The organism is Mesorhizobium qingshengii (assembly GCF_027563465.1).
Classification (GTDB): Bacteria; Pseudomonadota; Alphaproteobacteria; order Rhizobiales; family Rhizobiaceae; genus Mesorhizobium; species Mesorhizobium qingshengii_A.
The window spans coordinates 1-113,265 of record NZ_JAPFQA010000006.1; the positions used below are offsets into that span (position 1 = coordinate 1).

Genomic DNA, 113,265 nt, shown 5'->3' on the forward strand with positions numbered 1-113,265 from the left:
GACGCCTTAGCAAAGGCATAGGATCAGCCTTTGGAAAGGCTTCACTATTGGTAAGAATCTCGGCAAGTTCCGAATGCTTTGCAGGGATGATGCTAAGCTCACTCACTTCTGCAAACTGGGTAAGCGCAAATTGCAAATCGATAAACGCTTCGGCGGGAACCCCGTACTCCGCTTCGATCGCAGACCTAAGGGCAGCGTTCCATCCCGCTCGCTCATTAATCGGTCTCCAATTGTCCTGCTCCTTTTTCTTGAGATATTCATCAGAAGCAAAGTTCAGGTTTTTGTTGGTTGCCCAAACAGCCCCTGGTTCCAGTAGCTTACTGAAAATAGCTCTCTCGGTCAGGATATCACCGGCTGGACTCAGCGTGATTTTTGGAGGGATCAGTCCAGCACGTATGGCTGAAAAGAGCTGACTGTTACCTATAAGCAGAAGGACTTTTGCGTATAGCTCTTCCATGTCAGCTCGACTAGGTTCGACGCCGCCATCCTCGGGTGCTTCGCAAGCGCCAATTTCGAGTATGGCTTTCGCCGCGCGCAGAACGGCATTTATCTCGTTCTGGCGCTTAAAGGCCGTTTGATTGGCCCGATCCCCCCGAATGGCTCTCAGCGCTCGTATGGTTCCACGCCATCTTGCCTGCTCTCGTCTGGCGGCCTGGTAGTCGTGCGCTGCCTTGGTGACCAAGCCTAGTCGATTGAAGCTGCGAATATCTTGGATAACCGAACTCAGAATTTCTTGCTTGTAATCGGCGAGAAATTCCCTGCACTGATCTTCGCCGTCGATCTGCGATCCCTCTGCTCGGTCTCGAAATTCCCAGACCGACTGACATTTTACGAGCGAAGACGCAGAGAACGGAATTCGTTTGAATGGCCGGATAAGCTGACGCCCCGCAAGCCGGTCGAGAGGAGTCTTTGCCTCGAAAGCATGGAGCCATCGCCAGTCCTTGGTGCCGACGATTTCCGTTACAATCCGAGCAAAATCGGCTTTAGTTATGGGCTCTTCGGTTGTTTCGCTCAGCAATTCGACAACCGAAGCTGTCAGCGCAACTTCTGCAACATTCTCAGGGAACTGTAAGAAGGGTAGCCAGTTGTCCAGGATTTCGACTGCGCCGCCGCTACCGTCAGCAGCTCGGCGAATTGCAATGGTATTCTCGGGTCTGCCATTAGGTAGCCCTGCTGGTATCTGCTCGAACGCATCGGATTTCGGTATCTCCAAGACCACGCGCATTGGTCGTTTTGGAAAGCTGTTGGGGAATCGCTCAATTAGGAGCGCTCCGATTGTACCTACCCATTGCAGAACGGCGTTCCAGATTTGATAGCGCCATTCTCGGCTTTCGCCATCGTCAGTATTAGACTCGATCCACCAAGTGCGCCCAGCGATAGCCACGGCACCCGACAAGCGGCCTTCATTCACATCGTCAACACTCGCATAGATAGGAGGCGTTCCGTCTTTCCCCCAGTCCGTTCTCTGAACCACTCGGTATTCGTTGTTGGGAGCTTCAAGGGCTCGATAGTCACGGCGGGTAATTCCCTCTATCCGTGGCTTAAGAAGCTCATCCGTGCCCATACCGATCATTGTCGGGGGTGTAATGTCTGTGAAGTGCTCGGGAATCAAATTGCCATCTGTCGTCCGGAAGAAGCCGAACAGATTGAGAAGACCGTTTGGATTCATGAATGAGAATCCGTCGGCCGTTAGGCGATCATGCTGTTCGAGCAACCTGAGAATGTCGGTAAAGTTGCCACCGTCACACGCCCCGAGCACCGCTGCATCGGCGAAGCTGAGCGGTATGAGTTGCCATTTTTTCGGAGCCTCATCATGCTTGATCGGCGACGCAAAGCTGTGAGGTGCGCCCCATCCTGTCAACAGCAACACCGTTGCGCTTCTTCGGCAATCTCCTTGCTTCTCGAGAAAGCGCCAGAAGCGGGAAATATCATCCGCGATGAATTGGTTCGTTTCCTCAGGAAGCGCTCGGACTGTCGCAAATCCGGCCCTCGGGAATCCTTCGAACGTGGTCGGTATCTGCAAGACATGCAAATAGCGGCCTTCATCATACTGAGTGACCATACCACGCAGGGAATGCTTAATCGGCGCGGACAAATTTAGCCGCGTTGTAGGCCAGAATGCCGTCGCTTCCGCATGAATCTCCTGCCGACGCATCAGTGCAAACTGTAATCGTGGCGCCATTCCACCATTGAGCGCGGTGTTGACGAGGACGCTTCTTACGGCGATCGAGATATTGTTCGGGCTGACAACCAACACTTCGCCGCGAAGCGATAGGATCGGATGAAACTCCAAAGGCGTGTTCCCAACCTCGCCATCGCTGACAAAGCGAAATAGGTCCGCATCCAATACAAAGGGTAAGAGGGAATCGGGTTCAATTCCCAGGTGCTTGAGGTCTTCATGTGTAAATCGCACACGCTGGGCGAGTTCAGCTATGACAGCATCGTCTGGCAGCGTAATATTTCCAAAGGTGCTACCCCCCGAAATGGTGCCCCGATTGACCTGAGCCTTCTCGGCCATGGCATCGCTTAGGGTCAAAAGCGCATGCACGGCCTGTAATCCATCGCGTTTCAGCGGCGCGTCGGGGAGTGTTTCAAATGCTTCAATCAGCGTTTGGGTGTATGCTGCCGCCTGTTCCCATTGCCCAGGAAAAATTCGAAAATTGCCGCGCTTAGTAGCAATCAGATCGCAAAGAAAATCCTCGTTTGGATCCTCCAATCGATTTACGCCCGCTTGCGACAAACCTTCATTTAGAGCCAGTTCGAAATCGCCCGAAGTTGGCTTGTGATCGCCATTTGACTTGCTCAGAACAAGTCTTTGAAGCCAGTCGAGCCTTATCCCGTTCGCGTGAAACTCTGGAACAGTGCATAGGCCAGACAGAACGGCGGTTGCATGCTGTTTATCCCATTTCGCGATTTTCCACAGCTCAACATTCTCCGCGACGAACACACTATCGGGTATGTCGGGCGGCATCATTCTCGCAAATATTTCTTCTAAATCCAGCTCCGGAATTTGTGCTTCCATCGTTGTCTCTATTGGGGACGAGAGGCCTGAAATGAAGCTAAGGCTTCCCCGCAAGCCCCTTCAGCCGGTACAGCGCTTCCAGCGCTTCCCTTGGCGTCATCTCATCGGGATTGATGTCGCCAAGCGCCTCGCCCAGCGCGTCGCTCTTCACCGGCTTCGGCGCTTCCCGCTTCACCGCCACCGAAAACAGCGGCAGGTCGTCGACCAGCCGGTTGGTCTTGCCGGAAACCTCGCCTTCTTCCAGCTGGTGCAGGACTTCCTTGGCCCGGTCGACCACCGCTTCCGGCAGGCCGGCCAGCCGCGCCACCTGCACGCCGTAGGAGCGGTCGGCCGCCCCTTTGCCGACCTCGTGCAGGAAGACGACGTCGTTTTCCCATTCCTTGACCCGCATGGTGACGTTGTGCAGCCGCGCCAGCTTTCCGGCCAGCGAGGTCATTTCGTGGAAATGGGTGGCAAAGATCGCCCGGCAGCGGTTCTTCTCGTGCAGGTATTCGACCGCCGCCCAGGCGATCGACAGGCCGTCGAAGGTGGCGGTGCCGCGGCCGATCTCGTCGAGGATGACCAGCGCCCGTTCGCCGGCCTGGTTGAGGATTGCCGCCGTCTCGACCATCTCGACCATGAAGGTGGAGCGGCCGCGCGCCAGATCGTCCGAGGCCCCGACGCGCGAGAACAGCCGGTCGACGACGCCGATATGGGCTGATGTCGCCGGCACGAAGGAACCGGTCTGGGCCAGGATGGCGATCAGCGCATTCTGCCGCAGGAAGGTCGACTTGCCGCCCATGTTGGGGCCGGTCAAAAGCCAGATCGCGCCGTTTTTCGCGCTCCCTTCCGGCGACAGGTCGCAATCATTGGCCACGAACGGGCCTTCGCCGGAGCGGCGCAGTGCCTGCTCGACGACCGGATGCCGCCCGCCGGCAATCTCGAAGGCGAGGCTGGAATCCACCACCGGCCGGCACCAGGCCTCGCTCTCCGACAAAAGCGCGAGCGCCGCCGACACGTCGAGCATGGCGAGCGCATCGGCGCCGGCGCGGATCTTCTCCGCTTCGCCGACCGCTTCCGCCGTCAGCGCATCGAAGGCGGCCAGCTCGATGCTGAGCGCCCGGTCGGCTGCATTGGCGATCTTGGTCTCGAGTTCGGCGAGTTCGGTCGTGGTGAAGCGCATGGCGTTGGCCATGGTCTGGCGGTGGATGAAGCGCGCCTTGGCGCCATCGCTGCCGGTCATCACCGCATGATGGTTGGCGGTCACCTCGATATAGTAGCCAAGCACATTGTTGTGCCGGATCTTCAACGAGCGGATGCCGGTCTCGTCGATCAGCGAGCGCTCCAGCCCGGCGATCACCTTTCGCGATTCGTCGCGCAGCGCCCGCATCTCGTCGAGATCGGCATGGTAGCCGCCGCGCACGAAACCGCCGTCGCGCCTGAGCAGCGGCAGTTCCTCGCCAAGCGCCTGTGTCAGATGCTGGGCAAGCGCCCGGGGCAGCGCATGAATAGCGGCCAGCGCCGCCGTGAGTTCCTGGGGCAGGGTGGTCGCGGCAAAGATCTCAGCGATGGCGCCCGCCGCCTCGAAGCCGGCGCGCAGTGCGCCGAGGTCGCGCGGGCCGCCACGGTTCAATGCCAGCCTGGACAAAGCGCGCGGCATGTCGGCGACGCTCTTCAGGTTTGACCGCACCGCCTGGCACAGCCGCGTCTCGGAGCGGAAGAACGACACCGAGTCGAGGCGCGCGCCGATCGCCGCCGGGTCGGTCAGCGGCGCCATCAGCCGGTCGGCGAGCAGCCTGGCGCCGCCGCCGGTCACCGTGCGGTCGATCGCCTTGAACAGCGAACCCTCGCGGCTGCCCGACAGCGTGCGCAGCAGCTCCAGATTGCCGCGTGTCGCCGGATCGATGAACAGGGTCGATCCCTGTTCCTCGCGCTCCGGCCGCGACAGTGGCGGGCGCTCGGCCTTCTGCGTCTTCTCGACATAGGCAATGGCGCCCGAGATCGCCGACAGTTCGGCGCGCGAAAAGGCGCCAAAACTGTCCGGCGTCGCCACATCGAAGAAGCGCGCGATGCGCGCGGTGGCGGAGGCCGAATCGAACAGCGAGGGCGGCTGCGGGTTGGCGACGCGGCCGAGCACGTCGAACACCGGCTTCAGCTCCGCATCGTAAAACACCGGCTCGGCGACGATCAGTTCGCGCGGGTCGACACGGAAGATGTCGGCGAGCAGCCGGTCGGCGGTGGTGTCGGTGACGCGGAAGGCCCCGGTCGAAATGTCGATCCAGGCCAGGGCGAAGCTTCCCTGGTTCCCTGTCGCGCTGCCGCGCTCCCCGCCTCTTGGGTCGGCTCCGCCCTTCACCCGCCCCAGCGCCATCAGGAAGCTCGATTCCGACGGCGCCAGCAACTTGTCCTCGGTGATGGTGCCTGGCGTCACCAGCCGCACCACGTCGCGGCGCACCACCGATTTGCCGCCGCGTTTCTTGGCCTCGGCCGGATCCTCGATCTGCTCGCAGACGGCAACGCGGAATCCCTGGCCGATCAGCTTCTGCAGATAGTCGTCGGCCGCGTGCACCGGCACGCCGCACATCGGAATGTCGTGGCCCTGGTGCTTGCCGCGCTTGGTCAAGACGATGCCCAGCGCCCGGCTCGCCTTCTCGGCGTCGTCGAAGAACAGCTCGTAGAAATCGCCCATGCGGTAGAACAGCAGCGAATCCGGGTTCGCCGCCTTGATCTCGATGAACTGCTCCATCATCGGCGTGACGGCGGCAGTGGCCGTTGGCAATGATGTCATCGCCTCGGGAGCGTCGGGCTCGTTCGGGGTGTGCATGTTCATGCGCGGCACGCTAGCAGATGTGATGGCGCGGTTTAATGCCGGAGCGTCGAAAAACAGGGGACGACCGAGGCTGTCGGTTGCTTCCATTTGCCCTTCGGTCTGCGATTCCCGAGCGCTGGCGGTTTACACGCGGCGGCGCGTGGTCTTAATTCGGAACGACACAAGGCACCCGCTTCAAGGAGGTGCTGCATAAGGTGAGGAAATCAAGAACATCATGGCCAGGAAAACCGAGAACAACGGTCCGTCCGTCAGCGCGCAGGAAGCGCTCGAATTCCATGCCATGGGTCGCCCCGGCAAGCTGGAGATCGTCGCCACCAAGCCGATGGCCACGCAGCGCGACCTGAGCCTTGCCTATTCGCCGGGCGTCGCCGTGCCGGTGCGCGCCATCGCCGAGGACCCCAGCCGCGCCTTCGACTACACGACGCGCGGCAACATGGTCGCCGTCATTTCCAACGGCACCGCCATCCTTGGCCTCGGCAATCTCGGCGCGCTGGCCTCCAAGCCGGTGATGGAAGGCAAGGCGGTGCTGTTCAAGCGCTTCGCCGATGTCGATTCCATCGACCTCGAGGTCGACACCGAGGATGCCGACGAGTTCATCAACTGCGTGCGCTACCTCGGCCCCTCCTTCGGCGGCATCAACCTGGAAGACATCAAGGCGCCGGAGTGCTTCATCATCGAGCAGCGCCTGCGCGAACTGATGGACATTCCGGTCTTCCACGACGACCAGCACGGCACCGCCATCATCTCGGCCGCCGGCCTGATCAATGCGCTGGAGATCACCGGCCGCGACATGAAGACCACCAGGATGGTCTGCAACGGCGCCGGCGCCGCCGGCATCGCCTGCATCGAGCTGCTGAAGGCGATGGGCTTCGCGCCCGAGAACATCACCTTGTGCGACACCAAGGGCGTCGTCTTCCAGGGCCGCACCGAAGGCATGAACCAGTGGAAGTCGGCCCATGCGATCAAGACCGAGGCGCGCAGCCTCGCCGAGGCGCTCGACGGCGCCGACGTCTTCCTCGGCCTTTCCGCCAAGGGCGCGCTGACCCCGGCCATGGTGCAGTCGATGGCCAAGAACCCGATCATCTTCGCCATGGCCAATCCCGATCCGGAGATCACGCCCGAGGAAGTGGCCGAGATCCGCACCGACGCCATCATGGCCACCGGCCGGTCGGACTATCCGAACCAGGTCAACAACGTGCTCGGCTTCCCCTACATCTTCCGTGGCGCGCTGGACGTGCGGGCCACCACCATCAATGACGACATGAAGATCGCCGCCGCCCGCGCACTGGCAGCGCTTGCGCGCCAGGACGTGCCCGATGACGTCGCCGCCGCCTATCAGGGCAACCGGCCGAAATTCGGTCCCAACTACATCATCCCGGTGCCGTTCGACCCGCGCCTGATCTCGGCCATCCCGATCGCGGTTGCCAAGGCGGCCATGGATTCGGGCGTCGCTCGCAAGCCGATCCTCGACCTCGACCGCTATGCGCAGGAGCTGTCCGCCCGCCGCGATCCGATCGCCTCGACCCTGCAGCGCATCTACGACCGTGTGCGCCGCCAGCCCAAGCGCATCGTCTTCGCCGAGGGCGAGGAGGAGCAGGTGATGCGCGCCGCCGTCTCCTACGTGAACCAGCGGCTCGGCACCGCCATCCTGCTCGGCCGCGACGACGTCATCAAGGAGAACGCCAAGAACGCCGGCATCGACCTCAACAAGCAAGGCATCGAGATCATCAATGCCCGGCTGTCGCGCCGCAACGCGATCTACACCGACTACCTCTACGAGCGCATGCAGCGGAGGGGCTTCCTGTTCCGCGATTGCCAGCGCCTGATCAACAACGATCGCAATCACTTTGCCGCCTGCATGGTGGCGCTGGGCGACGCCGACGGCATCGTCACCGGCGTCACCCGCAACTATTCCACCGCGCTCGACGACATCCGCCGCGTTATCGACGCCAAGCCCGGCCATCGCGTCATCGGTGTCTCGATCGTGCTGGCGCGAGGCAGGACCGTGCTGGTCGCCGACACCGCCGTGCACGACATGCCCAACGCCGAGCAGATCGCCGACATCGCCGAGGAGGCGGCCGGCTTTGCCCGCCGCATGGGCTACGAGCCGAGGCTCGCCATGCTCGCCTATTCCACCTTCGGCCATCCGCAGGGCGAACGCTCCGAGCGCGTCCAGGAAGCCGTGCGCATCCTCGACAAGCGCCGCGTCGATTTCGAATATGACGGCGAAATGGCCGCCGACGTCGCGCTCAACGCCCGCGCCATGGCGCAATATCCGTTCATCCGCCTGACCGGCCCGGCCAATGTGCTGATCATGCCGGCGTTCCACTCGGCCTCGATCTCGACCAAGATGCTGCAGGAACTCGGCGGCTCCACCGTCATCGGCCCGCTGCTGGTCGGCCTCAACAAGCCGGTGCAGATCGTTTCGCTGAATGCCAAGGACAGCGATATCGTCAACATGGCTGCGATCGCGGCGTATTCGGCGGGGACTTGACGAACGATCCGTGCTGCGGACGAACGGCCGGCCAAAGCCAACGATCTGGCTTTCGAACCAGGCGGCGCCCAGATCGCCGTCGGACCTCAGTCCATAAGAAATTGATAATATTCAGCTGGTATAGGGGACTTCTTGCCGACTTGCCGTGGCGGCATCTACGGCGCGCTCAGACCGCCAAACGGGGGTGCGGCCATGAAGCATGACGGAATTCCTGTATCCGCGGTCGGCCTGTGTGCCTACCACGACGAGCGGCTGGACGCCCTGCTCAGCATCACCGGCCGCATGGACGGTTATCTCTACCGCTGCCGCAACGATGCCTCCTACACCATGCTCTATATCAGCGATGGCGTTCTCACGGTCAGCGGCTTTCCGCCCACGGATTTCGTGCACAACGCCGTGCGCGACTATGTCTCGGCCATCCACCCGGACGACCTCGCCGCGGTCTATGCCGCCGTCGACGCCGCGCTCGAGGCGCGTTGCAACTGGAACGTCGACTACCGCATCGTGCCGAGGGTCGGCGAACCGCTCTGGGTTCGCGAGATCGGCGGCGGTGTCTGGGACGATGCCGGCGAACTCGAATTCCTGGAAGGCTTCGTCGTCGACATCAGCGACCGCAAGGTTGTCGAGGACCTCAATGCCCAGCTGCTGCTGGACCTGAAGGCAGCCAACGAGGAACTCTCGGCGCAAAAGCGCGAGATCGAGGTGGCGAAGCAGCAGAGCGACCATTCGGCCAACCACGATGCCTTGACCGACCCTGCCCAACCGGCGCGCCTTCCACGACGAACTCAAATCGGTGGTCGCCCGCTGTGGCGCCACCGGCGAGGCGGCCGGCCTCCTGTTCATCGACCTCGACCGATTCAAGGAAGTCAATGACACGCTCGGCCACGAGGCCGGCGATGCACTGCTGCAGCGCGTGGCGAGCCAGCTTCGCTCGATCCTGCGCAGCGCCGATTTCGTGGCCCGCCTTGGCGGTGACGAGTTCGCCTTCCTGTTCTCGGCCGACACCGAACTGGCGCAGCAGAAGGCCGTGCGCGTCGCCGAACGTATCCTGGAAAGGTTGCGGATCAAGGTCCCGACGCCGAATGGCGCCATCCAGGTCGGCTGCACCGTTGGCGTGGCCATGTATCCGGCGGAAGCCGCCGATTCCGAAGCGCTGATCGCGCTCGCCGACCGGCTGATGTACATCGGAAAAAAGAGTGGCCGCAACCGCCTGGTCACCGCCAGGGAAATGGCGCCGCGACAGCCATCGTCCCGGCCTCGCCACCCGATTCGCAAGACGGCCTAGCCCTATCAAGGGCATGCACAAGAGCCCTTGAACCAGCCCCATCGCGATTTCGCGTCTGCTCAGGCCTCAAGGCACTCAATCCGGCGCGAACGCACGCGCGGCCAGCACCACATCGTCAACCTGGTCCTGACGCAGCAGGTCGATCGGGATGCGGCCGTCGAGCTGCGCCGAGGGGCGGGTCAGCCACAACCACGCGAGCCTCGGATTGCTGATCAGGGAAAGCACCTCGCGGAGACCCGCCACCGGCCTGCCGTCGACGAACTGCGCCAGCGGGAAGACGTGCTTGCGGCCACCCTTGCGCAAGGCGACGACTTCGCCCCGCCGCTGCCAGCGATGCAGGGTCGATCGCGCGATGCGCAGGTTCTCTTCCAGATAGGTCGAGCCGGCGACCCGCCCGGCCCAGTCCTCGATCAGCATCGATTCGAGGTCGTCGGACTGGCTGCGCGGGGATGAGGAAACAGGTCCATCGATATCCACCAGCGATGCCGCCGGAAGGCTTGTCGCGGTGCCGGCTTCGCTGCGGCGCGCGGCTTCCGCCGCCAGCGCGCGCACGAACTTCGATGCCAGGCCGGGAAGGTCGGCATGGATGGCGTCGATGGCGCGCTGGTGCTTTGGCGACAGCAGGGTGACGGCGGAAGCAATGCTGCCGGCGATCTTGGCGACCGAGACCATGGTGGGCTTGTTGATAGCCTCGTCATAGTGGGCAAGCGCGCGTTCGACTCTCTCCGCGACCATATCCGCGAATTCGTCCTGCCTGATGCCGGTCGACTGGGTCTGAAATCTGTTCATGCATCTGTCTTTTTGGGCCGCGCGCGCTCCTCCCCCAGCCGCGGCCGAATGTTGAACTGCTAGTGCGGAAAGCGGAAATCGCGGCGGCAACGGATGCAGCGGCCCGACAGCTTGCTGTCTTGCATTTTTTGACACCCCAACTGGCTATGGGCGCGTCCCGAATGTCAGTCGCGGGGGCGCCTCGATTGCGTGTAGGTGCGATGTGTGACAGCTGCGCGACGGTGAGCAGCCGGTTCGCGAAGCGAATTCATCGTGCCAGTGGCACGATGAAAGGCCGGCGAACGCCGGGACGCTGCGAAGCAGCGGGGACCCGGCAACCACCGGTTCTCGCTAGATGACACTAAACTAAAGCAACCGCAACCCCGCCTGTTCCGCCTCGCGGCGCAAGTTCTGCCGTGGCCTGGGGCCGATCTGCTGGATCACCAATCCGGCCGCCAGTGAGCCAAGGTCACCGCAGGTCTTGAGGTCGCGGCCTTGCGTGTAGCCGTGCAGGAAACCGGCGGCGTAGAGGTCGCCGGCGCCTGTCGTGTCGACCAGCTCCCTGATGGCGGTCGCCTTGATGACGACGGTCTCGTCGCCGCGCACGATCACCGAGCCCTTTTCGGAGCGCGTCACGGCGGCGATCCTGCAATCCTTGCGGATCTGCGCCAGCGCCTCGTCGAACGACGATGTCTGGTAGAGCGACTTGATCTCGTGGCTGTTGGCGAAAACGATGTCGACGGTGCCGGAGCGCATCAGGTCGAGGAACTCGTCGCGGTAGCGGTCGACGCAGAACGAATCCGACAGCGTCATCGACACTTCGCGGCCGGCCGCGTGCGCCAGTTTCGCCGTCTGACGGATCGCTTCCTTGGCGCGCGGCGGGTCCCACAGATAACCCTCGAAATAGGTGACCTTGGCGCCAGAAGCCTTGTCGGCCTCGACATCTTCCGGCCCGAGCTCGACGCAGGCGCCGAGATAGGTGTTCATCGAGCGCTCGCCGTCTGGGGTGACGAAGATCATCGAGCGCGCCGTCGGCGGCTCGCCCTTGAGCGGCCTGGTGTCGAAGGCGACGCCCTGTGCATGGATGTCATGGGCATAGATTTCGCCGAGCGCGTCGCTGGAGACCTTGCCGAAGAAGGCGGCGCGTCCGCCGAAGCTGGCGACGCCGGCCGCCGTGTTGCCGGCGCTTCCGCCGGACGCTTCGATCGCCGGGCCCATGCGGCTGTAGAGCAGTTCGGCGCGCTCGGTGTCGATGAGGTTCATCGCGCCCTTGATGATGCCGTTGGTCTCGAGGAATTCCTCGTCGCACTGGGCGATGATGTCGACAATGGCATTGCCGATGCAAAGCACGTCATATTCCGGCATCAATGTCTCCGCCAAAACCCGAGCCGGCTTCTTGCCATGCCGGCCGGGCGCGGGTGTAGCGATTCGCAGCGGGTTTGCCTAGGGTGCGCTGATATTCAGGCGATGCCGGTCCGCGAATGGCGGCGCCCTGCCCGGAGCGCGCGACAGGCGCTACGACAATTCGACCGTGGCCGAAACATTTCGTCGCCGCGTCGCTTACAAGCCTGGTTCAGCCGATCACGTCTGCAAGGCGAACCAGCCCATGTCTACAAAGAACGGGCCGACAAGGAATGATATGGCGACCGAGCTGGCACTGCTTGCCGTGCTGGCGGTGCTCTGGGGCGCCTCGTATACCTTCATCAAGATCGGGGTCGAGACGATCCCGCCGGTCACGTTCATTGCCGCCCGCACCTTGATCGCGGGTGGTATCCTGTTCGCCGTCATCCGCTGGCGTGGGCTCGCCATGCCGCGCGATGCCGCAAGTTGGCGCCGTTTCGCCTTCCAGGCATGCCTCAACAGCGTCGTGCCGTTCACGTTGATCGCCGCGGCCGAGCGCTCCGTCGATGCCGGCCTTGCCACCATACTCAATGCGACCTCGCCGATCTTCACCTTCCTGTTGACCGCGCTCATCACCCGCCATGAGCCGGTGACGTTGCGCAAGCTGCTTGGCGTCGGCGCCGGCATAGCCGGCATCTGCCTCATCATCGGCACCGAGGCGCTGGGTGGTCTCGGTCACCAGCTCTGGGCGCAGCTTGCCATCGTCGCGGCAACGATCTGCTATGCCGGCGCGGCGATCTTCGGCCGCGGCTTCAAGGGTCTCGATCCGATGCTTCCGGCCGCGGGCTCGATGCTCTGCGGCGCCGTCATGCTCGTGCCGCTCAGTCTCGTGGTTGACCAGCCATGGACGCTGGCACCGTCGACGGCGTCGATCCTGGCCTTGCTCGGCCTGTCCATCTTCTCGACCGCATTGGCCTTCGTCATCTATTTCCGCCTGATCCACACGCTGGGCTCGGTCGGCACGACGTCGCAAGCCTATCTGCGCGTGCCGATCGGCGTCGGCATCGGCGCCCTCTTCCTCGGCGAAAGCCTCGGTTCGACGGCGTGGCTGGGCATGGCCTTTGTCGTGGCCGGCGTCGCGGCGATGACCATCCCCGTTCGCAAGCCGGTACTCGCTCGATAGCTATTGGCTTGTGCTCGCGGCTTGCGCTGCCTATCTCGGGAGCGGCCGCCCGCTCGGCGGCGTCCGTTGACCTGGGGTTCAAGCACGGTGATTTTCGACGCTGCTCGCACTGCGGCCCTTGAGCTGCTCTCGCCTCCGTTTCGTGCCGTGTTCCTCAAGACGTTGGGTTTGACCCTGCTGGCGCTGGTCGCCCTGTGGTTCAGTTTGACCAGTCTTGTCGAGTGGCTGGCCCTGCCATGGCTCCACACCTTGTTGCCCGGCATGCCCTCCTGGGCCGGCTGGCTGGGTGGCATCATCGCCGCCATCGCCCTTGCCTTCGGCATGGCGTTGCTCATCGCGCCGGTGACGGCGATTGTCGCCGGCCTGTTTCTCGACGATGTCGCCGAAGTGGTCGAGCGCACCGACTATCCCGCCGATCGGCCGGGACGCGCCATGCCGGCGCTGCGGTCGCTGGTGCTATCGATGCGATTCCTCGGCGTCGTCATCCTCGGCAACATCGTCGCCTTGCTGCTTCTGCTGGTGCCCGGCGTCAACATCGCCGCCTTCTTCATCGTCAACGGCTATCTGCTCGGGCGTGAGTTCTTCGAATTCGCCGCCATGCGCTTTCGCCCGGAGGCAGAGGCCAGGGCCTTGCGCAGGCACTATGCCGGCACGGTGTTTCTCGCCGGGCTGGTCATATCAGCCTTCCTTGCCGTGCCGCTGCTCAACCTGGTGACGCCACTGTTCGCCGCCGCCATGATGGTGCATCTGCACAAGGCGATATCCGCGCGGGACGCGGCCCGACCCGGATATCGGCCCACCTAACGCAAGAGAAATCCGCGTCCGAGTTCGTCGTCGGGCTCGACGATGAATTCGGATCGGCCGGAATAATAGGCGCGGCCGCCGACGCGGGCGATGATCGCCTCGTGCGGGCCGGCCTGCGACGTCCGCACCACGGCTCCGGAGAAACGCGAGCCGGCGATGCTTTCGAAGGTGCGCGTCTGCCCGATGGCGATCCCGCCCTTGGCATGCATTGCCGCCAACCGGGCGGTGACGCCGGAGCCGGTCGGCGAGCGGTCGACCTCGGCCTCGGCGAAGACGCAGATGTTCTTGGTCACCTCGCCAGAAAACACATCGCGGCCATCGGTCAGGATGGTGCCGTAGAGAAAGGCGAGGTCGGCATGATCCGGGTGCGACAGCGGAAATTCTGCCTTGAGCCTGTTCGTCAGCGCGGTTGCCGCATCGACGAAATCGCGCACCCGGTCGCGGCCGAATTCGAGCCCGAATTGGTGGCAGTCGGCCAGCGCGTAGAAGGCGCCGCCATAGGCGATGTCGAACCTGATCGTGCCATGGCCAGGCAGCTCGATCGTCTGGCCGCCGGCGAACAGGAACGCCGGCACGCTTTCGAACGATACCGCGCCAGCCTTGCCGTCCCGCACCTCCACCGAGGCGACGACCAGTCCGCACGGCGCCTCGATGTTGACCGTCGTCACCGGTTCACGTTTCGCCACCAATCCTTCATCGACGGCGTAGCGGCCGAGCGCGACGATGGCGTGGCCGCACATCGTCGAATAGCCCTCATTGTGCATGAACAGCACGGCGAGGTCGGCGCCCGGCAGGTCAGGCTCGACCAGCAAGGCGCCGTACATGTCGTAATGGCCGCGCGGCTCGAACATCAGGATCTTGCGCAGATGGTCGAGATGGTCGCGCACATAGGCGCGCTTTTCCAGGATGGTGCCCCTGGGGATGTCCGGGTAGCCACGGGTGACGATCCGGAGCGGCTCGCCGCCCGTATGCATGTCGACGACGGTAAGCGTCATGCGACGGGCCCCATTCAAGCTGAAGATTTGGCGAACAGCGCCTGCAATTTGCCGAACGGCATGGCTGCGCGGGTGAAGCCGAACGTGCCGTCCTGCTGGATCTCGCGCGCCGCCGTCTCCAGCATGCCATAGGCGAAATTGGTCAGCCATGGCCCGAGCGAAATGCGCTTGACCCCGGCCATGGCGAGATCGGCGATGGTGAAGCCCGGTCTCGCCATGACGTTGACCGGCTTGCTGACCGCCGAGCAGACCGTGCGGACCATCTCGATGTCGCCGATGCCTGGCGCATAGAGCACGTCGGCGCCGGCTTTCTCGAAGGCTTGCAGCCGCTTGATGGTGTCGTCGAGGTCGGACTTGCCCCACAGGAAATTCTCGGCGCGCGCCGTGAAGACGAAATCGTGCTTCAGCGCCCGTGCCGCCTCCACCGCCGCCGCGACGCGCTCGACCGCGTGCGAGAAATCATAGATCGGCTTGTCCGGGTCACCGGTGTGGTCCTCGATCGAACAGCCGGCAAGGCCGGCGGCCTCCGCCGCGAAGATGGTTTCGGCGGCCTGCTCGGCGCTGTCGCCCTTGCCGCGTTCGAGGTCGGCGGAAACCGGCAGGCTGGTTGCTGCCGTCACCTCGCGGCAATGGTGGATCATCGCCTCGAAGGTCACGGCGCCATCCGGCAGGCCGCGCGAAAAGGCAAAGCCGGCGCTGGTTGTCGCCAGTGCCTTGAAGCCGAACGAGCCCAGCAGCTTCGTCGTGCCGATGTCCCAGGGGTTGGGCATGACGAAGGTCGAGGCATGCAGGTCGCGAAAGATCTTGCCCTTGTCCATGGTAGTTCCCCATCATGTGCGGTGTGGTGGAGCGGAATTTATCCTGCCGTCCTCGGCCGGGCAAACGAATGCGATTGGTTCAGAAGCGTTTGGCGTTCTCTGCTGACAAACGTTCGAATGCGTCGGAATCCTTGACGTAACGCGATGTCTTCTTGTTCCAGCGATAGGTGACGGAAATCTCGTGCGATGAAGCCCCCGGCGGTGCCTCGTCGCAGTCTTCACCGCTCGGCATGGTGGCGTCGGTCACCGTCGCCTTGATCGCGGCATAAGGTTTGTCGGTGATCGGCTGGAAGGCGATATCCTGCGTGCGCTTGTAGGCGCACAGGTTCTCGTCGAACGTATGGATCATGTCGATCAGTTCGAACCGGTCGTTGCGAACCATGATCAGCGGCGTGCTCACATAGCCCTGATTCGAATTGAAATGCGTGCTCATGGTGATGAGCACGTCGTCGTTGGGGCTGACGGAAAGCTTGCCCGGATCACGGAAATAGGTGCTGCGGTCGACGGCGACATTGACGGCGTCGAGCAGTCTCGGCTTGGCGGTGCTGTCGTAGAGCGCCAGCACCGCATAGCCCTCGGCGCTGTCGGGAGAATCGCCGAGGTCGAACAGCATCGCCAGCCGATCCTTGCCGCCGGCCCTTATGTCGAGCACCGCTGCATTAGGGAGGCTCGACGCGTCGGGCGGCGAACCGCCGCTATCGGGTCCCTCGATGTGGCGCATGTCGATCGGCGACCCACCCTTGTAGAAGCCGTCACCGTCCGCGCTCAGGTCAGGGATGACCATCCTGGCCAGGTCGAGATAGGTGACGTCCTTGTGGCCGGGCAGCGCGCTGCCGAGTTCCGGGAAGCTGACGGCCTGCGCGCTGGCTGCCGTCCAGAGAAACGGCGGCAGCAAAAGAGCGAGAACGAAGCGAAGCAGGGTGGGTTTCATGCGTGGCCTCGAGTTGGCGGCGCCAAGCTAGCACGGACAATCGAGGCGTACAGCCGCGCGCTGACGATCAGATCAGTGGATCGGCACCAGTCCGGCGAGTTCGCGCATGTCGTCGAACAGGATGCCGCCGGCCTGGACCAGCCCGTCGCGGTCGGAACAGGGATCGCCATGATAGGAAAATACCCGCATGCCGGCGGCGATGCCGGCCTGCGTTCCGGCGACGCTGTCCTCGATGACGATGCAGTCGGCGGGCGGAAAGCCCATCGTCTTCGCCGCATGCAGGAACAGGTCGGGAAACGGCTTGCCGCGCCCAACCATGGTCGAACTGAACAGCGCGTGTTCGAACAGCGGCAACAGCCCGGTCTGACCAAGCGTTATGTGCATCTTCGACACCCTGGCCGAGGTGGCGACGCAATAGGCGATGCCGGCCGCGCGCACCACTTCGATGAAGTCATGGACGTAAGGGACGGCCTCGACCCCGTGGGCGAACAGGTCGGGTAGGCCGGCATTCCAGCGATCGACGAAATCGGCGCCGAGCCTGACGCTGGTCTCTTCCTCGATCTCCTTCTGCACCGATGCCATGCTGCGGCCGGAGAAGTTCTTGCGGCAATATTCGAAGCTTGTCGGATAGCCGGCAGCGGTCAGCCATTCGGCGAGGCGCCGATTGGCGAGGTTCTCCGTATCGACCAGAATCCCGTCGCAGTCGAAGATAACGAGTTTTGGCAGCGCCCCATGCATCAGGCGGTGCCGGTCGATCCGAACCCGCCCGAGCCGCGTGCCGTTCCGCCGGCCAGGGTGCGCTCTTCCACCGCTGCCTGCGTCACCGCCGCGAAGACGATCTGGGCAATGCGCATGCCGCGCGTCACGGCAAAGTCCTCGTCGCCGAGATTGATCAGCAGCACCTTCACCTCGCCGCGATAGTCGCTGTCGATGGTGCCGGGCGTGTTGAGAACGGTAAGGCCATGCTTGAAGGCAAGGCCCGAACGTGGCCGCACCTGGCCTTCCATGCCTTCCGGTATTTCAAGGATCAACCCGGTCGGCACCAAAGCGCGTTTTCCCGGCAGGATCAGCAGCGGCCGGTCGTCGGGCACCGCGGCCCGCAAATCCATGCCGGCGGCGCCGGTGCTTTCATAGGCGGGGAGGGGAAGTCCTTCACCGTGCGGCAACCTGACGAAGCCGACGGTCGGACCGATGACGGAGGGAGTGTGGAGGGCTGCGCGCATAAAACCGATCCTATCGGCGCGAATGCCGATTCGGTCAATTCGCCCGCAAGGCTATCAACGGCTTTCTTTGTGGCATCACCGTGATCTAGCGCAGTTCCATCGGAACGACGGTCGTCTCCTTGATCTCCTCCATCACGAAGGAGGCGGAAACGTCCGACAGTGCCACCTTGGCGATCAGCCGCTGGTAGAGCCGGTCGTAGGCTTTCACGTCGGCGACGCGGGCGCGCAGCACATAGTCGAGATCGCCGGACATGCGATAGACGCCGATGATCTCGGGAAGGCCGGTTACCGCCGCCCGGAACTTCTGCAACCAGTCCGGATCGTGGTTGGACGTGCGGATCAGGATGAACACCGAAAGGCCAAGCCCGAGCTTGTCGGCATCAACCAGCGCCACCCGCCCGGTGATGACGCCATCCTCCTCCAGCCGCTTGACCCGGCGCCAGCAGGCATTGCGCGACAGGGCCACCCGTTCCGACAGCTGGTCGACCGACAGCGTGCCGTCGCGTTGCAATTCAGCCAGCAATTTTCGGTCGATTTCGTCGATTTCCAACGTCATGTGGGATTTTTGTCCCATGAAATGGCTAAATACAAGGACATTTTGAGACCAATGAACCTGCGAAGCGTGTCAGGATACTCATCATCAGAAACTCAAGCGCTGAAGGGGACCGGCATGTCGGCAAGGCTCGCAAGGATTTTCACCTCTCATCCGGCCAAGGTCGGCGAAACCTATTTCGGCCATATGGCCTTTGCCGCCTGGGTCTCGTCGCGGTTGCTGATGGCGGCGGGGGCCGCGCTCGTTCACGCTTTCTTGCCATTTCTGTTTGAGACTACCGCCAGCCGAATCGTTCGCGAGCTTTACGAGCGGACGCACAACAGAGGCAAACACGCGATCAAGGAGCCCGCGGCTCTCATGGATCGCGCCTAGAGAACGGTTGATGCGATGTGCCGGTGGGCGGCCTATCTTGGTGAAGCGGTCTTTCTCGAAGACATCCTCACGGCGCCCTGTCACTCGCTGATCGCCCAGAGCCATTGCGCCCAGGAAGCGAAATCGCCGACCAATGGCGATGGTTTTGGCCTCGCCTGGTATGGCGACCGGCCCGAACCGGGGCACTACCGCGATATCCTGCCGGCCTGGTCGGACTCCAATCTGAAAAGCCTGTGCCGGCAGATCAAGTCCGGCCTGTTCCTTGCCCATGTGCGGGCGTCGACCGGCGGCGCCACCAGCCGCATGAACTGCCATCCCTTCATCTCAGGTCCCTGGTCGTTCATGCACAATGGTCAGATTGGCGGCTTTGAAAAGATCCGACGCGCGCTGGAGAACTCGCTCTGCGACGCGGTCTTCGACCAGCGCGAAGGCACCACGGATTCCGAATTGTTCTTCCTGCTGCTGATCGACGAAGGATTAGCCACCGATCCGCAAGGCGCCGTGTCCCGTGCCACCAGCCGTGTGCTCGAAGCTTCGCGCCGCGCCGGTCTCGAGCCGGCGCTGAAACTCACAGCCGCCTTCTCGGACGGGCAGGCGCTGCATGCGGTGCGTTATGCGACCGACGATCACGCGCCGACGCTCTACACCTCCGTCTTGCGCAGGGGCGGCCGCTGCATCGTTTCCGAACCCTTCGATCGCGAGGGTGGCGACTGGCAGGCGATCCCGCCGTCGAGCTTCGTCACCATGACCAGGGACGGCATCACCATTGGCCCCTTTGCCCCGGCCGCGGCGAAGCTGGCGCTGGTGGGATAGGCCTTCAGCTTTCTGATTTTGCGGCAAGCGCAGACTTCAACAGTTCCAGCTGCGCAATTCCGGTCAAGCGCAGCCGATGCTCGAATGCTCGACTTGGCTTGAAGTCGCGCCGCTGTCCGCCATCTTGACCTGGGCGAGTGCGCCAAGCCGGAGCCTTGATCATGGACATCGTCTTTTGCTCAACCGTCGATCTCGCCGCCGCGATCGCCGCGCGGAAAATCTCCGCCGTGGAAGTGCTCGACGCGCATCTGGAGCAGATCGACAGCCACAATGGAGCGGTCAACGCCGTCATTTCGCTCGACAGGGACGGGGCCCGCGAGCGCGCCAGGAAGGCGGACACTGCGCTGGCGCGCGGCGAGGCGCCCGGGCCGCTGCACGGCGTGCCGTTCACGCTGAAGGACATGCACGAGACATCAGGCATGAAAACCACGGTCGGCTTCCCGCCCTTCGCCGATTATGTCGCCGGGCATGACAGTCCGGTCGTCGCCCGGCTGAAGGCGGCCGGCGGCGTGCTGATGGCCAAGACCAATGTCGCGACCATGCTGTCGGACTGGCAGTCGAACAACCCGCTGTTCGGCCGCACCGGCAACCCTTGGAATATCCACCGCACCGCGGGAGGCTCCAGCGGCGGTGCCGCGGCGGCGCTTTGCGCCGGGATGACGCCCTTCGATGTCGGCACCGACATGCAGGATTCGATCCGGCTGCCGGCCGCCTTCTGCGGCGTCTATGGCCTTAAGCCGACGGAACACCGCATCTCGCTGGCCGGCGCCTTTCCCGATCCGGGAGGCGCCGCGCGCAGCGTGCGGCTGATGTCCTGCCTCGGGCCGCTGGCGCGCAGCGTGGAAGATTTGTCGTTGATCTATCAAATCATCGCCGGGCCGGACGGGAGCGATACCGACCTTGCGCCGGTGCCGGTCGAGGCCATGCGAAAGCTCGACCTCAAGGCATTGCGCATCGCCGTCGCGCCGTCCTTTCCAGGCTTCCCGGTGGCCGGCGAGATCAGCGCCGCGGTCGAAAACCTCGCAACACAGTTGCGATCGGCAGGGGCGACCGTCGAGGAAGCGAAACTGCCCAGGCCCGATCTGCACGACGATCTGGAGCAGGGCGGCGCGTTGATCGGCATGATGATGGAGGCCGCGCAGCCGCCGGAGCAACCGACACCCATCTCGCGCTGGTTCGAGGCGCTCGCCCGTCGCGACCAATCCATTCTCGCCTGGGACCGGTTTTTCGAAAGCTGGGACGCCTTGCTCTGCCCGGTCTCCATGACCACGGCCTTCCCGCATTGCGAGCCTGGCACGCCGATCAAGGTCGACGGCAAGGAGCAGAGCTACTGGATGCTGCCGGCCTATGGCGCGGTCTTCAACTACAGCGGCCATCCAGCGCTTTCCATGCCGTGCGGGCAGGACAGCGACGGCCTGCCGATCGGACTGCAACTGGTCGGCAAACGCTGGTCGGAGTCGCGGCTGCTCGGCATTGCAGCGGCGATCGAGCCGCTCACCGGCGGTTTTCGCCGTCCGCCAGCCTATTGAGCGAAGCGCGACAAACCGTATGGGGCAAGCAGCGGGTCGCGCTCGCCGTCGAGGATTTCCCTGGCGGCGAACAGGCCGACCGCCGGCGCCAGCGTGATGCCCGAATGCATGACCGCGACATAAAGACCGTCCATGCCCTCGGCTCGGCCGATGATCGGAAAGCCGTCGATCGGCGTCGGCCGGTAACCGACCGTGTGGAAATCCAGCTCCAGTCCGTCGCCGCCGCGCAGCATGGCTTTCATGGCCGCGAACAGCTCGCGAGCGGTGGCTTGCGGATCGATGCCTGGGTCGGCGCCGCCGAAATCCGAGCCGGCGATGATGCGGCCCTCCGCCGTCTGGCGCATGTGCAGCCGTTCGGCCAGCACCAGCCCGTTGAGCAGTTTTTCGTTGGGCCGCGAATGGACGATCAGCCCGGGCGGTGTCTCGATCGGCAGGTTGATGCCGGCAGTCGCGGCAATATCCGGCGAGCCGACGCCGGCCGCGATCACCACCTCGTCGGCGGCAATCACGCCGTGCGATGTGTCGACGCCGGTAATCTTGCCGTCCGACTGGACCAGCGCCGTGACCGTGCTGGTGATGATCCGCGTCCCGCGCCGTTCGGCGTCAGCCAGCAACGCTTGCGTGGCTGCGACCGGCTCCGCGACACCCTCCTCGGCGACATGCAAGGCGAAATCCGGAAGCTCCGTGAGATTGGGCTCAATGCGCGCCGCGCTGGCGCGGTCGACACGCTCTATGCCATAACCCCAGGAAGAATGTTCTGCGGCATAGGTTTCCATCTCGGCCGTCGGCAGATCCCAGCACAGCCCGCCGCACCAACTGAGCGGCAGGCCGGGGAGGTCTTTCGCCAGTCGCGTCCATTCGGCCATCGCGCGGGTGCGCAGCCGGAAATACGGCTCCGGATTGCCCCAGCTGGCATTGATCCAGGCAAACGAGTTCGGCGTCGCGACCCCGCCGGCAGCACTGTCGGCGATGACCGTCACCAGCGCGCCCGCCTTGGTCAGATGCCAGGCGATGGACGCGCCGATGATGCCGGCGCCGATGACGATCACTTGTTTCGCGGTGCTCATGCTGGACCTTCGCCGGATTTTGGGTGCTATTTCTGTGAGCCGTTACCATATTGGGCAAGGCCTATCTGCCCAAAACTGTTCGACAGGCCCAAGAAGCGCTGCTAGAAGCCCGCGCCACAGACAGGATTCCAGACATTGGCTGAAGACATCGAACAAGCGGTATCCCGCCGCCGCACCTTCGCGATCATTGCGCACCCGGACGCCGGGAAGACGACGCTCACCGAGAAGCTGCTGCTGTTCGGCGGCGCCATCCAGCTTGCCGGCGAGGTCAAGGCCAAGAAGGACAAGATCCAGACCCGGTCCGACTGGATGAAGATCGAGCGCGAGCGCGGCATTTCAGTCGTCACCTCGGTGATGACCTTCGAGTACGAGGACAATGTCTTCAACCTCTTGGACACGCCCGGCCACGAGGATTTCGCCGACGACACCTATCGCACGCTGTCGGCGGTCGACTCGGCCGTCATGGTCATCGACGCCGCCAAGGGCATCGAGCCACGCACGCTGAAACTGTTCGAGGTCTGCCGGCTGCGCGACATCCCGATCATCACCTTCGTCAACAAGATGGACCGCGAAAGCCGCGATCCGTTCGAGATCCTCGACGAAATCGAGCAGAAGCTGGCGCTCGATACCGCACCCATCACCTGGCCGATCGGCCGCGGCAAGACGTTCTCCGGCACCTACCACCTGGCGCTGAACGCGGTGCGCAAGGGCGACGACGAGAAGGAGCGCACGCCGGTCAACGGTCCCGATTCCAACCGCGTCGCCGGCCTTTTGCCGGAGAACGAGCGCGAGGCCTTCATCGAGGAACTGGAACTGGCGCGCGAAGCCTGCCGTCCGCTCGACATCGACGCCTTCCGCGAAGGCCACCTGACGCCGGTCTATTTCGGCTCGGCGCTGCGCAACTATGGCGTGCGCGACCTGATCGAGGCGCTCGGCGCCTATGGGCCGCCGCCGCGCGCGCAGGAGGCCGACACCCGCAAGGTCGAGGCGACCGAGGACAAGATGACCTCCTTCGTCTTCAAGATCCAGGCCAACATGGATCCCAACCATCGCGACCGCATCGCTTTCGTACGCGTCTGCTCGGGCAAGCTCGAGCGCGGCATGAAGGCCAAGCTGGTGCGCACCGGCAAGCCGATGTCCTTGTCGGCGCCGCAGTTCTTCTTTGCCCGCACCCGCGTCACCGCTGACGAGGCGTTTGCGGGCGATGTTGTCGGCATTCCCAACCACGGCACGTTGCGCATCGGCGACACGCTGACCGAGGGCGAGGAAATCCTGTTCCGCGGCGTGCCGAATTTCGCCCCGGAAATCCTGCGCCGTGTCCGTTTGGGCGATGCGATGAAGGCCAAGAAACTCAAGGAAGCGCTGCACCAGATGGCCGAGGAGGGCGTCGTGCAGCTGTTCTCGCCCGAGGACGGCTCGCCGGCCATTGTCGGCGTCGTCGGCGCGCTGCAGCTCGACGTCTTGAAGGAGCGGCTGAACTTCGAATACACGCTGCCCGTCGAATTCGAGATGTCGCGCTTTTCGGTCTGCCGCTGGATCTCGGCCGACGACAAGGCCGAGGTGCTTCGCTTCATCGAGGCGCATCGCGGCGACATCGCCCGCGACCTCGACAACGACCCGGTGTTCCTTGCCCAGCATGCCTTCTCGCTGAACTATGAAGCGGAACGCTGGAAGGCGATCCGCTTCGCCACGATCAAGGACTATCAGGTCCGCGAGAAGGCGGCTTGAGCGCGGACGGCGTATGGTTGAATTTCACCTATCCGGGCGCGTTAGCGCCGCCCCTCACCAGCCTGCCGGCATCCTCTCCCCGTATAGGGACGGGGAGAGGGACGCTCTCATCACCGGTTTCGCCAACTACCAGAGTCGCAAGAAAGGCACCGAGGTTGCGGCCAGCCCCTTCTCCCCGTCCCATACGGGGAGAAGTGCCCGGCAGGGCGATGAGGGGCGGCGCCGACTTCAACGATTAGTCGTTCGAACAAAGACCTTGGCTGCAGCGATGCCCTTCACTCACCCTCTGGCCGCCTCTTCGATCTTGGCGATGTCGATCTTGCCCATCTGCATCATCGCATTCATCACTCGGCTGGCCTTGGCCCGGTCGGGATCCTGAAGCAACCTGGGCAGTTGCTCCGGCACCACCTGCCAGGAGACGCCGAACCTGTCCTTCAGCCAGCCGCAGGGGCCGGGTTCGCCGCCGCCCTCGGTGAGCCTCTCCCAGAAATGGTCCACCTCTTCCTGGGTCTTGCAGTCGATCGACTGCGACATCGCCTCGGTGAATTTGTATTGCGGTCCACCATTGAGCGCCTGGAACGGCACGCCGTCGAGTTCGAACGAGGTCACCAGCACCTTGCCTTCGTCAGCGTGGCCCTTTGGCCATCGCATCACGCTCCGCACCTTGGAATTCTTGAACACGGATACATAATGGTTCATCGCCTCTTCGGCCTGGCCGTCGAACCACAGGCAGGTGGTGATCTTTTGCATGCGTCTCTCCTTGGTGCGGATTTCCGGTTGGTGTCGATCTGGTTACGGCCAAAGGACGTTGGGACGGAGCGGGATCCGACAGCGGCCGCGATTTTTTGTGACAAATCTGGCGCATTGCAAAATTGTGGCCAGACCAGGCTTCGGCGTCTATAACGCCTGCGGTCCGAATTCAGCGCCGTCACGCTCCCATCGAGCGCGGCCAGCTACCTAAGGAAAAATCATGCCTGCCTATCGCTCCCGCACCACCACCCATGGCCGCAACATGGCCGGCGCCCGTGGCCTCTGGCGCGCCACCGGCATGAAGGACTCGGATTTCGGCAAGCCGATCATCGCTGTGGTCAACTCCTTCACCCAGTTCGTGCCGGGCCATGTCCATCTCAAGGACCTCGGCCAGCTGGTCGCGCGCGAGATCGAAAAGGCCGGCGGCGTCGCCAAGGAATTCAACACCATCGCCGTCGATGACGGCATCGCCATGGGCCATGACGGCATGCTCTATTCGCTTCCGTCGCGCGAGCTGATCGCCGATTCCGTCGAATACATGGTCAACGCCCACTGCGCCGACGCCATGGTCTGCATCTCCAATTGCGACAAGATCACCCCCGGCATGCTGATGGCGTCGCTGCGCCTCAACATCCCGACCGTCTTCGTTTCCGGCGGCCCGATGGAAGCCGGCAAGGTGGTGCTGGCCGGCAAGACGCAGGCGCTCGACCTGGTCGATGCCATGGTCGCGGCCGCCGATGACAAGATCTCCGATGAGGACGTCAAAGTCATCGAGCGCTCGGCCTGCCCGACCTGTGGTTCCTGCTCGGGCATGTTCACCGCCAATTCCATGAACTGCCTGACCGAGGCGCTCGGGCTGTCGCTGCCCGGCAATGGCTCGACGCTGGCCACGCATGCCGACCGCAAGCGGCTGTTCGTCGAGGCCGGCCACCTGATCGTCGATCTGGCCCAGCGCTATTACGAGCAGGACGACGAGACGGCGCTGCCGCGCAACATCGCCTCGAAGGGCGCCTTCGAGAACGCCATGACGCTCGACATCGCCATGGGCGGCTCGACCAACACCGTGCTGCACATCCTGGCCGCCGCGCATGAGGGCGAAGTCGACTTCGATCAGGACGATATCGACGCGCTGTCCCGCAAGGTGCCGGTGCTGTGCAAGGTCGCTCCCGCCAAGGCGGATGTGCACATGGAGGACGTCCACCGCGCCGGCGGCATCATGGCGATCCTCGGCCAGCTCGACAATGCTGGCTTGATCAACCGCGATTTGCCGACCGTGCATACGCGAACGCTGGGTGAGGCGCTCGACCATTGGGACATTTCCCGCACGACCAGCCAGAATGTCCGCGACTTCTTCCTCGCCGCTCCCGGCGGCGTGCCGACGCAGGTCGCCTTCAGCCAGGATCGCCGCTGGGACGAGCTCGACCTCGATCGGGAAAAAGGTGTCATCCGCTCGGCGAAAACACCTTTCTCGAAAGACGGTGGCCTCGCCGTCTTGAAAGGCAATCTGGCGCTCGACGGCTGCATCGTGAAGACCGCCGGCGTCGATGAATCGATCCTGAAGTTCACCGGCCCGGCCCGCGTGTTCGAAAGCCAGGACGCCAGCGTCAAGGCGATCCTGTCCAACGAGATCAAGGCCGGCGATGTCGTCGTCATCCGCTACGAGGGGCCGCGCGGCGGGCCCGGCATGCAGGAAATGCTCTATCCGACCAGCTATCTGAAGTCGAAGGGCCTCGGCAAGGCCTGCGCTCTGGTCACCGATGGCCGTTTCTCCGGCGGCACGTCGGGACTGTCGATCGGCCATGCGTCGCCGGAAGCCGCCGAGGGCGGCACGATCGGGCTGGTGCAGGAAGGCGACACGATCGAGATCGACATTCCCAACCGCACCATCCGCCTCGCCGTCAGCGACGCCGAACTCGCCGCCCGCCGTACGGCGATGGAAGCAAAAGGCGCCGCGGCCTGGAAACCCGAGGAAAAGCGCAAGCGCAAGGTGACGACGGCGCTGCGCGCCTATGCTTCGATGGCGACCAGCGCGGCCAAGGGCGCGGTCAGGTTCGTGCCGGAGTAGCGTTTTTTCCTTCTCCCACGGGAGGAAGGAAGAAGCTCTGCCTCTACGGCATCAGCTGGTACTCATAAAGCTTCTGGTAGAGCCCGCCCTGCTTGAGCAAGGTCCGGTGCGGGCCGCTCTCCACCACCTTGCCGGCTTCGAGCACCACGATCGTGTCGGCCTGATGCACGGTCGACAGGCGATGCGCGATGACGATCGTCGTACGCCCCTCCGTCAGTTGCTGCAGCGCGTCGCGAAACAGCGCTTCCGATTCGGCGTCGAGCGCGCTGGTCGCTTCGTCCAGAAGCAGGATCTCGGCATTGCGCAGCATGGCGCGCGCGATTGAAATGCGCTGGCGCTGGCCGCCGGACAGCAGGCCGCCATTCTCGCCGACATCCGTCTCGTAGCCCTTTGCCTGCGCCATGATGAAGTCATGCGCGTTGGCGGCCCTGGCGGCGGCGATCACTTCGGCGTCGGTCGCGTCCTGGCGACCAAGCCGGATGTTGTGCATGATCGTGCCGGCGAACAGGAACGTGTCCTGGCTGACATAGGCGATCTTTTCCCGCAGCGAGGCGAGCGTCGCGTGAGAGATGTCCTGGCCGTCGAACATCACCTTGCCGCTCTGCGGGTCGTACATGCGCATGATCAGGTTCAAAATCGTCGACTTGCCGCTGCCGGAAGGTCCGACCAGCGCCGTCATCTTGCCGGGCGCGAGGGTCAGGTCGAACCGGTCCAGCACCGGCGGGCCTTTCTGGTAGGCAAAGCTGACAGTGTCGAACCGGATCTCGCCCGGTCCGGCCAGAAGCGGCCTTGCATCTGGCGTCTCGGCCAGCGTCAGCGGCTCGTCGGCGAGCTGGAACATCATGCGCACGCCGACAATGCCGGTTTCCAGTGAGATGCGCACGCGGGCCAGCCGCTTTGCGGGCTCATAGGCGAGCAACAGGGCTCCGATGAAGGTCATGATGTTGCCTGGCATCTGCCCACCCTGCAGGACCAGGAATCCACTGACAAAGACGGCGCCCGAGATCGCCAGCCCGGCCAGCGTCTCCATCACCGGGCTGGTCACCGCTTCCAGCGCGGCAATGTTGTTGGCCCGGTCCTCGACGTCCGCCACCGCCTTGTACATGCGCTTGCGCATCAGACCTTCGAGGTTGAAGGATTTGACCACGCGCACGCCGATCGCGGTTTCCTGCATCACCTGCACGATCTGGCCGACCGAGCGGAATTCCATCGCGGCGAACTTACGGACACGCTTCAGGATGCGGTTGACACCGTAGATGGCTATTGGCCCAATCACGAAGCAGATCAGAGAGAGTACCGGTTGTTTCCAGACCATCACCAGAACCAGCACGACCAGCGTTACCAGATCCCGAACGTAGGACGTGACAACGAGGTCAAGGACGCTGCGTGCCGCCTGCGCATTGTTGGTCATGCGAGTAATCAGGTCGGACGATGAGGTCGAATGGTAGAATTCGATGCCTTGCGCCAGGACCCGGTCGTAGATCTTGCGCTGTCGATCGGCGATGATGGCGTTGCCGACGCGGCTCATGAAATAGGCCTGGACGAAGTTGGCGACGCCCTTGAAGATGAAGATTACAGCGACCGCGACGGCTATTGAGTTGACGCGATCAAGTCTCTTGTAGATGACGAATTCGTTCGTAATCTCACTCAAGATCCACGCGCTGGCACCTGTCGCGCCCGCCACCACCAGCATCGACACTATGGCGGCGCCATATCCGAACATATGCTGTCGGAAGGATTCCCTGACCAACCTCGCAACGAGGCGCTGGTTCTCCGTCGAGCGGAAGAAACGAAACAAACGGCTGATCCTTGAAACGGGACGATGAAGGCGGCTTATAGAGGGAGTTGCGGCGAGATGGAACCGTCGGCAGCGGCGGCAAAGAAACCGCTGCGGCAAGCTGTCTTTTGCGACACGATGGAACGGGTGATTCTTCAAGCGGGATGATGACAGATGGATTTCGACCTTATCGTTCGCGGCGGCACGTTGCCAGATGGCGCCGTTGCCGACATCGGCATCAGCGGCGAGACGATCGCGGCGATAGAGCCGAGGTTGCAGGCTTCGGCGCGGACCGAAATCGACGCCAGCGGCAACCTGGTTTCGCCGCCCTTCGTCGATCCGCATTTCCACATGGACGCGACGCTGTCCTACGGCATCCCGCGCATCAATGCGTCGGGCACGCTGCTCGAAGGCATTTCCCTGTGGGGCGAGTTGAAGCCGCTCTTGACGCATGAAGCGGTGCGCGACCGCGCGCTTGCCTATTGCGACTGGGCGGTGTCGATGGGCCTTCTCGCCATCCGTACCCATGTCGATGTCTGCGACGACAGGCTGCTGGCGGTCGAGGCGCTGCTCGACGTCAAGAAGACGATCGCGCCTTACATCGATCTCCAACTGGTGGCCTTTCCACAGGACGGATTCTATCGCTCGCCGACGGCACGCGAAAACACCATCCGCGCGCTAGACCTGGGCGTCGATATCGTCGGCGGCATTCCGCATTTCGAGCGCACCATGGCCGACGGCACGCGCTCGGTGACAGAACTCTGCGAGATCGCGGCCAGGCGCGGCCTGATGGTCGACCTGCATTGCGACGAGACCGACGATCCGCTGTCGCGTCACATCGAGCAGTTGGCCTATGAGACGCAGCGCCTTGGCCTGCAGGGCAGGGTGGCCGGCTCGCACCTCACCTCGATGCATTCGATGGACAATTACTATGTCTCGAAGCTGCTGCCGCTGATCGCCGAAGCTGGCGTGTCGGCGATCCCCAACCCGCTGATCAACATCATGCTGCAGGGCCGCCACGACACCTTCCCGAAGCGCCGCGGCCTGACCCGGGTCAAGGAGATGCTGGCGCTCGGCATCCGCGTCGGCTGGGGCCAGGATTGCGTGCTCGACCCCTGGTATTCGCTGGGTACCGCCGACATGCTCGACGTCGCCTTCATGGGCCTGCACGTCGCCCAGATGTCGAGCCCGGCCGACATGGCGCGCTGCTTCGACATGGTCACCAATGTCAACGCATCGATCATGGGCCTCGATCATCTCGGCCTCGCGGTCGGCAAGCGCGCCAGCCTGGTCGTTCTCGATGCCGGCAATCCGGTCGAGGCCTTGCGCCTGCGCGCCGAGCGCATTTGCGTCATCGCCAGGGGCAAGGTGGTGGCGGAGCGGACGAGGCAGGATACGCGGCTTTCGATCGATGGAAGGCCGGCTGCGGTAAACCGCAGGCACAAAGCCACGTAGGCCCAGCCGATTTCCGGTTCTGGTCTCGCCGGTTTCCCGAATTATCCTCGTCAAAGCGGCTGCTTCCGTCTACGACGCGGCTTACGCAAGGGAGGAATCGGGATTGGCATGACGCAGCCCGTGGCGCAGAATTCCACAATCAGGAACGTTCTTCTGGCCGGTGTTCTGCTGATGCTGGCCGGCGATTTCATGTTTGCGCTGAACGATGCGATGGGAAAATGGCTGGTCGCAAGCTTCTCCGTCGGCCAGGTGGTGCTGATCCGCTCTGTCGGCGCCTTCATCGTGCTGGGCCCGATGATCGCCAACCAGGGCGCAGCAAAGCTTTTCCACTTGGAGCGGCCTATCCTCCAACTCCTGCGCGTGGTGGCGACCACGGCCGATACCGGGCTGTTCTATGCCGCGGTCGTCTATCTGCCGCTCGCCGACGTGATGAGCTTCTACATGGCCGGACCGATCTACGTTGCGGCGTTGTCGCACCTGCTGCTGGGCGAAAAGGTCGGTTGGCGGCGCTGGCTGGCGATCCTGGTCGGCTTCTGCGGCGTGCTGATCATCCTGAAGCCGTCCTCAGAGGCGTTCTCGCTATCCTCGGCCTTCGCCCTCGTCGGCAGCATCGCCTTTGCCTTCGCCATCATCCTCAACCGGCGTTTGCGCGGCACCAGCGATACCAACCTTGTGACATGGCAGACGATCGGCACGTTGCTGGTCGGCGGCGCGCTGACCATCGGTGCGTGGCAGACACCCTCGGCGCTCGATTTCGGCGCCATGCTCCTGCTTGGCATTGTCTCCTGTGCCGCCCATCTGATGATCACCAGGGCATTGAAGCTGGCGCCGGCCTCGACACTGGCACCGCTGCACTACACGCTGCTGCTATGGGCCGTGGTGTTCGGACTGGTGTTCTTCGGTGATGTTCCCGGCCCGCGCATCCTGATCGGCTCCGGCATCGTCGTGCTGGCCGGCATCTTCATTTTCCACCGCCAAAAGGTGGTCGACACCACGGTGCCGCCGGAAAACGTGCCGAAAGGTGTGAATTAAGCCCCAGGTTTCTGGTCTTAGCCCCGGCGTATTGCCGCTAAGTGCCTTGAAAACTCCGGCGTCTCCATCAGCGCCTTGCAGCGGGCGAAGCGGCCGTCGGCATAGGCGCGGAAATCGTCGGCCGGATTGTTGTTGGCGAGCTGGATCAGTCCCCACAGCGTCCACAGCAGGTCGCACATCGCCTTGTAGATGACGATGCGGCCGCGCTCCGCTGGCCTTGCCTCTCCACCGAAATAGGCGCGCATCATCTCTTCGTCCTGCGCCGTGTCGAACTTTCCTTCCACGCTGAGGTCGCCAAGGTCCCAGAGCGGGTCGTTCATGCCCGAATATTCCCAGTCGACGATCCACATCCTGTCCCCCGTATCGAGGAAATTCTCGCACAGCGGGTCGCAATGGCAGGCGACGAGGGGAAGCGGATGGGCGGCGAGCGCCGCCCGCACGCTCCCGGCCTCGCGCACCACGTCATGATAGCCGGCGGGCAGGCTGACATCCCTGGTCGACAGCACCTTGAGATAGTCGTCGATCATCGCGAACAGTTCGAAGCGGAACGGAAACGTGGCGCCGGAAGCATGCAGCTTGCGGAAGGCCTCGCCGGCCCGCGCCGGACTGCCCGGCCGAGCCTTGAATTTCTCCGGCGACATGGTCTCCGCGCCGGCGATGAAGCGTGTGACCATCACGCCGGTACCGGGATCGACATGCAGCACTTCGGGACTGACACCCGCCTTTGCCGCTTCGCGCGCCGCCACCGCTTCATTGGCGCGGTTGATATACTCCTCGGTGCCCTTGCCGGGAATGCGCAGGCAGAACTCGCCAGCCTTGAAGACCAGATTGGTGAGGCCGCCAAGCCGCTCTGCTTTGCCGGCGAAATCCTTGAACAGCGGGATCGCTGCCATGGCCTGGCGGGCGAGGGCTAGATCGTCACTCACGCCCGCAACCTTTCCATCCTTGGATCATAAAGCGTGCGCGGCCCGCGCGTCGCTCTGTAGGCCTTGCCGAAGGCCTCGATCTCGAACGCGGCCTCGCCCGCCAGCTCCACCGGAAGGTAGCCGAAGGCAATGGTCTTGCCGAGCGTATAGCCATAGCCGGTGGATGAGGTCGAACCGACGACCTTGCCGCCGAACAGGATCGCCTCGCCGCCGTGGAACGGCGCGAAGCCGTCGACGGTGAAGGAGCACAGCTTTCGCGTCACGCCTTCGGCCTTGATCCGCGACAGCGCCTCGCGACCGAGGAACTCACCCTTGTCCAACGCCACCGCAAAGCCGAGCCCAGCTTCGTAGGGATTGTAGTCGGGGGTGATGTCACCGGACCAGTAGAGATAACCCTTCTCCATGCGGCAGGCGTCGATTGCGCGGTAACCGGCATCGGCAATGCCGTGCGGCTCGCCCGCCTCGCGCAGCGTTTCGTAGACATGCACGGCATAGTCCTCAGGTACGTAGAGTTCGTAGCCAAGTTCGCCGACATAGCCGACACGTACCGCGAGTGCGGTGGCGTTGCCGACCTCGATGGTGCGCGCAGCCAGAAAGGGCAGCGCGTCGTTGGAAACATCATCATCGCTGACCGACTGCAGGATGTCCCGGGCGCGGGGGCCGCACAAATTGATTGTGGCATACTGATTGGTCACGTCGCGCAGCGACACGCCGGCCGGCAGATGCCTTGATATCCAATGCCGGTCATGCACACCGAAGCCGGAGCCGGTGACCAGCAGGAAGCGATCCTCGCCGGTATGAACGATGGTCACGTCAGCTTCGATGCCGCCCTTCTCGTTGCAGAGTTGGGTGTAGACGGCCCTGCCCGGCGCGCCGGAAAGGTCGTTGGCGGCGATGCGCTGCAGTGCTGCCTGTGCCCCACTGCCCGTAATCTCGAACTTGGAGAACGAGGTCTGGTCGATCAGGGCGGCGCGCTCGCGGATTGCGCGCACCTCGTCGCCGACAGCGGTGAACCAGCCGGGCTTGCCCTGGAAGCTGCCCATCTCGACAGATTTGCCGTCATCGACAGAGAACCAGTTGGGCCGCTCCCAGCCGAATTTGGAGCCGAAAACCGCGCCGTTGTCGCGCAGCGTGTCGTGCAATGGCGAAAGGCGCAGACCGCGCGCGGCGTGGGATTCCTCCGCCGGCCAGTGGATCTTGTAGTAGGCGCCATAGGCCTCGATGGCGCGTGCTTCCAGATAGCGGCCTTGCGCCTGCACCGCGCCGAAGCGGCGCACGTCGAAGGGCCACAAATCCATACCGGCATCGCCATGAAGGATCATGTTGGACAATGCCAGCCCGGCGCCGCCGGACGCCGCGATACCGGCGGTAAATCCGCAGGCGACGAAGAAATTGTCGAGTTCCGGCGCCAGCCCCATGATCGGCTCGCCGTCGAAGGACACCGGGATAGGCCCGTTGATGACAGTCTGGATACCGATCTCATTGAGCACTGGAAGCCGCTCCGCCGCGGGCAGCGCGAACAGTTCCAGGCGCTCCATGTTGGGCGCGAAGAGCTCACGGCCGAAATCGAGCGGCGGCATGCCGCGCCAGCAGCCTTTCGAGCCGTCCTCCCAGCCGCCGATGGCAAAACTGCCAGTGTCCGGCTTGAGGTAGAAATTGTGGTCGGGGTCGCGCAGCGTGGTCAGGTTCGGATCGAGCGTCAGCGTCTTTTCGGTGAGGAAATACTGGTGTTCGACGACACCTGCGGCCAGCGGCACACCGGCCATCCTGCCGACGCGCTTGGCCCACAGCCCGGCGCAGTTGACGAGAATGTCGCAGGAGATCGAGCCGCCATTGGTGACGACGCCGACCGCGCGCCGTCCCTCGATGACGATCTCCTCGACCGTCACGCCTTCCTCAATTCTGGCGCCATTCTGCCGCGCGCCCTTGGCATAGGCCATGGTCAATGAATAGGGATCGATATAGCCGTCACCGGGAATGTAGGCGGCGCCCTCGATGCCGTCCTTGACAATGTAGGGGAAGTGCTGGGCTGCCTCATCGGCCGACAGCGAGTGACATTCGACACCAAAGCTCTTGGCTTGGTTCATCGACCGGCGGATTTCGCTCCAGCGGGCGGAACTTCCGGCCAGCCGCAGCGAGCCGACTTTCTTCCACGAGATCGCTTGCCCGGTCTCGGCTTCCAGCCGGTCGAAGACGGCGACCGAATTCTGCATCAGCCGCGTCAGGTTCCGTTTGCCCCGGAGCTGGCCGACCAGTCCGGCGGCATGCCATGTGCAACCGTGGGTGAGCAGGGATTTCTCGACCAGCAACACGTCCTTGGCGCCATCGCGGGCGAGATGATAGGCCACCGAGGTGCCGATGGCGCCGCCACCGATGATCAGGATATGGACGTGACGATCCGCATGGAAACTCATCGCTGCACCGTTACGCCTTGATCTTGCTCATCGACGGATCATACAGCGGCTCGAGATGGATTTTCGCCGGCGTTCGCTCCATCGCCACAACCAGTTCATAGTCGCCCGAGGCGAGAAAATCGTCACTCACCCCGTCGGCGTCGCGCACATAGCCGTAGCCGATGTTCCTGCCCACCGTGTAGCCATAACCGCCGCTGGTGAGGTAGCCGACCGGTTCGCCATTGCGCAGGATCGTCTCGCGGCCGAGCAGCACGATCTCCGGATCGTCAACCGTGAAGCCGGCAAAGCGTTTCTTCAATGCCGCGCCGTTGGTCTTCTCGAGCGCGCGCCGTCCGACGAAATCCGTGTTCTTGCGCAACTTGACCGCCCAGCCCAGCCCGGCTTCCCGCGGTGTGTCGTTGGGCGTGATGTCGGAGCCCCAGGCGCGATAGCCCTTTTCCAGCCGCAACGATTCCAGTGCCCGGTAGCCGACCGGGCGGATGTCGTGCTTCTTCCCGGCCGCCATCAGCGCGTCGAAGACTTCACCCGTGGCCGCGATCGGCACATGCAGTTCCCAGCCGAGTTCGCCGACATAGGTGACACGCAGCGCCCGAATTGCGTGGCCGGCGATGGCAATCTCGCGCACATGGCCGAACGGGAAGCCAGCGTTCGACACATCCGCGTCTGTCACATCGGCAAGCACATCACGCGCCCGGGGACCCATCAGCGACAGCGTGCCGAAATCCTCGGTGACATCGGCGAGCGTGGCGTCGAGTCCCTCGCCGATATGGTCGCTGATCCACGAGGAATCATGCGTGCGGAACCCGGTGCCGGTGACGATGTAGAATTTCTCCTCGGCCAGCCGCGCCACGGTCAGATCGGCCTCGATGCCGCCACGTGTGTTGAGAAGCTGCGTGTAGGTCAGCCGGCCGACCGGCTTGCTGACGTCGTTGGCGCAGATCCAGTCCAGCGCCTTCAACGCGTCGGGCCCGCTCAGCTCGTATTTGGCGAAGGACGACTGATCGAAGATGCCGACCTTCTCGCGCACGTGGCGGTGCTCGTCGCCGACCGCCGCGAACCAGTTCTGCCGGCCCATCGAATAGACATCCTGCGGCTCGATGCCCTCCGGTGCGAACCAGTTTGGCCGTTCCCAGCCGAGCTTCGAGCCGAACACGGCGCGCTGCTGTTTCAGCCGCTCGTAAAGCGGCGAGACGATGCGCGGTCGTCCGCTGGCGTACTCCTCGTGCGGGAAGCCGATCGTATAGTGCTTGCCATAGGCCTCCAGCGTGCGGTCGCAGACCCATTGCCGGTCGCGGTGCAGGTTGGAAAAGCGCCTGATGTCGACGACCCAGAGGTCGAGCGGCGCCTCGCCATCGACCACCCACTGCGCCAGCACCCAGCCGGCGCCGCCACCCGACGCGATGCCGAAGGCGTTGAAGCCGGCGCCGACGAACATGTTGGCGCATTCGGGTGCTGTGCCGAGGATGAAATTGCCGTCCGGCGTAAAGCTTTCCGGCCCATTGATTATCTGCTTGACGCCGACGGTTTCGAGCGCCGGCACGCGCGCGATCGCTTGCGTCATGTGCTGCTCGAAATGGTCGTAGTCGTCGTCGAACAGCCGGAATTCCCAATCATTGGGCACGTCGCCCATCGTCCAGGCCTGCGGGTTCGGCTCGTAGCCGCCCATCACCAGCCCGCCGACCTCTTCCTTGAAGTAGGTGCGCCGGTCGGGGTCGCGGATGGTCGGCGCGTCGGTCGCCAGCCCGTCGATCTTCTCGGTGATGATATACTGGTGTTTCACCGGCTGCAGCGGCACGTTGATGCCGGCAAGCGCGCCCACCTGCCGCGCCCATTGCCCGGCACAGTTGACCACCTTGTCGCAGGCGATGTCGCCCTTGCTGGTCTTGACCACGGTGATGCGGCCATCCTTCATCTCGAAGCCGGTGACGCGGACATCCTCGAACAGTTTCGCGCCGTGCAGGCGCGCGCCCTTGGCCAGCGACTGCGTGATGTCGGAAGGGCTTGCTTGCCCGTCGGTGGGCAGCCATGACGCGCCGACAAGATCGCCGGTCTCAAGCAGCGGCCACATTGCCTTGACCTCCGCCGGAGACAGCAATTGCATGTCCATGCCGAAGCTTTTCGCCGTCGTCGCCAGCCGCTTGTACTCCGTCCAGCGGTCGGCGTTGGTGGCCAGCCGCAAGCAACCGGTCATCTTCCAGCCGGTGGCCAGACCGGTTTCGGCCTCCAGTCCCTTGTAGAGATCGACGGAATATTTGAGCACGCGGGTGATCGAGGCTGACGAGCGCAATTGCCCGACGAGGCCCGCGGCGTGCCAGGTCGAGCCCGAGGTCAGCTTGCCCTGTTCCAGCAGCACGACATCGGTCTTGTGGTCGCGCGCCAGATGATAGGCCGTCGAACAGCCGATGATGCCGCCGCCGATGACGACGACGCCAGCATGGGTTGGCAATGTCATGGTTTTTGTATCCCGTATTTTGTTCTGTAGTTTTCCAGCGCGGCTTCGAGCCGCGTCAGGTTTTCCTCGGTATAGGCGACGTAATCGATGCCGGGCGCGTCGAGATAGAGCTCGGACACCATGCTCCACATCGCCTCGCGCAGCAAAGAGGCGCACTGCATCGCCGCGTGCGAGCGGCGGATCGCCTCATCCGGTTCCTTCATGAAATAGGCGGTCAGGAAGGCGAAGGATTCCTCGTCGCTCATGCCGGCGTTCGAGGCGACGCCGGCGAGGTCGAACATCGCCGTGTTGAAGCCGGCATATTCGAAGTCGATCAGCCACAGCCTGTTGCCGTCGTCGAGAATGTTGGCCGGCAACAAATCATTGTGGCCGAAGACGATCGGCAGCAGTTTCTGCGCGCGCTCCAGCTCGTCGGCGAGCGTCAGAAGGCGCGGCAACTCGCTGCGCTTGCGGCTGCCGCCCTCTTCCAGCGTGCGTGCATAGTCGCGAATGACATGGAATACCCAGAACATGAAGCCGGCACCGGAAACATGGTTGGGCATCTCGCGGTGGAAGCCACGCATCAGGGCCGCGACACGGCCTAAATTGGCGCGCACATCCTCTGCCTGGTAAGTCTTCGCGCCAAGGAACTCCGTCACCATGATGCCCGGTTCGGCATGGCGGACGGCTGGCGCGAAACCGGCGGCATGGGCCGCCCGCGCGGTCATCACCTCGCGCTCGCGAAAGACATGGTGGAACGGATAATCCTTGCCGAAGCGCACGACATGCTTTCCGGCCGCGTCCTTGACCAGATAGTTCGCATTGCTCAGTCCGCCTGGCAGCGGTGCGATCTCGATGTCGCCGGTCCAGCAGGGCAGGGCGCGGATGCGGTCTTCGGCGGTCATGGATTGGCCCTTGGTCCGACACGGCATCGACAGGGTGGCGCCGCGGTGCCGGCGTGCCGTTTCGACGGATGCTCATTTTGGCAAAGATCTCGTCGGCGCGGCATCCGGGATCGGTATCCTGCGCCGCACCGACGAGTCCCATGTGCCGGGCTCTTCGAGGCCGGCATCCGCCCCCGCGGATTCGATAGGTTCCTTTGCCCTCGCGCCAGACAGTTTCCAGACCTTTGGGCATGCAAGTTTGGATACGGCTCTGCCATCGTTCTCCCGTGGCAGTCCGAGCCTGTCACCAGAGCAGTGTCACGCCGCGCAATACCGGATGTCAATCGGATTCTGTGGCTTTTTCTGCTTTTATGACCGATTTGTTTCGAGATTTCTTGTAATATCCAGCAGATTTGCCTTAGAAGCGGTCAATTGCGCAACGCTGCGACCGGAAAACGACCCAATGGCTCACTCGAAACGGCACGGCGAGATCCTGCGGCTCCTGCAGGAAGAGGGAACCGTCACCATCGCCAGTCTGGCCGACCGGTTGGGCGTGTCGCTCGAGACCGTGCGCCGCGATGTCAAGCCGCTCACCAGCGACGGCTCCGTCCTCAAGATGCATGGCGCCATCGGCCTGCCGTCGATGGTTGGCGAAGCGCCGTTCGAGCGGCGCATGCGCGAAAATGCCGACGCCAAGCGCGCCATTGCCCGCATGGTCGCCGCCACCATCCGCGACGGTGAATCGATCATGCTCGACACCGGCACGACGACCTCGTTCCTTGCCCGTGAACTACTCGCCCACCGGCGCCTGACGGTCGTCACCAATTCGTCGGACATCGCCCGCACGCTGGCCACCGTCAATGGCAATAAAGTCTATATGGCCGGCGGCGAGCTGCGCAGCGATTCCGGCGCCGCCTTCGGTGTCTCGGCCATCGAGTTCGTCAGCCGCTTCTCGGTCAGCCACGCCATCATCTCCACCGGCGCCATCGATGCGGTGATGGGCGTCATGGACTATGACCTGGAAGAGGCTGAGTTCGCCCGCATGGTGCTGTCGCGTGGCCAGCGTTCGCTCGTCATCACCGATCACAGCAAGTTCGGCCGCCTTGGCCTGGTTCAGGTCTGCGGCTTCGACAGCTTTTCCGAACTCGCCACCGATCGGTCGCCGCCACGCGATATTGCCGCCGCCCTTGCGCAGGCCGGCGCGCGGCTCAGCATTGCCGGCGGCGCCGCCGGGTTCTAGCCAAGGACGAGCGGTGTCTACGCGGCGGCATCAGCCCGGTCGTCGCGCCTATGCGGGCAAAGCGCGAAAAATCATCCTGAAGCAGGCGCCGCCCGGCTTGCCGTCGAGGATTTCGATGCGCCCGCCGTGCAACTGCATGATCTCCTGCACCAGGTTGAGGCCGAGCCCGGCACCGTGATCCTGCGGGCGCAGCCGGTAGAAGGGCTCGAAGACGCGCTCCCGCTCGCTCAGTGGCACGCCGTCACCTTCATCCCGCACCTCGATGACGGCGGGGGTGGTGACGCCGACGGTGATCTTGCCGGCACGGCCGCCATGTTCGATGGCATTCTGGACGAGATTGGTCACGGCGCGTTCGATCGCGGTGCGGTCGCCAGTGGCGAGGATTGTTTCTCTTTCCGGTTCGAAGGACATCTCGTATCCGGCCGAAAACGCCATCGGCGCGAGGTCGACAATGACGCCGCGCGCGATCGCCACGAGGTTGACCTTCTCGAAGGGCGCGGCCTGCCGGTCGAGGCGCTGCAGGTCGAGCAGCTGGTCGGTCAGCGTCGAAAGCCGGGCCGCGTCCTGCAGCAGCCGTGCCCGCTCCGGTGTCGCGGGCAGCGAGGCGAGGCGCGTGTTGAGGATGGCGACCGGTGTTCTAAGCTCATGTGCGGCGTCGGTCAGGAAACGCTTGTGGCGCTCGTAGCCCTTGTCGAGGCGGGCAAGGGCGGCATTCACGGCCTTCACCAGTGGCGTCACTTCCGTCGGCACGTCCTTCAGCGGCAGCTGCGTGCCGCGCTTGTCGATGTCGATGAGCTCAGCCTCGGCGGCGGCATGGCCAAGCCCCGAAAGCGCGCCGCGCACCACCCAGGGCGTCGCGAACAGCGTGGCCAGCGCCATCAGTCCGGCCAGCGGCAATATCCCTTGCAGGAAGAACTGCGGCGCCTGCCCGAGCAGGCGCATGAGCGAGAGCCCGCCCTTGGTGCCGGTGAAGATCTGGACGTTGCCAGCGGCCGTATCGGTCCAGCGTATCTTCCCCTCGGGCGGCGCGGCTTGCCCGATTGCGCGGTCGATACGGGCGTCGCTGATATTGTCCAGCAGTCCGGCGAAAGGCTGGAAGATGGACGGCACGGTGCCTTCCAGCAGCCGCTGCCCTTGCTTGTCGCGGATGATGAACCAGAGGTCGGGGACATCTGATCGCAGCTTCGTCAGATCAGAAGTCTCGCGCAGCACCAGCTTGCCGCTTGCATCGCGCGCCACCGCATCCGCCAGCACGTCCATTGTGCCGTCCTCGTAGTCGTGTGGAATGAGGCCGGTGGCCAGCATGGCGCCGAGGATGCCGACGATGATCAGCGTCAGCATCGCGCATTGCAGCACGGCGATGCGCAGCACCAGGCTCCATTTCAGCGAACGCGGGCGCTTGATACTCATCGCTTGACGCTCATGTCGTCTCGCGCAGCAGATAGCCGACGCCGCGAATGCCGTTGATCGTCGCGCCGCTGTTCGCGTCGGCGAGCTTGCGGCGCAGGCGCGAAACATGGGTGTCGAGCGCGTTGGACTGGATCTCGTCGTCGAGGCCGAACACCGCTTCCATCAGCGCCTCGCGCTGCACCATGCGGCCGGTCCGCCGCATCAGCGCTTCCAGCACCAGCAGCTCGCGACGCGGCAGGCCGAGCGGCTCGCCACGGATCGACACCTCGCGATGCCCGACATCGAGCACCAGATGGCCGGCGCGGATGAATTGCGATCGCATCGGCACCGGGCGCCTGAGCAGCGCGCGCAGCCGCGCCAGCAATTCCTCGAAGGCGAACGGCTTCGCCAGATAGTCGTCCGCGCCCATGTCCAGCCCATCGACCTTGTCCGATGTGTCGCCCCGCGCCGTCAATATCAGCACGGGCGTTGTGTTCTTCATCGTCCGCAGTCTGGGCACCAGGGACAACCCGTCGCCATCCGGCAGCTGGCGGTCGAGCAGGATTGCGTCGTAACTGTCGATGGCAATGAAGCCCTCCGCCTCCAGCAATGTGCCGGCGTGATCGACCACCATGTCGTGGCGCTTCAGCGCGGCACGCAGCGCCGAGACCATCTCGGGCTCGTCTTCGACCAGCAAGATACGCATCCATTGTCCTCAGGTAGCGACATGACTTCGGGCGCTACCGCGCCAACATTGCGCAAACATGGCAAAGCCGAACGGCCCGAGGTCGACAAGCGCTTTCCTTGCGTCCGCGATATTGCGCAATGTCTATGCAATCCAGTCACGGCAAACAGCGCCGGTCGGCACGAACCGCCGTGCCGGCATCAAGGCGTCGGGCCTGAATATGCAACAGGTTCGGGTCCGACGCTGAAACGAAATCAAGTGGCCACACCAGACTGGTTGGCGTGCTGCTGTCCAGGATTGAGGTTGCCATGCCTGCAAGTGATGCTCTGTCTTTTCTCCTGGCTTGGGTCGCCGCGCCGCTGCGCGTTGCGTCTGTCACACCGTCCAGCGCCAGCCTGGCGGCGCTGATGACGCGCGACATTGGCCCCGACACCGGTCCCGTGCTTGAGCTTGGTCCGGGAACCGGGCCGTTCACGCGAGCTCTGTTGGCGCGCGGCGTCAAGGAAGAGGATTTGACGCTGATCGAGTTCGGTGCCGGTTTCGCCGCCTTGCTCAAACGGCGCTTTCCGAAGGCCCGCACGTTCGAAATGGATGCCACGGGCTTGCGCCACCTGCGGCTTTTCGAGGGCCCGGTCGTCGGCGCCGCGGTTAGCGGCCTGCCCTTCCTGTCGATACCGCCGCGTAAGACCCAGGCTATTCTCGAAGGTGTCTTTGCCCATCTTCGGCCCGGCGGCGCACTGTATCAGTTCACCTACGGCCGGCGCTGCCCGTTCGACCAGTCGCTGCTGGATCGCCTCGATCTCGAGGTCACACGGGTCGGCCATACCTTTCGCAATTTCCCGCCGGCTACGGTCTATCGCATCGCCAGGATCAAGACGGTCAACTCCTATGACTGGCGCTTCGCATGACCGGGCCGCTGTCGGCCATTCTCGGCTTCGGTCTGTTCGGCGTCTTCTGCCTCGCCTTCACCGAAAAGATCCTGCCGGTGCCGCCGTCGCATGTGCTGCTGCTGTTCCTTGGCATGACGGCAGCCCCTGATGCTGCGATCCTGGCGATCCTGCTGCTGGTGACGACGCTTGCCTCCTCCAGCGGCTGTCTTGTCTGGTATGCGGTCGGCCGCCGGATCGGGTTTGACCGTGCCGACAGGCTGGTCGAACGTTTCGGCGGATATGTCTTCCTTCGCCATGCGACCTACCGCAAGCTCGGCCAGGCCTATCGCCGCAATCACGTCCGGGTCTCGTTGCTGGCGCAGTTCATCCCGACGGTGCGCAATTACCTGCCGATCGCGGCCGGTGCGCTCTGTCTGCCTGTTCTGCCCTTCGCGATCGCGACACTGCTCGGCGCCACCATCTGGAATGCGGGATTTCTCACCACCGGCTATCTGATGCGCGGCAGCGGCCGGGATTCGTTCACGGTGGGCTTGCGCATCATTGTCATTGTCGTGGCTCTGGAGACGGCATTCATGCTTGCGTTGCGCTATGGCCCCGCATGCCGGCGGCGCATCAGGCTGGTGCTCGGCTGAGCGCCGGTCCTCCAGTCATGGGATAAGCGCTGCGTCGGCTTTCCTTCCCTTCCGCGCCGGTGTTTAGTCGGGCCATGGCTTTCACCATCCGCCAGCTGCAGTTCTTCATTGCCGTCGCCGAGCAAGGCACGGTGTCGGGCGCCGCGCAGAACCTCTCCATCTCGCAATCCTCGGTCACCGAAGCGATCAAGGAACTGGAAAGCGATCTCGGCGTCGAACTGTTCGAACGCCATCCGCGCGGCCTGAACATCACCCACAAGGGCCACCAGTTCCTGCGCCACGCGACGAAGATCCTCGCCGACGTGTCCGACGCGCGCCGCTCTTTTTCCAGTGAACAGGCCGCTTCCGGCGGCCGGCTGCAACTCGGCGTCACCTCGCTGGTCGCCGGTTATGTGCTGTCGGACTTGCTTGCCCGCTATCGCCGCGCCTATCCGGGCGTCGAGGTCTCGGCCATCGAGGACAATGGCGACTACCTCGAACATCTGTTGATCGGCGGCAAGCTTGACATTGCCGTCATGGTCACCTCGAACCTGCGCGACCGCACCGCGCTGCAGTCGGAAATCCTCGAAGTCTCGGCCTACCGGCTGTGGCTGCCGCTCGGCCACCCGCTGGCCGGCGCCGACATCATCAGCATTGGCGACATCGCGTCCGAACCGCTGATCATGCTGACCGTCGACGAGATCGAGGAGAACACCGGCAAGCTGCTGACGGCGATCGGCGCCAAGCCGCATGTCGCCTTCCGCACGCGTTCCGTGGAAGCCGTGCGCAGCCTCGTTGCCACCGGTGCCGGCGTGGCGCTGCTGCCCGATCTGGTCTACCGGCCATGGTCGCTGGAAGGCGACCGCATCGAATCGCGCGACATTTCGGGTTCCTTGCCCGTGGTGCAGGTCGGCATGGTCTGGCGGCGCGGCTCCGGCCTGCCGCAGGCGGCGCGCGATTTCATCGGCCTTGCCCAGTCGCAGCGTATGGTCCGCCAGCGGCCCGACAAGATTGGTCGCTGATCCATCGGAAAAACCGATATCGCCTTTCTGATAAATGAATTTGCGAAACCGGATTTTTCAAAGCACTTTTCGGTTCAGGGACCAAAGCCGCCACCAGAGCGACATGCGTCCAAAGGAAGAACTGACACTTTTTCAGTCCGCGCGTGCCCCCTAGCGAAGACCGAAACCGGCTTTCGGGGTCAGGCGCCAAAATGGGAGATCGATGATGAATTCATTCCTGAAGTCATGCACTGCTTTGACGGTCGCGCTGACCTTCTCGGGTCAGGCCGTCGCCCAGGTCAAGGAGCTTGGCAAGGGCGAAGGGCAGGTCAACATCGTTGCCTGGCCTGGCTATATCGAGCGTGGCGAGACCGACAAGGGCTATGACTGGGTCACCTCCTTCGAGAAGGAGACCGGCTGCAAGGTCAACGTCAAGACCGCCAACACCTCGGATGAAATGGTCTCGCTGATGAACGAGGGCGGCTTCGACCTCGTCACCGCCTCAGGCGATGCCTCGCTGCGCCTTGTTGCCGGCAAGCGCGTGCAGCCGATCAACACCGATCTCATCCCGAGCTGGAAGACGGTCGACGACCGGCTGAAGGACGCCCCGTGGTTCACCGTCGGCGGCGTTCACTATGGCGTTCCCTATCAGTGGGGCCCGAACATCCTGATGTACAACACCGAGGTGTTCAAGGAAGCGCCCAAGAGCTGGAACGTCGTCTTCGAGGAAATGAAGCTGCCGGACGGAAAGTCCAACAAGGGCCGCGTCCAGGCCTATGACGGGCCGATCCACATTGCGGATGCCGCCAATTACCTGATGTTCCACAAGCCGGAACTCGGCATCAAGGACCCTTATGAACTGAACGAGGACCAGTACAAGGCAGCACTCGAACTGCTGCGCGTCCAGCGCACCCTGGTCGGTCGCTACTGGCACGACGCGGCCATCCAGGTCGACGATTTCCAGAACGAGGGCGTCGTCGCCTCGGGCTCGTGGCCATATCAGGTCAACGCGCTGGTCGCCGCCAAGAAGCCTGTCGCCTCGACCGTTCCGGAAGAAGGCGTCACCGGCTGGGCCGACACCACCATGATGGAAGCCGATTCGGCCAATCCCAACTGCGCCTATATGTGGCTCGAACATTCGCTGTCGCCGAAGGTGCAGGGCGATGTCTCGGCCTGGTTCGGTTCGCTGCCGGTGGTGCCCGCCGCCTGCAAGGGCAACGAACTGTTGACCGACGAAGGCTGCAAGACCAACGGCTACGACAATTTCGAAAAGATCAAGTTCTGGAAGACGCCGGTGTCGAAATGCGCCACCCAGAACGACCAGTGCGTGCCCTACTACCGCTGGGTGTCGGACTATATCGGCGTCATCGGCGGGCGGTGATTCCGCCTCGCTGAGAGCATAGCGCGGCCCCTCACCCTTACCCTCTCCCCGTGAAGAACGGGGAGAGGGGGTCGCCAGCGTTTCCGCCAGGTCCCTTCTCTCCGTCACTATACGGGGAGAAGGTGCCGGCAGGCGGATGAGGGGCAGCGCAACGCCCGAACTTGACGAGCCTGACAGATCAGGACAACCCATGACATCAGCCGTTTCCTTCCAGAAAGTCTCGCGCCATTTCGGCAGCGTTCGCGCCGTAGACGCGGTCGATCTCGACATCGTGCCGGGCGAGTTCTTCGCCATGCTCGGGCCGTCCGGTTCCGGCAAAACCACCTGCCTGCGCCTGATCGCCGGCTTCGAGCAGCCGACCTCGGGCTCGATCTCGATCTTTGGCGAACGCGCCGAGGGCGTGCCGCCCTATCGCCGCAACGTCAACACCGTGTTCCAGGACTATGCGCTGTTCCCGCACCTGAGCGTGCTCGACAATGTCGCCTACGGGCTGATGGTCAAGGGTGTCGGCAAGCCGGAACGGCAAAAGGCGGCTGAAGAAGCGCTGTCGCTGGTGCGGCTGCCCGGCTATGGCGCCCGCCGCCCCGGCCAGCTCTCGGGCGGCCAGCGCCAGCGTGTCGCGCTCGCCCGCGCGCTGGTCAACCAGCCCAAGGTGCTGTTGCTCGACGAGCCGCTCGGCGCGCTCGATCTCAAATTGCGCGAGAACATGCAGGAGGAGCTGAAATCGCTGCAGAAGGCGCTCGGCATCACCTTCGTCTTCGTCACCCACGATCAGGGCGAGGCGCTGTCGATGGCCGACCGCGTCGCCGTCTTCAACGACGGCAAGATCATGCAGATCGGCACGCCCGAGGACATCTACCAGCGGCCGAGGACCCGCTTCGTTGCCGATTTCGTCGGCTCCTCCAACGTGCTGCCGCCGGATTTCGTCGAGCGTTATTCCGGCCAGCGCCGCTGGGGCAGCCTGCGCCCTGAATCCATTCGCGTCGGTCGCGGCGCGGGCGGCGAAGGCGTTGCCGCTCGCCTCGTCTCGACCAACTATCTCGGCGCCACGACGAAACTGGCGCTCGACGCCGACGGGCTGCGACTGCACGCGATCGTGCCGGCCGGCACGGCGCTGCCGGTGGAAGGCGAAGCGGTCGTCCTCACCTTCAACCGCGAGCACCTGCATCTCATGGACGAGCCGGCATGAGCCTCGACGCCGCCATGCCGCGCGCCACTGCGCCCGCCATCTTACCCGGCAGCGGCGGCTTGCGCGGCGCGCTGTCGGATCTTTTCTGGCGCAAGCCCAGGGTCCTGCTGTTGCTCATGCTGCTGCCGCCGGTGCTGTGGCTCGGCATCGTCTATATCGGCTCGCTGTTCGCGCTGCTGGCGCAGAGCTTTTTCTCGATCGACGAGTACTCCGGCCTGATCAACCGCCAGTTCACCTTGAAAACCTATGGCGACCTGTTCCAGGCGGCCAATCTCGACATCATCCTGCGCACGGTGACGATGGCGGCTCTGGTCACGCTGGCCTCGGCGATCGTCGCCTTCCCGATCGCCTATTATGCGGCGCGCTATGCGCGCGGCCGCTGGAAGGCGCTGTTCTATCTCGGCATCATGCTGCCGCTGTGGTCGAGCTACCTGGTCAAGATCTACGCCTGGAAGCTGATCTTGGCCAAGGAAGGCATCCTCACCTGGCTGTTCGGCAAGTTGCATCTGCAATGGCTGATTGACGCCTGGCTGTCGCTGCCGATCGTCGGCGGCAACTCGCTGTCGGTGTCGTTCACCGGCACCTTCATCGTCTTCGTCTACGTCTGGCTGCCGTTCATGATCCTGCCGGTGCAGGCGGCACTGGAGCGCGTGCCGGGCAATCTGGTCGAAGCTTCGTCCGATCTCGGCGCCTCGCCCGGCCAGACCTTTCGCAACGTGCTGTTCCCGCTGGCACTGCCGGGCATCGTCGCCGGCTCGATCTTCACCTTCTCGCTGACGCTCGGCGACTACATCATCCCGCAGATCATCGGCACCTCGCGTCTGTTCATCGGCCAGGCCGTCTATTCGCAACAAGGCACCGCCGGCAACATCCCGCTCGCCGCCGCCTTCACCGTCGTGCCGATCGTCATCATGGGCTTCTATCTCTGGGGCGCCAAGCGCATGGGGGCCTTCGATGCGCTCTGATCGTGGTCAATCCGCTCCGCGCAGCCTGAAGGCCGCCGCCGCCTGCGGCCTGCTGTTCCTGCACCTGCCGCTCCTGCTGATCTTCGTCTACGCCTTCACGACGGAGGAGAAGAGCTTCGTCTGGCCGCCGCCCGGCCTGACCACGCAATGGTTCGCCGTCACCTGGAACCGGCCCGATGTCTGGCAGGCGCTGTCGCTGTCGGTCAGGGTCGCGGCCATCTCGACGGCGATCGCGCTGATCCTCGGCACGCTCTGTTCGGCGGCGGTTTCCAGGACAAGATTCTTCGGCCGGGAGACCATCTCGCTGCTGGTCATCCTGCCGATCGCTTTGCCCGGTATCATCACCGGCATTGCGCTGCGCTCGGCGTTTTCGCTGGCCGACATTCCCTTCTCGTTCTGGACGATCGTGCTCGGCCACGCCACCTTCTGCGTCGTCGTCGTCTACAACAACGCCGTCGCCCGCTTCCGCCGCACTTCCGGTTCGATGATCGAAGCGTCGATGGATCTTGGCGCCGACGGCTTCCAGACCTTCCGCCATGTCGTGCTGCCCAACATCGCCACCGCCTTGCTTGCCGGCGGCATGCTGGCCTTTGCCCTGTCCTTCGACGAGGTCATCGTCACCACCTTCACCGCCGGACAACAGCAGACGCTGCCGATCTGGATGCTGGAGGAACTGATCCGACCGCGTCAGCGCCCGGTCACCAACGTCGTGGCCATGGTCGTCGTGCTGGTGACGCTGCTGCCGATCCTCGCCGCCTATTACCTGACCCGCGACGGCGACCAGATCGCCGGTTCGGGCAAATGATCTCAAAAGTTCATAAGGGAGAGACTTCCATGGACACCCAGATGCTGATCGGCTCGAAATTCGAGAAAGGCACCGAAACCGAGGAGCCGATCCTCAATCCGAAGACCGGAGCGACCATCCTCAGCCTGCCCGAAGCCAGCCAGGCGCAGATCGAGGCGGCGGTCAGTGCCGCCGAACAAGCGTTCGTCTTGTGGTCGCGCACCACGCCGGCTCAGCGCTCCGGCTATCTCCTGAAGATCGCAGACCGCATCGAGGCCAATGCCAAGGAGTTCGCCACGCTCGAGGCGCTCAACTGCGGCAAGCCGATCAATGCCGTGCTCAATGACGAGATCCCGGCGATCGTCGATTGCTACCGCTTCTTTGCCGGTGCAGTCCGCTCCATGCCGGGCGTCGTTGCAGGCGAGTACATTCCAGGCCACACGTCGATGGTGCGCCGGGATGCCATCGGCATCGTCGCCTCGATCGCGCCGTGGAACTATCCGCTGATGATGATGGCCTGGAAGCTGGCGCCGGCGATCGCCGGCGGCAACACCGTCGTCTTCAAGCCGTCGGAACAGACGCCGCTGACTTCGCTCAAGCTGGCGAAAATTCTCGCCGACATCCTGCCCGAAGGCGTCGTCAACGTCGTGCTCGGCCGCGGCGACAGCGTCGGCAACACACTGATCAACCATCCCAAGGTCAACATGATCTCGATCACCGGTGACGTCGCCACCGGCAAGAAGGTGCTGCAGGCCGCCGCCAAGTCGGTCAAGCGCACGCATCTCGAACTCGGCGGCAAGGCGCCGGTCATCGTCTTCGACGATGCCGACCTCGGTGCCGTGGTCAACGGGCTGCGCGCCTTCGGCTACTACAATGCCGGCCAGGACTGCACCGCCGCCTGCCGCATCTATGCCGGCAAGAAGATCTACGACAAGCTCGTCGCCGATCTCTCTTCGGCTGTCTCGACCATCAAGTACAATCGTCCGGACGACACCGAAAACGAGATCGGGCCGCTGATTTCGCGCCGCCAGCGCGACCGCGTCTCGAGCTTCGTCGAGCGCGCTTCGGAACTGAGGCACATCGAGATCACCACCGGCGGCAAGCCGGGCGAGGGCTCAGGTTTCTACTACCAGCCGACAGTGGTCGCGGGTGCCTTGCAGGAAGACGAGATCGTGCGCCGCGAAGTGTTCGGGCCGGTCGTTTCAATCACGCGTTTCACGGAAGTCGACGAAGCGGTGAACTGGGCCAATGACAGCGACTATGGCCTGGCATCCTCGGTGTGGACAAAGGATGTGTCGCGCGCCATGGCGACGGCCGCCCGCCTGCAATATGGCTGCACCTGGATCAACACCCACTTCATGCTGACCAACGAGATGCCGCATGGCGGGCTGAAGCAGTCCGGCTACGGCAAGGATATGTCGCTCTACGCGCTGGAGGACTACACCGCCGTCCGCCATGTGATGGTAGCCCACGGCTAGCGCTTGAGCGCGCAATACAAGCATTCAACCAGGGAGGAAAGAACCATGCATCGCCGCCAGTTTCTGACAACCGCAGCCATCGCCGCCACGCTCTTCGTCGCGGCGCCATCCTTTGCCGCCGATACCGCGCAATCGGTGGTCGAAGCCTACCTCGCCGCCTGGAATGCCCATGATTCGGCCAAGGCCGCCGGCTACTTCGCCGACGACGTCACCTACTACGACGCCTCGGTCGGCAAACCGGTCAAAGGCAAGGAGGCCGCCAAGACCGGCGTCATCGACAATTTCCTCAAGGCTGTTCCAGATGCCGTCTGGACGATGAAGGGTGCGCCCGTCGTGGAGGGCGACCGCGTTTCGTTCGAATGGGAGTTTTCCGGCACCAACACCGGCGCCTGGGCCGACGGCACCGCCGCCACCGGCAAGAAGTTCTCCTTCACCGGTGCCTCGATGTTCTCGGTCAAGGACGGCAAGATCGCGACCCAAAGCGACTATTACGACGCGCTCGGCTTCTACAAGCAGCTTGGCCTGATGTAGCAGCGCCACCTGCTTCCCTTCTCCCCGTTGCCGGGGAGAAGGGCGTCGGCCACTACTCGACGATGCGATAGATGTTCCACAGGCTGGTGCCCGACACGACATAGGGCTCCATCTCCTTGCCCCATTTGGCGTGGGCGTCGATCTTGCCGATCTTGGCGAAGACCGCCTCCAACTGGGCCAGGCTCTCGACCTGGTGATGCGACTCGACCGTCGCCTCCCGCGCGCCGATCGATCCGGTCATGATCTGGAACTTCAGGTCGGCGATGCCGACCTGCGAACCGATCTCGCGCTCCCATTTCTTCAACAGCTCAAGCACGGTCTGCTTGTGCCCGAACTTGGCATCGATCTGCCATCTGGCGCTGAACATGGCCGCCTCACTCGTCCCAGGCCTGCACGACGGTCTGCCGTGCGATCCGCCCGTTCTTCAGCTCCAGCATCGCCGCGGCGAACACTTTCGTGCCGTCCGGGTAGGCGCAGGCCTGGGTGAAGGCCAGGCTGTCGCCATCGGCGATCGTGGTATCGACCTTGTGGGTCATCGCCCGGCTGCAGATGTCGTCCCAGAACGTGCTGATCGCCGCGCGCCCGCGGATTTCGCGCGGCTTGCTCGGTGGGTTGTTGCGGTCGATCACCCGCACCAGCGCGTCGTCGGCATAAAAGCTCGACAGGAGTTTTCCGTCACGGCCTTCGATTGCCTTCTTGATCGCCGCGCCGTCCACGGCCTGTGTCTTGGTCAGCATTTTATCCTCCATGTGCCCGTCTTCGCGATCGGGCGGTTGATAATCAGAAGTGCTGTCCGGCGCTCATCGCCGGGCAGGGGTTCTCACTGCGACTTCGCCTTGACGGCGGCGAACACGTCGTCTGTCTGCTTCTTGAATGTCGCGAGATTGACCTGGCTGCCGTTGAGAATCGTCGACCAGTGGCGCACGATCGCCGCCATCGCGATCGCCTCCTTGATCTCCTCGTCGCTCGCGCCGTTGAGCTTGGCCGCCTCGGTGTGGAAGTAGATGCAGTACTGGCAAGGAATCTGCGACGCGACCGCGAGGCCCATCAGTTCCTTGGTCTTGCCGTCGAGCGCCGTGTTCGGGTTGAGTTGCACCCCTTTGATCTCGGCCCAGGCGCCGGCGATGGCGACGTCAGGCAAGGTCTTGAACATGTCCGGCACCGAGCCGAGCGTTGCCTGGATGTCCTTGTAGGCGGCCGTTGCCGATGCATCCTCGGCCTTTGCCGGGGCGATAGCGAACAGTGCTCCAACGCCTGCCGCTATCACCAGCGATTTGAGTGTCCGGTTTGACTTCAGCATTTCATCCTCCGTTCGCAGCGCCTTTCCCGACGATATCCGCCTGGCCTGCATGGAGAGAATTGATAGCGCTTACATGCCTTTGGCCGCTTCGCCCGAAAGCGCCATGGCCCCTATGGCCCGTCCGGGCCAGTGTGTCGGACCGAGAACGCCGCCGCCGCCGCTCGAGATGGCAGATCCAGCTTGAGCAGTATGTTGGCGACGTGGCGCTTGACCGTGTGTTCGCTCAGCCTGAGCTCGGCGGCAATCGCGGCATTGCTCTTGCCGTCGGCAATCAGGCTCACCACCTCGCTTTCGCGTGCCGTCAGCACGGCCGGTTCGGTCGTTCGGGTCCTGGCGCGGCAGTCGGGCTCCAGATGCTGCTCGGACATCGCCTGGACCAGCGCCAGCGGCTCGTCCAGGTCGTCCAGCGTGATCCGCCCGGCATCGGCGAAATGCAGGCCCGAGCCGACCGCCAGATCGGCGATCAGCCGCGAGGCGAGGATGTCGCCGCGCCCGGCATGGGAGGCAAGTTGCATCGTCACCCGCGCCGTCAGTCCCACCGGCGGCCCCCGCAATTCGATCTCGCCGACATGCGCCCCTTGCGCACTGGCCACGCCGATGCCTTGCGCCGCCTCGCGCAGCGCCGCCGCGCAGCGTATGGCACGCGCCGGTCCGTCGAAGCGCGACATCATCATCTCGCCCTGCGTGCCTGCCAGGCGGCCGCCATGGCGCCCGACCTGCTGGCGCCAGATTTCCTGGAAGCGCTGGCTGCGTTCGCTCCACATGCGGTCGCCCATCCGCGCCGTATCGTAGATGCGCGTCACCAAAAGCGCGGCCAGCACGCGGTCCACCTCGGTCACGGCGCGTTCGCCGGTCAGAAATTCCTCGATGACGTCGGCCACCCGGTCCACGTCGCCGGTCCAGATCGGATGGTCACGCCCGGGCACTTCGACCAGCTTGGCGTTTGGGATCTTTCTCGCCAGATAACGGCTGGCGTCGGGGTCGACCCGCGCATCGTTGCGGCGATGGATCAAAAGCGTTGGCGCGCTGATTGCCGGCAGCACGTCACGCACGTCGATCTCCGCGTTCATACGCGCCAGCGCCGCCGCTGCCGTCGGGCTCGCCGACAGCCGCTCGAAACGCGCCCACCACTGGGCGAAATGCGCGTCATCGACCCGCCCTGGCGCGAAATTCGGCAAAGTGGCGCCGGTGCCCCAGGCTGTCTCGGCCGCCTCGATGAACGCCTCGAGGCGTTCTGGCGGCATCACCCATTTGTGGAAATGCGCATAGCCGCCATAGAGCGCCAGCGCCCGCGTCCGTTCCGGATAGGTGGCGGCGAACAGCATCGCCATCGGCGCGCCTTCGGAGGCGCCGAGCAGCGCCGCGCGGCCGCTGCCCGCGGCGTCCATCACCGCGCGTACATCGTCCATGCGTGTTTCGAGACTGGGCAGGTGGTGCGCGTCGACACGGTCGGAAAGACCCGTGCCGCGCTTGTCGAACAGGATCAGCCGCGAGAACGCCGAAAGCCGCTTCAAGAGCCGGCTGTAGCCTTCGTCCTCCCAATGCAGGTCGAGATTGGAAATGAAGCCCGGCACGAAGACGAGATCGAACGACCCCTGGCCTACCACCTGGTAGGCGATCCGCACGTCGCCGCTAAGGGCGTATCGGGTCTCGATCGGCCTCACCAGGTTTTCCGCCTGACGATTTCTGATCGTCAACCATAGCAGAACAGTGCCGATTGCGGCAGCTTAAACTTTAGCGAAAGGAAATATAAGCCGGCGCGGCTCGGCGGCTATTTCTGCGAGGCGGCGACGTCGGCCGGGAAGGCCTTGAGCCCGAGTTTGAGGTCGGCCTCGCCCGGCGTGATCGGCCGTTTGATCCTGGCGGAGGCGGCCACCACCAACTCGTTGAAGTTCTCGGTGCCGCCCTCCAGCATCTCGAACAGCTGCCGCCGCATCCTTGGCTCCCAGAACTTGTTGATATGCTCGGCAACGCCCGCGATCCCTTCCTCGCGCGGTTTGGAATGGAAAAAGTCGGCGATCTGGTTTGCCATCCGCACTAGCTTCTCGCTGGTGCTCATGATGTGTTCTTCGTCATGCGACATGCTTGGCAACTCCGGAAGCCACCCGGTCGGGGTGGGTGAAAATATCGAAATCATCGCCACGCACCAGCGCCACCAGCGTCATGCCGGCTTCCTCCGCGGTGCGGATGGCCAGTGCTGTCGGTGCCGAGACGGCGATGATGAAGGCGGCGCCGATGGCCGCCGTCTTCTGCACCATCTCGACCGAGACGCGGCTGGTCACCACGATGGCACCGGAAGCGCCGCCGAGGCCGGCCCTGGCCAGCGCCCCAGCCAGCTTGTCGAGCGCATTGTGGCGGCCGACATCCTCGCGCGCCATGACGATGCCCCTGCCTGGAACGTAAAAACCGGCGGCGTGTACGGCTCCGGTCTCGGCGTGAAGCGGCTGCACCTTCGACAGGAGCTTGACCGAGCGGATGATATCGTCGGCATCGAGTGTAAGCTTTGACGCACCAACCTCATCGACCGAGCGCATCGCTTCCTCGATCGATTCGATGCCGCACAGCCCGCAGCCGACGGGGCCGGCGAGCCTGCGCCGTCGCGCCTCGAAACGCGTGTTGGCCTGATCCTTCAGCCGGATCTGGATGTCGATGCCCTCGCCGTGGTCCTCGACCTCGATGGCCTCGATTTCCTGCGGGTCGGCGATGATGCCTTCGGTCAGCGAGAAGCCGACCGCGAAATCCTCGAAGTCGGCCGGGCTTGCCATCATCACCGCATGGGTGGTGCCGGCGAAGGAGAACGCCACTGGCGTCTCCTCGGGCACCATGCGGCTGGCCGTCGCCGTGCCGCTGGCGCGGTGCGCCAGCCGCGAGACCTGCGTCGTGGCTTTGCGGCGCGCGCTCAAGACTACTCCGCCGCTTCCAGCTTCGCGATTCGACGGCTGTTGCGCGCTTGCTCGTCATAGTCGCGCTGCCATTCCGACGGCCCGTTGGAGGCGCCGACCTGCACTGCTGTCACCTTGTATTCCGGACAGTTGGTCGCCCAGTCGGAGAAGTCGGTGGTGATGACGTTGGCCTGCGTGTCGGGGTGATGGAATGTCGTGTAGACGACGCCTGGCGATACCCGGTCCGTGATCAGCGCGCGCAGCGTCGTTTCGCCAGAGCGGCTGGTCAGCCGTACCCAGTCGCCGTCACGCAGTCCGCGGTTCTCGGCATCGTGCGGATGAATCTCCAGCCGGTCCTCGCTGTGCCACACGATGTTGTCGGTGCGCCGGGTCTGCGCGCCGACATTGTATTGCGACAGGATGCGCCCGGTGGTGAGCAGCAGCGGAAAGCGTGGCCCGGTCCGCTCGTCCGTCGCCACATATTCGGTGCGGATGAACTTGCCCTTGCCGCGCACGAAACCATCGACATGCATGATCGGGGTGCCGAGCGGCGCCTTCTCGTTGCAGGGCCATTGCACGGATCCGACACGGTCGAGCAGATCGAAGGAGACACCGGCGAAGCTCGGCGTCGTCTTGGCGATCTCGTCCATGATCTCGGACGGATGCTGATAGTTCCAGTCCAGCCCGATCGCGCGGGCAAGCTCCTGCGTCGCCTGCCAATCGGCGTAGCGCGCCTTCGGCTCCAGAACCTTGCGCACCATGTTGATGCGGCGCTCGGCGTTGGTGAAAGTGCCGTCCTTCTCGAGAAAGGTCGAGCCCGGCAGGAAGACATGCGCGTAGTTCGCGGTCTCGTTGAGGAAGAGGTCGTGCACGACGACGCATTCCATCGCGGCGAGGCCGGCGGCGACATGCTTGGTGTCCGGATCGGACTGCAAAATGTCCTCGCCCTGGATGTAGATACCCTTGAAGCTGCCGTCGACGGCCGCATCCAGCATGTTGGGGATGCGCAGGCCGGGTTCGTCATCCAGCTTCACGCCCCACAGGCTCTCATAGATGTCGCGCACGGCTTCGCCGGAGATATGGCGATAACCGGGAAGCTCATGCGGGAACGAACCCATGTCACAGGAGCCCTGCACGTTGTTCTGGCCGCGCAACGGGTTCACGCCGACGCCCGGCCGGCCGATATTGCCGGTGGCCATGGCGAGGTTGGCGATCGCCATCACCGTGGTCGAACCCTGGCTGTGTTCCGTCACCCCGAGGCCGTAGTAGATCGCGCCGTTGCCGCCGGTGGCGTAGAGACGCGCCGCGCCGCGGATCAGTTCGGGATCGACGCCGGACAACTTGCCGACGGTTTCGGGGCTGTTTTCCGGCAAGGCGACGAAAGACGCCCAGTCCTGGAACTCCGCCCAGTCGCAACGTTCGCGGATGAAGGCTTCGTTGAAAAGACCTTCGGTGACGATGACATGCGCCAGTGCCGTCAGCACCGCCACATTGGTGCCGGGCTTCAGCGGCAGGTGATAGGCCGCTTCGATATGTGCCGACTTGACCATCTCGGTGCGGCGCGGATCGAGCACGATCAGCTTGGCGCCCTGGCGCAGCCGCTTCTTCAGCCGCGAGGCGAACACCGGATGGGCGGAAGCGGGATTGGCGCCGATGATGACGGCGACATCCGTGTAATCGACGGAGTCGAAATCCTGCGTGCCGGCCGAGGTGCCATAGGTCTGGCCGAGCCCGTAGCCCGTCGGCGAGTGGCAGACGCGCGCGCAGGTGTCGACATTGTTGTTGCGGAAGCCCTGCCGCACCATCTTCTGCACGAGGTAGGTTTCCTCGTTGGTGCAGCGCGACGAGGTGATGCCGCCTATCGCGGTGCGCCCGTACTGATACTGGATGCGCCGGAATTCCTTGGCCGTATGGGCGATCGCCTCTTCCCAGGTCACCTCGCGCCAGGGATCGGTGACCTTTTCCCGGATCATTGGCGACAGGATGCGGTCCTTGTGGGTGGCGTAGCCATAGGCGAAACGGCCCTTCACGCAGGAATGGCCGTGGTTCGCCTTGCCCTCCTTGTAGGGCATCATGCGAATGACCTCGTCGTCCTTCACTTCGGCCTTGAACGAGCAGCCGACGCCGCAGTAAGCGCAGGTGGTGACGACCGAGCGCTCCGGCAGGCCCTTGGCAAGTACCGTTTTTTCGCGCAGCGCGTCGGTCGGACAGGCCTGCACGCAGGCGCCGCAGGACACGCATTCGGAGGCGATGAAATCCTCGTGCATGCCGGCGACCATGCGCGATTCGAAACCGCGGCCCTCGATGGTCAGCGCGAAGGTGCCCTGCACCTCCTCGCAGGCCCGCACGCAGCGCGAGCAGACGATGCATTGCGCGGGATCATAGGTGAAATAGGGATTGGATTCATCGCGGGCGATGTAGTCGACCGCCAGCGAGCCATGGCCGGGCGCCACGCCGTTCTCCTGCTTGACGTGGTTGCGGCCCTCGACGCCGTAGCGGTTCTCGCTCAAGCCGACCGACTTCGCCACCGCGTCGAACTCGCTGGCGCCGGTACCGGCCTTCTCGTTCCAGCCAAGTGGATGGTCGGAAACGTAGAGCTCCATGACGCCGCGGCGAATGGCGTCGAGCCGCTCGGACTGCGTATGCACCACCATGCCTTCACCGACGGGCGTCGTGCAGGATGCCGGCGTGCCGCCGCGTCCATCGATCTCGACGAGGCAGACGCGGCACGAACCGAACGAGTCCAGCATGTCGGTGGCACAGAGCTTCGGTATCTCGACCCCGCCTTCCATCGCGGCACGCATGATCGACGTGCCTTCCGGCACGGTGATGCTGCGGCCGTCGACGCTCAGCGTGACCTGCTTCTCGGCCTTCGATTGCGGGGTTCCGTAGTCGATCTCTTCGACGAGGGATGGGAAGTCGGCCTTGATGTTCATCTGCCAGCTCCTATTCAGCAGCCACGCGCACGGGCGCGGGCTTGAAGTCGTCGGGGAAATGGGTGATCGAGCTCATCACAGGGTAAGGCGTGAAGCCGCCCAGTGCGCAGAGCGAACCGAATTTCATCGTGTTGCAGAGGTCGGTGACCAGGGCCAGGTTCTTCTCTGGCTCGATGCCGGCAGCGAGCTTGTCGATGGTCTCGACGCCGCGCGTCGAGCCGATGCGGCAGGGCGTGCACTTGCCGCAGCTCTCGATGGCGCAGAACTCCATGGCGAAGCGCGCCTGCTTCAGCATGTCGGCGGTGTCGTCGAAGACAGTGATGCCGGCATGGCCGATCAGCCCGTCCTTGGCGGCGAAGGCTTCATAGTCGAACGGCGTGTCGAACAGCGCGCGTGGGAAATAAGCACCGAGCGGTCCGCCGACCTGCACAGCCTTCACCGGCCGGCCGGTCGCGGTGCCACCGCCGATATCGTCGACGATCTCGCCCAGCGTCATGCCGAAGGCGGCCTCGAACAGGCCTGCATGTTTGACGTTGCCGGCGATCTGGATCGGGATGGTGCCGCGCGAGCGGCCCATGCCGAAATCCTTGTAGAAGGCCGCGCCCTTGTCCATGATGACAGGCACCGAGGCCAGCGAGATGACGTTGTTGATCACCGTCGGCTTGCCGAACAACCCCTGGATCGCCGGCAGCGGCGGCTTGGCGCGCACCACGCCGCGCTTGCCTTCCAGGCTGTTCAACAGCGCGGTTTCCTCGCCGCACACATAGGCGCCGGCGCCGACGCGGATCTCCATGTCGAAGGCGTTGGGCGAACCCAGCACACTGGCGCCAAGAACGCCGGCCTTGCGGGCGACTTCGACCGCCTTGTTCATCATCGTCACCGCATGCGGATATTCCGAGCGGATATAGACAAAACCCTTGGTGGCGCCGGTGGCGATGCCGGCGATCGCCATGCCTTCAATCAGCACGAAGGGATCACCCTCCATGATCATGCGGTCGGCGAAGGTGGCGCTGTCGCCCTCGTCGGCATTGCAGACGATGTATTTCTTGTCGGCTGTCGTATCGAGCACCGTCTTCCACTTGATGCCGGTCGGGAAGCCGGCGCCGCCGCGGCCACGCAGGCCCGACTCCGTGACCTGTTTGACGATATCGGCCGGAGCCATGGCCACCGCGTTCCGCAGGCCATTCAGCCCGCCGAGCGATTTGTAGGCGTCGAGCGACAGCGGATCGTTGATGCCGCAGCGGGCGAAGGTCAGCCGCGTCTGCCTGGCCAGGAACGGGATCTTGTCCGGCGCGCCCAGCCAGCGCTTGTGGTGACCGCCGGTGAGGAAGCCGCAGTCGAACAGGCTCTTGACGTCGGAAGGCTTCACCGGACCGTAGGCGACGCGGCCATTGGCCGTCGCGACTTCGACCATCGGTTCGAGGAAATAGGCGCCGCGCGAGCCGTTGCGCACGATCTTGGCTTCAATGCCGCGCTCGGCGAGTTCACTTGCGATTGCCTTGGCGACTTTTTCGGCACCCAGCGCCAGCGCGCCGGAATCGCCGGGAATGTAGATGCGGGGGATCATGAGCGCACCTCGGCAACGATCTCTTCGATCTTTTCGTCATCGAGCCGCCCGATCACCTCGCCATCCAGCATCGCCGACGGCGAACAGGCGCAAAGCCCGAGGCAATAGACCGGCTCAAGTGTAACCGATCCGTCGCTTGTGGTCTCGTGGAAACCGATGCCGAGCAATTGCTTGAGCTTGGCGGCGACGGCGTCCGAACCCATCGACTGGCAGGCCTCCGCCTGGCAGACCTTGAGAACATGCCGGCCGGCCGGATGGCTGCGGTAGTCGTGATAGAAGGTGACGACGCCGTGCACTTCGGCCTTGGAAATGTTCAGCGCTTCGGCGATCACCGGCAGCGCGTCCTGCGGCACATGGCCGAACTCTTCCTGGATGCCGTGGAGGATCGGCAGCAGCGGGCCTTCCAGCCCCCTCATCTCCTGGATGATCGCCGCCGTGCGCGATGCGATCTCGGTACTTGCAGGCTGCATGGTCATGCAGCGCCCTCCCTGGTCGATAGCTTTTTTCGCTAAGTCTTTACGAAATCAGAGGAAACCCGCGAAATCAATATAGCTGTCCCGTCGATCAATAGAAATCTTCTATCGACCGTGTTCAGCCTGCATTGTCTAGCCTAGCGCTGGGCGTGGAAATCGTCCGCCAGCGCCATCGCCTCGTCCAACAGCGCCGAGACCAGCGGTGTGTGCGGTTCGCGCGGGGTTGCCACCAGCCCGACGGTGTGGCTGGCATCCGGTTCGACGATCGGGATGGCCCGGACCGGTTCGGAAAAGCCGAATGTTTCCGCCAGGTTGAGCGGCATGATCGACGACCATTTGCCGGTGCGGATGTGGGAAAACAGCACGATCATCGAGTTGGATTCCAGCGTCGGCCGCACCTGGACGCCGGCCTCGGCCAGATGCTGGTCGATGATGCGGCGGTTCTGCATGTCCGGCGTCAACAGGCAGAGCGGCAGCTGGCTGAGCTCGGCCCACGTCACTTTGTCGCGGTCGGAATAGGGATTTCCGACAGCGGTGATCAGCTGATAGCGCTCGTCATAGAGTGGCACGCTGGTCACCCGTCCCAGCGGCTCGTTGTCGAGATAGGTGATGCCGGCATCGATGTCGAAATTGCCAAGCAGCGACAGCACCTCGATCGAGGTCCGCGACAGCACCGAAAAGGTGACGCCGGGGTGTTTTGCCCGGAAGGGGGTCGTCAGCCGCGCCACCATGGCCAGAGCCGTCGGGATGGCGGCGATGCGGATGCGTCCGGAAAGGCCGTGGCGCGCCGCCCGCATTTCCTCGCGCATGGCGCGGGTGTCGCCGACGATGCGCCGCGCCCATATCAGCACCTGCTTGCCCTCCGGTGTAAGCCCCTGGAAGCGCGAGCCGCGCAGAACCAGCATCACGCCAAGCTGGCCCTCCAGCTGCTTGATCCCTGCAGAAAGTGTCGGTTGGGTGACGCCGCACAGCTCCGCCGCCCGGCCGAAATGCTCTTCCCTGGCCAATGCGATGAAGAATTCCAGCTTGTCGATCATGCCATCTGTCCGGTCTTTGCGTGCAAGGTCGGGGAAATTGCGTTTCGCCGCAAGCGCTATGCGCAATTGGCCGCATCCACATCTTTGAGCCGGCTACCTGTTTCCCCCGGCGGAATGTGGCGCTATGTGGTGGGACAGAATACGGGGAGGTCGGACATGCTGGGCTGGTTCCGCAAGCTGCTGCCGCGCGAAGATCGTTTCTTCGACCTGTTCGAACGGCATTCCCGAACCGTGGTCGGCGGCGCCGAGGCGCTCCAGCAGCTTCTCCAGGGCAAGGACATCGATCGCTGGTGTCAGAAGATCATCGATCTCGAGGACGAGGCCGATCACATCACCGCCGAAGTCCTGCTGGCCGTGCGGCGCTCTTTCATCACGCCTTTCGATCGCGGCGACATCAAGGACCTGATCCAGTCGATGGATGACGCCATCGACATGATGCACAAGACCGTCAAGACGGTGAAGTTGTTCGAAAAGAAGGAATTCGACCCGCTGATGCAGGAAATGGGCGGCGTCATCGTCGCCGCCGCCAAGCTGGTCGCCGAGGCGATCCCCCTGCTCCACAAGGTCGGGGCGCACACGGTGCGCCTCAACGCCATTGCCGAAGAGGTCATGCGCGTCGAAAGCCGGGCCGACGATCTGCACGAGCAGGGGCTGAAGGACCTGTTCAGGAAGCATGGCCGCAGCGACCCGATGGCCTACCTGATCGGCAGCGAGATCTATGGCCAGCTGGAAAAGGTGGTCGATCGATTCGAGGATGTCGCCAACGAAATCAGCGGCATCGTCATCGAGAATGTCTAGGTAATGGAAGCAACCATAGCCTTTCCCGTTCTCGCCGGTCTCATCGCGGTTGCGCTGTTCTTCGACTTTCTCAACGGCCTGCACGATGCGGCCAATTCCATCGCCACCATCGTCTCCACGCGCGTGCTGAGGCCGCAATATGCGGTGCTGTGGGCGGCCTTCTTCAATTTCATCGCCTTCATGTTCTTCGGGCTTCATGTCGCCGAGACCGTGGGAAAGGGCATCGTCGACGTCAGCATCGTCACCCCGGCGGTGATTTTCGCAGCCCTTGTCGGCGCCATCGTCTGGAACATCGTCACCTGGATTGCCGGCATCCCGTCAAGCAGCTCGCATGCGCTGATCGGCGGGCTGGTCGGCGCCGGCCTTGCAAAGGCTGGACTGAGTGCCATCGTCTGGGCGGGGCTTGGCAAGACGGTCGCCGCGATCGTCGTGTCGCCGGCCACCGGTTTTGTCCTGGCGCTCGTCCTGATCCTTGTCGTTTCGTGGCTGTTCGTGCGGCAGACGCCGTTCGCCGTCGACAGCACCTTCCGCGTCATGCAGTTCTTTTCCGCCTCGCTCTATTCGCTCGGGCACGGCGGCAATGACGCCCAGAAGACCATGGGCATCATTGCCGTGCTGCTCTATTCGCAAGGCATGCTCGGCGCCAATTTCTACGTGCCGCTGTGGGTCGTCCTCACCTGCCAGTCGGCGCTGGCGCTGGGCACGTTGCTCGGCGGCTGGCGCATCGTCCACACGATGGGCTCGAAGATCACCCGGCTGAACCCGATGCAGGGCTTCTGCGCCGAGACCGGCGGCGCCATCACCCTGTTCGCCGCCACCTGGCTCGGTGTTCCCGTGTCGACCACGCACACCATCACCGGCGCCATCATCGGCGTCGGCGCCGCCCGCCGCGTCTCCGCCGTGCGCTGGGGCATTGCCGGCAACATCGTCATTGCCTGGGTCATCACCTTGCCGGCCACGGCGGCGATCGCGGCTCTCACCTACCTCGCGGTCGGCCTGGCAAGGTGACGCGGACATTCTGTCGCTTGGAGTCGCCTCCAATCTGCACTATCTGAGCCGCAGCCAAACGCCTCGAGGAACAGTTCATGCCCGTCACCAAGGATTCCGTCATCGAACGCCTGAAAACGGTCAACGGGCCGGACTTCACCGGCAATATCGTCGACCTCGGCATGGTTTCCGAGATTTTCATCGCCGACGGCAAGGTTTTCTTCTCGATCACCGTTCCGGCTGCCCGCGCCCAGGAGATGGAGCCGCTGCGCGCCGCCGCCGAACGCGTCGTCAAGGCGATCCCCGGTGTCGCCGGCGCCATCGTCGCGCTGACGGCGGAAAAGAAGGGCGGCGGCATGGAGGCGCCGGTCCCGGCGCGCCCCGCTCCCAGGCCCGCTCCAGCGGCTTCGCGGCCAGTTCCCCACGCCCCTGCATCGCAAAGCCACGGCAAGCGCGGCGTGCCCGGCATCGAGGCGATCATCGCGGTGGCTTCAGGCAAGGGCGGCGTCGGCAAGTCGACCACGGCCGTCAACATCGCGCTTGGCCTCGCCGCCAACGGCTTGCGCGTCGGCGTGCTTGACGCCGACATATATGGCCCGTCCATGCCGCGGCTGCTCGACATCCATGGCCGGCCGCAGACCGTCGACGGCAAGATCCTGAAGCCGATGGAGAATTACGGCCTCAAGGTCATGTCGATGGGCTTCCTCGTCGATGAGGAAACGCCGATGATCTGGCGCGGGCCGATGGTGATGTCGGCGCTGACGCAGATGCTGCGCGAGGTCGAGTGGGGTCGGCTCGACGTGCTCGTCGTCGACATGCCGCCCGGCACCGGCGACGCCCAGCTGACCATGGCCCAGCAGGTGCCGTTGGCCGGCGCCGTGATCGTATCGACGCCGCAGGACCTGGCCTTGATCGATGCCCGCAAGGGGCTCAACATGTTCAAGAAGGTCGACGTGCCGCTGCTCGGCATCGTCGAGAACATGAGCTATTTCATCGCTCCCGACACCGGCAAGCGCTACGACATCTTCGGCCATGGCGGCGCGCGCCGCGAGGCCGAGCGTCTCGGCGTCACCTTCCTCGGCGAAGTGCCGCTCGAGATGGGTATCCGCGAAAGTTCGGATGCCGGCACGCCGGTGGTTGTCTCGAAGCCCGATGGCGCCGAAGCGAAAATCTATCGCGACATCGCCGGAAAAGTCTGGGACCGGGTCAATGAAGAGCGCGGTGCCGCGGCTGCCGCGGTGCCGAGCATAGTGTTCGAGTAGGTTTTCCGTTCGGTGGGCGCCACTCCTTACCCTTAGCCCCTGAAGAACGGGGAGAGGGGGATCGCCGGCGGACAGCGCCAGCCCGCGATCAAGCCAAGCGTTGTTCAGGCGGCAGCCTAAGCCGCGCCTACCTTCTCGCCGAACTTCGAAAAAAACTGTCCGGCCAGTTTCTTCGAGGTCGATTCGATCAGCCGGCTGCCAAGCTGGGCGATCTTGCCGCCGACATCGGCCTTGGCCGCGTATTTCAAAACCGTGGCATCCGGTCCATCCGATGTCAGCGTCACGTCGGCGCCGCCCTTGGCGAAGCCGGCGATGCCGCCCTTGCCTTCGCCCTGGATGGTGTAGGAATGCGGCGGCTTGAGGTTCTTCAGCGTTACCTCACCGTTGAACGTCGCCTTGATCGGCCCGATCTTCAACACCACGGTCGCCGCCATCTCGGTCGGTGACTTCATCTCGAGGCTCTGGCAGCCGGGAATGGTCGCCTTCAAAACCTCGGGATCGTTCAGCGCTTCCCATACTTTTTGCAGGGGTGCGGCAATGTGTTCCTCGCCCTCGATCACCAAAGCCATGAAAACCTCCCAGACAAGACTACCCCGAAGCCGTAACGTACGGTTGGGTGCATGTCTATCGCACCAAAGTCCGGTTGCGACCGCGCGTCCCTCTTGCCTGCTCTCGCGCGTTGCCATATCGATTTGTCTTACAAATACGGAGACCACGATGGCAGGCGCCCCCACCAGGAAGAAAAAATTTCGCTCGCAGGAGTGGTTCGACAATCCCGACAATCCCGGGATGACGGCGCTCTATCTGGAGCGCTACCTGAATTACGGCCTGACACGGGCCGAACTGATGTCCGGCAAGCCGCTGATCGGCATCGCCCAGACCGGCTCGGATCTCTCGCCTTGCAACCGCCATCATATCGAACTGGCCAAGCGCGTGCGCGAGGGCATCGTGTCGATGGGCGGCATTCCTTTCGAGTTCCCGTGCCATCCGATCCAGGAGACGGGCAAGCGGCCGACCGCCGCCCTTGACCGCAACCTTGCCTATCTCGGCCTGGTCGAGGTGCTCTATGGCTATCCGCTCGACGGCGTCGTGCTGACCATCGGCTGCGACAAGACGACCCCAGCCCTGCTGATGGCGGCAGCAACCGTCAACATTCCGGCCATCGCGCTGTCGGTTGGCCCGATGCTGAATGGCTGGCACAAGGGCAAGCGCACCGGCTCCGGCACCATCGTCTGGGAATCGCGCCAGCGCCTGTCGGCTGGCGAGATCGACTATGACGAGTTCATGGACATTGTCGCGTCCTCGGCGCCGTCCACCGGCTATTGCAACACCATGGGCACCGCCACCACGATGAATTCGCTGGCCGAGGCGCTCGGCATGCAGTTGCCGGGCTCGGCCGCCATTCCGGCGCCCTACCGCGAGCGCGGCCAGATTTCTTATGAGACGGGCAAGCGCATCGTCGAGATGGTGCATGAAGACTTGAAGCCGTCCGATATCATGACGCGGAAAGCCTTCGAGAACGCCATCGTCGTCAATTCGGCCATTGGCGGCTCCACCAATGCGCCGATCCACCTCAACGCCATCGCCCGCCATCTCGGTGTGCCGCTCGACAATGACGACTGGCAGAAGATCGGTCACAAGATACCGCTCATCGTCAACCTGCAGCCGTCGGGCGAATATCTTGGCGAGGACTACCACCATGCCGGCGGCGTGCCGGCCGTGGTGGCCGAACTGATGAAGGCGGGACTGCTGCCTTATCCCGAAGCCGTGACCGTCAATGGCAAATCGATCGGCGACAACTGCAAGGGGGTCGCCAACGAGAACACCGATGTCATCCGTACCGTTGCCGAACCGTTGAAGGCCAATGCCGGCTTCATCAACCTCAGGGGCAATCTGTTCGATTCGGCGATCATGAAGACCAGCGGCATCTCGCCGGAGTTCCGCGAGCGTTATCTCTCCAATCCCAGGGATCCCGAGGCTTTCGAAGGCAATGCCATGGTTTTCGACGGGCCCGAGGATTACCACGCCCGCATCGACGATCCGGCGCAAGGCATCGACGAACACACCATCCTGTTCATGCGCGGCGCCGGCCCGATCGGCTATCCCGGCGGTGCCGAGGTCGTCAACATGCAGCCGCCAGCCTATCTGATCAAGAAGGGCATCCATGCGCTCGCCTGCATAGGCGACGGTCGCCAGTCCGGCACGTCGGGCTCACCTTCGATCCTCAACGCCTCGCCGGAAGCCGCGATCGGCGGTGGATTGGCGCTGCTCAAGACCGGCGACCGCGTTCGCATCGATCTCAGGAAGGGCACGGCAGACATCCTCGTCACCGACGACGAGATCACCCGGCGCCGCGCCGAGCTGCAGAACAATGGCGGCTATCATTATCCGAAGCACCAGACGCCGTGGCAAGAGATCCAGCGCGGCATGGTCGACCAGTTCTCCGAGGGAATGGTGCTGAAGCCGGCGGTGAAATACCAGGACGTCGCGCACACTAGCGGTGTCCCCAGGGATAATCACTGACTGTTCCCGGGAATAGTCAGGGATTACCTGTTGGCAGGTGCTTGCGTGAACGGCAGACGGCGGCTTGGATGGATCAAGCCGCCGTCCGCAGTCCTTGACAAGCGCGCCCAACAAATCCACCATCATTGCAAGGGGTGCATCGCGACGACCCCGTGAGGCGTCAGCCCAACGTTCGCGTCCAAGCTTCTCTGTCAGGAGGTGGACGCCATGCCGTCAACAACCGCTATCACCGTATCGCAACTATCCCGTCTGGTCGGTCTGCCGGGCGCGCCGGTAATCATCGATGTTCGCATCGATGACGATTTCGACGCCGATCCGCGCCTGCTACCGGCCTCGATCCGGCGCGATTTCAAAACCGTTTCGGCCTGGGCGGCCGCGTTCGCCGGCAAGCCGGTGGCCGTCGTCTGCCAAAGAGGGCAGAAGCTCTCGCAAGGCGTCGCCGCCTGGCTGCGGCATGAAGGGATTCCCGCCGAATCCCTCGAAGGTGGCTTCGAAGCCTGGCGCGATGCAAAGGGGCTTCTGGTCCGCACCGACAAATTGCCTCCGCGTGATGAAAAGGGCCGCACCGTATGGGTGACGCGGTCCCGCCCGAAGGTCGACCGCATCGCCTGCCCCTGGCTGATCCGGCGTTTTGTCGATCCTCACGCGGTCTTCCTTTTTGTCGAAGCCGCCGAAGTGCCTGCCGTGGCCGACCGCTTTCAGGCCGTGCCTTTCGACATCGACAATGTGTTCTGGAGCCATCGCGGCGAACGCTGCACCTTCGACACGATGATCGAGGAGTTCGAGCTGAAATCCGAGGCGCTGGACCGCCTTGCGGTGATCGTGCGCGCCGCCGACACCGCAAGCCTCGACCTGGTGCCCCAGGCGGCCGGCTTTCTGGCTGCCTCGCTTGGCCTGTCGCGTATGTTCCGCGACGATCTGGAACAACTGGAAGCAGGCATGCTGCTCTACGATGCGTTCTTCCGCTGGTGTCGCGACGCCACCGAAGAAACCCACAACTGGCCCGCTGCAGGCGCCGGCAAACCGTCATGAGCGTTTTGGTCCCGCAAGATAAGGCAGGGAGTGTCCAGGCACCGGTTGCACCGACCTTCGCCGAAGCCGTGAAGGTCTGGGCGAAAATCGGGCTGCTCGGCTTCGGCGGACCGGCCGGGCAGATCGCCTTGATGCACAAGGAACTGGTCGAGGAGCGGCGCTGGATCGGCGAACAGCGTTTCCTGCATGCGCTGAACTACTGCATGCTGCTGCCTGGCCCGGAAGCCCAGCAACTTGCCATCTACATTGGCTGGCTGCTGCACAGGACGATCGGCGGCCTTGTCGCCGGCATCCTGTTCGTCGTGCCGGGCGCGCTTGTCATGCTGATCTTGAGCAGCCTCTACGCGCTCTATGGCGACGTACCGCTCGTCGAGGCGCTGTTCTTCGGGGTGAAGGCGGCGGTGCTTGCCATTGTCATCGAGGCGGTGATCCGGATCGGCCGGCGTGCCCTGAAGAACCGGGCCATGGTGCCGATCGCGGTCGCGGCCTTCATCGCCATCTATGCGTTGAATGTGCCGTTCCCGCTCATCATCCTGCTCGCGGGCCTGACGGGATGGCTGGGGGACCGCATTGCTCCCGGCCTGTTTTCTGGCTCCGCGCATGGCAAGGGCGATGTTGCCGACATCAAGGGCGCGGTCGACCTGATGTTCGAGCGCGGCGAACTCACCCATGTCAAACCGACGACGTGGCATGCACCGCGCACCGTCGCGATCTGGCTTCCGATTTGGCTCGGGCCTGTCCTTGTGATCTGGTGGTTGACCGGCTCTGCCAGCGTCTGGACCGAGATAGGCAGGTTTTTCAGTCTGATGGCGGTCGTCACCTTCGGTGGCGCCTATGCGGTGCTCGCCTATGTCGCGCAGGCAGCCGTCCAATCCTTCGGCTGGCTGGCCCCCGGTGAAATGGTCGACGGTCTTGGGCTTGCCGAAACGACGCCAGGTCCGCTCATTCTGGTGTTGCAGTTTGTCGGCTTCATCGCCGCGTTCCGCCATTCCGGGTCGCTGGATCCGTTGCTTGCCGGATCGCTTGGAGCGCTGCTGACCTTGTGGGTGACGTTCACGCCGTGCTTCTTCTGGATATTCCTCGGCGGGCCCTATATCGAGGCGCTGCGTGGCAACAAGGCATTGTCCGCCGCGCTGGGCGCGATCACCGCCGCTGTTGTCGGCGTCATCATGAACCTCGCTTTGTGGTTTGCCTTGCACGTCATCTTCCGGGAGGTTCGCAACATGGGCCTTGGTATGAATGTGCCGGTGTTTTCGTCGATCGACTGGCGCGCGGCACTGCTTTCCGGCGCCGCCATGATCGCCATCCTGAAGCTGAAAGTCGGCATGCTGCCCACACTTGCCGGATCCGCCCTTGCCGGTGTTTTGCTGTTGGCGGCGAGTGGCTAGATGCCGCTGCCTTTGTATTCCGCCTGCGAACACCTAAGTGGTTGGAAACGGATTGGACCATCATGGCGGGACGACGCTCTTCCCTCGGCTTCCTCGGAATGTTCGGCCGCTCGGGTGACCTCAGGCAGCTCGACACCGCTTTGCGTGGCGCCGACCTTCATCCGGCCCTCGTGCCGGAGGGGGTGAAACTCACCATCGTCAATCTGATGAAGGATCGCTGGCCCGAGGAGCCGCCCAGCCAAGCCTATCCAGAGGTGGCGCGGCTGTTCAGCTATTGCATTGCCGGACCGGAAGCCTTCGAACGATCCAACGGCCTTCAGGGCAGGCTCGACGCCGAGCGCCGGATCGAAACAGCCCTTGAGATCGGCGACAGCTTCGATGCGCAAATCGTGCTGATGACGCTGCACGCCAAGCTGATCAGTGCCGAGGTCGTCGAGCGCTACGGGCTGAGCGCCGACTGACGGCTTCGAGGGAGGGTGGGCTTATCCGCCCATGCTGCCGCGCGGAAGCTTGATCATCTCGCCAAAGCGGGCGCGCAGTTTGTCGTCGAGCAACTTGGGGACATGGCGCGGGAAGCGCTCGGCAAGGACACGCTTCTTCTCGATGATCGCCCGCTGCAGGATGTCGGGCCGGCCCTTCTCGTTCCATTCCTTCGGCGAAAACCGGTCGCCCACGGCCGGATAGAAATATTCGGTCTGCATCAGCCGCAGCGTCTGCTCGTTGCCGAGATAATGTCCCGGTCCCTTCAGGCAGACATCGGCGATGGTGTCGATCGACAGCGATTCATCGGACACTTCGATGCCGCGCACGCAGCGCAGGCAGTGGCCGAGCATGTCGTTGTCGATGATCAGGCTTTCCAGGCAGAAGCCGAGCAGCGAGGCATGCATGCCGGCCGATTCATAGACCAGGTTGAGCCCTGCCAGGCCGGCCATCACATCAGTAATGCCCTTTTCATAGCCGGACTGGATGTCGGGCAGTTTCGAATCCGTCATGCCGGCGGCCGAGCCGCCCGGCAGGTCGTAGAATTGCGCCATCTGCGCGCAGGCCGCGGTCAGCACCGCCTGCTCGGCGGAACCGCCCGACATGGCGCCGGTCCTGAGGTCGGAGACGAACGGCCAAGTGCCGAAGATCGCCGGATGCCCCGGCTTGATGGCGTTGACATAGACGAGGCCGGCCAGCACTTCGGCCACTGCTTGCACCACGGCACCTGCAATCGCCGCCGGCGCCGTGGCGCCGGCCTGTCCGGCCGACAGCAGGAGGATCGGGATGCCGCCCTCGACGCAGGCTTCGAGCACGCCGCAGGCGTCCTCGGCGAATTTCATCGGCGGCACGACGAAGCAGTTGGAGTTCGACACGAAGGGGCGGGCGCGGAAATTCTCCTCGCCGCCGGCAATGGCATAGAGCATTTCGAGCGCCGGCTGCACGTTCTCGCGCACGGTGAACGAGGTGCCGACATGCTTGGACGTGCCCATCACGCAGGCATAGAGCGTGTTGAAGTCCATTTCGAGCGGATCGGGAATGTCGCGCGGCACCATCGGCCGCTGGAAGAAATGGATGTTGTCGAGCCCCTCGACGATGCGGGCGGCGTCATAGATGTCCTGCAGCAGCGACTCGCGGTATTCGCGCTTCTCGACATCGACCAGATGGACGGCGGCTCCGGCCGTGCCGTAGTGCACACGCTTGCCCTTGATCAGCATGTCGTGCTTGGGGTCCTGGCCGTGCAGGGTGAAATTCCGTGCCGCTTTCTTGATGGTATCGAGCACCAGCGCGCGCGGGAACCGGATGCGGCCATCGTCGGCGTAGGTGGCGCCGGCCTCGGTCAGCGCTTCGATGCAGGAGGGAATGGCGTTGGCGAATCCGACCGTCTCCAAAAGGGTCAGCACCGCCTCGTGGATGCGCTCCTGGTCGTTCCCGGTCAGCGGTCCGTAGCTGCCGCCTTCGAGACCGGCGCGTACCGGCTTGATGTCGTCGGCCAGCGGCGCGGCCCGCATGGCGCGGCGCGCCTCGCGTCCGCCGGAGCGGCGCGAACGCTGATCCGCCGCCGCTTCCTGCTTTTCAAGAACCACAGACATGCAGACACTCCACCTTTCAGAAAAGCAGGGCGCGGCGGTTGGCCCACCATCGGCTGCTTCTTCCCCTTATGCCCCGACTATGCCGCCGGCATTGGCACAGCCTATGAGCCAGCCAGTCTGGTTGCATATGCCAGAGCTAAAAGACCCAGGGCCGCGCATGCGCGGCTCTGAAGGGATTGGTCGATGGATCAGGCGGCGGCAGGCCTGCGTCCGGCCGCGGTGGCCAGTTCGCGGATGCCGGGCTCGATGTGCTGCAGCGCGATCGACGAGATGCCCAAGCGCATGAAGCGCGAAGGCTTTTCGGTGCGGTCGAAGAAGCGGTCGCCCGGCTCGATGATGACGCTGCGCGAGGCCGCTGCCTCGGCCAGCCCGCGCGCATCGGTGCCGCGCGGCCCCTCGAGCCACAGCGACGTGCCGCCGGCCGAATCGGTCGAGCGCCATTCCGGCAGGAAGGCGGAAATCGCATGAACCAGGCGCTTGCGCCGCTCGTCGAAGGCGCTCGACAAACGCCGCACAAGCGCCTCGTGATGGCCGAGCGACAGGAAGAGTGCCACGGCGCGCTGGTTGTTGGCTGGCGGATGGCGCAGCATGAAGCGGCGCAGGGCCCTGAGCTCGGAGATTAGTCCAGCGGAAGCGACGATGTAGCCAAGCCGCAGCCCCGGAGCCAGCGTCTTCGACATCGAGCCGACATAGACGACGCGGCCGGAGCGGTCGAGGCTCTTCAGCGCCTGCTGCGGCGCTTCGTCGAGCAGCTGGCTGTCATAGCCGTCCTCGATGATGATCTGGTTGTGGCGGTTGGCACGTGCCAGGAGATCCTGCCGCCGTTCCGCCGACAGCGGCACCATGGTCGGGCAATGATGGCTGGGCGTGACGAAGACGAAACCGGAATCGTTGGGAATAGAAGCGGTTACGATGCCGGACTGGTCGACCGGCACCGGCTGGATGTCGGCGCCCGCAAGCCGGAAGATCGAGCGCGCGTCGGGGTAGCCGGGGTCCTCCATCGCCACCTTGGAGCCCTTGGTCATCAGCAGCGTCGCCAGCATGTAGAGCGCGTTCTGGGCGCCCAGCGTGACGATGATCTCGTCGGGATTGGCGAAAATGCCGCGCCGGGGCAAGAGCCGCGCCTGGATCTGCTCGATCAGCAGCGGATCGTCGCGATCGACCATGTCGGACGCCCAGTTGCGGATCTCGAGCACCGCGAGCGCCATGCGGTTGCACTCGCGCCACTCGGCGGTCGGGAACAGCGCCGGATCGAACTGGCCGTAGACGAAGGGGTAGGACGACTTGATCCAGTTCTCGTGCTTGGCCGGCGGCGGCATGTCGCTGGCGGCGATCTGTCGGCGTGCCTTCCAGTCGATCTCGTTGGCCTGGTCGGGCGCCTTCTGATGCGGCTTGGCTGGTGTCGCCAGCACGTCGGGATTGACGAAATGGCCACGCCGCTCGCGCGCCACCAGGAATCCCTGGTCGACGAGCTGCTGGAAGGCCAGCACGACGGTTCCGCGCGCCACGCCGAGTTTCTCGGCGAGGATCCGGCAAGAGGGAAGCGGCATCGAAGCGGCGATCTGGCGATCGAGAATGGCTGCAACGATGGCCTGGCGAATCTGCGCCTGCAGGGTCTGGCCGGATTCAGCCGAAATCCGGAACAGGCCGGACCATATCGCCGTGTCGTTTCGCTGTGGCATGAAAGATGTTCCTCGATGGCCAGCTTTTTTCGCTTGGCTGGACCAGTCGAATGTAACGGTGGCACAAGGTGTTGCGCCAATCAATTTTTCTGATCGTTGAGATTTATGCCAGTGATCCTTCGGCCGAAATCCAGCCTCGCATGTTGCACTGCATCATCGCCGCATGATGCAGTGCGTCATCGCTGCGTATTGAACCGGATGGAATTCGGCTCAATAGTTTTGGCGCGACGACACGCGCCGGAAACATCCGGTCTGATATGGTGCGTCGAAAACGTCAGGAGTCCCCCCGCCAGTGGATCAGTCAGCCTTTCAAAAACAGCTTGCCGCGTTGCGAGATCATCGCGCCGCCGCAGCTGCCAGCATGCGCCAGGCCTTCGCCGCTGATCCGCGGCGGTTCGAGAAATTCTCCGCCACCGACGGCGACCTTCTGCTCGACTGGTCGAAATGCGCTGTCGACGCGGTGACCATGGACTTGCTGGAAAAGCTTGCCAAGGCCGCCGATCTCGAAGGCCGCCGCGCCGCGATGTTCGCCGGCAAGAAGATCAACCTGACCGAGGATCGTGCCGTGCTGCACACGGCGCTGCGCAACCTGACCGGCAAGGGCGTCACGGTCGATGGCCAGGATGTCAAGGCGGACGTCATCGCCGTACTCGACGCGATGGGCGCCTTTGCCGATGCCGTGCGTTCCGGCAAGGCGGTCGGCGCCACCGGCAGGAAGATCACCGACATCGTCAACATCGGTATCGGCGGTTCCGATCTCGGTCCGGCCATGGCGACGCTGGCGCTGGCGCCCTATCATGACGGGCCGCGCGCCCATTACGTCTCCAACATCGATGGCGCCCATATCCACGACACGCTGAAGGGCCTTTCCGCCGAAACCACGCTTTTCATCATCGCATCCAAGACCTTTACCACCGTCGAGACGATGACCAATGCCGAGACGGCGCGCAAATGGGTGCAGGAAGCACTCGGCAAGGATGCGGTGGGCAAGCATTTTGCCGCCGTCTCGACCGCGCTCGACCTGGTGGCGAAGTTCGGCATCGCCGCCGACCGCGTCTTCGGCTTCTGGGACTGGGTTGGTGGCCGCTATTCGGTCTGGGGCGCGATCGGCCTGCCGGTGATGATCGCTGTCGGCCCGAGAAATTTTCGCGCCTTCCTGGATGGCGCGCACGAGATGGACGAGCATTTCCGCACCGCGCCCATCCAGGAGAACCTGCCGGCGCTTCTGGGGCTGGTCGGCTGGTGGCATCGCGTGATCTGCGGATATCAGGCTCGCGCTGTCATCCCTTACGACCAGCGCCTGTCCAGGCTGCCGGCCTATCTGCAGCAGCTCGACATGGAATCGAACGGCAAGAGCGTCACCCTCGAAGGCGCGGCGGCTACGACGCCGACCGGGCCGCTGGTCTGGGGCGAGCCCGGCACCAACGGCCAGCACGCCTTCTTCCAGCTGCTGCACCAGGGCACCGATTTCATCCCGGTCGAGTTCCTTGCCGCGGCCGTCGGCCACGAGCCGGAGCTCAAGCACCAGCACGATCTGCTGCTCGCCAACTGCCTGGCGCAGTCGGAAGCGTTGATGAAGGGCCGCACGCTGGAGGAGGCGCGCGCCCAGATGTTGGCCAAGGGCATGAAGCCCGCCGAGGTCGACAAGATCGCCCCGCACCGCGTCTTCTCCGGCAACCGGCCCTCGATGACCATCCTCTACCGGAAACTCGACCCGCGCACCTTCGGCCGGCTGATCGCGCTCTACGAACACCGCGTCTTCGTCGAGGGAACGCTCTTCAACATCAACTCCTTCGACCAGTGGGGCGTCGAGCTCGGCAAGGAACTGGCCACTGGCCTTTTGCCTGTCGTGGAGGGCAAGGAAAGTGCCGCAAAGCGGGATGCCTCGACCGCTGGTCTGGTGGAATACATCCACCATTTGCGTGGGTCGGAGTGACGCGCTTGGCAGACATCAAGGGAATCAAGGGAATATTGTTCGACAAGGACGGGACGCTTGTCGATTTCAACGCGACCTGGCTTGGCGTTGCCGACTTCATGGCCATGGACGCGTCCGAGGGCGATCGCTGGAAAGCCGACAGGCTGCTCGCCGCGGCCGGATTTGATTTCGCCACCAGGCGCTTCAAGCCTGACTCCATCTTTGCCTCCGGCACCAATCTCGACGTTGTCGAATTGTGGTTCCCGCGGTTGTCCAACGAAGACCAGATGCTGGCCGTCGCCCGCTTCAACGAGATCACCTCGGTGCAGGGCTCGGCGATGGCGGTGGCACTGCCTGGCATCGTCGAGACGCTCAGCGTCCTGCACAGGAAGTCCTACCGGCTTGGTGTGGCGACCAACGATTCGACCAGCGGCGCGGAAAGGACGCTGGTCACGCTCGGCGTCGCCCAACTGTTCGACGCGGCCTATGGCTACGACGCTGTCGCCAATCCCAAACCGGCGCCTGATACGATCCTGGCTTTCTGCGATCTCACCGGCCTGCAGCCGTCGGCGATCGCCATGGTTGGCGACAACCGCCACGATCTCGAAATGGCGCGGGCCGGCGGCTGCGGCCTGGCGGTCGGCGTGCTCTCGGGCACCGGCACCCGTGAATCGCTGGCCAGCATTGCCGACGTCGTCCTCGATTCCGTCGCCGATCTGCCGGATTTCCTTTCCGCGCGGGTCAAGGAGACGATCTGATACCGGCAGCACTGGCGGGGACCAAATCCGCCTCGAAACGAAAGACGCCGCTCGGCTCCAGCGCTGTGCCTTTCGTCTGGCCGAAATCCGGCACCTCGTATTCGGCAAGCCGCCGCAGCCGCGATCGTGGCAGGTAGGCCCGACCCGGGTCGCCGACCAGGACTTCGATGCCGGCGGCGAGGCAGCGGTTGAAGAAGGGAATGACCCGCCAGGCGACGTCCTGCCCGTAGAACACATCGCCGGCGAGCACCAGGTCGATCGCGGGTGGCGAACCCGTGGTGATATCCTTGCCGATCACCGTTATGGCGACGCCGTTGGCTGCTGCATTGAGGCCGAGCGCGGCGACACCGTTGCGGTCGATCTCGGCGGCGATCACTTCGCGCGCCCCGGCTTTCGCGGCGGCAATGCCGACAATGCCGGAGCCGGCTCCGAGGTCGAGCACGCGGCGCCCGGCCACGGTCGTCGGACGGTCGAGGACATAGCGCGCGAGCACGGTGCCACCGGCCCACGCATAGGCCCAGTAGGGCGGTTGTGGCTCCGGCGAATCTTCCTCGCCGCTCTCGTCCTCGGGCTCGACGAGCCGCCTCAATCCGCTGCCGGGATGAGCCGTGTAGAACTGGATCTCGGGAAGCGCAGGTACCGGAACAAGGCGCATGTTCGCCTTGATGAACATCGCCGGGTCGAGGCGCGAGCGCCGATCCGGCGCATCGTCGGTGGCGAGCTTGTCACCCAAGATCCTGCCTATTCCCGCAGCGCCCGCCGCAGGATCTTGCCGACCGGCGTCTTCGGCAGCTCGGTCCTGAATTCGATGTATTTGGGCCGCTTGTAGCCGGTCAGGTTCTCGCGGCAATAGGCGGTCAGCGCCTCGGCGGTCAGCGCCGGATCCTTCTTGACCACGAACAGCTTCGGCACTTCGCCCGAATGCTCGTCCGGCACGCCGACCGCCGCGACTTCGAGCACGCCCGGATGCTGGGCGACGACTTCCTCGAGTTCGTTCGGATAGACATTGAAGCCCGAGACGAGGATCATGTCCTTCTTGCGGTCGACGATCTTGGTGTAGCCGCGCTCGTCCATGAAGCCCATGTCGCCGGATTTGAAATAGCCGTCCTTGGTCATCACCTTGGCGGTCTCGTCCGGCCGGTTCCAGTACCCCGCCATCACTTGCGGTCCCCTGATGCAGATCTCGCCGACCTCGCCGAGCGGCAGGTTGTTGCCGTCATCGTCGCGAATGGCGATCTCCGTCGAGGGCAGCGGCAGGCCGATCGTGCCGGTGAAATCGCTGGCGCTGAACTTGTTGGCGGTGGCCACCGGCGAAGTTTCCGAGAGGCCATAGCCTTCGGTGACCGGACAGCCGGTCAGCGACTTCCAGCGTTCGGCAACGCCCTTCTGCACCGCCATGCCGCCACCCAGCGTCAGGATCAGCGGCTTGAAGTCGAGCTTGCGGAAATCCTCGTTGTTGAGCAGCGCGTTGAACAGCGTGTTGAGACCCGGAAAGATGTGGACCGGATATTTTGCCAGTTCCTTGACGAAACCCGGGATGTCGCGCGGATTGGGAATGAGCACGTTGCGGGCGCCTTGCTGCATGCCCATCAGCGCGTTCACCGTCAGCGCGAAGATATGATAGAGCGGCAGCGCGCAGATGAAGTTCGGATGCGCCGGCTTCGGCTTGTTGGTGTAGGCGTCTTCCAGCCACAGCGCGTTCTGAACGACATTGGCCAGCACGTTGCTGTGCAGCAGCACCGCGCCCTTCGAAATCCCCGTGGTGCCGCCGGTATATTGCAGGAAGGCGACATCGTCGGCCGCCACCGTGGCTGGCGTGAAACGCAAGCCGGCACCGGCCTTCACGGCCGCGTTGAACTTGACATGGCCGGGCAGCGACCATGCCGGCACCATCTTCTTCACGCGGCGCACGACAAGATTGACGATGGTCCCCTTCAGGGCGCCAAGCATGTCGCCCATCGCAGCGACGACGACATGCTTGACCGCGGTCCTGGCGACCACGGCCTGCAAGGTGCTGGCGAAGTTCTCCAGGATGACGATGGCCTGCGCGCCCGAATCCTTGAGCTGATGTTCGAGTTCGCGCGGTGTGTAGAGCGGGTTGACGTTCACCACGGCGTATCCCGCGCGCAGGATGGCCATCATCGCCACCGGATATTGCAGCACGTTCGGCATCATCAGGGCGACGCGCGCGCCTTTCTGCAACCCTTTCGACTGCAGATAGGCGCCGAAGGCCGCCGACAGCCGCTCGATCTCGGCGTAGCTGATGGACTTGTCCATGCAGGTGAAAGCGGGCTGCGCGGAAAACTGCTTGCAGGTGGCGACCAGGAAGTCACCGATGGAGCTGTAGGGCAGGACGCCGATTTCGGCCGGCATGTTCTTCGGATAGCTCTTGAGCCATGGCTTTTCCGGCAGCCCGGCGGCGAGCGCGGTCAGCGCCTTCGGCAGTCGCTTGGCGGCAGTTGCGACGGGCTTCGCGGCCGGCGCGGCTTTCGAAGCTCCAGTCTTCGCCGGAGCCGCCTTTGGCGACGCGGTCTTTGTCGGGGTGGCCTTGGCTGCCGCTTTTGCCGGCGACGATTTCGTTGCTGGCTTCGCTTTTGCCTTCGCGGTCGCTGCTTTGGTGGCGGGCGCTCCCTGCCGGTCAGGGCTGGCGGCCGGTCCCGAGGCCGCCTTGGCCGGTGCCTTCGCCGGCGCTGCCTTCTTTGCTGTCTTTGCCACCCGTTCCTCCCTGGATCGTTCTCGTTCGTCCGCGCCGCGCTCGCCCCTGAATTGACAGGGACATCCTCCGCTGCTGCCGGTATGTCATCTATGTATTGCCTCTATTGGCGGCCGTGCAAGTCTTGCCCCTGCGGCAGGACGGGAAAGATTTGCCGCCGAAAATCTTTCCCGCCGCCGACACTTCGAACCGGTCTCTTCCCGTATTCGCGGCCGGGCGAAGGCGCGCGCGCCTCTAATATCGCCGGATTGGCGATCAATAAAAAAATGCGGTCGTTAATAATAGCGTGAATGGAAAAAACTGCTAATTTTTTCTGCCGTTTGGCAAAATCGCGGATTTTTTTCCCGCTTCCCGCGGGGTAAGCAAACGGGGTGTTCCAAAGCCGGAAAAACGGTGCTTATATGCGCGCTTCGCGAGCCTGATAGAGGGCTTGGAAGAACATCAGGGAGTGCTCAATGAAAAAGAAACTCGCTTTTGCGGCCGCGTTGCTGGCCGCGAGCGTCCTGGGCGGCATGGCCAATGCAAAGACGCTTGTCTATTGCTCGGAAGCGTCGCCGGCCAATTTTGATCCAGGTACGACGACCGGCGGCAACGACTTCGATGCCTCGTCGCGTACCGTCTATTCGCGCCTGGTCGAATTCAAGCATGGCGGCACCGAGGTCGAGCCCGGCCTCGCCGACAAGTGGGAAATCTCCGACGACGGCCTGGTCTATACCTTCCACCTGCATCCGGGCGTGAAGTTCCAGACCACCGATTTTTTCAAGCCGACCCGCGACCTCAATGCGGACGACGTGGTCTTCTCTTTCGATCGCCAATTCAACAAGGCGAATCCCTGGAACGGTGACAAGTATCTGCCCAACCTGACCTGGGACTACTACACCGGCATGGACATGCCGAAATACGTCGCCAAGTGGGAAAAGGTCGACGACCTGACCGTCAAGCTGACGCTGACCGAGCCGAATGCACCGATGCTGGCCAATCTCGGCATGGACTTCGCCTCGATCGTGTCGAAGGAATATGCCGACCAGCTGGAGAAGTCCGGCAAGATGGCCGATTTCTCCACCAAGCCGATCGGCACCGGTCCGTTCCAGTTCGTTGACTACCAGCTGGATTCGGTCATCCGCTATGCGGCCAACCCGGACTATTTCAAGGGCAAGGAGAAGATCGACGATCTCGTCTTCGCCATCACCCCTGACGCGACCGCCCGCATCCAGAAGGTGCTCGCCGGCGAATGCGACATCGCGCCCTATCCGAATCCTGCCGACATCGGCACGATCAAGGCCAACCAGGACGTGACCCTGATGGATCAGGCCGGCCTGAACATCGGCTACATGAGCTACAACACCACCATCCCGCCGCTCGACAAGCCCGAGGTGCGCCATGCGCTCAACCAGGCGATCGATCGGGAATCGCTGATCAAGTCGCTGTTCCAGGATGCCGGCGCCACGCCGGCCGAAAACCTGATCCCGCCGACCATGTGGTCGTGGAACAAGGATGTGAAGTCCGACGCCTATGATCCGGAAGCCGCCAAGAAGGTGCTGGCCGCTGCCGGGCTCACGGAAATCCAGCTCTGGGCTTCTGATCGCGTTCGTCCTTACAACCCGAACTTCCAGCGTGCCGCCGAACTGATCCAGGCCGACTGGGCCAAGGTCGGCGTCAAGGCCGAGATCGTCAACTACGAGTGGACCAAGTATCGCTCGGAGGGCAAGAAGAAGGATCGTCCAGGCGCCTTCCAGATCGGCTGGACCGGCGACAATGGCGATCCGGACAACTTCTTCGCCACGCTGTTCGCCTGCTCCGCGATCGGCGTCTCGAACTACTCGAGCTGGTGCGACAAGGACTTCGAGGACCTGATCCAGAAGGCCAAGAAGACCAGCGACCAGGCTGAACGCACCAAGCTTTACGAACAGGCGCAGGTGGTCTTCCAGAAGCAGGCTCCGGCCTTCCTGCTGGCGCATAGCCAAGTCTACGCGGTCGTTCGCAAGAATGTCAGCGGTTTCATGATGGACCCGCTCGGCATTCACCGCTTCGACGGCGTCGACAAAGCCGAATAAGATATTGAGTGGGGCGGCGCTCTAGAGCGCCGCCCCCTTCGCCATGCTCAAATATATTCTTCACAGAATTGCACTTTTGATTCCGACGCTTGTCGGCATCACTATCTGTGCCTTCGCCTTCGTCAGGCTGCTGCCCGGCGATCCCATCCTTGCCATGGCCGGTGAACACGGCGTGGCGCCGGCCCGCTACGAGGAGCTCAAGGAACAGTTCGGTTACAATCTGCCGATCTGGCAGCAATATGCCCGCTATGTCGGTGAGGTCGCGACCGGTGATTTCGGCGTCTCGATCTCGTCCAAGCGCCCGGTGATGGAGGAGTTCAAGACCCTCTTTCCGGCAACAATGGAACTGTCGTTCTTCGCCATGATTTTCGCCATGGTGCTCGGCATCCCGGCCGGCATCTTCGCGGCGGTCAAGCGCGGCTCGTGGTTCGACCAGTCGCTGATGGGCACGGCGCTCGTCGGCTATTCCATGCCGATCTTCTGGTGGGGCCTGCTGCTGATCATCTTCTTCTCCGGCTACCTCGGCTGGACACCGGTTTCGGGCCGCATCGGCCTGCAGTTCTTCTTCAAGCCGATCACCGGCTTCATGACCATTGATACCCTGCTCTATGGCAAATGGGATGCGTTCCGCTCGGCGTTGAGCCACCTGGTCCTGCCGGCGATCGTGCTCGGCACCATCCCGCTGGCGGTGATCGCCCGCCAGACGCGTTCGGCCATGCTGGAAGTCCTGGGCGAGGACTATGTGCGCACGGCGCGCGCCAAGGGCCTGTCGCCGTCGCGGGTGGTCGGTCTGCATGCGTTGCGCAATGCGCTCATCCCGGTGGTCACCACCATCGGCCTGCAGATCGGCACGCTGCTCGCCGGCGCCATCCTCACCGAGACCATCTTCGCCTGGCCGGGCATCGGCAAGTGGATGGTCGATTCCATCTTCAAGCGCGACTATGTCGTCGTGCAGTCAGGTTTGCTTTTGATCGCCCTCATCGTCATGGCCGTGAACCTCATTGTCGACGTGCTCTACGCCGTCATCAACCCGCGCATACGGGCCGCGTGATGAGCCAGTCGACCGAAGTCACCGCGCTCGCCGCCGGCAATCCTGACCGCCTGACCGGGTTCAGGACCTTCTGGCACTACTTCTCGGTCAACCGCGGCGCCGTGATCGGCCTGTTCGTCTTCATCCTGCTGGTGCTGGCGGCTTTGTTTGCGCCGCTGCTCGCGCCCTATGCGCCCGACATCCAGGACAAGACCGCGTTTCTGAGACCGCCAGCATGGCAGGCCGGCGGCAGCGCGCAATACCTGCTTGGCACCGATCCTGTCGGCCGCGACATCCTTTCGCGCCTGCTCTACGGCGCGCGCTTCTCGCTGCTCATCGGCGCTGTCGTGGTGACGCTGGCGCTCACCGGCGGCATCACGCTCGGCCTGCTGGCCGGCTATTTCCGCGGCTGGGTCGACGTGGCGATCATGCGATTGATGGACCTCATCCTGGCGTTCCCGTCGCTGCTCCTGGCGCTTGTCCTGGTCACCATTCTTGGCCCCGGCTTGTTCAACGCGATGCTGGCCATCGCGCTCGTCCTGCAGCCGCATTTCGCGCGGCTGGTGCGCGCCGCCGTGATGGCGGAGAAGAGCCGCGAGTATGTCGTGGCGGCGAAGGTCGCCGGCGCCGGCCATATCAGGCTGATGCTTCGCACCATCTTGCCGAATTGCCTGGGACCGCTGATCGTCCAGGGTACCTTGTCATTCTCCAACGCCATTCTCGAAGCGGCCGCTCTTGGCTTCCTCGGCCTCGGCGCCCAGCCGCCGACGCCCGAATGGGGCACGATGCTCGCTTCGGCGCGCGAGTTCATCCTGCGCGCGTGGTGGGTGGTGACCTTCCCCGGCCTGGCGATCCTGATCACCGTGCTTGCCATCAATCTGATCGGCGACGGTCTTCGGGACGCGCTCGATCCGAAATTGAGGAGGTCGTGATGGCGCTGCTCGAGATCCAGAATCTCGTCGTCGAATTCCAGACCGCGTCTGGTCCGTTCCGGGCGGTCGACGGCGTCTCGCTGCATGTCGACGAGCGCGAAGTGCTGGCCATCGTCGGCGAATCCGGCTCCGGCAAGTCGGTGTCGATGCTGGCGGTGATGGGACTGCTGCCATGGACCGCCAAGGTCACCGCCGACCGCATGAGCTTCAATGGCCGCGAGCTTCTGAAGATGAGCCCGGCCGAGCGGCGCAAGATCATCGGCAAGGACATATCGATGATCTTCCAGGAGCCTATGGCCAGCCTCAATCCCTGCTTCACCGTCGGTTTCCAGATCGAGGAGGTGCTGCGCTTCCATATGGGCATGGACGGTGCACAACGCCGGGCGCGCGCCATCGAACTCCTGACGCAGGTCGGTATTGCCGAGCCGGCGGAACGGCTCAACTCGTTCCCGCACCAGATGTCGGGCGGCCAGTGCCAGCGCGTCATGATCGCCATAGCCATTGCCTGCAATCCGAAACTTCTGATCGCCGATGAGCCGACGACGGCGCTCGACGTCACCATCCAGAAGCAGATCCTCGATCTCCTGGTCTCGCTGCAGGCCAAATACGGCATGGGCCTGATCATGATCACCCACAATATGGGCGTGGTGGCCGAGACCGCCGACCGCGTCATCGTCCAGTACAAGGGCCGCAAGATGGAAGAGGCCGACGTGCTGTCGCTGTTTGAATCGCCGAAGAGCAATTACACCCGCGCGCTCTTGTCGGCGCTGCCGGAGAATGCCGTCGGCGACCGGCTGCCGACCGTGTCCGACATGGTGTTCGAACCGGCGCCCTCGGGAGCCGCCGCATGAGCATCAAGGTCGTCGAAGGCAAGAACATCGTGCGCGACTACCATATTGGTGGCGGCCTGTTTCGCGGCCAGCGCACGGTGCATGCGGTCAAGGGCGTTTCGTTCAGCGTCGACAAGGGCAAGACGCTGGCCATCGTCGGTGAAAGCGGTTGTGGCAAGTCGACGCTTGCCCGCATCATCACGCTGATCGATCCGGCGACGTCGGGTGAGCTGTTCATCGACGGCAACAAGGTCGACATCGCCAGGAACGGATTGACCAAGGAGATGCGCCGCAAGGTGCAGATCGTCTTCCAGAACCCCTACGGGTCGCTCAATCCGCGCCAGAAGATCGGCGACGTGCTCGGCGAGCCGCTGCTCATCAACACCAACAAGCCGGCCGAGGAACGGCGCGACCTCGCCATGAAGATGCTGAAGAAGGTCGGCCTCGGACCCGAGCACTACAACCGCTACCCGCACATGTTCTCGGGCGGCCAGCGCCAGCGCATCGCCATTGCCCGCGCGCTGATGCTCAACCCGAGCCTTCTGGTGCTGGACGAGCCCGTCTCCGCGCTCGACCTGTCGGTGCAGGCGCAGGTGCTCAACCTGCTCGCCGACCTGCAGGACGAGTTCCAACTGACCTACGTTTTCATCAGCCACGACCTGTCCGTGGTGCGCTATATCGCCGACGATGTGATGGTGATGTATTTCGGCGAGGCGGTCGAATACGGCTCGCGCGAGGAGGTCTTCGCCGATCCCAAGCACAGCTACACCAGGACGCTGTTCGCGGCGACGCCGCGCGCCGACATCGCCTCGATCAAGGCGAGACTGGCGAAGAAGAAGGCCGCCTGACCCCGGCTGTCACGATCTGACGAGGTAAACTAGGCGGGTGTGGCGGGCACCAGTGTTTTTGCGAGCAAGACATTGGCGTGACCGCGCGGGAAGTCCTCGAGTTGCGTCAGCCGCTGAAATCCATGCCTCTCGTAGAAGTTCGGCGCCTGGAAGGTGAAGGACGCAAGATGGATGACATGGCATCCGCGCCGCCGCGCCTCCCGCTCAGCTTCGGCGAGGAGGCGTGAGCCAAGGCCCTTGCCGCGCTCGCTGTCAGCGATCCATAGCGTTTTGATTTCGCACACGCCCGCCCAACTGTGCCCATGGAGACCGGCATAGATCGTCCCGTCGTCTCTCTTCAGGAGGATCGACAGATAGCGGCCGTCATCGACGCCGGTGGCGGCGACGTTGAAGCCGTAGAGGCTATCCTCGAGCGCGACGATGTCCTCTGGTGCGGGTTCACTGAGCACAACAAGAGGTGTCGCATCATTGGCGCTCGGAGCGGAGTCGCCGGGACCAGCCATTTCAAGACAACTTGGCGATGATGGTGCGCAGCGCTTCGCCGAACCGTCGGACTTCCTCCACCGTGTTGTAGTGGACGAGGGAAGCGCGGATGGCGCCGCTGTCCATCGAGAGGTTGAGGCGCTTCATCAGGCGCGGCGCGTACATGTGGCCGTCGCGGATGCCGATCTGCATTTCGGCCATCTCCTCGACGATCCGCTGCGGCGACAGTTTGCCGATGTTGAAACAGAAGGTCGGCACGCGTTCATTGATTCGGGCTTCGTCGGCGACGCCATAGATGGTCGCACCGCAACCCTTGAGCACGGCGAGCATCTCGCGCGCCAGCACCAGCTCATAGTCGCGGATGGCGCCCATGCCGGCAACGATGTTTTCGCGCCGCGAGCGGTTGTTGGATGGCGCAAGGTTGCGGCCGATCAGCTCCAGATACTGCACGGCGGCATCCATGCCCGAGACATTCTCGTAGATGAAGGTGCCGGCCTCGACCTTGTAGGGCGGCTCGTCGGGGATGAAATCCTCGCGGAACGTCGGCAGCCGCTTCAGCGTTTCGAAGCGGCCCCACAGGAAGCCCATATGCGGCGAGAAATTCTTGTAGCCGGAGCAGACGAGATAGTCGCAGTCCCAGGCCTGCACGTCGATCAGCCCGTGCGGCCCATAGTGCACGCAGTCGAGGAACACTTCCGCGCCGGCCGCATGCGCGATCCTCGCCACCGAGGCGACGTCCACGATCGAGCCGATCGAATGCGCCGTCACCGTGCAGGCGACGAGGCGGGTGCGGTCGGAAACCAGCGGGCGCAAATCGTCGACATGCAGGTTGCCGTCGTCGCGCATCCGCCACCATTTGAACTTGGCGCCGGCCTGCTCCAGTGCCAGCCATGTGGCGATGTTGGCATCATGGTCCATGTCGGTGATGACGATCTCGTCGCGCTCGGACAGCATCTGGCCGATGCCGAGGCTGACCAGGCGGATGAACGAGGTGGCGTTCATGCCGAAGCAGATTTCCGCCGGACTGTAGGCGTTGATCAGCAAGGCCACGCTCGCGCGCGCATCGGCGACCGACTGGTCGACGGCGACGCTGCGGCCATAGCGGCCGCCGCGCTGCACATTGTGCGCGACCAGATGGTTGGTCACCGCGTCGAGCACGCTCCGCGGGATCTGCGCGCCGGCGGCGTTGTCCAGGAAGATGAAGTCGCCGGCCTGCTGCAGGGCCGGAAACATGGCGCGGATGGTTTCGACCGGGAATGCGCCGGAGGCGCTGTTCGCTTTGTCGGTTTGATGCTTGTTCACGGATACGCTCCTGCGAAGGACTTGGCGGTTGGGATCGATTGGCGAGGTCAGCGCGTCTTCTCGGTCTTGAAGCGGCGCTCGAGCAGGCTGACGAGGCGAACCATCGGCCAGAGGAAGATGAGATAGACAAGGGCTGCGCCGATCAGCGGCGAGGGGTTGGCGTAAAGCGACTGCGCGTTGGTCGCTTCCTTCAAGAGTTCCGGCAGCGCCACGGTCGAAGCGAGCGAAGTGTCCTTGAACATCGAGACGCAGTTGCTGGTCATCGGCGGTATGACCACGCGGACCGCCTGCGGCAGCACCACCTTGCGCAAGGTCAGCAGGAACGGCAGGCCAAGCGCCTGCGATGCCTCGAACTGGCCGCGCGGAATGCTTTCGATGCCGGAGCGGAACACTTCGCTCGAATAGGCCGACATGATGAAGGCGAAGGCAGTCACCGCGGAGGCCCAGGACGACAGGCGTATGCCGAGGAAGGGCAGCGCGTAGTAGATCAGGATCAGCACGACCAGCACCGGCAGGGCGCGGAAGATGTCGGTGTAGCCGATCGCGAGCCACCGCAGCGGCTTCGGCGCGTAGAGCCGCACCAGGCTGATCAACAGGCCGATGGGGATGCCGATGCCGATGCTGAGCAGCCCGAGCAGCAGCGTGTTCAGGAAGCCGCGCAGCAGCGCTGGCAGGCTGGACATGATGACATCGGGGTTGAAGAAGGTGTCCAGCAGCGACATGGGAGCGTTCCCGAACCGTTTTGCGTCCCGTGACGCCAGAGCAAAGTGTGCCCAGTTAAAATCAATTGGCCTCGCCGATGGCGAGACGGTTTGCGCGAAGGCTGGCGTCGGAGCATCAAATGAATCGTGCCGGCCTGGAAAGCCGGCACGATTTCAGTGCATTGCCGCTCAGGCCTTCGGCAGCGGCATTTCCTTGACCGTCGAGGAATCGGCGGGGGCGTCGCTGCCGAACCACTTCTTGTGGATGGCGGCCAGCGTGCCGTCCTTCTTCATCGCGGTCAGGGCGTCGTTCAGCTTGCCGAGCAGCGGGTGGTCCTTGGTCATCATCAGGCCGTATTGTTCGCCGGTCTTGATGCGCTCCTTGACGGTCAGGTCCTTCATCTTGGTGAAGGAATACTGCATGCCCGGAATGTCGCTGACGGCGGCATCGACGCGGCCGGCGCTGAGGTCGAGCAGCAGGTTCTGCTGCGTGTCATAGCCCTTCACGTCGCTGAAGCCGTCAGCCTCCTGATGCGCCTTGACCCAGGTTTCGCCGGTCGATCCGGACAGCACGCCGACGATCTTGCCCTTGAGGTCGGCCTCGGCCTTGATCGGGCTGTCGGTCTTGGTGGCGATGCCCATGTCGGAATCATAGTAGGGCTGCGTGAACGACTGCGACTTCAGCCGCTCCGGCGTGATGGTGATCGACGAGATGGCGACGTCGATGCGCTTCGACGTCGTGGCGGCGAACAGCGCCTGGAAGCCGAGATCGGCGATATCGGTGGTCATGCCGACGCGCTTGGCCGCTTCGTTGACGATGTCGACTTCAAAACCCTCGAAGGTGCCGCTCTCGTTCTTGTACTCGAAGGGCGGATTGGTCGGGTAGGCGCCGACATTCAGCACGTCGGCGGCATAGGCGGTGGCGGGTCCGGCGGCGATGCCGATGGCGACAGCGAGAAGAAGCAGATTGCGGCGAGTGAAGCTCATTTGTGTTCCCTCTGTTGTTGATCGGGCGGGTTGGCCCCGCACGGTTTTTTGCCGCCCCACCTCCGGCAGGGCGTCAATTCATGGCAGCGACCATGCGGTCGAGCGCGGTCGCTATCTGGTCGCGTTCACGGCAGACGCACATCCGCAGGAAAGCCGTTGCCGAACTTCCGAACAGATGGCCAGGCGCCAGCCCGACACGCGCCGTCTCCAGAATCCTGGCGCAGGCACGACGTGCGTCGCTTTCACCGTCCATGGCAAAGAAGGCATACATGCCGCCACGCGGTTTCGTCGGCAGGATGACGCCCGGTATCTGCGCCAGCCTCTCATAGGCGAGGTCGAGGCCGGTCCTGATCCGCTGCCTGATCTCCTCGACCAGCGGTTCGCCCTGGCGGATGGCCGCAACAGCGCCGGCCTGGATCGGCGCCGCCGTGCCGCTGTTGATATACTGGGTCATGGCGCCGAGCTGGTCGGCCACCCCGGATGGATGCGTCAGCCAGCCAATGCGCCAGCCGGTCATCGCCCAGGCCTTGGAGAAGCTGTTGACCGACAGCACCCGGTCGCCGTCCTCGGCGATCTGCAGGATGGAGGGGGCAACGTTGCCGTCGAAGTAGAGCCGGCCATAGACCTCGTCGGAGATGATCCAGATGCCGGTGCGCCGGCTGAAGTCGAGCAGGGCCTGCATCTCCTCAGCTGATGCAGTCCAGCCCGTCGGGTTGGAAGGCGTCGACAGGAAGATTGCCCGCGTGCGTGCGTCGCAGGTGGCGAACAGCCGGTCGAGGTCGAGATGCCAGTCGCCCTTGAAGTCGAGCGAAAACGGTCGCGGCTCGCCGCCGATCAGGTGGATGGCGTTGTGGATGTTGGGCCATTGCGGCGCGACATAGACGACATTGGTGCCGGTATCGACCAGCAGCTCAAGCGCCAGGTACAAGGCCTGCATGCCGCCCGGCGTGACGGTGGTGCGCGCGATGGGGATCGACCGGCCGTGCAGGCGCGTCTGATAATCCGACAGCGCTTCATTCAGGGGCCCGTGGCCACGCATGTTGGGAACGTAGAAAGTCAGGCCCTCATCGAAGGCTGCCTTGGCGGCGTCGCGGATGAAGGCCGGCGTCACCATGTCGCCTTCGCCATACCAGAGCGCGATCACGTCGCCGAGTTCGCGCGCACGCACGGCAAGGTTGGCGATGTTCTCGGTATGCAGATCACGGATTTGAGCGCGCACGCCATCGAAAGCATAGCGCGCGCTGGACGATGATTGGGGCAGCATGAACGACAAGGACTGAACCCTTTGAACCCACCCGGAGCACCGCGATGGACTGGCCGGCAAGCCCGTCCGGCACGGCAGGCGCCATCGACTTTGGAATGCTTATCCAAACCACGACACTTTTCAAGGCAAAAGTTTTAAGCTTAAAAAGTTTGGCTGGCATGTTGCCCGGCGGACATGCCTTTTCGCGCTAGCTTCGCCCGTTTCGCGCCAGTTCGGCATGCGCGGCGGAATAGCCTGCCGCAGCACCCGCACCGAGAAACATCGTGTCGCTGGCCAGCACAAAGAAGCTGGCGCCGATGGCCGCCCACTGCCCGACATCCTGCGGCTTTGCGCAGAAGATGCCGGCGGTTCTGCCGTTGGCAACCGTCGCGCTGATAATCCTGCGGATCGCATCGGCGAGCTTGTCGGCGCCCTTCGGGCCAAGCGCATCGATCGACACCGAAAGATCACCGGGGCCAACGAAGATCACGTCGACGCCGTCGACGGCGGTGATCGCTTCGATATTGGCCAGCCCTTCTGACGTCTCGACCTGTATCGCCACGACGATCCTGTCGTTGGCTTCGGCAAGATATTCGGGAATGCGATAGCCATAGCCGGCGGCACGGCCGGGCCCGACGCCGCGCTCGCCCAGTGGCGGATAGCGCGAGGCCTTGACGGCCATAGCGGCCTGGGCGGCGGTCGAGACGCGTGGCACGAGTACGCCCTGCGCCCCGCTGTCCAGCACCGCCTGGATTGCTTCCCGCGCATGGCCGGGAACGCGCACCATCGCCGGCACGCGGTGGACGTCTGCCGCGCGCACCATGGTCTCAATCATGTCCCGCGAGATCTGGGCATGTTCCCAGTCGATGCAGAGGAAATCGAGGCCGGACTGGGCCATCACTTCGACAGCGACGGGATGGGGAATGGCGGCAAAGGAACCGATGAGGCTCGTCTTGCCGGTGCATTTCTGGCGGAATTCGCTCATGCCGATCCTCTTTCTCGTCCTGCCCAAATCCATATCCGCAAACGATGGCGAGGCGAAGCTATTTCATGCTTGAAATATTTTCGCGGAGCCGTAGCGTGCCATCTCCCGCCGAGAGGTCGCGTCATGAACAAACCACATCCCCTGCACGGCTCCAACAAACTGAAGCTTGGCGTCTTTTCGACCAATGCGGATGGTGGCCTTGCCATCACCGACGTGCCGGAACGCTGGACGGCAAGCTGGCGGGACAATCTGACGGCGGCCCAGATCGCCGACCGCGCAGGCCTGGAGTTCATGCTGCCGATCGCACGCTGGCGCGGTTTTGGCGGCCGCAACAAGGTGCGCGAGTGGTCGTTCGAGACCTTCACCTGGGCGGCGGCCCTTGCGGTGGCCACCGAACGGATCGGCCTGTTCATGACCGTGCATGTGCCGCTCGTGCATCCGCTCTATGCCGCCAAGGCGCTGGCGACGGTCGACCATATCAGCCAGGGCCGCGCCGGGCTCAACATCGTCTGCGGCTGGAACCCGAAGGAATTCGGCATGTTCGGCACGCCGCTGGTCGAGAAGGGCTACGACCAGGCGGCCGAATGGATCGAAATCCTCGAAAAGCTTTATGCGTCGGCCGAGCCGCTCGATTATGAAGGCACCTATTATCGCCTCAAGGAAGCCGTCAGCCGGCCGGCCAGTCTGCAGGTCCCGCGCCCGGTGACCATGAACGCCGCGTTCGGCGGGCCCGGCCGCGATTTCGCCGCCGCCCGATGCGACTATCTGTTCACGACCTTTTCCGAATTGAGCGATGCCGGCAAGCATGTCGCCGATATCCGCGAGCGGGCCGAAAGAGTGGGCCGTGATGTCGGCGTCTATACGGTGGCGCATGTCGTATGCCGCCCGACGATGGAAGAGGCGCAGGCCTATTACACCCGCTATGCCCTGGCGATGGCCGACCACGACGCGGTCGATGCCCACATGGCGGGCAAAAAGGAATTCTCGCAATCGCACGACCCGCACGCTTACGACCGCTACCGGCAGCGCTTTGCCGGCGGCGCCGGCACGTACCCGCTGATCGGAACGCCGGAAACGATTGCCGCCGAAATGGTCGCCATTGCCGAGCAGGGCTATCAGGGCATCGCGCTGTCTTTCGTCAACTACACGCAGGAACTGCCCTATTTCTGCGACCACGCGCTGCCGCTGCTGAGGCAGGCTGGGCTTCGCGAATAAATAATTCCGCACGGACAACTATTCAGGAGATTGGCTATTCCTGAACAACGAATTCGTTATTCCGGGATAACCGCGGTGGCCTGGATTTCGACCTTGGCGCGGTCCTCGACCAGTGCCATCACCTGCATGGCGGCCATCGCCGGAAAATGCCGGCCGATCACCTCGCGATAGGCCTCGCCGATACCCCTGAGATTGGCGAGGTATTCGGCCTTGTCGGTAAAATACCAGGTCATGGAGGTGATGTGCCGCGGCTCCGCCCCGGCCTCGGCCAGCACCGCCACGATGTTCTCGAGCGTCTGCCGCACCTGGCCGACAAAGTCGTCGGTTTCGAACTGGCATTGGCCGTTCCAACCGACCTGTCCGCCGATGAAGACCAACTGCCCACGCGCGGCGACGCCATTGGCATAGCCGACCGGCTTCGCCCAGCCTTCCGGCTGCAGGATCGTGTGCATTTCAAGCCTCCCGGTATTCTAAAAAACCAAGTCTCAAAATCGAATGCCCGTCAAATTTCTTGCCGTCAGGCCGCGCCCATCACTTGCCGCGCGATCACCACTTTCTGCACGTCCGAGGCGCCCTCGTAGATGCGCAGCGCGCGGATCTCGCGATACAGGCTTTCGACGATGTGGCCTTTGCGGACACCGTCGCCGCCATGCAGTTGCACCGCCTTGTCGATCACCTCTTGCGCCTTGTCGGTGGCGAACAGCTTGGCCATCGCCGCTTCGCGGGTGACCCGCGCCGCGCCCATGTCCTTGGTCCAGGCGGCACGGTAGACCAGAAGGGCAGCCGCATCGACGTCGAGCGCCATGTCGGCGATATGGCCCTGCACCATCTGCAGTTCGGCCATCGGCGCGCCGAACAGTTTGCGCTCGGCCACCCTCTTGATGCTTTCATCCAGCGCGCGGCGGGCAAAGCCGAGTGCGGCCGCACCGACGGTCGAACGAAACACGTCGAGCACCGACATGGCGATGCGGAAACCGTCGCCCGGTCTGCCGATCAGCGCCGAGGCAGGCAGGCGGACCTGGTCGAACGACAGGCGCGCCAGCGGATGCGGCGCGATCACTTCAAGCCGTTCGGCGATGCCAAGGCCCTTGGCGTCGCCAGGCACGAGGAAGGCGGAGAGCCCCTTGGCGCCCGGCGCCTCGCCGGTGCGGGCAAAGACGACGTAGAGGTCGGCGATGCCGCCATTGGAGATCCAGGTCTTCTCGCCGGACAGGACGTAGCTGTCGCCATCGCGGGTCGCCGTCATCTCGGTGTTGGCGACATCCGATCCCGAGCGTGGTTCCGACAGGGCGAAAGCGGAAATCGCCTTGCCGGCGCGTGTCTTCGAAAGCCATTGCTGCTGCTCGGGCGTGCCGAACAGGCTGAGCGCGCCGGTGCCAAGCCCTTGCATGGCGAAGGCAAAATCGGCCAGTCCGTCATGGCGGGCAAGCGTTTCGCGCGTGATGCACAGCGTGCGCACGTCGAGCGGTCCCGGATTGTCGGTGTCGAACGCCGTGGCCTTCAGCCAGCCGTCCCGGCCGAGTTTTTGCACCAGCTCGCGGCAGGCGGCATCGACGTCATGGTGATCGACCGGCAGGTTCTTTGCGCACCATGCCTCCAGCCGCTCGGCCAGCTGGCGATGGCGGTCCTCGAAGAAAGGCCAGGAGAGGAAACTCTTGTCAGCCATCAATTGCCCTCGAATACCGGCTTTTCCTTGGCCACGAACGCCTTGTAGGCGCGCTCGAAATCGCGCGTCTGCATGCAGATCGCTTGCGCCTGCGCTTCCGCCTCGATCGCCTGGTCGAGACCCATCGACCATTCCTGGTTGAGCTGCGTCTTGGTGATGCCGTGGGCGAAGGTCGGGCCGGAAACGATGCGCGCCGCCATGTCGAGCGCGTCGGCCTCGAGGGCGGCGGCGTCGACCAGCCGGTTGTAGAATCCCCAGCGCTCGCCTTCCGCCGCCGTCATCGTGCGGCCGGTGTAGAGCAGTTCGGCGGCGCGGCCCTGGCCGATGATGCGTGGCAGGATCGCGCAGGCGCCCATGTCGCAGCCGGCGAGACCGACGCGCGTGAACAGGAAAGCCGTCTTGGCTTCCGGCGTGGCGATGCGGATGTCGGAACTCATGGCGATAATGGCGCCGGCGCCAACCGCGACACCATCGACAGCCGCAATGATCGGTTTGCCGCAATTGAGCATCGCCTTGACGAAATCGCCGGTCATGCGGGTGAAGGCGAGGAGCTCCTTCATGTCCATCTTGACCAGCGGGCCGATAATGTCGTGGACATCGCCGCCGGAGCAGAAATTGCCGCCATTGGACAGGAACACCACGGCATCGACGTCGTCGGCATAGACGAGGTCGCGGAATGTGTCGCGCAGCTCTGCATAGCTGTCGAAGGTCAGCGGGTTCTTGCGCTCCGGCCGGTCGAGCCGGACCTTTGCGATCCTGCCCTCGACCTGCCAGAGGAAATGCTTCGGCTCAAGCCCGGCCATCGCGGTCATTCGCGTCCCTCCCAGTTGCTGCGGAACGAGGTCAGCATGCCGGTCAGCCGGCGCGCGTCATCCTCGCTGACCTTGCCCAGCAATTCTCCGATCCAGCCTTCATGTACCGCGGCGATGGTGGCGAAGGTCTGCGAGCCTTCCTCGGTCAGCCGCACCATCGAGGTGCGGCGGTCGCCATTGCGCCGGGCGCGGGCGACCAGCCCTTCCGAAACCAGCCGGTCGACAATGCCCGTGACATTGCCGTTCGATACCAGCAGGAAGCGCGACAGGTCGCTCATCAGCATGCCTTCCGGCGCCCGATAGAGCGCGGCCATCACATCGAAGCGCGGCAACGTCGTGTTGAATTCCTTCTTCAGCCGCTCGCGCAGCTCGGCCTCGATCGTGCGCGAGGCACGCAGCAGCCTGATCCACAGGCGCAAGCGGTCCTTGCCGGGTCCCGATGGCGCGGGCAGGGGGCCGGCTACCATGTTTCGCCTCCTGAAATGGAAATCGTCTGTCCGGTGATCGACCGGGCCGCATCGCCGCACAGCCACAGCACGGCGGCGGCAACCTCCTGCGGCTGGATGAAGCGGCCTTGCGGATTGGTCGAGGCAAGGCTCGACCGTGCCTCACCGGCCGAGCGGCCGGTCTTTTCGACGATGCGCTGGATGGATGTTTCCAGCATTTCGGTTTGCACGAAGCCTGGGCACACCGCGTTGACGGTCACGCCGGACTTCGCCGTCTCGGCCGCCAGCGCCCGCATCAGGCCGACGACGCCGTGCTTGGCGGCGACATAAGGCGCGACATAGGCATAGCCCTTCAGTCCGGCGGTCGAGGCGATGAAGACGATCCGGCCGGCCTTTCGCTCCGCCATGCCGGCCAGCGCCGGCTTCACCGTCAGGAAGGCGCCGGTCAGGTTGACGTCGAGCGTGCGCTGCCAATCGGCAAGCGTCGTCCTGTGCGCCGGCGTGCTGCCGGCCATGCCGGCGTTGGCGACGACGATGTCGAATGGCCCGCGCGCTGCTTCGGCCGTCTCGTAAAGGGACATCATTGCCGCCTCATTGGCGACATCGGCGGCGATGCCGAAGATGCGGTCGTTTTCGCCAGCCACCTTGGCGAGTTCCGCTTCCCGGCGCCCGCAGATGGTCACGTCGATGCCGGCGCCGGCCAATGCCAGCGCGATTGCGCGGCCGACGCCGGAGCCACCGCCGGTGACGAGCGCATGCTTGCCGACAATCGCTGTCGCGGCCGTCATACTTTCAGCCCCGCGGCCGCATCACGCTCGGCCAACCTGTAGAGCTGGTCGCGGCCAGGCAGATAGGGATCCGGCCACTTCACGCCGCGATCGCCGAGCGTGACCGCCGCATGCAGCGTCCAGTAGGGGTCGGCAAGGTGCGGCCTTGCCAGTGCGACGAGGTCGGCGCGGCCGGCCATCAGGATCGAATTGACATGGTCAGGCTCGTAGATGTTGCCGACCGCCATCGTCGCCATGCCGACCTCGTTGCGAATGCGGTCGGAGAACGGCGTCTGGAACATGCGGCCATAGACCGGCTTCGCGGCAATCGAAGTCTGCCCGGCCGAGACGTCGCAGATGTCGACACCGGCCTCATGCAGCAGCCGCGCGATCTCGACCGCGTCGGCTGGCGTCACGCCTTCGATACCGACCCAGTCATTGGCCGAAATGCGCATCGAGATCGGCTTCTCCGACGGCCAGGTGGCGCGCACCGCGCGGAAGATCTCGAGGGGATAGCGCATGCGGTTTTCCAGCGAACCGCCATAGGCGTCCGTGCGCCGGTTGGTGACCGGCGTGATGAAGGACGACAGGAGATAGCCGTGCGCGGCGTGGATCTCGAGCATGTCGAAACCGCAGCGATCGGCCATCTCGGCCGAGGCCACGAATTCGCCGCGCACCTTGTCCATGTCGGCGCGGTCCATCGCCTTCGGCACCTGGTTCTGCGGTGACCACGCCACGGGCGACGCCGCCATCACCGGCCAATTGCCGGATATCAGCGGCACGTCGGTGCCTTCCCAGCCGAGCCGCGTGGAGCCCTTGGCGCCGGAATGGCCGATCTGCGCGCAGATCTTGGCTTCGGTCTCGGTGTGGACGAAATCGACCAGCCGCTTCCACGCCACTTCATGTTCGGGCGCATAGAACCCGGGGCAGCCGGGCGTGATGCGGCCTTCGGGGCTGACGCAGGTCATCTCGATATAGACCAGTCCGGCGCCGCCCTTGGCGCGCTCGGCATAGTGCGTGAAATGCCAGTCGGTGGGACAGCCGTCGACGGCCTTGTACTGCGCCATCGGGGAGACGACGATCCGGTTCTCGAGCCTCATGTCGCGCAGCCTGAACGGCGCGAACATCGGGGCGCGGCGAAGGTTGCTGGCGGCGGCGCCCGCCTGGCGCTGGAACCATTCCTCGGCGCCGCCCAGCCATTCGGCGTCGCGCAGCCGCAGATTCTCGTGGCTGATGCGCTGCGAGCGTGTCAGCAGCGAATAGTTGAACTGCACCGGATCGAGGCCGAGATAGCGCTCGACCTCCTCGAACCATTCGAGCGAATTGCGCGCCGCCGACTGCAGCTTCAGCACCTCGGTGCGGCGGGCATCCTCATATTTGCGGAATGCGGCGGCGAGGTCCGGTTCGGACTCGACATAGTCGGCCAGCGCCACCGCGCTTTCCAGCGCCAGCTTGGTGCCGGAGCCGATCGAGAAATGCGCCGATGCCGCCGCGTCGCCCATCAGCGCCAGGTTCTTGTAGGACCAGCGCTCGCACAGCACGCGCGGAAAATTGATCCAGGCCGAGCCACGGATGTGGTTGGCATTGGTCATCAGCGCGTGGCCGCCAAGATGCTTGGCGAAGATGCGCTCGCAGGTGGCGATCGATTCCTGCTGCGACATCGAGCCGAAGCCGAAAGCCTGCCATGTCTGTTCGCTGCACTCGACGATAAACGTCGCGGTGTCGCTGTCGAACTGGTAGGCGTGCGCCCATACCCAGCCATGCTCGGTCTTCTCGAAGATGAAGGTGAAGGCATCGTCGAACTTCTGCTTGGTGCCGAGCCAGACGAACTTGCACTTGCGGGTGTCGATGTCGGGCTTGAAGATGTCGACGAAGGTGTTGCGCGCCCTGGAGTTCAGCCCGTCGGCGGCGACGACCAGATCATGCGTTTCCATATAGGGCTTGGGATCGGCGATGTCGGTCTCGAACATCAGCTTGACGCCGAGTTCGCGTGCGCGGCGCTGCAGCAGGATGAGCAGCCGCTTGCGGCCGATGCCGCAGAAGCCATGGCCGGTCGAAACCGTGCGCACGCCGTCATGGATGACAGCGATGTCGTCCCAGTAGGCGAAATGCTTCTTGATCCAGACGGCGCTGACGGGATCGTTCTTCGACAGGTTTTCGAGTGTCTCGGCCGACAGCACGACGCCCCAGCCGAACGTGTCATCGGCGCGGTTGCGCTCGAACACCGTCACATCATGGGCGGCGTCCCTGAGCTTCATCGAGATGGCAAAGTAGAGGCCGGCTGGTCCGCCGCCGAGAACCGCAACCTTCATCTGTGCGATCTCCTCTTCGCTTGCTGATTTGAGTATCGCGCCGGTGGCAAATTATTTCAAGCTTAAAGTTTCATATCGAAACGATTATCCGGACAATGGCGAAGGCGCGCTTGCGTGTCGTCATGCAAGCGCGCCGTCCGATCACTTTTCCGGGTTCTTTGGGCTCCACAACACGGTCTCGGCGCCTTTCTCGTAAGCCATGCCGGTCGGATAGCTGATCGCTTCCAGCTGCAGGCCCCAGGGTGCCTGGAAGTAGAGGATGGTCTGGCCGGCGGCTGGCCCCTCCTTGACCGGCAGCGGTCCCAATCTGGTCTTCACGCCCTTGGCGTCGAGATACGCCTTGGCGGCCGCGACATCGTCGACATAGAAGGCGATGTGGAAGCCGCCGATGTCGCTGTTGCGGGCTTGCAAATCCTTCTGGTCCGGTGCGGTGTATTTGAACAATTCGATGTTCGATCCGTAGCCGCAGCGGACCATGGTGATCTCTTCGATCACCGCCTTGGGGTCCACCCCCAGCAGATCCTGCATGAAACTGCCCTTGTCGTCGGCGAACGGGCCGAACGACATCGCCTTCTTGCAGCCGACCACGTCGGTGAAGAAGTCGACCGCCTGCTTCATGTCGGGAACCGTGATGCCGGTGTGATCGTGCCCGCGCATGCCGGGGATCGAGCCGGCCACGGCCATGCCGGCACTGCCAAGGATAGCCGCCGCGAACGTTGTGTTTCGAAGTATCGTCTTCATGTCAGTCCTCCTCCATTGGCGGGACTTGGGTCATGCCGGCCGCACGTCCGAGGCCCGCTTTTCGGCGTGCGTATGCATTCATGTCGGGTCCCTGGCAGCAGGCGGGATGTCCAGCCAGCCAGCATCGATTTCCGGCAGCGGGATGGCTGAGATCAGGTCGCGCGTGTAGCTTTGCCGCGGGTTTTCGAACAACGCGTCGGTGGCGCTCGCCTCGACGATCATGCCTTCGCGCATGACGATCACTTGCCGGCACAGCCGCCGGATCACCGAAAGGTCGTGGCTGATGAAGGCGACGGTCAGGCCCATCTCCGCCGCCAGCTTCTCCAGAAGGGTGAGGATCTGCGCCTGCGTCGACACGTCGAGCCCCGAGACGATCTCATCGGCCAGCACGAATTTCGGCGCCAGCGCCAGCGCCCGCGCAATGCCGACGCGCTGGCGCTGGCCTCCCGACAGTTCGTGGCGGTAGCGGCTGGCGAAGCTCTGCGGCAGGCCGACGCGCTGCAACGCCTCGGCGACGCGTGCCCTGAGATTGTCGCCAAGGCCGTTCTGCTTGAGGGGCGCTGCGATGATGCTGGCAATGGTGCGACGCGGGTTGAGCGACGACATCGGATCCTGGAAGATCATCTGCAGGTTGCGGCGCAGCGGCCGCAGCTCCGCCTCCGGCAGATGGGTGATGTCGCGGCCGTCGAAGGTGACGCTGCCGGCGCTGGGCTCCAGCAGGCGCACCAGGGCGCGGCCGAGCGTCGATTTTCCCGATCCGGACTCGCCGACGATGCCGGTCACCGACCCTTTCGGCAGGTCGAAATCCAGGCCTTTCAGGATTTCGGCCAATGGCGCGCGGCCGATCAGCGGCTTGCGCGTCATGTCGGGCAGCGCGACCTTCAGCCCGCGCACGGAAAACAGCGGCTCAGCCATGCGGTCGCCTCCAGCCCTGGTCGGCGGAAGCGATCTCGGCGGCAAGCCCGGCCAGTACCGTTTCGTCCACTGGCTTCAGCGAAGCGAGCGGGTCGGCGTAGCGCGGCGTGGCGGCCATCAGTGCTCGCGTATAGGGGTGCCGCGGTGCGGCGAAGAGAGCAGCCGTTTCGGCCTCTTCCACCACCTTGCCGGCATAGAGCACCGACACTTTCTGGCTGATCTTGGCGACGACGCCGAGATCATGGGTGACAAACAGGATCGCGGTGCCATGCTCGCGCTGCAACTGTGCGATCAGCCGCAGGATCTGCTTCTGCACGGTGACGTCTAGCGCCGTGGTCGGTTCGTCGGCGACGATCAGCCGTGGCTCGGCGGCGAAGGCTGCCGCGATCAGCACGCGCTGGCGCATGCCGCCCGAAAGCTCGTGCGGATAGCTTTTCAGCACGCGGTCGGGGTCGCGGATCTGCACCTCGTCCAGCAATTGGCGGATGCGCTGATCGGCCTTCTCGCCACTCCAGCCGAGAATGCGCACCAGCCGGTCGGTCATCTGCGGGCCGATGCGGCGCGATGGATTGAGCGCGGTCAGCGGATCCTGCGGGATCAGAGCCGTGCGGGCGCCAATCAGCGTGCGGCGCGCCTTGGGCTGCAATTTGCCGAGGTCTTCGCCTTCAAGCAGCATGTCGCCTTCGACAATGCGCACGCTCGAAGGCAAGACGCCGAGCACCGCCTTGCCGATCATCGTCTTGCCGGCGCCGCTCTCGCCGACCAGCGCACGCACCTCGCCGGGCTGAACCGCGAGCGATACCGAGCGCAGCACGCGCTGGCCGTTGGGCAACACGGCGCTCAAATCCCTGATGTCGAGGCAAGCGCTCATCGCAGCACCGGGTCGAAGCGCGCCTTCAGCCCTTCGCCGAACTGGCTGAACGACAGCACGGTAAGGATCAGCGTGATCAGCGGGAATACCAGCACCCACCAGGCCTGATGGATCGACAGCCGACCCTCGGCGATGATGCCGCCCCATGTCGGATCATCGGTCGAGATCGACAGGTTGACGAAGGACAGGATCGCCTCGACGATGACGGCGATGCCCATTTCCAGCGACAGCAACGCGACGATCGACGGCACCACATTGGGCAGCACTTCGCGCAGCATGATGCCGATGCGGCCATAGCCGGCGATGCGGGCATTCTCGACATAGTCCATGCGCGACTGGCCCATGGTCTCGGCGCGGATCACCCGGCAAAAGCGCGTCCAGTCGATGACGGCGATGGCGATGATGACGGAACTTAGACCGGTGCCGAGCACGGCGACCAGGAGGATGGCGAACAACACCGGCGGAAACGCCATCCAGACATCGACGATGCGCGAGATGATGCGGTCGGCCCAGCCGCCGAAATAGCCGGCGACCAGCCCAAGCGTCGAGCCGACCAGGCATGCGGCGGTGGCTGCCGCGAAAGCGACGATGAAGGCGATGCGGGCGCCGAAGATCAGCCGGGACAGGAGATCGCGGCCGAGACTGTCGGTGCCGAGCCAGTAGCCGGGTTCGGCGCCGCTCATCCAGAACGGCGGCAGCCGCTCGAGCATCAGGTCCTGCGCCAGCGGGTCCTGCGGCGCGACCAGTGGCGCGAAGATCGCGGCAAGCAGTGCGAGCAGCAGCCAGCCGCCGGCCAACCACAGTTTCGCGCCCGAGCCATGTCTTGAAATGCGGCCGTCATCCATGGCGCAACCTCGGATTGAGCAGCGCATACATCATGTCAACGATGAGGTTGATCAGCACGAACAACAGCGCGAAGACCAGCACGATGCCCTGGATCAGCGGCAGGTCGCGGTTGATGACGGCATCGATCGCCATGTTGCCGAGGCCTTCATAGGAGAACAGCCGCTCGACGATGACCGTGCCGCCGATGAGGAAGGTGAATTGTACCCCGACCAGGGTCAGCGTCGGCAGCGCGGCGTTCTTCAACGCCTCGCGCAGGATGACCTGCGTTTCCGAAAAACCCTTCACCCGCGCCAGCACGACATAGTCGAGGTCGAGCACTTCCTTCAGCGACTGTTTCAACAGCTGCGCGATGATCGCCGCCAGCGGCAGCGCCAGCGCGACCGCCGGCATCAGCATGTGCTTCAAGAGATCCCAGGTCAGGTCAAAGCGCAGCCGAAGCAAGCTCTCGAACAGATAGAACTGGGTGACGAAGGGCAGGTCGAGCTGTGGCGACACCCGCCCGGAAATGTCGAAGACAGGGATCAGCACGCCGAACAGGAGGATCAGCACCAGGCCCCACAGGAAGTCGGGAATGGAAAGGGCGGTGCCACTGGCGATATCGATGCCGGCTTCGACAGCCGTGCCGCGTTCGCGGGCACCGAGGATGGCCGTCGTACCGCCGATCGCCACCGCCATGATGAGCGCGACGATGGCGAGTTCGAGCGTCGCCGGCAGCCGGTTGAAGACCAGCCCCAGCACGTCCTGTCGCAGCGAGATCGAGGTGCCGAAATCGCCCCTGACGACGCCGGACAGCCAGATGAAGAATTGCTGCAGGATGGTCTTGTCGAGACCATAAAGCGCGCGCAACCGGGCGATGTCGGCATCCGTCGCGCCGGGCGGCAACATCATCGCGATCGGGTCGCCGGGCGCGACGCGGATCACCACGAAGACGACGACGGCCACGCCGAACAGCGTGACCAGCATCGTCAGAAGGCGGATCAGGAATCTTTGCAGGAGCATGTAAATCTTTGCAGGAGCCCGCGGGCTCGTATGCCTGATGGAAAATGCGCGCCGTCGCTGTCGACGGCGCGCGGCAATCCCGGGCCGATATCAGGCCGGGGTCATCAGGGCCGGCAGCAGCGCGCCGGACACGTGCTGGACCACATTGACGCCCTTGGCATGCACGATCGGTTGCGCATACTGCATCAGCGGCAGCACATAGGCTTGCTCGGCGATGTATTTGTCGACCGCCTTCCAGCCGGCAATGCGCTTGGCCTCGTCCTTCTCGCCCCACAGCGGGTTGATCATGTCGATCAGGTCCTGGCTGTCCCACACCGAATGCGGGCTCGGGCCGTACATGGCAAAGCCGGTCGAGGTGGTCGGGTCGCCGATGGCGTTGCCCCAATTGTAGAAGGCGGCCGGCGCCAGCTTGTCGGCGGCGCGCAGCTCGTAGTGCTTGGCGATCTCGTAGACCTCGATCGTCGCCTCGATGCCGACCTTGCGCCACATGCCGACGATCGCCTGGATCATCTCATAGTCCTTGGGCTTGAAGCCCTTGGTCGTCTGGATGGTGAACTTGACCGGCTTTTCCGGCGAATAGCCGGAGGCGGCCAGCAATTCCTTGGCCTTTTCCGGATTGTGCTCGACCTTGATCGACGCATCGTAAGCCGTGTATTCCGGCGTCTCCAGTGTATCGATGGGCTGGCCGTAGCCGCGCAGCAGGCGGTCGACGAGCAGCTTCTTGTCGATCGACATCACCGCAGCCTGGCGGACATTCTTGTCCAGCATCGCCTCGATGTCGTTGAAGAAGATCATGCCGATGTCGGAAACGTTCTTGCACGAGCCGGCAAGACCGTCCTTGGCGATCAGCCGGTCATACTCTTCATAGGGAATTTCGAGCGTCACCTGCGAGGAACCGGATTCGATCTCGGCGACGCGGCTCGCCGCATCGGTGACGAACTTGATCGTCACATTCTCGAAGGCCGGCTTGCCGCCCCAGTAGGTCGGGTTGGCCTTGAGCCGCAGGAAGGCGTTGCGCTCGAACTTCTCGACCATGTAGGGACCGGTGCCGATCGGCGCCTTCTCGAAGCCTTCGGCGCCGACCTTCTCGTAATACGCCTTGGGCAGGATGTAGCCGGTCAGGAACGACATCCATTTGAAATACACCGGGTCGAACTGCACGACGTCGCCGGTGATCTTGTTGCCGTCGATCTTGAAGTTGTTGACGTTCTTCCACACGAACTGGATCGGGTTGCCGGTCTTTTCGTCACCCGCCCGCTGCAGCGACCAGACCACGTCTTCGGCCGTGAACGGCGAACCGTCATGCCAGGTCACGCCTTCGCGCACCGTCATCATGATCTTGGTGCGGTCGTCGTTCCAGCCCCACTCGGTCAGCAGGCCCGGTGCGAAGGACAGGTCCGGCTTCTGCGGGATGAACTGGTCGAACACCGACTGGTAGAGGCCCTGGATCGTCGGGTTGACCGCCGAAGGTCCGGTGGTCGGATCCCAGGACGGCAGGTTGACGTTGTAGGCGATGGTCAGTTCGCCTGCTGCCGCCTTGGCGATCCGCGGCAGGCCGACGGCGGCCACCCCGAGTGCCGCGGCACTGTATCCGAGCAATTCGCGTCTGTTGATTGTCATGGTCGTTCCCCTTGTTGGTTGTATTTTCTTTGCGCGGCAATGTCAGTTCATTGGTTCAGGCTCCTTGGGCAGCAGCGCCTTGCCCTCCTTCACCTCTAGAAATCTTCGGCACCTCTAGAAATCTTCGGCTCCTACCTCCCGCCAAGCTGTTGCGCGAGCATGTAGCCCGAAGCCGCGCCGGTGCCGGCGCCCGGCCACGTCGCGGCACCCGTGAGATGCAGATGCGCCACCGGCGTATTCCAGCCGGCGAAACCGCGCGCCGGGCGAAACAGGAAATTCTGCGCCAGATGATGGCTGCCGCAGACCTGGTCGCCGCCGACGAGGTTCGGGTTCTCGCGTTCCAGGTCTATGGGCGAAAACACCGCGCGGCCCAGGATCTTCCTTCGCAGGCCAGGCGCGTAGCTTTCGATGATGTCGAGGACGCGGTCGGCGTAGCGGTCCTTGACCTTGTCCCAGTGGTCCGGCGCGACCTTGCCGGCGGCGTCGCCGAGGATCTCGGCGGGCAGCATGCGCACCTGCACCCACAGCACATGCTTGCCTTCAGGCGCGCGAGACGGATCGATCGCGGTCGGCTGGCCGACGACCAGCACCGGCTCGTCCGGAAGCATGCCTGCCATCGCCTGCTGATAGGTCCGCGACATCGCGTCGAGCGATGGCGACAGATGCACATAGGCGAACTGCCGAAGCTCGGCGCCGGCGCGCCAGTCCGGCAGATCGTCGAGCGCCAGATGGATCATCATCGTCCCCGGCGCGTGGCGGAATTCCTGCATCGCCGTGTCGAAGCCGGCGTCGCCGGAACCGTTGGGCAGCAACGTGCCGGTCAGCGCCTTTGGCGCAACGCCGGCGATGACCGCCTTGGTGGCGGTATGCGTCTCGCCGGTAGCGAGCCGCACGCCGGTCGCCTTGCCGGCGGAAACGGTGATCTCGGCCACTTCAGCTCCGGTGACGATCTTGCCGCCGGCGGCCGTGACCATCCCCGACAAGGCGCGGATGATGGTATCGGCGCCGCCCTTGCCCAGCACCATGCCAAAACTCTGGTTGGCCATCGATTCCAGATAGGGGAACACGGCGCCGCCGGCGATGTCGGGTGCGAAGTCGAGATGCATGCCCCAGGTGGCGAGCGTTGCCCTGACATGCGCGGACTCGAAATTCTCCTCCAGCCAGGCACGTGGCGACGACAGCAGCAATCGCCCGGTGTCGAGCGCGCCGGCAGTACCTTTCTTGCGCCACAGGTTCCACGCGGTGCCGGCCAGCGCGCGGGCGCTCATCGGCGAGCCCAGCAGCCGGAACAGATGCTCGGCCTCCGCCGGGAAGGCGGCGACCAGCCTGCGCCATGTCGCGGCATCGGCTTCTGAGAAGGCGGCCATGCGCGCAGCGGTCTTTTCGAGATCGCTGCTGACGCCGAACCAGCGGCCGTCCGGAAAGGCGCTGGCGAAACAGTCGGCGACAGGCGCGAACTCCAACCCCCGCGCTTTCAATTCATTTGCATATTTCCGATGGAAGGCCGAGCCGGCAAACAGGCTCAGATTCATCGCGCCGAAGTCATGGCGGAAGCCGGGAAGGGTGAATTCGCGGGTCTGGACGGCGCCGCCGATTGTTGCGCTGCGCTCGAAAATCCCGGTTTTCCAGCCTTTGAGCGCCAAATGCGCGGCGCATGCCAGACTGTTGTGGCCCGCCCCGACAAAGATGGCGTCGAACTCGCTCACGCCCCGTTCCCATTTCCTTTATGCTTAAAGATAATTGCAGATGCATATGTTTTCGTCTAGTAGGATATTAAGGGCCGCGACGAGCCTTGATCATCACCACGAAAGAGGGAACAGAGACCATGGACACCCAAAAACTCCTCGGCGAAGTCGCCGGCCAGCTTCTTTCAGGCGCCATCAAGGTGGTCGACCTGTCGGCACCGCTCGGGCCCGACACCCCGTTGATCAAGCTGCCGCCGGAACTCGCCGTCGACACGCCGAAGGTCGAGATCCACACCATCTCCGCCTATGACAAGAACGGTCCGTGGTGGGCGTGGAACTGGCTGAAGCTCGGCGAGCATTCGGGCACGCATTTCGACGCGCCCAAGCACTGGATCACCGGCAAGGACTATCCGGACGGCGCCACCGATACCATTCCGGCGCAGAACTTCGTCGGCCCGGTCAATGTCATCGACTGTTCGAAGGAAGCCGCCGCCGATCATGACTTCCTGCTCACCGTCGACCACATCAAGGCTTGGGAAGCCAAGCATGGCGCCATCAATGCCGGCGAGTGGGTGGTGATGCGTACCGACTGGTACAAGCGCAACGGTTCGGAAGCCGAATTCCTCAATGCCAACGAGACCGGTCCGCACACGCCCGGCCCGACGGCCGAAGCCATCCAGTACCTGATCAGCAAGAACATCAAGGGCTGGGGTAGCGAGACCATCGGCACCGACGCCGGCAAGGCCGGCGGCATGGAGCCGCCATTCCCGGCGCACAGCCTGATGCACAAGGCCAACCGCTACGGGCTTGCCAGCCTGTGCAACCTCGACCAGCTGCCGCCGAAGGGTGCGATCCTGATCGCGGCGCCGCTCAAGATCGAGCATGGCACCGGCAGCCCGATCCGCGCGCTGGCGCTCGTCTCGAAAGCATGATCGCGCCAAGGCGAGGGCCGGTTTTGCAAGAGATCGTGCCCAAGCTGGATGACACACGCTGAACGAAGGCAGATCAAGGTGAGTCAGCCGGATCACATCATCGTCGGCAGCGGCATCAACGCGCTGGTCTGCGCGGCGATGCTCGGCGGCAAGGGCGCCAAGGTGCTCGTCCTCGAGCGCAACGACCGCATCGGCGGCTGCGTGCGCACCGAGGAGATCACCGCGCCCGGCTTCATCCATGACGTGATGGCGACCACCTTTGTGCTTTTCATCACCTCGCCGGCCTTTGCAGCGTTGGGCGCCGACCTCGCCCGGCACGGGCTGGAGTTCTGCCACACGAGCACGCCGACCGGCGTGCTGCGGCCAGACGGCAGCCATGCCGTGCTCGGCACCGACCGTGCCGCCAACATTGCCGCCCTGAACGCGATCGCGGCGGGTGACGGCGACCGGCACGCTAGCGATGTCGGCGGCATCGAACGCAATGCCGGCCTGCTGTTCGGCCTGCTCGGCGGCAGCCTTTGGTCCTACCCGACGGCGAAGCTGCTGGCGGGCGAAGCCTGGCGGCGAAAGCCGCGCGATCTCGCCGCCTTTCTCGGCGAAGCCCTGGTGCCGGCGCGCGGCTGGCTGGAAAGCACCTACCGGTCGGAGACCATCCGCGCGCTATGGGCGCCTTGGGTGCTGCATGCCGGCCTTGGGCCGGAAGATGCTTTCTCCGGCCAGATCGCCAAGGTCATCGCCTTTGCGCTGGAAGCCGCCGGCGCGCCGATCGTCAAGGGCGGCGCGAAGAACCTGCTGTCGGCCTTCGAGGCGCTGATCACCGAGCGCGGCGGCGTCATTTCCACCGAAGCGGACGTTGCCTCCATCATCCTGACCGGAGGCCGCGCCACCGGCGTTCGGCTGGCGTCGGGCGAAACGGTCCACGCGAAGAAGAGCATCATCTGCTCGGTGACGCCGACGCAGCTCTACGGTCGGCTGCTCGGCAGCGAGGCTCCCAGGGACGATGTCGAGGCGACGCGGAAATACCGCTACGGCAAGGGCAATTTCCAGATCCACTACGCCCTCGACAAGCCGCCGGCATGGCGGGGCGAAGGACTGGACAAGGTGGCCTTGCTGCACCTGACGCCCGGACTGGATGGCGTGTCGAAGGCCTGCAACGAGGCGGCGCGCGGCATGCTGCCGGAGGTGCCGACCATCTGTGTCGGCCAGCCGCATGCGCTTGATCCCTCACGCTGCCCGCAGGGCAAGGCGATCCTGTGGCTGCAGCTCCCCGAGGCGCCCCGGCATATCAAGGGCGACGCCGCCGGCAGGCTGCAGGCACCCGCTGACGGGCAATGGACCGAAGCGCTGCGCGAGGCCTATGCCGATCGTGTCGAAGCGATCCTCGCCAACCATATCGACGGCTTCAAGGGCAGTGTGATTGCGCGCCGCGCCTATTCTCCGGCTGATCTGGAAGCGATGAACATCAATCTGGTCGGCGGCGACCCCTATGGCGGCTCGTCGACCCTCGACCAGTCGTTCCTGTGGCGGCCGTTCAAGGCCAGCCGCAACCACCAGACCGGCATCAAGGGCCTTTACCACATCGGCGCCTCGACCCATCCGGGCGCCGGCCTGGGCGGCGGCTCCGGCTTTCTCCTGGCGGGGAGGCTGTGATGGAACAGAAGGTCGCGGAAAGGCGCCAGCGCATCTCGACCCTGGGGCAGATCGGCCTGCAACAATTCGCGCCCTATCTGATGAACCGCATCATGGGTCGCTACAACGCCACCTTGCGCGACGATTTTCGCAAGCAGGGCCTGACCATTCCGCAGGTGCGCACGCTTGCCGTGCTGTCAGTCACCGACGGCGTCACCGTCAACGACCTCTCGGTCTATACGGTCATCGAGCAGTCGACCTTGAGCCGGACGCTCGACACGCTGGAGGGGCAAGGGTTTGTGCGGCGCGAGCAAGGGGTCACCGACAGCCGTATCCGCCATGTGTTCCTGACCGACGATGGCCGCGCCGAGTTCGCGCGCGCCTGGCCGGCCATGCATGACGCGTTCGAGGCGATGTTCGACGATGTCGACGATGCCGAATACGCGGCGCTGATCGCGACGCTGCAGAAGATGCTGAAGAACATTCGCAAGCACGACATCTAGATGTACGCACCGCCGGCGCGCCCGGCGGTAACGGAAGGAGGCCGACATGGCCGAACGGTCTTTTGCCAAGGAAGTCGAGAAGCTCCGGCTCGGCGCCGGCGAGGAGTTTGCCGGTGAAGGCATCCTCGCCATCACCAAGGCGCTGCTGCAATGCGGCGTCGGCTATGTCGGCGGCTACCAGGGCGCGCCGATCAGCCATCTTATGGACGTGCTGGCCGACGCGCAGGACATCCTGGGCGAGCTCGGCGTGCATTTCGAGGCGAGCGCCTCGGAAGCGACCGCCACCGCCATGCTGGCGGCCTCGGTGCATTACCCGATCCGCGGTGCGGCAACCTTCAAGTCGACCGTCGGCACCAATGTCGCCTCCGATGCGCTCGCCAATCTCGCATCTGGCGGCGTCACCGGCGGCGCGCTGATCATTGTCGGCGAGGATTATGGCGAGGGCTCCTCGATCATGCAGGAGCGCAGCCATGCCTTCGCCATGAAGAGCCAGGTCTGGCTGCTCGATCCGCGCCCGAACCTGCCGTCGATCGTCAAGGCAGTGGAGGACGGTTTCGAGCTGTCCGAGATTTCCAACACGCCGGTGATGCTGCAGGTGCGCATCCGCTGCTGCCACGTGCATGGCCATTTCATCGCCAAGGACAACAAGCGGCCGCCGATGACGGTGGCCGATGCGCTCGACGCGCCGCGCCGCGACACCGGCCGCATCGTGCTGCCGCCCGCCTCCTTCCTGCACGAGAAGGAAAAGGTGCAGAAGCGCTGGCCGGCGGCGGTGGATTTCATCCGCAAGAACCGGATCAACGAATTCTTCGGCTCGGATCATGGCTCGGTCGGCATCGTCATGCAGGGCGGCATGTACAATTCGGTCATCCGCGCGCTGCAGCGTCTCGGCCTTGCCGACACCTACGGCGACACCGACGTGCCGCTCTACGTGCTCAACGCCGTCTATCCCCTGGTCGACGACGAGTTCCTGTCCTTCTGCGAGGGCCAGCAGTCGGTGCTCGTCGTCGAGGAAGGCCAGCCCAACTACATCGAGCAGGCCTTTGCTTCGATGCTGCACAAGGCCGGGCGCGGCACCAGGCTGGTCGGCAAGGAGCATCTGCCGATGGCCGGCGAATATACCGGCCAGGTCATGCTCGACGGCATCGGCGCTTTCTTGCGGGCTGAAGCACCGCATCTGCTGCCGGGCGAGGTGCGCGCCCCCAACAAGGTTGGCGATGGCGTCGACACCGCGGACCTGATCAACGTGGTTCCCGGCCGCCCGCCGGGTTTCTGCGTCGGCTGCCCGGAGCGGCCGATCTTTGCCGCCACCAAGCTGGTCGAGCAGGAGCTCGGCAAGCACCACATCGCCTCCGACATCGGCTGTCATCTGTTCTCGATCATGCCGCCTTTCGAACTCGGCGCCACCACCATGGGCTACGGGCTGGGGCCGGCTTCCGCCTCGGCGTTCAATTCGCCGGACGCCCGGCACCGCTCGATCTCCTTCGTCGGCGATGGCGGCTTCTGGCACAACGGCCTGACCTCCTCGATCGGCAATGCGGTGTTCAACAAGAACGACGGCGTCATCGTCATCGTCGACAACTTCTACTCGGCCGCCACGGGCGGGCAGGACATTCTCTCATCCCGCGCCGGCAACAAGACCAAGTCGACGAAGCATCCGATCACCGAGGCGGTGAAAGGCATGGGCGTCAAATGGCTGCGCCATGTCGACCGTACTTATGACGTGACCAGGATGCAGGACACTTTGCGCGAGGCGCTGACCACCGACGAGAAGGGACCGAAGGTCATCGTCGCCTCGTCCGAATGCATGCTCAACCGGCAGCGCCGCGAAAAGCCGCTGGTCGACAAGGCGATCAGGGGCGGCGAGCGGGTGGTGAAACCGAAGTTCGGCGTCGACGAGGACATCTGCACCGGCGACCACGCCTGCATGCGGCTGTCCGGCTGCCCCTCGCTGTCGGTGAAGTCGCTCGACGATCCGCTGCGCGACGATCCGGTGGCGCATATCGACCAGAGCTGCGTCGGCTGCGGCAATTGCGGCGAGGTCGCCGATGCGGCGGTGCTCTGCCCGTCCTTCTATCGCGCCGACGTCGTGCACAATCCGAGCCGCTGGGACCGCTTTCTCGAAGCGGCACGGCGCGCTGCCATCAGCCTCTTGCAGCGCCGCCGCGAAAGCCGGCGCCTGACCTTCGCCGATGCTTGACGCTGTCCCTCCATTTCGCTCGCGCGCCGGCGCTCAGGGTGACGAGCGCGTCATCAAGCTTGCCGTGCTGGCGGTCGGTGGCCAGGGCGGCGGCGTGCTGGCCGACTGGATCACCGACGTCGCCGAGCGCAATGGCTATGTCGCGCAATCGACCTCGGTCGCCGGCGTCGCCCAGCGCACCGGCGCCACCATCTACTATGTCGAGATGGCACGCGACACCGGCCGGTTGCCGGTCTTCGCCCTGTCACCCTCGCAAGGCGATGTCGACATCCTGATCGCGGCGGAATTGATGGAAGCCGGCCGCGCCATCATCCGCGGCTTCGTCACGCCCGAGCGCACCACGCTGATCGCTTCGTCGCACCGCATCGCCGCCGTGTCGGAAAAGATCGAGCCGGGTGACGGCCGGGCCTCGTCCTCCAAGGTGCATGCGACGGCGGAGGCCGCATCGAAGCGCTTCATCGCTTTCGACATGGAAAAGATCGCCGCCGACAACGGCTCGATGATCTCGGCCAGCCTGCTTGGCGCGCTGGCGGGGTCCGACGCGCTGCCGTTCTCTCGTGAGAGCTACGAGCAGGCGATCGGTGCCGGTGGCCGGGGCGTCAGGGCCAGCCTTGCCGCCTTCGGCGCCGCCCACGATCGCGCGCGCGGCACGGCGGTGCCGGCGCAAAAGGAGGCAAAGCCGAAAGCCGTCGTGCCCGGGCTTGATGCGGCCGGGAATGTCAGTGGTCCGGAAAGTCTGCTGAAAGGCTGGCAGGCCTTGGCCACCCGTGTCGGCGCCCTGCCGGAGCCTCTGCGCGACATGGCGCTTCGCGGCTTGAAAAAGGTCGTCGACTATCAGGACATCGCCTATGGTGACGAGTATCTCGACCGTCTGGACCGCGCCGTCGCGCTGGACAGCGCCGACCATGGCTATGCGCTGTCGATCGCGGCCGCGAAGCATCTGGCCAACGCCCTGTGCTACGACGACATGATCCGCGTTGCCGACCTGAAGACGCGCTCGACGCGCGACAGGCGGGTGCGCCGCGAGGTCGGCGTCAGGGACGGCTCGATCCTGCAGGTGACCGAATATTTCCATCCGCGCATCGAGGAGTTTTGCGGCACGCTGCCGGCAAGCCTGGGCAGCTACATCGAGAACCGGCCGAAGCTCGCCGCGTTCCTCGACCGCCGCATCAACCACGGCCGCCGCATCCGCACCGACAGTTTCGCCGGCTTTGCCGCGCTGTGGTTCATCGGCGGCCTGCGCCGCTGGCGCCGCCGCCTGCTGCGCCACAAGGTCGAGATCGCCCATCTCGACCGCTGGTATGCGCTGGCGCTCGGCTATGTGCCCGCTGACTACGCGCTGGCCGTCGAGATCCTCAACTGCCGCCGGCTTATCAAGGGCTACAGCGACACCCATGTCCGCGCGCAATCGAAATTCGACCGGGTGCTGTCGGCGCTCGATCTGGTCAAGGGCCGCACGGACGCCGCCGACTGGATCCGGCGCCTGCGCGAGATGGCGCTGAAGGACGAGAAGGGCGACATGCTCGACGGCGCTCTGAAGACGGTGGCGTCGCTCGACGACAACACAGCCCGCTAGCGTCGTGCCGCTCTTCAGCCGTCACGCGAGAAGATCCCGTATCGGCTTCACCGCGTTGGACTCGGGAAACACTTTGTCGCCGGAGCAGAGCCGGCTTCAAGCCCGGCCAGTCGGCGATGGCGCGGCCGCCCTTGATCGCGCCATCGGCCAGCAACACCACGGTGCCGGGTGCCATTGATCTGGGCCGTGCGTTTAAACTCGAGACCAACGAGCAAGGTGGCGGGCCGGCGCGGTGGCCGGCCCGCGCATTCTCACCAGCGATGCCAGCGGTGCCAGTGACGGTGCGGATGCCAGACATAGAAGGTCGGCCCATGCCGATAGTGGTAACGAGGGTAGACCACCACACGGTTGGGGACGCAGCGTCCCCAGGGATTGGGATGCCAGCCAGGCCCGCAGCCCCAGGCGACATGCTCGACCAGCGCCGGCGCGGCAGGGGCGAGCGGCACCATCGGCATTGCCGAGGATGCCGCAACCGTCGCAACGGTTCCGGTCACCGCGAGAGCGGCGGCGATCGCGTATTTTGTCAGACGATTCATGTCATGCTCCGAGTGTTTCCGAGGTTGAAAACCTGTTCGAACCACACAGGTCCGGCAGGTCTGCCCTTCTCCCGGTTAAACGGCGGCGTTGGCATTTTCCGTCGCTCGTCACGGCGATTTCTTTGGCGTGGCGGACGGTTGCTGGCCGCCGCGCCGCATCAGTCCCTCCGCCAGTGCACGACGACCCTCGGCGGAGCCAGCCGCCGCGTACTCGACGATGCGCTGTTCCAGCCGCGCGCGGACGGTGACGTCGGCATTGCGGGCCCGCTCCAGCGCCGCCGACAGGGCGGTCGTGTCCAGAACCGGCTGTTGCAGCAGGTCCGCTGCTTCCCGCCTTGCCTGCTGTCCGTCGAGAATGACCTGACGCGACTCACGGCGAACTTCGCGCAGGGCCTTGCGGAATGTCGTGCGATCCTGCTCGGGAAGCCGGCCACCGGCCGCCTCCAGGAAATAGCCCTGGCCCGACTTGCCGTTTCGGATCCAGACGGCACCGCCTGCAAGCGCCCCAGCCAGGAAGACGTTGAGCACCAGCGACGCGATGATGAGGTTGCGGCTCATGCTCATAGGTCTTCCTCGATCGTGTCGCCGTCGGGCCCGGCATCGCCGAACGCCGTCGCATTGGCATCCAGGACATAATGATCGGGCTGGACTTCGGGCGTGACGACGGTCACCAGGGCCAGTCCGGCGACGGCGCCGGCCAGACCAATAGCGGCAAGCGCCAGCCCCATCCGCCAGAACAGCCGACGCCGGCGCTGAACGAGGTGCCGGCCGGCGGCCTGCAGGATGCTGCCGTGCAAGGCCTTGCCGGGCGCCTCGACGGCATAGCTGTCCAGCTGCGCGTCAAGATTTCCGGCGTGCCTCAAGATGGCCTCGCCCGTCTCGCTTGGGGCAAAGGTCGCGCCTGCCATCCGTTCGGCCTCCGGCCATCGCCGCAAGTCACTGCCATAGGCTGCGGCCAGGGCCGCAAAGCGCCTGGCATCCATTGCCGGTTCGTCCTCGGTGTCTTCAGCCATCTGTTTTCCCCTTGCCCGTTGGTGCCGCGTCCCAGTGCGGTGTCGGAACGGCGGCAGCCGACCACCAGGCAGCGGCCGCAAGGCGGGATGAACGCCGCGCGGTCATGGTCGCCCGGTTCTCACCCATCGGCGCCATCCCTGGCCAGGATTACCTGCAGCGACCGCCGGCCGCGCGAAAGCAGGCTCTCCAGGGCGTCGACGCTGATTTGCAAGGTCGCTGCCGCCTCGATGTTGGACATCTCCTGATAATAGACCAGGATGATCGCCTCGCGCTGGCGCGGCGCTATGCCTTGCATTGCCCGTTCGACCCGCTGCGCGTCTTCCCGCGGATGGGAATCGGGAAGCGCTGCGGGATCGGCCACGTCCGGCACATCGTCGGTTACCCATTCGCGCCTGCGGCGCAGCCGGTCGTAGCAGAGGTTTAGCGTCACCCGGTGGACCCAGGTGTCGAAACGCGCATTGCCACGCCGCCAGCTCGAAGCATGGCGCCAGATCCGCACGAAGGCTTCCTGCGCGACATCCTCGGCCTCCGCCGCATCGCCGAGCATGCGCGCGGCCAGCGCCAGGATGCGCGGCAGCTTGCGCGCAACCAGGCTTTGCACGGCTGCCGGGTCGCCGGCGCCGACACGGCGAACCAGCTCCTCGTCCGGATCGGCGCTCATCAGTTGGCGCACTCCTGATGGTCATCGCGCGTCATTGCCTCTTGGTCATTGCCCCTGTTTGGGAGCGGTTTTATGGCCTGGCATTTCATCGGCCGTCAGAACGCCGTCGGCATTCTTGTCCAGCTTGGCAAAGCGCTTGGCGAAGAACGCATCGAGTTCGGCGCGGTCAATGAAGCCGTCATGGTTGGAATCGATACGGGCGAAGGATTTGGCGGGGTCGCCCTTGCCGGTGCGTTTGGCCTGGAAGGCTGTCCATTCCGCCAGGCTGATCTTGCCGTCGCCGTCGGTGTCGGCCGCCAGGATCGCCTTCTCGCGCCGCTTCTGGAATTTGGCCAGCGTGATCTCAGACCTCGCCGGGGCAGCCGGCGCGGCAGCCGGCGGCGTTGGGGCGGCAGCCGGCGGCGTGGGGGCGGTGGTCGGCGGCGTCGGGGCAGGGAGCTGTGTCGTTGTCTGGGCGAGAGCCGCAACGGTCTGCAGGCTCAAGGCAGCGGCAAGTATCGAACGGCGGATCATGCTTTGCGTCTCCGGTTGGCGCGGTACCGACGGCTTGTGCCGTGGTCACGCTTCCACCGTTAAACGCCGCGACGAGCGAAATCCGTCGGTCGCGCCTGCTGATCCTTTCACGCGGCCGGACGCGCCGCTTCCGCGCGAGTTCCGCCGGCCGCCGCGATGACGCGCGTCAAACCCGGCGCCTCGCCTTTGCTCTCAGCCGAGGCCGCGTCGCTGTGGCCTAGTTTGATTGGTCGGCCACCACCAGCTGCTCGGGCTTGAACGCGGCATGTTGCGGGGTCCACACCTCGCCTTCGCGATTGAACCAGTGGCACAGATACATGCCAGAGGCCGCGCCATCGCTTACCGTCATCCTGGGGCCTCCGGACTTCAACTTGACGATGTCCCCGGTCCTGAAACTGTTGGACATTTTCGACCTCCCATTCTGAGGACCCGAGTTTCACACCAAACCGGGGGTCTCGACAATGGCGGATGAC

103 protein-coding genes are annotated in these 113,265 nt (G+C 64.1%); 43 read left to right on the plus strand and 60 right to left on the minus strand.

All coding sequences use genetic code 11. The annotated features are described in order from the left end of the window. A partial coding sequence (locus OOJ09_RS15270; protein WP_269905981.1) for a hypothetical protein occupies positions 1–3,022 on the minus strand: 3,022 nt, incomplete at its 3' end. A 37-nt stretch (positions 3,023–3,059) separates the two neighbouring features. After that, entirely contained in the window at positions 3,060–5,831 is a 2,772-nt protein-coding gene (gene mutS / locus OOJ09_RS15275) for a DNA mismatch repair protein MutS (RefSeq protein ID WP_269905982.1), read from the minus strand. A gap of 214 nt (positions 5,832–6,045) precedes the next feature. Here mutS and OOJ09_RS15280 point away from each other — a divergent pair, with 214 nt between their 5' ends. From OOJ09_RS15280 to OOJ09_RS15290, 3 genes are all read left to right on the plus strand, one after another. After that, a complete protein-coding gene (locus OOJ09_RS15280) occupies positions 6,046–8,325 on the plus strand; it encodes an NADP-dependent malic enzyme (protein ID WP_269905983.1) in 2,280 nt (759 codons plus the stop codon). A gap of 192 nt (positions 8,326–8,517) precedes the next feature. Beyond that, a complete protein-coding gene (locus OOJ09_RS15285; RefSeq protein ID WP_269905984.1) occupies positions 8,518–9,198 on the plus strand; it encodes a PAS domain-containing protein in 681 nt (226 codons plus the stop codon). Continuing rightward, positions 9,119–9,610: a GGDEF domain-containing protein gene (locus OOJ09_RS15290; RefSeq protein ID WP_269905985.1), complete on the plus strand. Its 492-nt coding sequence runs from the start codon at positions 9,119–9,121 to the stop codon at positions 9,608–9,610. The genes OOJ09_RS15285 and OOJ09_RS15290 overlap by 80 nt, the downstream gene beginning before the upstream one ends. A 75-nt stretch (positions 9,611–9,685) precedes the next feature. On the opposite strand, the gene OOJ09_RS15295 is transcribed toward OOJ09_RS15290, so the two are convergent. Both OOJ09_RS15295 and OOJ09_RS15300 read right to left on the minus strand, forming a co-directional pair. Continuing rightward, entirely contained in the window at positions 9,686–10,399 is a 714-nt protein-coding gene (locus OOJ09_RS15295) for an antitoxin Xre/MbcA/ParS toxin-binding domain-containing protein (RefSeq protein ID WP_269905986.1), read from the minus strand. Between the two features lie 345 nt (positions 10,400–10,744). Further along, positions 10,745–11,743 (minus strand): adenosine kinase, encoded by a 999-nt coding sequence (locus OOJ09_RS15300; protein ID WP_269905987.1) that lies wholly within the window; start codon positions 11,741–11,743, stop codon positions 10,745–10,747. A 274-nt stretch (positions 11,744–12,017) separates the two neighbouring features. On the opposite strand from OOJ09_RS15300, the gene OOJ09_RS15305 reads away from it, so the two are divergent. Continuing rightward, entirely contained in the window at positions 12,018–12,902 is an 885-nt protein-coding gene (locus tag OOJ09_RS15305) for an EamA family transporter (protein ID WP_269905988.1), read from the plus strand. Positions 12,903–12,989: 87 nt separating this feature from the next. Then, positions 12,990–13,706, plus strand: a complete 717-nt coding sequence (locus tag OOJ09_RS15310) for a sulfate transporter family protein (protein WP_269906264.1) — start codon at positions 12,990–12,992, stop codon at positions 13,704–13,706. Here the strand turns inward: OOJ09_RS15310 and OOJ09_RS15315 are convergent. The 6 genes from OOJ09_RS15315 to OOJ09_RS15340 all read right to left on the minus strand — a co-directional run bounded on the left by OOJ09_RS15315 (position 13,703) and on the right by OOJ09_RS15340 (position 18,229). Beyond that, positions 13,703–14,701 (minus strand): proline racemase family protein, encoded by a 999-nt coding sequence (locus OOJ09_RS15315; protein WP_269905989.1) that lies wholly within the window; start codon positions 14,699–14,701, stop codon positions 13,703–13,705. The two genes, OOJ09_RS15310 and OOJ09_RS15315, sit on opposite strands and share 4 nt — an antisense overlap. 14 nt (positions 14,702–14,715) lie before the next feature. Then, positions 14,716–15,519 (minus strand): isocitrate lyase/PEP mutase family protein, encoded by an 804-nt coding sequence (locus tag OOJ09_RS15320; RefSeq protein ID WP_269905990.1) that lies wholly within the window; start codon positions 15,517–15,519, stop codon positions 14,716–14,718. Between the two features lie 79 nt (positions 15,520–15,598). Further along, the gene (locus OOJ09_RS15325) at positions 15,599–16,450 is read right to left on the minus strand and encodes a hypothetical protein (protein ID WP_269905991.1); all 852 of its coding nucleotides are present in this window, start codon (positions 16,448–16,450) and stop codon (positions 15,599–15,601) included. A 72-nt stretch (positions 16,451–16,522) separates the two neighbouring features. After that, complete coding sequence (locus OOJ09_RS15330; RefSeq protein WP_269905992.1) at positions 16,523–17,188, minus strand: HAD family hydrolase; 666 nt, start codon at positions 17,186–17,188, stop codon at positions 16,523–16,525. Then, positions 17,188–17,673, minus strand: coding sequence for a dUTP diphosphatase (gene dut / locus OOJ09_RS15335; RefSeq protein ID WP_269905993.1), 486 nt, complete (start codon positions 17,671–17,673; stop codon positions 17,188–17,190). Before dut ends, OOJ09_RS15330 begins: the two co-directional genes overlap by 1 nt. Before the next feature lie 85 nt (positions 17,674–17,758). After that, complete coding sequence (locus OOJ09_RS15340; protein WP_269905994.1) at positions 17,759–18,229, minus strand: Lrp/AsnC family transcriptional regulator; 471 nt, start codon at positions 18,227–18,229, stop codon at positions 17,759–17,761. 114 nt (positions 18,230–18,343) lie between these two features. Here OOJ09_RS15340 and OOJ09_RS15345 point away from each other — a divergent pair, with 114 nt between their 5' ends. The 3 genes from OOJ09_RS15345 (at position 18,344) to OOJ09_RS15355 (ending at position 20,940) form a co-directional block, all read left to right on the plus strand. Further along, on the plus strand, positions 18,344–18,598 hold the full coding sequence (locus tag OOJ09_RS15345) for a DUF6356 family protein (RefSeq protein WP_269906265.1): 255 nt from the start codon (positions 18,344–18,346) through the stop codon (positions 18,596–18,598). A gap of 15 nt (positions 18,599–18,613) precedes the next feature. Continuing rightward, the gene (locus tag OOJ09_RS15350) at positions 18,614–19,411 is read left to right on the plus strand and encodes a class II glutamine amidotransferase (protein ID WP_269905995.1); all 798 of its coding nucleotides are present in this window, start codon (positions 18,614–18,616) and stop codon (positions 19,409–19,411) included. Between the two features lie 161 nt (positions 19,412–19,572). Continuing rightward, positions 19,573–20,940 (plus strand): amidase, encoded by a 1,368-nt coding sequence (locus OOJ09_RS15355; RefSeq protein WP_269905996.1) that lies wholly within the window; start codon positions 19,573–19,575, stop codon positions 20,938–20,940. Here OOJ09_RS15355 and OOJ09_RS15360 read toward each other — a convergent pair. Further along, positions 20,934–22,007 (minus strand): NAD(P)/FAD-dependent oxidoreductase, encoded by a 1,074-nt coding sequence (locus OOJ09_RS15360; RefSeq protein WP_269905997.1) that lies wholly within the window; start codon positions 22,005–22,007, stop codon positions 20,934–20,936. The genes OOJ09_RS15355 and OOJ09_RS15360 overlap by 7 nt on opposite strands. Before the next feature lie 135 nt (positions 22,008–22,142). On the opposite strand from OOJ09_RS15360, the gene OOJ09_RS15365 reads away from it, so the two are divergent. Further along, entirely contained in the window at positions 22,143–23,735 is a 1,593-nt protein-coding gene (locus tag OOJ09_RS15365; RefSeq protein ID WP_269905998.1) for a peptide chain release factor 3, read from the plus strand. Positions 23,736–24,014: 279 nt separating this feature from the next. Here the strand turns inward: OOJ09_RS15365 and OOJ09_RS15370 are convergent, their stop codons facing one another. Next, positions 24,015–24,485, minus strand: a complete 471-nt coding sequence (locus OOJ09_RS15370; RefSeq protein ID WP_269905999.1) for a VOC family protein — start codon at positions 24,483–24,485, stop codon at positions 24,015–24,017. A gap of 220 nt (positions 24,486–24,705) precedes the next feature. Here OOJ09_RS15370 and ilvD point away from each other — a divergent pair, with 220 nt between their 5' ends. Further along, entirely contained in the window at positions 24,706–26,550 is a 1,845-nt protein-coding gene (gene ilvD / locus OOJ09_RS15375; RefSeq protein WP_269906000.1) for a dihydroxy-acid dehydratase, read from the plus strand. A 43-nt stretch (positions 26,551–26,593) separates the two neighbouring features. On the opposite strand, the gene OOJ09_RS15380 is transcribed toward ilvD, so the two are convergent. Next, a complete protein-coding gene (locus tag OOJ09_RS15380) occupies positions 26,594–28,348 on the minus strand; it encodes an ABC transporter ATP-binding protein (protein ID WP_269906001.1) in 1,755 nt (584 codons plus the stop codon). A gap of 153 nt (positions 28,349–28,501) precedes the next feature. Between OOJ09_RS15380 and OOJ09_RS15385 the strand changes: the two genes are divergently transcribed. Beyond that, positions 28,502–29,782, plus strand: a complete 1,281-nt coding sequence (locus tag OOJ09_RS15385) for an amidohydrolase family protein (RefSeq protein WP_269906002.1) — start codon at positions 28,502–28,504, stop codon at positions 29,780–29,782. A gap of 108 nt (positions 29,783–29,890) precedes the next feature. Further along, positions 29,891–30,814 (plus strand): DMT family transporter, encoded by a 924-nt coding sequence (locus tag OOJ09_RS15390; protein ID WP_269906003.1) that lies wholly within the window; start codon positions 29,891–29,893, stop codon positions 30,812–30,814. A gap of 17 nt (positions 30,815–30,831) precedes the next feature. Here the strand turns inward: OOJ09_RS15390 and OOJ09_RS15395 are convergent, their stop codons facing one another. From OOJ09_RS15395 to OOJ09_RS15410, 4 genes are read right to left on the minus strand one after another with little or no spacing between them, the layout of a single operon-like run. Beyond that, on the minus strand, positions 30,832–31,707 hold the full coding sequence (locus tag OOJ09_RS15395; protein WP_269906266.1) for a phosphotransferase family protein: 876 nt from the start codon (positions 31,705–31,707) through the stop codon (positions 30,832–30,834). A 29-nt stretch (positions 31,708–31,736) separates the two neighbouring features. Beyond that, a complete protein-coding gene (locus OOJ09_RS15400; RefSeq protein WP_269906004.1) occupies positions 31,737–34,154 on the minus strand; it encodes a GcvT family protein in 2,418 nt (805 codons plus the stop codon). A 10-nt stretch (positions 34,155–34,164) separates the two neighbouring features. Continuing rightward, a complete protein-coding gene (locus OOJ09_RS15405) occupies positions 34,165–36,606 on the minus strand; it encodes a GcvT family protein (RefSeq protein WP_269906005.1) in 2,442 nt (813 codons plus the stop codon). Then, positions 36,603–37,490: a phosphotransferase family protein gene (locus tag OOJ09_RS15410; protein WP_269906006.1), complete on the minus strand. Its 888-nt coding sequence runs from the start codon at positions 37,488–37,490 to the stop codon at positions 36,603–36,605. Before OOJ09_RS15410 ends, OOJ09_RS15405 begins: the two co-directional genes overlap by 4 nt. Before the next feature lie 442 nt (positions 37,491–37,932). Between OOJ09_RS15410 and OOJ09_RS15415 the strand changes: the two genes are divergently transcribed. Beyond that, a complete protein-coding gene (locus OOJ09_RS15415; RefSeq protein WP_269906007.1) occupies positions 37,933–38,709 on the plus strand; it encodes a DeoR/GlpR family DNA-binding transcription regulator in 777 nt (258 codons plus the stop codon). A 48-nt stretch (positions 38,710–38,757) separates the two neighbouring features. Here OOJ09_RS15415 and OOJ09_RS15420 read toward each other — a convergent pair whose 3' ends face one another. The 3 genes from OOJ09_RS15420 to OOJ09_RS15430 all read right to left on the minus strand — a co-directional run bounded on the left by OOJ09_RS15420 (position 38,758) and on the right by OOJ09_RS15430 (position 41,204). Further along, entirely contained in the window at positions 38,758–40,119 is a 1,362-nt protein-coding gene (locus OOJ09_RS15420; protein WP_269906008.1) for a sensor histidine kinase, read from the minus strand. 10 nt (positions 40,120–40,129) lie between these two features. Next, a complete protein-coding gene (locus OOJ09_RS15425; RefSeq protein WP_269906009.1) occupies positions 40,130–40,804 on the minus strand; it encodes a response regulator transcription factor in 675 nt (224 codons plus the stop codon). Positions 40,805–40,940: 136 nt separating this feature from the next. Next, positions 40,941–41,204, minus strand: coding sequence for a hypothetical protein (locus OOJ09_RS15430; protein WP_269906010.1), 264 nt, complete (start codon positions 41,202–41,204; stop codon positions 40,941–40,943). Here OOJ09_RS15430 and OOJ09_RS15435 point away from each other — a divergent pair. From OOJ09_RS15435 to OOJ09_RS15475, 9 genes are all read left to right on the plus strand, one after another. Beyond that, a complete protein-coding gene (locus tag OOJ09_RS15435) occupies positions 41,191–41,691 on the plus strand; it encodes a class I SAM-dependent methyltransferase (protein WP_269906011.1) in 501 nt (166 codons plus the stop codon). The genes OOJ09_RS15430 and OOJ09_RS15435 overlap by 14 nt on opposite strands. Beyond that, a complete protein-coding gene (locus OOJ09_RS15440) occupies positions 41,688–42,305 on the plus strand; it encodes a DedA family protein (protein ID WP_269906012.1) in 618 nt (205 codons plus the stop codon). The genes OOJ09_RS15435 and OOJ09_RS15440 overlap by 4 nt, the downstream gene beginning before the upstream one ends. Before the next feature lie 74 nt (positions 42,306–42,379). Further along, positions 42,380–43,306, plus strand: coding sequence for a LysR family transcriptional regulator (locus tag OOJ09_RS15445; RefSeq protein ID WP_269906013.1), 927 nt, complete (start codon positions 42,380–42,382; stop codon positions 43,304–43,306). A 205-nt stretch (positions 43,307–43,511) separates the two neighbouring features. Further along, on the plus strand, positions 43,512–44,666 hold the full coding sequence (locus tag OOJ09_RS15450) for an ABC transporter substrate-binding protein (RefSeq protein WP_256749059.1): 1,155 nt from the start codon (positions 43,512–43,514) through the stop codon (positions 44,664–44,666). 190 nt (positions 44,667–44,856) lie between these two features. Next, a complete protein-coding gene (locus OOJ09_RS15455; RefSeq protein WP_269906014.1) occupies positions 44,857–45,855 on the plus strand; it encodes an ABC transporter ATP-binding protein in 999 nt (332 codons plus the stop codon). 14 nt (positions 45,856–45,869) lie between these two features. Beyond that, entirely contained in the window at positions 45,870–46,820 is a 951-nt protein-coding gene (locus OOJ09_RS15460) for an ABC transporter permease (protein WP_269906267.1), read from the plus strand. Then, positions 46,810–47,625 carry an ABC transporter permease gene (locus tag OOJ09_RS15465; protein ID WP_269906015.1) on the plus strand — a complete coding sequence of 272 codons (816 nt, stop codon included), beginning with the start codon at positions 46,810–46,812 and terminating at the stop codon, positions 47,623–47,625. The genes OOJ09_RS15460 and OOJ09_RS15465 overlap by 11 nt, the downstream gene beginning before the upstream one ends. Before the next feature lie 29 nt (positions 47,626–47,654). After that, positions 47,655–49,082 carry a gamma-aminobutyraldehyde dehydrogenase gene (locus tag OOJ09_RS15470; protein ID WP_269906016.1) on the plus strand — a complete coding sequence of 476 codons (1,428 nt, stop codon included), beginning with the start codon at positions 47,655–47,657 and terminating at the stop codon, positions 49,080–49,082. Positions 49,083–49,127: 45 nt separating this feature from the next. Beyond that, a complete protein-coding gene (locus OOJ09_RS15475; RefSeq protein WP_269906017.1) occupies positions 49,128–49,613 on the plus strand; it encodes an ester cyclase in 486 nt (161 codons plus the stop codon). Between the two features lie 52 nt (positions 49,614–49,665). Here the strand turns inward: OOJ09_RS15475 and OOJ09_RS15480 are convergent, their stop codons facing one another. The 10 genes from OOJ09_RS15480 to OOJ09_RS15525 all read right to left on the minus strand — a co-directional run bounded on the left by OOJ09_RS15480 (position 49,666) and on the right by OOJ09_RS15525 (position 59,808). Next, positions 49,666–49,980, minus strand: a complete 315-nt coding sequence (locus OOJ09_RS15480) for a hypothetical protein (RefSeq protein ID WP_269906018.1) — start codon at positions 49,978–49,980, stop codon at positions 49,666–49,668. A gap of 7 nt (positions 49,981–49,987) precedes the next feature. Further along, positions 49,988–50,350 (minus strand): nuclear transport factor 2 family protein, encoded by a 363-nt coding sequence (locus tag OOJ09_RS15485; protein WP_256749053.1) that lies wholly within the window; start codon positions 50,348–50,350, stop codon positions 49,988–49,990. Positions 50,351–50,433: 83 nt separating this feature from the next. Further along, entirely contained in the window at positions 50,434–50,913 is a 480-nt protein-coding gene (locus tag OOJ09_RS15490; protein ID WP_269906019.1) for a carboxymuconolactone decarboxylase family protein, read from the minus strand. A 110-nt stretch (positions 50,914–51,023) separates the two neighbouring features. Then, complete coding sequence (locus OOJ09_RS15495) at positions 51,024–52,577, minus strand: alpha/beta fold hydrolase (RefSeq protein ID WP_269906020.1); 1,554 nt, start codon at positions 52,575–52,577, stop codon at positions 51,024–51,026. Between the two features lie 107 nt (positions 52,578–52,684). Next, positions 52,685–52,996, minus strand: coding sequence for a formate dehydrogenase subunit delta (locus OOJ09_RS15500; protein WP_269906021.1), 312 nt, complete (start codon positions 52,994–52,996; stop codon positions 52,685–52,687). Continuing rightward, complete coding sequence (gene fdhD / locus OOJ09_RS15505; RefSeq protein WP_269906022.1) at positions 52,986–53,816, minus strand: formate dehydrogenase accessory sulfurtransferase FdhD; 831 nt, start codon at positions 53,814–53,816, stop codon at positions 52,986–52,988. Before fdhD ends, OOJ09_RS15500 begins: the two co-directional genes overlap by 11 nt. A 2-nt stretch (positions 53,817–53,818) precedes the next feature. Further along, positions 53,819–56,731, minus strand: coding sequence for a formate dehydrogenase subunit alpha (gene fdhF / locus OOJ09_RS15510; RefSeq protein ID WP_269906023.1), 2,913 nt, complete (start codon positions 56,729–56,731; stop codon positions 53,819–53,821). A 10-nt stretch (positions 56,732–56,741) separates the two neighbouring features. Beyond that, positions 56,742–58,298, minus strand: a complete 1,557-nt coding sequence (locus OOJ09_RS15515) for a formate dehydrogenase beta subunit (RefSeq protein WP_269906024.1) — start codon at positions 58,296–58,298, stop codon at positions 56,742–56,744. Further along, positions 58,295–58,774: a formate dehydrogenase subunit gamma gene (locus tag OOJ09_RS15520; RefSeq protein WP_269906025.1), complete on the minus strand. Its 480-nt coding sequence runs from the start codon at positions 58,772–58,774 to the stop codon at positions 58,295–58,297. Before OOJ09_RS15520 ends, OOJ09_RS15515 begins: the two co-directional genes overlap by 4 nt. 134 nt (positions 58,775–58,908) lie before the next feature. Beyond that, positions 58,909–59,808 (minus strand): LysR family transcriptional regulator, encoded by a 900-nt coding sequence (locus OOJ09_RS15525; RefSeq protein ID WP_091584589.1) that lies wholly within the window; start codon positions 59,806–59,808, stop codon positions 58,909–58,911. Positions 59,809–59,964: 156 nt separating this feature from the next. Here OOJ09_RS15525 and OOJ09_RS15530 point away from each other — a divergent pair, with 156 nt between their 5' ends. The 3 genes from OOJ09_RS15530 to OOJ09_RS15540 all read left to right on the plus strand — a co-directional run bounded on the left by OOJ09_RS15530 (position 59,965) and on the right by OOJ09_RS15540 (position 62,855). Then, positions 59,965–60,606, plus strand: a complete 642-nt coding sequence (locus tag OOJ09_RS15530) for a DUF47 domain-containing protein (protein ID WP_269906026.1) — start codon at positions 59,965–59,967, stop codon at positions 60,604–60,606. 3 nt (positions 60,607–60,609) lie between these two features. Next, entirely contained in the window at positions 60,610–61,614 is a 1,005-nt protein-coding gene (locus tag OOJ09_RS15535) for an inorganic phosphate transporter (protein WP_269906027.1), read from the plus strand. 77 nt (positions 61,615–61,691) lie between these two features. Continuing rightward, positions 61,692–62,855 (plus strand): Mrp/NBP35 family ATP-binding protein, encoded by a 1,164-nt coding sequence (locus OOJ09_RS15540; RefSeq protein WP_269906028.1) that lies wholly within the window; start codon positions 61,692–61,694, stop codon positions 62,853–62,855. Between the two features lie 116 nt (positions 62,856–62,971). Here OOJ09_RS15540 and OOJ09_RS15545 read toward each other — a convergent pair whose 3' ends face one another. Further along, positions 62,972–63,424 carry an SRPBCC family protein gene (locus OOJ09_RS15545; protein WP_269906029.1) on the minus strand — a complete coding sequence of 151 codons (453 nt, stop codon included), beginning with the start codon at positions 63,422–63,424 and terminating at the stop codon, positions 62,972–62,974. A gap of 148 nt (positions 63,425–63,572) precedes the next feature. Here OOJ09_RS15545 and OOJ09_RS15550 point away from each other — a divergent pair, with 148 nt between their 5' ends. The 4 genes from OOJ09_RS15550 (at position 63,573) to OOJ09_RS15565 (ending at position 68,259) form a co-directional block, all read left to right on the plus strand. Next, positions 63,573–65,378, plus strand: a complete 1,806-nt coding sequence (locus OOJ09_RS15550; RefSeq protein ID WP_269906030.1) for an IlvD/Edd family dehydratase — start codon at positions 63,573–63,575, stop codon at positions 65,376–65,378. Positions 65,379–65,585: 207 nt separating this feature from the next. Beyond that, positions 65,586–66,410: a chromate resistance protein ChrB domain-containing protein gene (locus OOJ09_RS15555; protein ID WP_269906031.1), complete on the plus strand. Its 825-nt coding sequence runs from the start codon at positions 65,586–65,588 to the stop codon at positions 66,408–66,410. Next, positions 66,407–67,798, plus strand: a complete 1,392-nt coding sequence (chrA, locus tag OOJ09_RS15560) for a chromate efflux transporter (protein ID WP_269906032.1) — start codon at positions 66,407–66,409, stop codon at positions 67,796–67,798. The genes OOJ09_RS15555 and chrA overlap by 4 nt, the downstream gene beginning before the upstream one ends. Before the next feature lie 62 nt (positions 67,799–67,860). Further along, the gene (locus OOJ09_RS15565; RefSeq protein ID WP_269906033.1) at positions 67,861–68,259 is read left to right on the plus strand and encodes a hypothetical protein; all 399 of its coding nucleotides are present in this window, start codon (positions 67,861–67,863) and stop codon (positions 68,257–68,259) included. Positions 68,260–68,280: 21 nt separating this feature from the next. Here OOJ09_RS15565 and OOJ09_RS15570 read toward each other — a convergent pair whose 3' ends face one another. Both OOJ09_RS15570 and OOJ09_RS15575 read right to left on the minus strand, forming a co-directional pair. Continuing rightward, the gene (locus OOJ09_RS15570; RefSeq protein ID WP_269906034.1) at positions 68,281–69,870 is read right to left on the minus strand and encodes a trimethylamine methyltransferase family protein; all 1,590 of its coding nucleotides are present in this window, start codon (positions 69,868–69,870) and stop codon (positions 68,281–68,283) included. A 188-nt stretch (positions 69,871–70,058) separates the two neighbouring features. Next, positions 70,059–71,552: a PLP-dependent aminotransferase family protein gene (locus OOJ09_RS15575; protein WP_091584436.1), complete on the minus strand. Its 1,494-nt coding sequence runs from the start codon at positions 71,550–71,552 to the stop codon at positions 70,059–70,061. A gap of 292 nt (positions 71,553–71,844) precedes the next feature. On the opposite strand from OOJ09_RS15575, the gene pgi reads away from it, so the two are divergent. Together pgi and OOJ09_RS15585 are read left to right on the plus strand one after the other, a co-directional pair. Then, entirely contained in the window at positions 71,845–73,488 is a 1,644-nt protein-coding gene (gene pgi / locus OOJ09_RS15580) for a glucose-6-phosphate isomerase (protein WP_269906035.1), read from the plus strand. Between the two features lie 14 nt (positions 73,489–73,502). Next, positions 73,503–74,225, plus strand: coding sequence for an HAD family hydrolase (locus OOJ09_RS15585; RefSeq protein WP_269906268.1), 723 nt, complete (start codon positions 73,503–73,505; stop codon positions 74,223–74,225). Here OOJ09_RS15585 and OOJ09_RS15590 read toward each other — a convergent pair. Together OOJ09_RS15590 and OOJ09_RS15595 are read right to left on the minus strand one after the other, a co-directional pair. Beyond that, positions 74,209–74,958: a class I SAM-dependent methyltransferase gene (locus tag OOJ09_RS15590; RefSeq protein WP_269906036.1), complete on the minus strand. Its 750-nt coding sequence runs from the start codon at positions 74,956–74,958 to the stop codon at positions 74,209–74,211. The two genes, OOJ09_RS15585 and OOJ09_RS15590, sit on opposite strands and share 17 nt — an antisense overlap. 8 nt (positions 74,959–74,966) lie before the next feature. After that, positions 74,967–76,940 carry a long-chain fatty acid--CoA ligase gene (locus OOJ09_RS15595; protein ID WP_269906037.1) on the minus strand — a complete coding sequence of 658 codons (1,974 nt, stop codon included), beginning with the start codon at positions 76,938–76,940 and terminating at the stop codon, positions 74,967–74,969. 453 nt (positions 76,941–77,393) lie between these two features. Between OOJ09_RS15595 and OOJ09_RS15600 the strand changes: the two genes are divergently transcribed. The 5 genes from OOJ09_RS15600 to OOJ09_RS15620 are packed head-to-tail and all read left to right on the plus strand — an operon-like array spanning position 77,394 to position 82,632. Then, positions 77,394–78,992, plus strand: coding sequence for an ABC transporter substrate-binding protein (locus OOJ09_RS15600; protein ID WP_091584447.1), 1,599 nt, complete (start codon positions 77,394–77,396; stop codon positions 78,990–78,992). A gap of 43 nt (positions 78,993–79,035) precedes the next feature. Beyond that, entirely contained in the window at positions 79,036–80,043 is a 1,008-nt protein-coding gene (locus tag OOJ09_RS15605; protein WP_269906038.1) for an ABC transporter permease subunit, read from the plus strand. Beyond that, positions 80,043–80,954 carry an ABC transporter permease subunit gene (locus tag OOJ09_RS15610; protein ID WP_091584453.1) on the plus strand — a complete coding sequence of 304 codons (912 nt, stop codon included), beginning with the start codon at positions 80,043–80,045 and terminating at the stop codon, positions 80,952–80,954. The genes OOJ09_RS15605 and OOJ09_RS15610 overlap by 1 nt, the downstream gene beginning before the upstream one ends. Then, a complete protein-coding gene (locus OOJ09_RS15615; RefSeq protein WP_269906039.1) occupies positions 80,954–81,805 on the plus strand; it encodes an ABC transporter ATP-binding protein in 852 nt (283 codons plus the stop codon). The genes OOJ09_RS15610 and OOJ09_RS15615 overlap by 1 nt, the downstream gene beginning before the upstream one ends. Then, complete coding sequence (locus OOJ09_RS15620; protein ID WP_269906040.1) at positions 81,802–82,632, plus strand: dipeptide ABC transporter ATP-binding protein; 831 nt, start codon at positions 81,802–81,804, stop codon at positions 82,630–82,632. The genes OOJ09_RS15615 and OOJ09_RS15620 overlap by 4 nt, the downstream gene beginning before the upstream one ends. A gap of 29 nt (positions 82,633–82,661) precedes the next feature. Here OOJ09_RS15620 and OOJ09_RS15625 read toward each other — a convergent pair whose 3' ends face one another. From OOJ09_RS15625 to OOJ09_RS15645, 5 genes are all read right to left on the minus strand, one after another. Next, a complete protein-coding gene (locus tag OOJ09_RS15625; RefSeq protein ID WP_269906041.1) occupies positions 82,662–83,135 on the minus strand; it encodes a GNAT family N-acetyltransferase in 474 nt (157 codons plus the stop codon). A 1-nt stretch (position 83,136) separates the two neighbouring features. Further along, positions 83,137–84,417, minus strand: a complete 1,281-nt coding sequence (locus OOJ09_RS15630) for a cysteine desulfurase-like protein (RefSeq protein ID WP_269906042.1) — start codon at positions 84,415–84,417, stop codon at positions 83,137–83,139. Positions 84,418–84,464: 47 nt separating this feature from the next. Next, complete coding sequence (locus tag OOJ09_RS15635; RefSeq protein ID WP_269906043.1) at positions 84,465–85,139, minus strand: amino acid ABC transporter permease; 675 nt, start codon at positions 85,137–85,139, stop codon at positions 84,465–84,467. Positions 85,140–85,307: 168 nt separating this feature from the next. Further along, entirely contained in the window at positions 85,308–86,105 is a 798-nt protein-coding gene (locus OOJ09_RS15640) for an ABC transporter substrate-binding protein (protein WP_269906044.1), read from the minus strand. Positions 86,106–86,178: 73 nt separating this feature from the next. Then, the gene (locus tag OOJ09_RS15645) at positions 86,179–87,369 is read right to left on the minus strand and encodes a pyridoxal phosphate-dependent aminotransferase (RefSeq protein ID WP_269906269.1); all 1,191 of its coding nucleotides are present in this window, start codon (positions 87,367–87,369) and stop codon (positions 86,179–86,181) included. Between the two features lie 44 nt (positions 87,370–87,413). On the opposite strand from OOJ09_RS15645, the gene OOJ09_RS15650 reads away from it, so the two are divergent. Further along, positions 87,414–87,560 carry a hypothetical protein gene (locus OOJ09_RS15650; protein ID WP_269906045.1) on the plus strand — a complete coding sequence of 49 codons (147 nt, stop codon included), beginning with the start codon at positions 87,414–87,416 and terminating at the stop codon, positions 87,558–87,560. Here OOJ09_RS15650 and OOJ09_RS15655 read toward each other — a convergent pair. Beyond that, positions 87,557–88,333: an HpcH/HpaI aldolase family protein gene (locus OOJ09_RS15655; RefSeq protein WP_269906046.1), complete on the minus strand. Its 777-nt coding sequence runs from the start codon at positions 88,331–88,333 to the stop codon at positions 87,557–87,559. The two genes, OOJ09_RS15650 and OOJ09_RS15655, sit on opposite strands and share 4 nt — an antisense overlap. A gap of 123 nt (positions 88,334–88,456) precedes the next feature. On the opposite strand from OOJ09_RS15655, the gene OOJ09_RS15660 reads away from it, so the two are divergent. Then, positions 88,457–89,548, plus strand: coding sequence for an LLM class flavin-dependent oxidoreductase (locus OOJ09_RS15660; protein ID WP_269906047.1), 1,092 nt, complete (start codon positions 88,457–88,459; stop codon positions 89,546–89,548). 56 nt (positions 89,549–89,604) lie between these two features. Here the strand turns inward: OOJ09_RS15660 and OOJ09_RS15665 are convergent, their stop codons facing one another. The 13 genes from OOJ09_RS15665 to OOJ09_RS15725 all read right to left on the minus strand — a co-directional run bounded on the left by OOJ09_RS15665 (position 89,605) and on the right by OOJ09_RS15725 (position 103,249). Then, complete coding sequence (locus OOJ09_RS15665; RefSeq protein ID WP_269906048.1) at positions 89,605–90,000, minus strand: RidA family protein; 396 nt, start codon at positions 89,998–90,000, stop codon at positions 89,605–89,607. A 65-nt stretch (positions 90,001–90,065) separates the two neighbouring features. Further along, on the minus strand, positions 90,066–91,214 hold the full coding sequence (locus tag OOJ09_RS15670) for an acyl-CoA dehydrogenase family protein (protein WP_269906049.1): 1,149 nt from the start codon (positions 91,212–91,214) through the stop codon (positions 90,066–90,068). Next, positions 91,214–92,026, minus strand: a complete 813-nt coding sequence (locus OOJ09_RS15675) for an enoyl-CoA hydratase family protein (RefSeq protein ID WP_269906050.1) — start codon at positions 92,024–92,026, stop codon at positions 91,214–91,216. The genes OOJ09_RS15670 and OOJ09_RS15675 overlap by 1 nt, the downstream gene beginning before the upstream one ends. Beyond that, entirely contained in the window at positions 92,023–92,493 is a 471-nt protein-coding gene (locus tag OOJ09_RS15680) for a MarR family winged helix-turn-helix transcriptional regulator (RefSeq protein WP_269906051.1), read from the minus strand. The genes OOJ09_RS15675 and OOJ09_RS15680 overlap by 4 nt, the downstream gene beginning before the upstream one ends. Next, positions 92,487–93,260: an SDR family NAD(P)-dependent oxidoreductase gene (locus tag OOJ09_RS15685; protein ID WP_269906052.1), complete on the minus strand. Its 774-nt coding sequence runs from the start codon at positions 93,258–93,260 to the stop codon at positions 92,487–92,489. The genes OOJ09_RS15680 and OOJ09_RS15685 overlap by 7 nt, the downstream gene beginning before the upstream one ends. Beyond that, entirely contained in the window at positions 93,257–95,551 is a 2,295-nt protein-coding gene (locus OOJ09_RS15690; RefSeq protein WP_269906053.1) for a bifunctional salicylyl-CoA 5-hydroxylase/oxidoreductase, read from the minus strand. Before OOJ09_RS15690 ends, OOJ09_RS15685 begins: the two co-directional genes overlap by 4 nt. A gap of 141 nt (positions 95,552–95,692) precedes the next feature. Continuing rightward, positions 95,693–96,292, minus strand: a complete 600-nt coding sequence (locus OOJ09_RS15695) for a VOC family protein (protein WP_269906054.1) — start codon at positions 96,290–96,292, stop codon at positions 95,693–95,695. A 78-nt stretch (positions 96,293–96,370) separates the two neighbouring features. Then, on the minus strand, positions 96,371–97,207 hold the full coding sequence (locus tag OOJ09_RS15700; RefSeq protein WP_269906055.1) for an ATP-binding cassette domain-containing protein: 837 nt from the start codon (positions 97,205–97,207) through the stop codon (positions 96,371–96,373). Further along, on the minus strand, positions 97,200–98,078 hold the full coding sequence (locus OOJ09_RS15705) for an ABC transporter ATP-binding protein (protein WP_269906056.1): 879 nt from the start codon (positions 98,076–98,078) through the stop codon (positions 97,200–97,202). Before OOJ09_RS15705 ends, OOJ09_RS15700 begins: the two co-directional genes overlap by 8 nt. Then, positions 98,075–98,923, minus strand: a complete 849-nt coding sequence (locus OOJ09_RS15710) for an ABC transporter permease (protein WP_091584502.1) — start codon at positions 98,921–98,923, stop codon at positions 98,075–98,077. The genes OOJ09_RS15705 and OOJ09_RS15710 overlap by 4 nt, the downstream gene beginning before the upstream one ends. Next, complete coding sequence (locus OOJ09_RS15715) at positions 98,916–99,923, minus strand: ABC transporter permease (RefSeq protein WP_256749011.1); 1,008 nt, start codon at positions 99,921–99,923, stop codon at positions 98,916–98,918. The genes OOJ09_RS15710 and OOJ09_RS15715 overlap by 8 nt, the downstream gene beginning before the upstream one ends. 90 nt (positions 99,924–100,013) lie before the next feature. Beyond that, positions 100,014–101,543, minus strand: a complete 1,530-nt coding sequence (locus tag OOJ09_RS15720; RefSeq protein WP_269906057.1) for an ABC transporter substrate-binding protein — start codon at positions 101,541–101,543, stop codon at positions 100,014–100,016. A 131-nt stretch (positions 101,544–101,674) separates the two neighbouring features. Beyond that, positions 101,675–103,249, minus strand: a complete 1,575-nt coding sequence (locus OOJ09_RS15725) for a phytoene desaturase family protein (protein ID WP_269906058.1) — start codon at positions 103,247–103,249, stop codon at positions 101,675–101,677. 119 nt (positions 103,250–103,368) lie between these two features. Here OOJ09_RS15725 and OOJ09_RS15730 point away from each other — a divergent pair, with 119 nt between their 5' ends. The 5 genes from OOJ09_RS15730 (at position 103,369) to OOJ09_RS15750 (ending at position 110,068) form a co-directional block, all read left to right on the plus strand. Further along, positions 103,369–104,160, plus strand: a complete 792-nt coding sequence (locus OOJ09_RS15730) for a cyclase family protein (protein WP_091584595.1) — start codon at positions 103,369–103,371, stop codon at positions 104,158–104,160. A gap of 78 nt (positions 104,161–104,238) precedes the next feature. Then, positions 104,239–105,810 carry a phytoene desaturase family protein gene (locus OOJ09_RS15735; protein ID WP_269906059.1) on the plus strand — a complete coding sequence of 524 codons (1,572 nt, stop codon included), beginning with the start codon at positions 104,239–104,241 and terminating at the stop codon, positions 105,808–105,810. Beyond that, positions 105,810–106,292, plus strand: a complete 483-nt coding sequence (locus tag OOJ09_RS15740) for a MarR family winged helix-turn-helix transcriptional regulator (protein WP_269906060.1) — start codon at positions 105,810–105,812, stop codon at positions 106,290–106,292. The genes OOJ09_RS15735 and OOJ09_RS15740 overlap by 1 nt, the downstream gene beginning before the upstream one ends. A 46-nt stretch (positions 106,293–106,338) precedes the next feature. Continuing rightward, positions 106,339–108,492: an indolepyruvate ferredoxin oxidoreductase subunit alpha gene (locus OOJ09_RS15745; protein WP_269906061.1), complete on the plus strand. Its 2,154-nt coding sequence runs from the start codon at positions 106,339–106,341 to the stop codon at positions 108,490–108,492. Beyond that, positions 108,485–110,068, plus strand: coding sequence for an indolepyruvate oxidoreductase subunit beta family protein (locus OOJ09_RS15750; protein WP_269906062.1), 1,584 nt, complete (start codon positions 108,485–108,487; stop codon positions 110,066–110,068). Before OOJ09_RS15745 ends, OOJ09_RS15750 begins: the two co-directional genes overlap by 8 nt. A gap of 251 nt (positions 110,069–110,319) precedes the next feature. Here OOJ09_RS15750 and OOJ09_RS15755 read toward each other — a convergent pair whose 3' ends face one another. From OOJ09_RS15755 to OOJ09_RS15780, 6 genes are all read right to left on the minus strand, one after another. Then, on the minus strand, positions 110,320–110,604 hold the full coding sequence (locus tag OOJ09_RS15755; RefSeq protein WP_269906063.1) for a GCG_CRPN prefix-to-repeats domain-containing protein: 285 nt from the start codon (positions 110,602–110,604) through the stop codon (positions 110,320–110,322). A gap of 108 nt (positions 110,605–110,712) precedes the next feature. After that, entirely contained in the window at positions 110,713–111,162 is a 450-nt protein-coding gene (locus tag OOJ09_RS15760; protein ID WP_420107515.1) for a periplasmic heavy metal sensor, read from the minus strand. 2 nt (positions 111,163–111,164) lie between these two features. Continuing rightward, positions 111,165–111,617 (minus strand): hypothetical protein, encoded by a 453-nt coding sequence (locus OOJ09_RS15765; RefSeq protein ID WP_269906065.1) that lies wholly within the window; start codon positions 111,615–111,617, stop codon positions 111,165–111,167. A 119-nt stretch (positions 111,618–111,736) separates the two neighbouring features. Further along, a complete protein-coding gene (locus tag OOJ09_RS15770; RefSeq protein WP_269906066.1) occupies positions 111,737–112,279 on the minus strand; it encodes an RNA polymerase sigma factor in 543 nt (180 codons plus the stop codon). Between the two features lie 45 nt (positions 112,280–112,324). Continuing rightward, entirely contained in the window at positions 112,325–112,792 is a 468-nt protein-coding gene (locus tag OOJ09_RS15775; protein WP_269906067.1) for an EF-hand domain-containing protein, read from the minus strand. 217 nt (positions 112,793–113,009) lie between these two features. Continuing rightward, positions 113,010–113,198: a YodC family protein gene (locus tag OOJ09_RS15780; RefSeq protein WP_091584531.1), complete on the minus strand. Its 189-nt coding sequence runs from the start codon at positions 113,196–113,198 to the stop codon at positions 113,010–113,012. Between the last annotated feature and the right edge of the window lie 67 nt (positions 113,199–113,265).

Excerpts from the sequence above, each read along its gene's own strand:
- mutS (WP_269905982.1), bottom strand. The coding sequence starts at position 5,831 with ATGAACATGCACACCCCGAACGAGCCCGACGCTCCCGAGGCGATGACA.
- OOJ09_RS15280 (WP_269905983.1), top strand. The coding sequence starts at position 6,046 with ATGGCCAGGAAAACCGAGAACAACGGTCCGTCCGTCAGCGCGCAGGAA.
- OOJ09_RS15285 (WP_269905984.1), top strand. The coding sequence starts at position 8,518 with ATGAAGCATGACGGAATTCCTGTATCCGCGGTCGGCCTGTGTGCCTAC.
- OOJ09_RS15295 (WP_269905986.1), bottom strand. The coding sequence starts at position 10,399 with ATGAACAGATTTCAGACCCAGTCGACCGGCATCAGGCAGGACGAATTC.
- OOJ09_RS15300 (WP_269905987.1), bottom strand. The coding sequence starts at position 11,743 with ATGCCGGAATATGACGTGCTTTGCATCGGCAATGCCATTGTCGACATC.
- OOJ09_RS15305 (WP_269905988.1), top strand. The coding sequence starts at position 12,018 with ATGGCGACCGAGCTGGCACTGCTTGCCGTGCTGGCGGTGCTCTGGGGC.
- OOJ09_RS15315 (WP_269905989.1), bottom strand. The coding sequence starts at position 14,701 with ATGACGCTTACCGTCGTCGACATGCATACGGGCGGCGAGCCGCTCCGG.
- OOJ09_RS15320 (WP_269905990.1), bottom strand. The coding sequence starts at position 15,519 with ATGGACAAGGGCAAGATCTTTCGCGACCTGCATGCCTCGACCTTCGTC.
- OOJ09_RS15325 (WP_269905991.1), bottom strand. The coding sequence starts at position 16,450 with ATGAAACCCACCCTGCTTCGCTTCGTTCTCGCTCTTTTGCTGCCGCCG.
- OOJ09_RS15330 (WP_269905992.1), bottom strand. The coding sequence starts at position 17,188 with ATGCATGGGGCGCTGCCAAAACTCGTTATCTTCGACTGCGACGGGATT.
- dut (WP_269905993.1), bottom strand. The coding sequence starts at position 17,673 with ATGCGCGCAGCCCTCCACACTCCCTCCGTCATCGGTCCGACCGTCGGC.
- OOJ09_RS15340 (WP_269905994.1), bottom strand. The coding sequence starts at position 18,229 with ATGACGTTGGAAATCGACGAAATCGACCGAAAATTGCTGGCTGAATTG.
- OOJ09_RS15345 (WP_269906265.1), top strand. The coding sequence starts at position 18,344 with ATGTCGGCAAGGCTCGCAAGGATTTTCACCTCTCATCCGGCCAAGGTC.
- OOJ09_RS15350 (WP_269905995.1), top strand. The coding sequence starts at position 18,614 with ATGTGCCGGTGGGCGGCCTATCTTGGTGAAGCGGTCTTTCTCGAAGAC.
- OOJ09_RS15355 (WP_269905996.1), top strand. The coding sequence starts at position 19,573 with ATGGACATCGTCTTTTGCTCAACCGTCGATCTCGCCGCCGCGATCGCC.
- OOJ09_RS15360 (WP_269905997.1), bottom strand. The coding sequence starts at position 22,007 with ATGAGCACCGCGAAACAAGTGATCGTCATCGGCGCCGGCATCATCGGC.
- OOJ09_RS15370 (WP_269905999.1), bottom strand. The coding sequence starts at position 24,485 with ATGCAAAAGATCACCACCTGCCTGTGGTTCGACGGCCAGGCCGAAGAG.
- ilvD (WP_269906000.1), top strand. The coding sequence starts at position 24,706 with ATGCCTGCCTATCGCTCCCGCACCACCACCCATGGCCGCAACATGGCC.
- OOJ09_RS15385 (WP_269906002.1), top strand. The coding sequence starts at position 28,502 with ATGGATTTCGACCTTATCGTTCGCGGCGGCACGTTGCCAGATGGCGCC.
- OOJ09_RS15390 (WP_269906003.1), top strand. The coding sequence starts at position 29,891 with ATGACGCAGCCCGTGGCGCAGAATTCCACAATCAGGAACGTTCTTCTG.
- OOJ09_RS15395 (WP_269906266.1), bottom strand. The coding sequence starts at position 31,707 with ATGGCAGCGATCCCGCTGTTCAAGGATTTCGCCGGCAAAGCAGAGCGG.
- OOJ09_RS15400 (WP_269906004.1), bottom strand. The coding sequence starts at position 34,154 with ATGAGTTTCCATGCGGATCGTCACGTCCATATCCTGATCATCGGTGGC.
- OOJ09_RS15405 (WP_269906005.1), bottom strand. The coding sequence starts at position 36,606 with ATGACATTGCCAACCCATGCTGGCGTCGTCGTCATCGGCGGCGGCATC.
- OOJ09_RS15410 (WP_269906006.1), bottom strand. The coding sequence starts at position 37,490 with ATGACCGCCGAAGACCGCATCCGCGCCCTGCCCTGCTGGACCGGCGAC.
- OOJ09_RS15415 (WP_269906007.1), top strand. The coding sequence starts at position 37,933 with ATGGCTCACTCGAAACGGCACGGCGAGATCCTGCGGCTCCTGCAGGAA.
- OOJ09_RS15420 (WP_269906008.1), bottom strand. The coding sequence starts at position 40,119 with ATGAGTATCAAGCGCCCGCGTTCGCTGAAATGGAGCCTGGTGCTGCGC.
- OOJ09_RS15425 (WP_269906009.1), bottom strand. The coding sequence starts at position 40,804 with ATGCGTATCTTGCTGGTCGAAGACGAGCCCGAGATGGTCTCGGCGCTG.
- OOJ09_RS15435 (WP_269906011.1), top strand. The coding sequence starts at position 41,191 with ATGACGCGCGACATTGGCCCCGACACCGGTCCCGTGCTTGAGCTTGGT.
- OOJ09_RS15430 (WP_269906010.1), bottom strand. The coding sequence starts at position 41,204 with ATGTCGCGCGTCATCAGCGCCGCCAGGCTGGCGCTGGACGGTGTGACA.
- OOJ09_RS15440 (WP_269906012.1), top strand. The coding sequence starts at position 41,688 with ATGACCGGGCCGCTGTCGGCCATTCTCGGCTTCGGTCTGTTCGGCGTC.
- OOJ09_RS15445 (WP_269906013.1), top strand. The coding sequence starts at position 42,380 with ATGGCTTTCACCATCCGCCAGCTGCAGTTCTTCATTGCCGTCGCCGAG.
- OOJ09_RS15450 (WP_256749059.1), top strand. The coding sequence starts at position 43,512 with ATGAATTCATTCCTGAAGTCATGCACTGCTTTGACGGTCGCGCTGACC.
- OOJ09_RS15455 (WP_269906014.1), top strand. The coding sequence starts at position 44,857 with ATGACATCAGCCGTTTCCTTCCAGAAAGTCTCGCGCCATTTCGGCAGC.
- OOJ09_RS15460 (WP_269906267.1), top strand. The coding sequence starts at position 45,870 with ATGCCGCGCGCCACTGCGCCCGCCATCTTACCCGGCAGCGGCGGCTTG.
- OOJ09_RS15465 (WP_269906015.1), top strand. The coding sequence starts at position 46,810 with ATGCGCTCTGATCGTGGTCAATCCGCTCCGCGCAGCCTGAAGGCCGCC.
- OOJ09_RS15470 (WP_269906016.1), top strand. The coding sequence starts at position 47,655 with ATGGACACCCAGATGCTGATCGGCTCGAAATTCGAGAAAGGCACCGAA.
- OOJ09_RS15475 (WP_269906017.1), top strand. The coding sequence starts at position 49,128 with ATGCATCGCCGCCAGTTTCTGACAACCGCAGCCATCGCCGCCACGCTC.
- OOJ09_RS15480 (WP_269906018.1), bottom strand. The coding sequence starts at position 49,980 with ATGTTCAGCGCCAGATGGCAGATCGATGCCAAGTTCGGGCACAAGCAG.
- OOJ09_RS15485 (WP_256749053.1), bottom strand. The coding sequence starts at position 50,350 with ATGCTGACCAAGACACAGGCCGTGGACGGCGCGGCGATCAAGAAGGCA.
- OOJ09_RS15490 (WP_269906019.1), bottom strand. The coding sequence starts at position 50,913 with ATGCTGAAGTCAAACCGGACACTCAAATCGCTGGTGATAGCGGCAGGC.
- OOJ09_RS15500 (WP_269906021.1), bottom strand. The coding sequence starts at position 52,996 with ATGTCGCATGACGAAGAACACATCATGAGCACCAGCGAGAAGCTAGTG.
- fdhF (WP_269906023.1), bottom strand. The coding sequence starts at position 56,731 with ATGAACATCAAGGCCGACTTCCCATCCCTCGTCGAAGAGATCGACTAC.
- OOJ09_RS15515 (WP_269906024.1), bottom strand. The coding sequence starts at position 58,298 with ATGATCCCCCGCATCTACATTCCCGGCGATTCCGGCGCGCTGGCGCTG.
- OOJ09_RS15520 (WP_269906025.1), bottom strand. The coding sequence starts at position 58,774 with ATGACCATGCAGCCTGCAAGTACCGAGATCGCATCGCGCACGGCGGCG.
- OOJ09_RS15525 (WP_091584589.1), bottom strand. The coding sequence starts at position 59,808 with ATGATCGACAAGCTGGAATTCTTCATCGCATTGGCCAGGGAAGAGCAT.
- OOJ09_RS15530 (WP_269906026.1), top strand. The coding sequence starts at position 59,965 with ATGCTGGGCTGGTTCCGCAAGCTGCTGCCGCGCGAAGATCGTTTCTTC.
- OOJ09_RS15535 (WP_269906027.1), top strand. The coding sequence starts at position 60,610 with ATGGAAGCAACCATAGCCTTTCCCGTTCTCGCCGGTCTCATCGCGGTT.
- OOJ09_RS15540 (WP_269906028.1), top strand. The coding sequence starts at position 61,692 with ATGCCCGTCACCAAGGATTCCGTCATCGAACGCCTGAAAACGGTCAAC.
- OOJ09_RS15545 (WP_269906029.1), bottom strand. The coding sequence starts at position 63,424 with ATGGCTTTGGTGATCGAGGGCGAGGAACACATTGCCGCACCCCTGCAA.
- OOJ09_RS15550 (WP_269906030.1), top strand. The coding sequence starts at position 63,573 with ATGGCAGGCGCCCCCACCAGGAAGAAAAAATTTCGCTCGCAGGAGTGG.
- OOJ09_RS15555 (WP_269906031.1), top strand. The coding sequence starts at position 65,586 with ATGCCGTCAACAACCGCTATCACCGTATCGCAACTATCCCGTCTGGTC.
- chrA (WP_269906032.1), top strand. The coding sequence starts at position 66,407 with ATGAGCGTTTTGGTCCCGCAAGATAAGGCAGGGAGTGTCCAGGCACCG.
- OOJ09_RS15565 (WP_269906033.1), top strand. The coding sequence starts at position 67,861 with ATGGCGGGACGACGCTCTTCCCTCGGCTTCCTCGGAATGTTCGGCCGC.
- OOJ09_RS15570 (WP_269906034.1), bottom strand. The coding sequence starts at position 69,870 with ATGTCTGTGGTTCTTGAAAAGCAGGAAGCGGCGGCGGATCAGCGTTCG.
- OOJ09_RS15575 (WP_091584436.1), bottom strand. The coding sequence starts at position 71,552 with ATGCCACAGCGAAACGACACGGCGATATGGTCCGGCCTGTTCCGGATT.
- OOJ09_RS15600 (WP_091584447.1), top strand. The coding sequence starts at position 77,394 with ATGAAAAAGAAACTCGCTTTTGCGGCCGCGTTGCTGGCCGCGAGCGTC.
- OOJ09_RS15605 (WP_269906038.1), top strand. The coding sequence starts at position 79,036 with ATGCTCAAATATATTCTTCACAGAATTGCACTTTTGATTCCGACGCTT.
- OOJ09_RS15610 (WP_091584453.1), top strand. The coding sequence starts at position 80,043 with ATGAGCCAGTCGACCGAAGTCACCGCGCTCGCCGCCGGCAATCCTGAC.
- OOJ09_RS15615 (WP_269906039.1), top strand. The coding sequence starts at position 80,954 with ATGGCGCTGCTCGAGATCCAGAATCTCGTCGTCGAATTCCAGACCGCG.
- OOJ09_RS15620 (WP_269906040.1), top strand. The coding sequence starts at position 81,802 with ATGAGCATCAAGGTCGTCGAAGGCAAGAACATCGTGCGCGACTACCAT.
- OOJ09_RS15625 (WP_269906041.1), bottom strand. The coding sequence starts at position 83,135 with ATGGCTGGTCCCGGCGACTCCGCTCCGAGCGCCAATGATGCGACACCT.
- OOJ09_RS15635 (WP_269906043.1), bottom strand. The coding sequence starts at position 85,139 with ATGTCGCTGCTGGACACCTTCTTCAACCCCGATGTCATCATGTCCAGC.
- OOJ09_RS15640 (WP_269906044.1), bottom strand. The coding sequence starts at position 86,105 with ATGAGCTTCACTCGCCGCAATCTGCTTCTTCTCGCTGTCGCCATCGGC.
- OOJ09_RS15645 (WP_269906269.1), bottom strand. The coding sequence starts at position 87,369 with ATGCTGCCCCAATCATCGTCCAGCGCGCGCTATGCTTTCGATGGCGTG.
- OOJ09_RS15650 (WP_269906045.1), top strand. The coding sequence starts at position 87,414 with ATGGACTGGCCGGCAAGCCCGTCCGGCACGGCAGGCGCCATCGACTTT.
- OOJ09_RS15655 (WP_269906046.1), bottom strand. The coding sequence starts at position 88,333 with ATGAGCGAATTCCGCCAGAAATGCACCGGCAAGACGAGCCTCATCGGT.
- OOJ09_RS15660 (WP_269906047.1), top strand. The coding sequence starts at position 88,457 with ATGAACAAACCACATCCCCTGCACGGCTCCAACAAACTGAAGCTTGGC.
- OOJ09_RS15665 (WP_269906048.1), bottom strand. The coding sequence starts at position 90,000 with ATGCACACGATCCTGCAGCCGGAAGGCTGGGCGAAGCCGGTCGGCTAT.
- OOJ09_RS15670 (WP_269906049.1), bottom strand. The coding sequence starts at position 91,214 with ATGGCTGACAAGAGTTTCCTCTCCTGGCCTTTCTTCGAGGACCGCCAT.
- OOJ09_RS15675 (WP_269906050.1), bottom strand. The coding sequence starts at position 92,026 with ATGACCGCGATGGCCGGGCTTGAGCCGAAGCATTTCCTCTGGCAGGTC.
- OOJ09_RS15680 (WP_269906051.1), bottom strand. The coding sequence starts at position 92,493 with ATGGTAGCCGGCCCCCTGCCCGCGCCATCGGGACCCGGCAAGGACCGC.
- OOJ09_RS15685 (WP_269906052.1), bottom strand. The coding sequence starts at position 93,260 with ATGACGGCCGCGACAGCGATTGTCGGCAAGCATGCGCTCGTCACCGGC.
- OOJ09_RS15690 (WP_269906053.1), bottom strand. The coding sequence starts at position 95,551 with ATGAAGGTTGCGGTTCTCGGCGGCGGACCAGCCGGCCTCTACTTTGCC.
- OOJ09_RS15695 (WP_269906054.1), bottom strand. The coding sequence starts at position 96,292 with ATGAAGACGATACTTCGAAACACAACGTTCGCGGCGGCTATCCTTGGC.
- OOJ09_RS15700 (WP_269906055.1), bottom strand. The coding sequence starts at position 97,207 with ATGGCTGAGCCGCTGTTTTCCGTGCGCGGGCTGAAGGTCGCGCTGCCC.
- OOJ09_RS15705 (WP_269906056.1), bottom strand. The coding sequence starts at position 98,078 with ATGAGCGCTTGCCTCGACATCAGGGATTTGAGCGCCGTGTTGCCCAAC.
- OOJ09_RS15710 (WP_091584502.1), bottom strand. The coding sequence starts at position 98,923 with ATGGATGACGGCCGCATTTCAAGACATGGCTCGGGCGCGAAACTGTGG.
- OOJ09_RS15715 (WP_256749011.1), bottom strand. The coding sequence starts at position 99,923 with ATGCTCCTGCAAAGATTCCTGATCCGCCTTCTGACGATGCTGGTCACG.
- OOJ09_RS15720 (WP_269906057.1), bottom strand. The coding sequence starts at position 101,543 with ATGACAATCAACAGACGCGAATTGCTCGGATACAGTGCCGCGGCACTC.
- OOJ09_RS15730 (WP_091584595.1), top strand. The coding sequence starts at position 103,369 with ATGGACACCCAAAAACTCCTCGGCGAAGTCGCCGGCCAGCTTCTTTCA.
- OOJ09_RS15740 (WP_269906060.1), top strand. The coding sequence starts at position 105,810 with ATGGAACAGAAGGTCGCGGAAAGGCGCCAGCGCATCTCGACCCTGGGG.
- OOJ09_RS15745 (WP_269906061.1), top strand. The coding sequence starts at position 106,339 with ATGGCCGAACGGTCTTTTGCCAAGGAAGTCGAGAAGCTCCGGCTCGGC.
- OOJ09_RS15750 (WP_269906062.1), top strand. The coding sequence starts at position 108,485 with ATGCTTGACGCTGTCCCTCCATTTCGCTCGCGCGCCGGCGCTCAGGGT.
- OOJ09_RS15755 (WP_269906063.1), bottom strand. The coding sequence starts at position 110,604 with ATGAATCGTCTGACAAAATACGCGATCGCCGCCGCTCTCGCGGTGACC.
- OOJ09_RS15760 (WP_420107515.1), bottom strand. The coding sequence starts at position 111,162 with ATGAGCCGCAACCTCATCATCGCGTCGCTGGTGCTCAACGTCTTCCTG.
- OOJ09_RS15765 (WP_269906065.1), bottom strand. The coding sequence starts at position 111,617 with ATGGCTGAAGACACCGAGGACGAACCGGCAATGGATGCCAGGCGCTTT.
- OOJ09_RS15770 (WP_269906066.1), bottom strand. The coding sequence starts at position 112,279 with ATGAGCGCCGATCCGGACGAGGAGCTGGTTCGCCGTGTCGGCGCCGGC.
- OOJ09_RS15775 (WP_269906067.1), bottom strand. The coding sequence starts at position 112,792 with ATGATCCGCCGTTCGATACTTGCCGCTGCCTTGAGCCTGCAGACCGTT.
- OOJ09_RS15780 (WP_091584531.1), bottom strand. The coding sequence starts at position 113,198 with ATGTCCAACAGTTTCAGGACCGGGGACATCGTCAAGTTGAAGTCCGGA.